The following is a 115,343-nucleotide window of genomic DNA, read 5'->3' on the forward strand; positions in this document are numbered from 1 at the left end:
CTGAAATACTTTTACCTAAAAATATCACGTATGCAAGTTTTAAAATTTGGGGGTACCTCCGTTGGTTCTATTGAAAATATGATCGCTGTAAGACATATTATTGATACGCCAACTCCTAAAATAGTAGTGCTTTCTGCAATGTCTGGTACTACAAATGCTTTAGTCCAAATCGCAAATGCCGCAAGAGCATCAAATATTATGGAGGCAAGTGAGCTACGCAGCAGCCTGCAATCAAGGTATGATGATGTAGTGGAGCAGTTAATTACAGATAAAAGGCTAAAGCCTCTTGTAATAGGATATGTAGACGAAATATTTGCAGAGATAGAGCGACTTTCATCAGAAGACTTTAGTGATCAAAAAGCTGAGGCAATTGTAGCGCAAGGAGAATTACTTTCTACTTTTATTTTTTGTCATTTTCTAGAGCAAGAAGGACTTAAAGCTGTCTTGTTGCCAGCGTTAGAATTCATGCGAATTGATAAAGAGCATGAGCCAGATCAATTTTATATCGCACAGAATTTACGCCGAGTGATTGATCAAGTTGATGATAGCGTTGTATATATTACTCAAGGTTTTATATGTCGCAATTATTACGGTCAGATTTCAAACTTGCAACGTGGAGGAAGTGATTATACAGCAACTATTATAGGAGCTGCAATACAGGCAAGTGAGGTTCAAATCTGGACAGATATAGATGGCTTTCATAATAACGACCCTAGGGAAGTTGAGAAAACAAAAGCTATAGGTGCACTCTCTTATGATGAGGCGGCAGAGTTGGCCTATTTTGGAGCCAAAATCTTGCACCCGCAGACAGTGCAGCCATTACGAGAAGATCGCATACCATTGAGACTTAAAAACACGATGGAGCCAGATGCCCCAGGTACAGTAATAACCCATAAATCTGAAGGTGAGGGAATAAAAGCAATCGCTGCCAAAGATGGAATTACAGCACTCAAAATAAAATCAAGCAAGATGTTACTTGCGCACGGATTTTTAAGTAAAGTGTTTGCAATCTTCCAGCGCTATGAGACATCTATAGATATGATTACCACTTCAGAAATTGCGGTGTCACTCACGATTGATGATACTACGCATCTTGATGCCATACAAGCAGAGTTGTTACAATTTGCACAAGTGGTGGTAGATAAAAATCAGACTATTATCTGTCTCGTAGGTAATGAGGTAAACCGCCATGCAGATACACATAAGTTATTTCAAGTACTCCAAGATGTGCAGGTGCGCATGATTTCTTACGGAGGAAGTGATCATAATATATCATTGCTAGTTGCAACAGAAGATAAGCGTAGTGCTCTAGAACTTTTACAGTGTTATGTATTTTCTCTTCCCGTAGCGTAGCAAACTAAGAAGTTCCTTTGATTGTAAAAGCCCGTTTTTCATATTGAAAACGGGCTTTTGTTATTTGGTAGCTTTCGCGAAAGCGTACTTATTTTACTTATTCATAAGATCTTCAATCTCCTCAACTGTGATAGGAATGTCACCCATAAGATTTACGGGAGCTCCATTTTCTTGGATGACTAGATCATCCTCTAGACGTATTCCAAAACCTTCCTTAGGAATGTATATTCCAGGCTCTACAGTAAACACATTGTTTGCTTGCATAGGTTCGTGTAGCAATCCATAATCATGAGTATCAAGACCAATATGGTGAGAAGTACCGTGCATAAAATACGTCTTATAAGCCGGCCAGTCTGGATTTTCATTCTGTACATCTGCTTTCTCTAGTAAGCCTAGACCCAATAACTCTGAAGTCATTAGTTTGCCCACCTCTACGTGATATTGTTCCCACATAGTACCAGGTACAAGCATTTTTGTAGCCTCATCTTTTACGCGTAGCACTGCATTATAAACATCTTTTTGTCTATCAGTAAACCTTCCGTTTACAGGGATTGTTCTTGTCATGTCACTCGAGTAGTTTGCATACTCTGCACCTACATCCATTAAGATAAGTTCTCCATCTTTACATTGATTGTTATTTTCAATGTAGTGAAGCACGTTTGCATTATTACCAGAAGCTATTATTGGTGTGTACGCAAACTTCTTAGAGCGATTGCGTAAGAATTCATGCATGTACTCTGCTTCAATCTCATACTCCCAAACTCCAGGTTTTACAAACCCAAGCACGCGACGAAAACCTTTGTTAGTAATATCACAAGCCTTCTGCATTAGATCTAGCTCGATAGGATCTTTTACAGAACGTAAGCGCTGTAAGATTGGGTTGCTTTTGGCAACACTATGTGCTGGGTATTTTGCTTTCCACCATTTTGTAAAACGATCTTCTCTTGTCTCAAGTGCTACAGACTGGCGATAGTGTTCATTAGTGTTTACATATACAGTATCTGCATACGTCATAAGCTCTGCAAAAACTTTTTCTAAGTCTTGAAGCCAGAAAACTGTCTTAACTCCAGAAGTTGCTAGTGCTTTTTCCTTTGTAAGTTTTTCTCCTTCCCAAACTGCGATGTGATCATTAGTCTCTGTTAAGAAAAGAATCTCGCGATATTGCTCTTTAGGACAGTCTGGAAATAAAACAAGAATAGACTCTTCTTGATCAACGCCGCTTAAATAAAAAATATCACGGTGCTGCTCAAAAGGAAGCGTTGAGTCTGCGCTTACTGGGTAAGTGTCATTACTATTAAAAACAGCTAGACTTTTAGGCTTCATTTGAGCCATAAAGTTCTTGCGGTTTTTTATAAAAAGGGTGTTGTCTATTAAGTCGTATTTCATAATTGTGACCTTTTATACGGGTATATCTATTATTCATTAATCTACTATTGTAAAAGTACAAATTAGAACATGCTTTTTAATGGCAATAGCATAACAATAATTGACTGTCAATAGCAGTGTAGAAGAGCATATGAGTTAATTATTGGTTAAAATAACAGCATGAGTTTTAAAAATGAAAGTAATACTATTAAATTTGAAACTAGTTATGTCATTATGAATAACTAAATAAAAATTAGAAAAATGAGAAAGCTATTTAAAGTATCGCTAAGTGTAATGTGTATGATTTTTTTGAACTCTTGCAAAGAGAGCTCCCATGAGATTGTACAAGACGAACAACGAACATCTGAGGTTATAGAAAACAAAGTCGTAGAAAGTATTATGACTGCCGAAGAACAAGCTGGAATGACTCCTGACGAAATTATAAGTCGACTAAAAAAAGGAAATCAGAACTTTGTAGATAATAATTTAACACAACGTGACCACTCGGCGCAAAGGAGAAAAGCCACGATAGGTCAATATCCTAAAGCCATTGTGCTTTCTTGTGTTGATAGTAGAGTGCCTGTAGAAGATGTATTTGACTTAGGTATAGGTGATATTTTTGTTGCAAGAGTTGCTGGTAATATTGAAAATAGAGACATCGTAGGTTCTATGGAATTTGCTACGGCTGTTGCGGGATCAAAAGTAGTAATTGTAATGGGTCATACTGAATGTGGCGCTGTAAAACACGCTATAGATAATACGGACGCTGCGTCTATGGGTATGAATTCTCTTTCAAATTTACTTGATGAGATTAAACCATCTGTACTTGCAACCGAGAAAGATGGCGAGCTATCTTCTAAGAATGTTGTCTTTACTAATAATGTAATTCACAAAAATGCTATCAAAACGGTTCAAGACATCCGAGAGCTATCGCCTAAAATGGCAGAAATGGAAAATGATGGTAAGATTAAAATTGTTTCGGCTGTTTATGACATGGAAACTGGTAAAGTAAATTTTATTGATTAAATAATGTAGTCTCACAATTGATGTTGTAATTGATTTTATAGCTCTCCTAACTTTACTAAGTTTCGGAGAGCTTTTCTTTTTTTTGTATTGAGGTTTCCAACCTCTTGTGTATGATGACGTGTTAAACAAAAACCAAAAGTTTTCTTAAAATAAGTCCTTTCCGTATTTTCATTGCCTTATAAAATCCAAACCAAATGAAATTACGTTATTTTCTTGCCTCAAGTGCGGTTCTTTTTGCACTTACTAAAGGGCAGTCACAACAACCAGCGACCTCGATACAATTACAAGAACAGGCAGTGCTTCAAAAAAAGCAGTCGCTTAGTAACAGTATTGTAAAAAATATCCCTTTTGAAAATATAGGGCCTTCGGTAATGAGTGGTCGTATTGTAGATATTGCAGTAAATCCAGATATGCCTTCAGAGTTTTATGCAGGCTATGCAAGTGGTGGTTTATGGTATACCAATAATAACGGAACCACTTTTACTCCAGTAATGGATAATGCTCCTACGCAAAATGTAGGAGAAGTTACTGTAGACTGGAAAAGCGGAACTATATGGGTAGGTACTGGAGAAAATAACGCGTCTAGATCTAGTTATGCCGGGATAGGATTATTGAAATCTACAGATAAAGGAGCAACTTGGCAAAATATGGGGCTTATAGACAGTCATCATATTGGACGTATTTTAATAAATCCATCTAATCCTGATGAGGTTGTCGTAGGAGCATTGGGACACTTATACTCAGATAATGAAGAGCGAGGAATTTATAAAACAACAGACGGTGGTAAGACCTGGAAAAAAACCTTGTTTATTGATAATAAAACGGGAATTATAGATATAGATAATGATCCGGCTAATTTTAATTTGATGTATGCCTCGGCATGGCAAAAGGACCGCAAGGCATGGAACTTCGAAGGAGCGGGTGCTGGATCTGGAATTTATAAGAGTACAGATGGTGGAGATACGTGGCAACAGCTCACTAATTTTCCATCTGGTGATGGTGTTGGTCGAATAGGGATTGCGGTATATGACCAGAATACGGTGTATGCAGTACATGATAGCCAGTTTCGTCGTGAGGGTGAGGGGAAAAAATCGTCATCAAGTAAATTAGAAAAAGATGATTTTAAGACGATGTCTAAGGAAGCATTCTTAGCACTAGATGATAAGAAGTTAGAGGACTACCTAAAGCGCAATGGTTTTCAAGAAAAATACCGTGCCGCAAATGTAAAATCTATGGTACGTCAAGGAGATGTACAACCAGTAGATCTCGCCACGTACTTAGAAACGGCAAATACACAAATGTTTGATACGCCAGTAGTAGGGGCAGAGGTCTACAGGTCTAATGACGGTGGAGCTACATGGAAGAAAACTCACAAGGGCTATATAGATGATTTATACTATAGCTACGGGTATTATTTTGGAGAGATTAACGTAAACCCATCAGATGCTCAAGATATTTACATTTACGGTGTGCCTATTGTAAAGTCTAAAGATGGAGGAAAGACCTTCACAAGTATTAATGCTCCTAACGTGCACTCAGATCACCACGCGCTGTGGATTAATCCTAAGAATGAAAAGCACCTTGTAAATGGTAATGATGGAGGTATTAATATATCATACGATGATGGTGCTAGCTGGATAAAAGCAAATGATCCATCTGTTGGTCAGTTTTATTTTATTCAAGTAGATAATGAGGAGCCTTATAATATATATGGAGGATTACAAGATAATGGTGTGTGGGTAGCTCCTAGCACTGCACAAGAAAGTAGAGGCTGGTTACAAAGCGGGCAGTACCCTTGGGAAAGTATCATGGGTGGTGACGGTATGCAAGTACAAGTAGATAGTCGTGATGCAAATATTGTGTACACAGGATTTCAGTTTGGAAACTACTTCAGGATTAATCGCGAGACGGGAGAAAACAAGCGATTTGATATAAAGCACACCTTAGGAGAGAAGCCATATCGTTTTAATTGGCAAACGCCTATTTTACTGAGTTCTCATAACCAAGATATTTTATATCTAGGAGGTAATAAACTCATGAGATCTATGGATCAAGGTGATAGTTGGACTGCAATAAGTCCAGACCTTACACATGGCGGTAAGCCTGGTAATGTGGCTTATGGAACTCTTACTTCAGTTTCAGAGTCTCCTTTTCAATTTGGGTTGATATACACAGGAAGTGATGATGGTAAGATTGCTGTAACAAAGAACGGTGGCAGCGACTGGCAAGTGATAAGTAACACATTGCCTAAAGATTTGTGGGTATCACGTGTCGTAGCTTCAGAGCATAAGAAGGAGCGAGTATATGCTACCTTAAATGGATATCGCTGGGATGATTTTGCAACATATATCTACGTTTCTGATAATTATGGACAAACATGGAAGAATATATCGGCAGGGATTCCTATGTCTCCTGTTAATGTGATTATCGAAGATCCTGTAAAAGAAAATATCATTTACGTAGGTACAGATAATGGTGCTTATGTGAGCATGAATGGCGGTGAGAGTTATAACGCTTTCGCGAAAGCGGTATCAGATAAAACCACTGCGCCACTACCGGCAGTAGCAGTTCATGATATGAAAATACAGAAAAAAGCAAATCACCTATTATTGGGAACGCACGGCCGAAGCATCTACAGAGCAGATCTAGCACCTATACAGCAAGTAAATACAGGGGCAAATACTCAAATATTTGACATTGCTAGTGTAAGATCAAGCGGGAGATGGGGCAATAGTTGGAGCAGCTGGTCTGAACCATATGAGCCAAGCGTAGCTATCAATTACTACACAAGCAATGCAAGTAAATTTGCTATGGTGGTAAAGAACGCAGAAGGTAAAGAAGTGCAGCGAGTGGCATTACTACCTTCGGCGGGACTTAATGTGTTTAATTACGATCTTTCAATTACAGAAAAAGGAAAGAAGTTACTTGAAAAAGGAAACTCTTCATTAGATATTCAGAAAGCCAAAAGTGGTAAGTATTATCTCCCAAAAGGGACTTATACAGTATCCCTTGATGGGGGAGGAGGTAATAGTAATGCAGCGCAAACTACTTTAGAGATTAAATAAATAAAAAAATAAGATTTTTTAAAACCCTGTGCCTAGTGTGCGGGGTTTTTAATTTTAAAAAGGTACTGATTATCGAAGAGATGATGGGATTCTTACTTACGTGAGGCCTGTTCATAAGTTTAAAATGTCATAGTAAATGTTACAGCACTAAGTTCTTATGGATGAAATCACGCTTTCGCGAAAGCGTGATAACTTATAAATCTATCTTAAAAGTTTTCAATAATATTGAAAATGTTGAACGTAAAATGCCGTTTTTGCAATGTCTACCTTTTAGTGTTGAACATAGTTGTGTTTTTTTCTTATAATCATTCTAAATAATAACAATGCTTTCCTTGTATAGTTGCCAAAACAACGTTTGCGCCGTATTTTTGTATAGATTATTCCAAACCAAAAATTAAATGAGCGGATTATTAAAATCTTCGATTGGCCGAAAGGTAGCCATGGCGCTATCAGGTCTTTTTCTAGTTGTCTTTTTAACACAGCACTTTGTAATTAACAGTACAGCGGTTATTGCGCCAGATACATTTAATGCGTGGTCGCATTTTATGGGTACAAACCCATTAGTACAATATGGATTGCAGCCTGTACTTATTTTCGGAGTGGTTTTTCACTTCGTGATGGGTTTTGTGTTAGAATTACAAAACCGAAAAGCACGTCCTGTAGGATATGCACAGTACAAAGGAAGTGCAAATGCACCTTGGACATCTCGTAACATGATCATTTCTGGACTTGTGGTACTTGCGTTCTTAGGACTTCACTTTTATGATTTCTGGATTCCAGAAATGGTACATAAATATGTAGAAACGCATCCAGAAGATCCTACAAGATATTATGCAGAGACTGTTCACAAATTTGAAAGCCCTGTACGTGTAGTACTATACGTGATTTCTTTTGTGTTACTAGCACTTCACTTATGGCACGGATTTGCATCGACATTCCAGTCTGTAGGATTTAATAATAAGTATTCTGCTGGACTTTCAAAGTTTGCTAAAGTTTGGGCAATTACAATACCTGTAGGATTTATAATTATTGCAGTATACCTGCACTTTAATCAAATTCCTCACTAAAAAATAAAGCTATGGCATTAGATTCTAAAATACCCCAAGGACCACTAGCTGATAAGTGGACTAACTATAAAAATGAAATTAACCTTGTAAACCCTGCAAACAAGCGTCTTATTGATGTGATTGTAGTAGGTACAGGTCTTGCCGGAGGATCTGCAGCAGCAACGCTTGCAGAACTAGGCTATAACGTAAAGGCTTTTTGCTTTCAAGATTCTCCACGTCGTGCGCACTCTATTGCAGCACAGGGAGGTATTAACGCAGCAAAGAACTATCAAGGAGATGGTGACTCTACCTACCGTTTATTTTATGATACGGTAAAAGGTGGTGATTACCGCTCACGTGAGGCAAACGTTTATCGTCTTGCTGAGGTTTCTACAAACATTATTGATCAGTGTGTAGCTCAAGGAGTTCCTTTTGCACGTGATTATGGTGGATTGTTAGATAACCGTTCTTTTGGTGGTGTACTTGTAAGTCGTACTTTTTATGCAAAAGGACAAACAGGACAACAATTACTACTAGGAGCATATTCTGCAATGAACCGTCAGATAGGTCGTGGTAAAATAAAAATGTATAACCGTCACGAGATGCTAGACGTCGTAAAGGTAGACGGTAAAGCTCGTGGTATTATCACTCGTAACCTTGTTACTGGAGAAATAGAGCGTCACTCTGCACACGCGGTTGTATTAGGAACAGGTGGTTATGGAAACGTATTCTACCTTTCTACAAACGCAATGGGTTCTAACGTAACGGCAGCATGGAAAGCACACAAACGTGGCGCTTACTTTGCAAACCCTTGTTATACTCAAATACACCCTACATGTATACCAGTTTCTGGTGATCACCAGTCTAAGTTAACGCTTATGTCTGAGTCACTACGTAATGATGGTCGTATATGGGTGCCTAAGAAAAAAGAAGATGCCATCGCAATACGCGAAGGGAAGAAGAAACCTACTGAGCTTGCTGAGGACGAGAGAGATTATTATCTAGAGCGTCGCTACCCAGCCTTTGGTAACCTAGTGCCACGTGATGTAGCATCTAGAGCTGCAAAAGAACGTTGTGATGCAGGTTTTGGAGTAAATAAAACTGGAGAAGCAGTATACTTAGACTTTGCAAGCGCAATCGAGCGTTACGGTAAAGAACAAGCATATGTACAGCATAAAGATGCAAATGACAAAGCTGTCGTAACAGCATTAGGAACAGAAGTAGTACGTAACAAATACGGAAACTTATTCCAGATGTATGAGAAGATTGTAGATCAAAATCCATACAAAACACCTATGATGATTTACCCAGCGGTACATTATACAATGGGAGGATTATGGGTTGATTATAACTTACAGACTTCTGTAGAAGGTCTATATGCGATAGGAGAAGCAAACTTCTCAGATCACGGTGCAAACCGTTTAGGAGCTTCGGCGCTTATGCAAGGTCTTGCAGATGGATACTTTGTATTACCATATACTATAGGTGACTACCTGTCTAACGATATCCGTACGGGTCCTATCTCTACAGACTCTCCTGAGTTTGAAGAGGCAGAGCAAAACGTGCGTAAGCAAGTAGATGCTTTAGTAAATAACAATGGAACAAAATCTGTAGACTACTTCCACAAGAAGTTAGGTAAGATTATGTGGAACAAATGTGGTATGTCACGTAACGCCACAGATCTACAAAGTGCTATTGACGAAATCGCATCACTACGTGATGACTTTTATAAAGAAGTACGCGTACCAGGAGGGCAGAATGAGTTTAATGAAGAACTTGCAAAAGCACTCCGTGTAGCAGATTTCTTAGAGCTAGGTGAGTTATTTGCAAAAGATGCATTAACGCGTAACGAGTCTGCTGGTGGGCACTTTAGAGAAGAGTCTGTGGAGCTTGATGGTCCGCAAAAAGGAGAAGCATTACGTGATGATGAAAATTTCACATTTGTATCTGCTTGGGAATATAAAGGAGCACCTAAGGATGCTGTTCTTCATAAAGAAGAATTGAAGTTTGAGAATATTGAGTTAAAACAAAGAAGCTATAAATAAGAAGACAATGAAACTAACGCTAAAGGTATGGCGCCAGAAAAACGCCACAGCTAAAGGAAGCATAGTAACGTACCCAATCGATGGTATCGACGGTGATATGTCTTTCTTAGAAATGATGGATGTGCTTAACAATAAGCTCATTAACGAAGGAGAGGAGCCTGTAACATTTGATCACGATTGTCGTGAGGGAATTTGTGGTTCATGTTCTATGTTTATTAATGGTGAGGCGCACGGTCCAGATAGACTTGTTACTACTTGCCAGTTACACATGCGTAAATTTAAAGACGGAGATACTATTACTATAGAGCCTTTTAGAGCAGCGGGATTCCCTGTAATAAAAGATCTTATGGTGGATCGTTCATCTTTTGACCGTATACAGCACGCAGGAGGATTTATATCTGTAAATACGTCTGGTAACACACAAGATGCAAACTCGATTCCTATCGAAAAGGAAAATGCAGACGACGCGTTTGCGGCGGCTACATGTATCGGTTGTGGAGCATGTGTTGCAAGTTGTAAGAACTCTAGTGCAATGCTATTTGTAGGAGCAAAGGTGAGTCAGTTTGCATTACTTCCACAAGGTGAAGTAGAGGCAACTACTCGTGTTCTTAACATGGTAAAGCAAATGGACGAAGAAGGTTTTGGTAACTGTACAAATACTGGTGCTTGTGAGGTTGAGTGTCCTAAAGGGATATCTCTAGAAAACATAGCACGTATGAACCGTGAGTACCTTTCTGCTTCACTAAAAGGATAATTTATATTCGCTTTCGCGAAAAAGTTATAGACATTAAAAAGCCCGAATTCCACATGGAATTCGGGCTTTTTATGTTTTGAATTTTGGTAAAAAGGATTGATTGTTATGCGATTAGGGGTAAATACCCTACGGTATTTAAATAAATGAAGTGCATATTTGCTACGTGTAAATCCTCAAAATCATAATTATGAAAATTACAATCATTATTATCGTGTGTATCCTTATTGCAATCGCATTTATACCTTAATATCTATTTAAGGATAGATTATAAACCTAATGCAAAGTAGGTAGCTACTACTGCGACTATTAAAATAACTAATGTTATAATTATAAAGGTTGCGCCAAAACGCGTCTTCTTATTATCTTGAAGTAAATACTCTTCAGTTGGATTTTTTTCGTCTTTTACTATATCTGCCATAATATTAATTTTTTGGTTAGATTATAATATTAAGAATTACTGTTGCTATTTCATTTTGTCTTAAGTAAGATTAACAGACGTTTTTAGTAAGCTTTAACGCTTTAGGGTGTTTTACGTGGTTGTTTGATTACTTTACCTTGCTTTGATACTAACCGAGCTTTATATCAATCGATACGCCTTTTGTGGGATGTGATTACGCTTTCGCGAAAGCGTATTTAAATCAGAAATAAAAATGCCAGAAGCAAATAATGTTTCTGGCATTTTAGTAAGTATAATTGATACTCTTTACTTTGATCTTTTATGCTCGGTATTATAGAGTTCAAGTAAGTTCATAATCTCTTCTATAAGATCTTTAGTCTCTAAAAGGAGGCCAAAGTATAGCGTGGTATTCTTAGGAGAAGACTCCTCAGAACGGGTGCGTTCTACTTGTTTTTGGATCTTGTCTGTAACCTGGCCATAAAGCTCATCCTTCTTGCCTAGAAGTGCCTCGATGCGCATATAGTTACGATCATTAAATGCAGTGGCTGTTTCTTGTAAGAACTCACTTAGCTTGTTGTCTATCTCTTGTAGGTCTTTAATTTGAGTAAAACGTAATGGCTTGTGATTGTTGTTTACGTGCTTATAACTAGCTTTGGCAATGTACTCTAAGGACTGTGTGATATCTTCTAGGTATCCTAGTATCTCAATGTAGAAATTAGAGCCACGTACAGAGGTTTCTTCAAGATTCTTTATAAAGTAAAAGATATTGTTACGTAGTTCATCTATCTCATCATTGAGCTTCTCTACGGTACCTCTACTTTTCTTAAGGCTGCCCACTTTATTTTTTGCAAGACCTTTAAGAGTACCTGTGTAGATCTTATTGGTACGTATGATAGTTATTGCAATATTGTCCGCACTTTCTTCTATAATTCCAGAGATTGTCTGGCTTTCTGCCTTACGTAAGTCTTCTTCTATTTGTGCTTTTTTATTGCTCTTTTTTGTAGCTATATAGTTGCGCACTAGCATAGCTATGGCGAGTATAAAAAGACCTATTACTGCTAGGTTGCCGCCTAGGTACATTAGGTATGCAAAGATACCTGCAGCTGTAAAGGCGCTAAATGCTGTTAAGAACCATCCTCCTATTACATTAAGTACTCCCGCAACACGATATACAGCGCTCTCTGCTCCCCACGCACGATCTGCAAGAGATGTTCCCATAGCAACCATAAACGTAACGTAGGTAGTAGATAATGGTAATTTAAGACCCGTAGCTATTGAGATAAGTACACTCGCAACAACTAGGTTTACTGCAGCACGCACCATATCAAAAGCTGGAGCGTCTATTGCTTTTGTGCTTGTCATTAAGACAGGGGTAAAGCTTTTGTTTATTCTATTTCTAATTGGAGCAGGTAATATTTTATTAACCCCAGTATTTGCTATGATAACTAGGCGTACTAGATTTTGAGAAACCCAGTTAGGTTTAAAACGTTCCTTTACCTCGTCTTGGCGTGATAAATCTACAGAAGTCTTTACTACGCGTCTAGCCTTTTTACTAAACCAGAGTGTTAACACCATTATAAGTCCTGCAACGAGAAGGAGTATAGGTTGTGTAGGCACTTTTTCGGCCAGTTGCTCCATACTAAACGCCTCTGGTAAAATACCCGAGCCAGACCACGCTCCAAAAGAGTTATATGCTGCCATAGGTACACCTATGAAGTTTACTAGGTCATTACCAGCAAATGCCATGGCAAGTGCAAAGGTTCCTAGTATGATAACAAGTTTATAGATATTTTGTTTTAAGACTGCGTGCGATACCCAAGATAGTATGGTCCACACAATAAAGTTAGCTCCTAAAAACTGTAAAAGATTTTCATTTGCCCAGTTACTAAAAGCAGGAGGAAGTATATCTGCACCTTTAAGCCCTTTTATGATGATAAAATAAGAAATTGCAGACACGGCAATACCACCAAAAACAGCTGCAACCCAAGATGCCTTTTTCTGAAAATCAAAAGTAAGGAGTACTCTAGTAATGAGCTGTATAATAGCTCCTACAGAAAATGCAATAAAGACGGAGAGTAAAATACCTAAAATAATCTCTGTAGCCTTATCGGTATTAATATACTCGCCCAGTTGTAAGAGTGAGTCACTATTGTTAGAAATCTTTATAATAGACATCACCACGGCCGCGCCTAAAAGCTCAAATACAATAGATACGGTAGTAGAGGTAGGCATACCTAGACTATTAAAAATATCTAGCAGTATGATATCTGTAATCATTACTGCCATAAATATGATCATTATTTCATTGAAGTAAAACTGACTAGGGTCAAAAATACCCTTACGAGCAACCTCCATCATACCACTTGATGATAAAGCCCCAAAGGCAATACCTACACTAGCAACAATCATCACTGTTCTAAAAGTAACTGCCTTAGATCCTATTGCAGAATTGAGAAAGTTTACTGCGTCATTACTCACTCCGACTACCAAATCTGCAATTGCAAGTATTGCTAATGCGGCAATCATAAAAATGTAAATATTTTCCATAAAATATAAGCTGAAAAAGCCAAGGTGGCAAAAATCTCAATTTAAAAAGATTTAAGCGTTATGTAAAGGTTATATCGAGCGAAAGATAAGAACTTTTTACGTTGAACTATAATGCAAATTTATAGTATTAATAGTACACTAGCCGCTTATGTGATATAAAGAGGTTTAAATTAAATCAACCTCCAATGTTCGCTTAAAGACATAGAAACCAACACATTAACACCTCAATGTAAATTTAATGTAAACAAAATGTTATGTAAAAGTTTGTTTTATGTAAATTTTGTGTTACATTTATATCATAGAAAAATTAAAATCCCAAATTATGAGAAAGATAATGATGATGGCAGTTGCATTTTTAATGGTTGTTTCAATGCAAGCTCAAGAAGTAAATAACAAACCTACATATGTAGAAGTAGGAGACTTAGTGAAGGCGACTTTGTATTTTGATAATGGAGAAGTTAGTCAGACAGGCTTTTACACTAAAGATGGTCAGGTAACTGGACAATGGATTAGTTACAATCGCAATGGAGAAAAAACTGCTAAGGCCCAATATGACAATGGGACTAAAGTAGGTACTTGGTTCTTTTGGTCTAATGATAAACTTACAGAGGTAGATTACCAAGATTCACGAGTAGCTTCTGTTAATACTTGGAAAAATCAAGATTCCAAAGTAGCGAGTAATAGATAGTAGCGCTTTCGCGAAAGCGTAAAAGTTTTAAATAAAAAAAGGTCTCCATCATGGAGACCTTTTTTTGTGGCTAATTTAAATAATGGGTGATTAGAACTTAAAGCTATAGCTTAAGCTAAAATCTTGTCCAGGGCTCCACTTAGAGTATAGCTGATCTTGTGCTCCAAAAGATTGGAAAACACTTTCACGGTCATCATTAAGTAGGTTTCCTGCTTTGAATGTGATTGTTTGGTTTTGATCCTCTCCAAATGACTTCGAAATATTAAATTTCAAATCATGGAAAGGAAGTGTGTATACGTCTGCAATCTCACCAGCACCTACTACTTCAAGAGTTTCTCCTTGTACATTGTAGAATATTCCTGATTTCCATCCAGTGTTTTCAGATTCAAAAGCTATACCTGCGTTTAGTAGGTACGGAGATTGACCTTGTAAAACACGACCAGAATCTAATGTCTGCCCGTCTCTTAATGATTTCTCTCTCAAAAGGCGTTCATCTTCACTATACTCTTCATCAGAATCGATAAGGGAGTAGTTTACATTAAAAGAAAAATCATTAAGCCCTAAGAATCCTAAATTCTTTCGTAGTTCAATCTCTGCTCCTACTACAGTAGCATCACCAAGGTTAAGAGGTGTAATCTGGCTCGTAGCACTTGCGAAGAAAGCAAGTTCAATAGGATCTTTGAAGCCCTTGTAAAAACCACTAACTGCTAGAAAATCACCTGCTCCAAATTTCTTCTCAGAGTTACCGTAAATTTCATAACGTAAATCTAAGTTGTTTATGTAAGTAGGCTGTAAGTCTATATTTCCTATAAATAGAATATTTTCAATAGGGTCAAAAATTTGCGCAAGTGACTTCTCTTTAAATGAAGGTCTAGCAGTAGTGCGTGAGTACGATGCTCTAAGCTTATTATCTCCAGCTTCGTTAAGATCAAAAATCAAGTTTGCCGAAGGGAAGAAGTCAGACTTATCTAGTACTTTTTCATTATCAAACACATTACCTAGTTGGTCTTGGCCAGTATATCTAAGTTCAAACTTTTCAAAACGTAAGCCGAGTATTGCTGTAAACCAAGAAGCAGGTCTAAACTCTTCAGAAGCATAAAGTGCACCTAAGTTTATATTAGATTCGTATTGATCATTTTCATTAGAATCTTGACGTACATAGAAACCACTTTCTGACTCAGCGTCAAAAGCATATTGCCCGAAAATTGCATTAGGATCTCCATTAAGCAGCGCCGAGTTAAAGTCAAGAAATGGTGTAGAGAATCGAGTAGTCCCAAAATCACGTTGCTTATATGTAAATGCTCCTCCAAATTTGAGTTTCGCATCTTTTTCAAAAAGCATATGCTTACGAGTTAAATCGAGTTTACTTGCAACATTTATTTCATCTAGTTCTCTAAAAAATCTTGTAGCATCACCAGATTCAGAAGGTTCAATAGTAAAAACTCCATCTTCCTCACCAACTTTAAAAGGTGTAGTTCTAAAGTCTTTGTCATCTACTCTTGAGAAAGTAGGAGATACTTTCCATTCTGTTGTCCAGCTTGCATCCTCATTAGTGTGTTTACCACCTAAGAAAAGGTTAGTAAGACCACGCTCTGTATAAATAAGAACGTCCTTTTTAATTGTATTACTATTACTTATGTCGTTAGTCTGGGTTATGAGTGATGCTCCAGATTCTCCATTTTGAATATGTAGTACATTAAAGCGATATTTAGAGCGGTCAGTCTTATAAGATAGTCCTCCTAAGGCACTTACAAGTACATTGTTTTCACCTCTTTCACCTTGCTGCCTTCTATCTGCAGTTAATTCAAAATTAGTACGATCTACAATATCCTTTCTAAACTGTTGACCATCGATGTAATCATCATAATAAGTAGTTTCATTTTTGTAAGAAACAGAAGCTAGAAAACCTAGTTTGTTATCCCCTACATCATAAGAATTACTCGTTGTAAATGAAAGATTCATATCTGCTCCACTATTTTCGCGTGCTGCAGCTAGTGTCGGATTTAATCTTCCCGCTAGAAACTCAGCGGTATTTGGTGTTGTAAGAGGGAAATTGAACTCTTGATTTTCATTATAAGGATTACTGCGTAATCCATCATCAAAACCTAAAAAGTCAGTACCGCTAGACTCATTTGTAATATAGTTGTTATTAAAGTGGAAATTTGGATTATAGCCTAATCCAATAGATGCGCTAGACTGTTTTCCATTAGGAATACCTTTGGTTACGATATCTACAACTCCACCTGTAAAATCTGCAGGTTGATCTGCGGTAGAAGATTTTACAACGATGATGTTCTCTAGTAAAGATGATGGAAAGATATCTAATTGTAAAGTGTTGCGATCTGGATCTAAACCAGGCACATCAACACCATTTAATATTGATTTAGTATATCTATCACCTAGACCTCTCACATAAACATATTTTCCACCTTGGACAGATACTCCTGGAATGTTTTTTACTGCAGCAGCTACATTGCTAGCACCACTCTTTTTAATACTTTCTAATGACAATCCGTCGAGCAATTGAACCGATTTTTTTTGAAGATTTAAAACTGATTGCTCTGTGTTTTGACGACTAGTTGATGTGATGATAACCTCGTCTAGCGATGCTCCAGAAAGAGTTACATCTAGTAGGGTTGTTTTTCCTTCTTTTACTACAACTTCAGAAATTTGTTGTGTTGTATATCCCACAAACGAGAATTCGATTACATACGTCCCTGGCTCGATATCCAAGGTGTATTTACCATCAAAGTCTGATGTGGTACCTTTAGTAGTTCCTTGAACGAGGACATTTGCAAAAGGTAAAATGTCATTAAGTTGACCGTCATTTACAGTACCAGCAATGGTACCTGTTTGAGCCTGTAAACTTATGGCAGTTACTAAAAGAATGAATGAATAAAGTAAAGTCTTCATAGGTGTTATAATTCATAAGTTTGCCCGCTATAGATAGCGGGCAAAACTCAATTGATAATTTTGGTGTATTGTGGTATTATATTATTTAGTCAATTACACCAGATGTACTTGCTGCTGCAAATGTCCATCCAAATACTGTAAGGTCTGCACCACCAGATGTTCCTGTTGTTGCCCACTCTGCAGCTTGGTCTGTAAATGAAGGAGTAATTATTGAAGATTCACCGTCTCCAGTTTTTTCTACAAAGATGCTGTTAGCGTCAGCTGGTCCGTTTATTGTCCAGTTTGAAAAAGTTACTAATCCATCTATATAGTTTTGAGCAACTCCGTTGTTGTCAAGCTCTACATCTTTACCATCTTGGAAACCTGTAGCATATACATTGTTTGTTGCTCCTTGAGCACCGTCACGATAATCTGCATATTCACCGTTTGATGTATTAGCGTTACCTATGATAGTAAGTCCATCTATTATAAAAGCACCATTTAAAGATCCTTCTGGTCCGTCTATTTCAAGAGCGTGGTCAGAAATGTCTCCAGCTACTACTACAGAGTTTGTGATAGTTCCAGAGTAAGCCTGGTCGATATCAAGACCATCATCTCCTTGAGCCCATACTAATAGGTTAGAAGCGTTTACTGTTCCTCCAAAGAATTCTACTCCGTCGTCTACGTTACCTACTACTTCTACGTGATCTATAGTTGTACCTGTACCTACACCACCTAAAGTAAGACCGTTAATTTCGTTTCCTTCTCCTATTAGAGTTCCTCCGTGACGGATAGAAACATAAGATATAGTTCCAGAATCATCTGCTGCATCTGTACCTCCGTAAAGACCGTTAGTGTCATTTGCAGGAATACCTTCAATTTGTGTAGCTTCTATATCACCGTCCTCAGAGATAGGTGCATTACCAAGTACAATAAGACCTCCCCATAAACCACGACTGTTTTCGTTAAGAGTTCCTACAGTTTGTCCTAGTTCGATACCATCTGCAGTAGATGTCATAATGATAGGCGCGTCTGCAGTACCGTTTGCCTCTATTTTTCCTCCTCTTGCAATTACAAGAACAGATGCATTTGCCTCTTGTCCAGCAAAAGCTTTGATAATTGTACCAGGCTCAATAGTAAGTGTGTTACCAGCAGTAACCGTTACACGACCATCTAGCTCCCAGATAGTGTCTGCTGTAAGCGTAAGATCTTCATTAATCTCACCAGAAAGTGTAGCATCTACAGTATCGCCTGGTGTATCCGTTGGAGTTTCAGTTGGCTGTTCTGTGATAACTATTGGTTGGTCATCATCTCCACAGCTTACTAATAATGCACTTGCGAATGCTACGCTTAAAAAGAATTTTTTCATTGTTAATCGAGTTAGTTTTAAATCTTGTTTTGTTCGCTGCAAATATCATCACATTATCTAGTTGATGAGTTATGTGTATGTTACGCTTGTTTTATCATCGAGTAATCTTTGTGTTAGTTAAATGTTAAGAAGGTTTGTTCTGCTTAACATTTGCGTGGAGATGAATATTACGCTTTCGCGAAAGCGTAATTCCCCCTATCTTGCTTCTCATAAACAATTATCGCTATGATGCAATGGGAACGACTGCTTTCACTTAAGAGGCAGGGAGATACAAATAAGAGATTAAGGGCAGAACAAGATGAAACCCGTTTAGGCTTTGAAGTAGATTATGATCGTATTATTTTCTCTTCGGCTTTTAGAAGTCTACAAGACAAGACACAAGTAATCCCTTTGTCTAAAACAGATTTTGTTCATACACGGCTCACGCATAGTCTAGAAGTTGCTGTTGTGGGAAGATCATTAGGTAGGCAAGTAGGAAAGCGTATTCTAGAAAAATACCCTCATCTTTCTGAAGTACACGGTTATAAGATGAATGATTTTGGAGCTATTGTAGCCGCAGCTTCGCTAGCGCATGATATCGGCAACCCACCTTTTGGACACTCTGGTGAAAAATCTATAGGTGATTATTTTAAAAATGGTGGAGGTAAACGATTTAAGGCAGAGCTTACAGATAAGGAGTACCAAGATTTATGCACTTTTGAAGGAAATGCAAACGGGTTTAAAATATTGACCGAGTCTCGCCCTGGTGCAGATGGGGGGCTAAGACTTTCATATGCAACCTTAGGTACATTTATGAAGTACCCAAAAGAATCGCTTCCACACAAGCCTACAAAGCATATCGCAGATAAGAAATATGGTTTCTTTCAAGATGATAAAGCCTCTTTTCAAGATGTAGCCGAAGAACTAGGTCTCATTCAGACTAGATCAGGAAAGGATGTGAGCTATGCCAGACACCCGCTTACATTCTTAGTAGAGGCAGCAGATGATATTTGCTATACTATCATAGACTTTGAAGACGGCATTAATTTAGGCCTCATTCCTGAAGAATATGCTTTAGAATACCTCATAAAATTAGTTCCACATATAAATCGATCTAAATATGCTACACTTACAGACAAGGCTGCGAGGGTAGGTTACCTTAGAGCTCTTGCTATAGGGACCCTTATAGACGAGGCAGTTTCTATCTTTATGAAAAATGAAGAAGCTATACTTAAGGGGGTATTTGATAAGGCTTTACTAGATAAGTCAAAATACGAAGCACAAATCAATGATGTGCTTAAAATTAGTATTTCAAATATTTATGAGAGCGACGAGGTTATATCCAAAGAAATTGCGGGTTACGAGATTCTTAATACCTTACTTTCTGCGCGTTGTAGTGCTATAACTAATACACCCACGCATTACGATAAGTTGGTTTTAAAATTATTTAATACGAGGTCAGATAGCGACTATACATTATATCTAGAACTAACCTGAGATTTGTAATCAAGTGTCTGTGATGACAGATAGTAAGTCTGTTAAGATATTTCAACAATTGCAGGGGATGAATATAAATGGGTAGTACTCATTATCGAGTATATCAAATCGGCAGACACTTACGTCTGCCGATTTTTTTATGCAAGATTTTTAAGAAGGCTAGTAATTGCTTCTACAGATATTCCTGCCTCTTCATACTGCTCTTCAACGGTTGCATGCTCTATAAATGCGTCTGGTACTCCTAGTACGGTGAGTTTGCCTTTGTACGCTTTCGCGAAAGCGTAATCACCCACAACACTCCCCAGTCCGCCTGTTTTTGAGCCATCTTCAATAGTAATGATATGCTTGTAGGTTTTAAAAACCACGTCTAATAGGTCAGTATCAATTGGTTTTAAAAAGCCAATATCATACACACCGCATTCATTTTTAGTTCGTTCTACCGCTGTTAAAACATTCTTTAAAATGCTTCCTATGCTTATAATAGCAACTTTTTTACCTTTTTGAACACAGTGGCCTTTGCCTATTTCTATCTTTTTAAAAGGTAGCTGCCAGTCTATATGAATACCGCGACCACGTGGATATCGTATGGCAATAGGATGTTCTAATCCAAGTTGTGCCGTATATAAAATATTGCGAAGCGCGATCTCATCACTTGGAGCATATATAATGAGATTAGGAATACAATTGAGATATGCTAGATCAAAGACGCCTTGATGAGTTCCGCCGTCTTGCCCCACGAGGCCAGCGCGATCTAAACAAAAAATCACAGGTAGATTTTGCAGCGCTACATCGTGAATTATTTGATCGTATGCCCTCTGTAAAAAGGTAGAGTAGATGTTGCAATACACCACCATTCCTTCCGTAGCCATTCCTGCCGAAAGCGTTACGGCATGCTGCTCTGCGATACCTACGTCAAACGCTCTATCTGGAAAGGCGGCAATCATATATTTGAGAGAGCTGCCTGTAGGCATGGCAGGTGTAATGCCTATAATTTTTTTATTAAGTGTTGCGAGCTCCACAATGGTGTGGCCAAAAACATCTTGGTACTTAGGAGGTTCTGGAATAGTGGCTTTTTTGGCTCTAATTCCTGTGATTGCATCAAACTTCCCAGGAGCGTGATAGGTGATTTGTTCCTTTTCGGCGAGGGCTAGTCCCTTTCCTTTTGTGGTAATTACATGTAAGAATTTTGGGCCTTCTACTTTTTTGAGGGTTTCTAAGGTTTCTAGTAGTTTAGGTAAATCATGACCGTCTACTGGGCCAAAATATTTAAAATTAAGCGCTTCAAAAATATTGTCTTCTCTAGCGGTACCTTTTTTTACGTTGGTTAGATACTTTTTAAGAGCTCCCACACTTGGGTCAATTCCTATGGCATTGTCGTTAAGAATGACGAGCAAATTTGCATTAGTGACTCCGGCATGATTGAGTCCTTCAAAAGCCATTCCGCTCGCTATAGAGGCATCTCCTATAACTGCGATGTGATGTCTATCTTTTTGACCTTTTAATGTTGCAGCCATCGCCATGCCTAAAGCTGCAGAGATAGAAGTGCTACTGTGACCTGTGCCAAAGGTGTCATACACACTCTCCATACGATTAGGAAAACCACTTATGCCACCCTTTTGCCTGTTAGTATGGAAAATATCTTTTCTTCCCGTTAGTATTTTATGACCATATGCTTGGTGACCCACATCCCAGATAAGATTGTCTTCTGGGGTATTGAATATATAGTGTAGGGCAATTGTAATTTCTACAACTCCTAGACTAGCGCCTAGATGTCCTTCCTTAGTCGCGATTATATCAATAATAAAACGACGAAGCTCTTTGGCAAGTTGGGGTAGTTGCTCTTGCGTCAATAGGCGCAAATCGCTTAGTGTTTTTATAGTATCAAGAATACGCTTTGGCATATTACAAAGGTACATCTTGAATATGTATTTTTATATCATTAAAAATAGGATACATGCTAGAACCTTATGATGATGCTTACTTTATGAAGAAGGCTTTGCAAGAAGCGCAAACTGCTTTTGATCAAGGTGAAATCCCTGTAGGTGCCGTAGTAGTAATTGATAACATGATTATTGCTAGAGCACATAACCTCACAGAGCGCTTAACAGATGTTACCGCGCATGCAGAGATGCAAGCAATCACGAGTGCCTCTAGTTTTATAGGTGGTAAATACCTTCAGCAATGTACATTGTATGTTACATTAGAGCCTTGCCAGATGTGCGCGGGTGCTCTCTACTGGAGTCAGATAGGTAGAATTGTTTATGGTGCAAAAGATTTGAGGCGTGGTTATGATGTGATGGGTACAACTTTGCATCCTAAGACAAAGGTAGAAAGTGGAGTGCTCGCACAAGAGTGTGAAAGTATTATGAAGCGCTTTTTTGTAGATAAGCGCAACCTTAACTAACGAGCTAGTTTATTATTTACTTGTTATAGTTACGCTTTCGCGAAAGCGTAACCTTCCACTTTTAAGGCTGCTTCTCACTTAAATACTTCCAGTATCTCTTAGGCACATGTTGTAAGTGTAATCTCATGTTTTTACGAGACGGAATATTGGTGCTTTTAAAATAGTTTTTCCATAAGTCTTGATAATGCATTTCATCATGGGTGAAGTAAAATGGCGCAGCAAGACTACTATTAATATCATTTGAAATTTCAAGTTGTACGTAGTTTACGGTCTTTAAATCATAGAAAATACCATAATTTCTACAGCGATCATAGATGAGCCATTTTTGATCTGCATATCTATTTTTAAAGTGCATGGCATTGAGTGGTAGTGTGTCAAAATCTGGTTCGACCTCTGCAAAATAAACGTTGTCTTTAGTGAGTCTAAACCTTATAAAAGCGTCCATTCTATGTTTCTCGCGACCTACAATTTTAACCAAGTTGGTAAGTCTCAAAACGTCGATATCGGCAAAATTATCAGTGACATTTTCACCTTTAAATCCTTTTTTAATGATACGTAAAAGTACCTGCTCTCTATCTGATTGCTCACTTAAAAATGCTTTGTAAATGAGATTTCCAGCCTTCTTTCCTATTTTATCTTCAATACCTTTCCATACGCGATCAGATTTTATTTGATCTGTGTAAATAGTGTGCTCTTCATCAAAGAAATTTACGGTGACTAGTCGCTCGCTTACAATTTTCACTCGTATAGGTTTGCGGTCATAAACTTCAAATACTGCAGTGAGAAAACCTTCGAAAGTTCCATCATAGATGTATTGATCTATCATTCCCATCTTACGACACAGTTACATTTGCATTAGATTCAAAAAGGTTAAGCTGGCTGCTATAAGCACCTCTCCATTTGCTAGCAGAGTTTCCCATGATTAAACTTTTAAGTTGTGCAGCGGTGCGGTCTTTTGTTTCAAATTGTGAAGAAGCGCAAACGAGAAAATACTGAGCGCGATTCATAGAGATACCTATGGCTTTGAGATGTTCCCAACCTAGTTTTCTATATCTACGAGCATTGATAATTTTATCTACAGAGCGCATTCCTACACCAGGAATGCGAGCGAGCAATCTGCGGTCTGCATGATTTACATCTACAGGGAAGTGCTGTAAGTTGCGTAGTGCCCAACTTAATTTTGGGTCGATATCTGTTTCAAGATTAGGATGCTCTTTGTTAAGCAACTCTTGTATGCTAAATCCATAAAAACGCAATAGCCAGTCAGTTTGATACAATCTATTTTCTCGTAACATAGGCACATCTGTACCTATAGAAGGTAATCGCTCGTCATGACTTATAGGGATGTATCCAGAGTAGTACACCCTTTTCATCTGGAATTCTTTATAAAAGTATGCGCTTGTGTACATGATCTGTGCATCTGTCTCGCCCGTAGCACCTATAATCATTTGGGTGCTTTGTCCAGCGGGTGCATATATAGGAGTACTTTTTATAATCTTCTTCTCGCTTTTGTATTGAATGATCTCATTTTTCACTTTACGCATAGGCTTGATAAAGTCTTCGCGCTTTTTATCTGGAGCAAGTAATTTGAGACCTTGCTCGGTGGGAATTTCAATATTCACAGAAAGTCTATCGGCATAAAGTCCTGCTTCTCTCATTAACTCGTCGCTTGCTCCAGGTATAGATTTGAGATGGATGTAACCATTAAAATTTTCCTCAAGACGTAGTTTCTTAGCAACAAGAACGAGACGCTCCATCGTATAGTCGGCATTTTTAAAAATACCACTACTTAAAAATAGGCCTTCAATATAATTTCTACGGTAAAAGTTGATGGTGAGATCCACTACCTCTTGCACTTTGAAAGCGGCACGTTTTACATCATTACTTTTACGAGTGACGCAATATGCACAGTCAAAAATACAATGATTAGTAAGTAAGATTTTCAATAACGATACACATCGTCCATCTTCTGTATAGGTATGGCAAATTCCCATCCCACTAGAATCTCCTAGGCCTTTATTTTTATTTGTACGCTTACTGCCGCTAGAAGAGCAAGACACATCATATTTTGCAGCATCTGCGAGGATGTTGAGCTTTTCTTTAATACGTTCAAAATTCATAGCAATAGGATTTAAAACAAAATTATGGAATAATTCCTAATATATGGATTGTATCTCAAATTTTGTGAATGGTATTGAAAGAAATAAGTACGCTTTCGCGAAAGCGTAACCTCATGAAGCCGACTACTATTTAGTACTTTTAACATCATCACTTTTTTAAACTTTATATATGTCACAGCCTAACCATTTAAAAGTTGCTCTTGCTCAAATTGCTCCCGTCTGGGGGAATAGAGAAGAGACCATCAATAAAAAAAAAATCGCCATACAAGAAGCTGCCGAAAATGAGGCGGAACTCATTGTCTTTGGAGAGGGCTTGTTGCCTGGATATCCATATTGGTTATCACTTACAGATGGTGCGGCATGGGATACAAAAGTGGTGAAGGAATTACATGCGCACTACGCAAGAAATGCAGTTGATATAGAACGAGGCGATCTAGATAAAATATGTGCATTATCGAAACATTTCAATATTGCAATATATCTTGGAATTATAGAAAAACCAATGGATAGAGGAGGGGCAAGTTTATATTGTTCCTTAGTGTATATCAATCAAAATGGAGAAATACAGTCTGTACATCGCAAATTGCAGCCTACCTATGACGAGCGATTAACTTGGGCGCCAGGAGATGGTCACGGTCTAAAAGTGCATCCTCTTAAACAATTTACAGTAGGTGGTCTCAATTGCTGGGAGAACTGGATGCCATTGCCACGTGCGGCTATGTATGCACAAGGCGAAAATTTACATATAGCCGTATGGCCAGGAAGTGATTACAACACGAAAGATATCACACGATTTATTGCCAGGGAATCTCGTAGTTATGTAATCTCTGTGTCTAGTAGAATGGCAATCGCTACAGACTTTCCTGAAGATACCCCTCACTTGAATGAAATTTTAAAACGCGCTCCAGAGCGTTCATCAAATGGTGGTTCTTGCATTGCAGGACCAGATGGCGAATTCATCTTACCTCCAGACATCGAAACAGAAGGTAATATATATCATACCTTAGATTTTAATAGAGTGTATGAGGAACGTCAAAATTTTGATCCTTCTGGGCATTATTCTCGTCCAGACGTAACAAAGCTCACAGTTAACAGAGAACGTCAAAGCACGGTAACCTTTAATGATTAATTGAAAACGGCAGAAATCACTTGAAGATTTCTGCCGCTTTTTTATTGTTTGAATAGGTATTTTAAATCCTTAACTCTTTTGAAGTCTCTGCTTCTGAGATAAGCATAGGGAACATGGTTCGAACTTGTTTTATTTGAGCCTTTCTTTTTGTTACATCTCCTTTGTAAGTACCATTCTTTATAGACTTATCAGTGGTAGTAAACTCAATGCCAAATAATCGTTGTGCTTCTCTATTTCTTAAAAACTCATAAGCACTTGATATTTCATTCTGTACCGAGATATATGTATCGTAGTTTGTAAGTCTATCTGGCGAAATAGAGATTACAGCTTTCTGAGGATTATCTGACGAGAGTAGATCTCTACTGCCTTTACAGTAATCACAATATCCATCTTGATCTGATGGAGTGCCGCCATTGTCAAGAAAGTCAATGGTTAATTGCCTCAAATCTTCAAGCGGTACACGTTCATTTTCTACCAGCAGCATATTATCTGCGTTCACAATAATTTCAAAGAGGTTCTTGTTTTTGATAAGAACTTCGGTGTTGTCTTTAATCGCTGGCGGGAGTTGCCGTGCGATGCCTTTGTCTTTTTCTATAGTTGTGGTAACCAAGAAAAAAATAAGCAAAAGGAAGGCAATGTCTGCCATAGATCCTGCATTTACTTCGGGAGTAGTGCGTCTTCTCATAATGTATAAAGTTTTAAAATGTTGAACAGTCTGTGAGAATCAAGTTCTATGCCAGTGGGCTGTTTTTTAAAATGAGATCTTATTTAGAGTCACAGTGAGAATAGGTTAGGAGGGAACTTTTGATTTTAATAGGGCAATACTTATGTAAGTAATAGAAGGGTTTCACCTTAATGAGGGAGGTAGGTTAGGCTTGTTTAGGTTGATAAAAGCTTCTTTGTAATGAGGTCAAATTTTCGCGAAAGCGAGCAACTTATTATTATGCTCACTAGGTAGTAAAAGAGTACGGGGTAAATCTTATCTTTGCAGCTTAAACAATAATGTAATGAGCAGAGGAGCAGATAATAGAGGAAAAGGAAAACCATCTGGGCGTAGTGGCGCTGGCGGAAAGCAAAAGAGTGGTTCGAGAGGGACACAACCCGTGCGTAAACAAGCATCTAGACCAGGAGGAAAACCTAAGGATAAAGCCTTTGATGCACCAAAAAGACAAGCGCCTAGAAAGAAGGATGATGGAACGATGCGCCTTAATAAGTATATAGCAAACTCAGGTGTTTGTTCTCGTCGTGAGGCAGATATGTACATTTCTATAGGTCAGGTTACCGTAAATGGTAAGGTGATTAATGAGATGGGGTACCAAGTAAGACTAGAGGATGATGTTCGTTTTGATGGACGTCGTATCAACCCTGAAGCAAAAGCTTATGTGTTGCTTAATAAGCCTAAAGGCTTTGCAACTACTACGAGTAATGATAAAGGAAATACTGTAATGGATCTCGTAGCTGGTTCTACTAAATCTCGTATACAACCTATAGGTAGATTAGGACGTAATGCGATGGGATTATTACTTTTTACTAATGATGATGAGCTTGTACAGAAATTTACAAATTCTAAAAAAGGAGTAGATAAGTTATACCACGTAGAGCTTTCTAACAACTTGAAAGGAGCCGATATTGAGCGTATCAATGAAGGTCTTAAAATTGATGGTAAAACCATAACTGTAGATGAGATAAGCTATGTAGATGGAGCGCCAAAAAAGGAAGTAGGTCTTCGTATTAGAAATACGGGTAACAGTGTAATACGCACTATTTTTGAACACCTTAACTATGAGGTGGTACGTGTAGATTGTGTTACTATTGCTGGACTCACAAAGAAAGATTTACCTAGAGGTCACTGGAGACACTTAACTAAACAAGAGGTTGTAAATCTTAAAAACGGATAAGTTTTTATGGAGTATCGTCTTACCATCGTAGTCCCAGTTTATAATGAAGAAGATAACCTCGCAAGGGTAGAGTCTGAATTTGTAGCTTATTTTCAAACAGCTACAGCAAAGAGTAAGGTGCTCTTTGTAAACGATGGTTCTAAGGATACCAGTCTTGATATCATCAAGGAGATTTGCGCTAGAAATACTGACTTTGAGTATATCGCATTTACAGAAAATTGCGGACTAAGTGCCGCAATTAAAGCCGGATTTGATCACGCAGATACAGAACTCGTAGGTTATATAGATAGTGACTTACAGACGTCTCCAGAAGATTTTAATGTGCTTATTAAAGAAATAGGACCCTATGATCTTGTGACTGGCGTGCGTGCAGATCGTAAGGATAAGTTTGTAAAAAACATGTCTTCTAAGATCGCAAATGGGATACGCCGTTCGTTTACACATGATGGGATGGATGACACTGGTTGTCCGCTTAAAATTATAAAAACAGAGTACGCCCAGCGCATACCTATGTTTAAAGGTCTACACCGTTTTCTTCCTGCAATGATTTTATTGCAACATGGGAAAGTAAAACAAGTACCTGTAAGACACTTCCCGCGTATTGCTGGGGAGGCAAAATTTGGCGTTTGGAATAGATTAGTGGGTCCTCTTATGGATTGCTTTGCTTACCTCTGGATGAAGAAGAAGTACATCAATTATAAAGTAGGTAGTACAAGCCGTGGATAGTCTGTCGCTACTTGCCGTACTTGCGCAGCTTCTCTTTGGAGGGCGTATGTTATCGCAGTGGTTACTTTCAGAAAAGAGAAAAAAAGTAGTTACGCCACTCACTTTCTGGTGGCTTAGTCTTTCTGGATCCTTCGTGCTTTTTATTTATGGTTATTTTCGCACAGACTTCCCACTTATGCTGGGTCAGGTGCTGGGATATATCATTTACATAAGAAATTTACAAATCCAAAAGCAGTGGAAATTGTTACCCAAATGGTCTCAGTTTTTAATCATTGCTATTCCTATCGGGATTATTGCATACGGTTGGAATAATGGAAAATTTGACCTCGCAGCATTGTTCTCAAAAGAGGAGATGAGCACCTGGTTACTTACTCTTGGAATCGTAGCACAAGTATTATTTACACTTCGTTTTGTGTACCAGTGGTTTCATGCAGAAAAGAATAAAGAAGCAACACTACCTCTTGGGTTCTGGTTGTTTTCTTTTACGGGAGGACTTCTCTCGTTGCTGTATTTCTTATACCGTGTAGATTATGTAATGGTGCTCTCTTATGGGTTAGGAACCTTTATCTACGCACGCAATATTTATCTTCATTATAAATCTCAAAAGGCTTGATCACACTCATAGAAAAGCGGCCCATTCTCACAATCATTATCGTGGTTGGAGTTTTATTATTGCCTTTTCTTGGTGTGCTAGAAGTGACCATTATGGAAGCTCGTAACTTTGTTACAGCTAGAGAAATGCTTGTAGATGGTAACTGGATGCTCACCACCATGAATGGTGAGCCACGTTATGAAAAACCTCCTTTACCTACCTGGTTAACGGCAATTTCGGCTTGGTTTTTTGGTGTAAATAGTGTCTGGTCAATGCGTTTTCCAGTCGTATTAATGGTGATGTTGCTAGGAAGTATGATATATACGCTTTCGCGAAAGCTTGCACTTACAAAAAGAAATAGTTTTATTAACGCACTCGTAAGTATAACGACATTATATGTTATTCTTATAGTTTTTGAAGCGCCATGGGATATATATGCACATGCATTTATGCTTACGGCAATTTATTGCATTTTTAAGGGATTGAGTGAAGATACATCACGCGGGAATATATCGACTTGGCTCATCGCTGCTATATGTATAGGAGCTTCTGTGTTGAGCAAAGGCCCCGTTTCTTTATACGTATTGTTCTTGCCATTTCTGATTGCTTATCTCTTAGTGTATAGAAGCGAAACAGAACGAAGAAAGTGGTTGCCAGTAGTGCTCGTTTTGCTAGGAGGATTACTCTTAGGGTTTAGTTGGTACGGCTATGTACGTGCTGTAGATCCAGAAACCTTTGCAGCGATAGCATCGAAAGAAACTGGAAACTGGACGAGTTATAATGTGAGGCCTTTTTATTACTACTGGAGCTTCTTTGTGCAAAGCGGATTATGGACAATTCCAGCCTTCATAAGTCTATTATACCCTTATCTGAAGACTAGGGTTTCTAATAGAAAAGTATATCGTTTTACATTTTTGTGGACTGTGATTGCTGTCATTTTACTATCAATTATTCCTGAGAAAAAGTCTCGATACCTCATGCCTGTGCTTATACCACTAGCCATGAATGTTGGGTTTTATGTGACTTATCTCGTGAAACGTTTCAGCGAATTAAAAGATAGAAAAGAGATTGTTCCCGTGTATTTCAATTTGGGCTTATTGTTTTTAATATTTATAGCTGCACCTCTAGTATTAATATATCTAGCAGTAATGAACACAATAGCAGTAGATGTTATTGCTGTAATCGCTTTCTTGTTAGTTTTTATAATTGCAATTTATATTATGCGTGCTTTGCTGCGTAAAGATATATACCACGTTTTTCTGCTTATTGTACTTGCTGTTATTTGCACGGCGATAGGAAGTCTAGATGTTCTAAAAAATAACGTCTTTAATGATGATTATAGTCCTTTTAATGATGAGGTGCTAGAAAGTAGCACATCACTGTACAGTTTTGAAATGGGCGCTCCTGAGGTGTTCTGGGAAGCTGGGAAGAAGATCATTATGATTGACTCTTTAGAACCCGTAATGGAGGACGAGAGCTTCTACTTGTTATTGTGTTCAGATTGTGAAACTATTCTTGCAGAAAAGTTTAATGAATATCAAGCAACGTATGTTCAAGACTTTGATTTTAATTATAACGCAAGAGGCAGTAGAGCTTATAAAGGTAGGAAGTCTGGAAAAGTATATGAAATGATACTCACCAAAAAGTAATCTAGCTCTAAACGGCAGTCGTTGCTTTTACAGTAGTCTTAGTAGGATTATAAACTTCCCAGAAAAAAAACAGGATTACAATAACATACTCAACAGCTACAAGCCATAAGTTTTCCTTGAAACCATCTGCGCCATAGGCGCTATAACTTAACATCACAGTTGCACTCCATACTAGCGGAAAGCGATAGCGCGTAAACACACATAAAAGTAAGGGTGTGGCAACATACCACGGATGGACTGTGGTAGACATCAAAAAGTAAAAGGAGATACTAATGAGTATTGCGGTAATAGTTGCTTGCATCGATCTGTTATTTCTAAGGAATGCTATAACTATCAAGAAGACTAACACAATCTTAGGAAGTAAAGGACCAACGTCACCTATGATGTTCCAGCCAATGGTTTGATAGCCTATGTATCTAATAATATAGTAGACACTAGCATTGAACTCAAATTTCTTAAACCATAGCGCAATAGATGCTCCAAAGTTTTCGGCAAACTCATTTGTTAGGAACGGTAAGAAGGTAACTATAACCACTCCAATCACAATTAAATAGAAATAAATGAGACGAGGTAGGTTTTTTGTTATTTCGCGAAAGCGGACTTTCCAAGGATATGAGCTTCTAAAATGTGTTGTTTTTCTATCACCACGAGTTAAGAAGTATTGCATGAAAAGAGGCAGAAAGAGTAGCGGTAATAACTTAGTAGATATAGATAATGCTATCATCACAGCGCTTAATATCCACTTGCCTTGAGCCAATAAATACAAGGACAAGACTACAAAAAACAACATTACAGTCTCAAAGTGCAGATTGCCTGTCATCTCGATAATGATAAACGGATTGAGCCCATACCAGAAGATATTATGAATGGGTAAGCCTAACTTTTGTAACAATTTCTTACCGTAAATGATAATCCCAATATCTGCTAGAATAATAGTTGTTCTAAAAACGATAGCTGCGCCAATGATGCTATTGCCAGAGAATAATCCTGCGATGGCAAATATAAGTTGGTTTACGGGCGGATAATTTGTAAAGTGACTTCCGTTAAGTGCTCCCATCCCTTCATAGAGCTGTCTTGCTTGCGCTACAATCTCAAGGTTGCCTGATTCTATATAGCTTTGAGGAGTGGTTAAGTATGGATTAAGACCCTGTGTAAGCATCCGCCCGTCCCAAATAAAGCGATAAAAATCTTGAGAGAGATTTGGGATTACTGGTATAAATATGAGTCTTAATGCTACTGCAAAAACGAGTAGCAAAGAGAAGTCATTTTTGCCTTTGCTTACTATGAAGTGAAAGCAAGCAAAAAGTATGCTGTACAGACTTAGTAGGAGTGCGGTGTTAGCTCTTTCTAGTTGAAAAGCAAAGAGATAGTAGGTGACTAAGGAAACAATCGCTAGTGCAATAGGAGTTTTTTGATATTTCCAAAGACGTTCTATCACGCTTTACTCGTAAGAGATTTAAAAAATACAAATCCAAATCCCATGAACAACATTAGGTGAAAAGGGAACAGCCCAAAGTCACCACCTTGATCTCCTACAACCGATGCGTAGTACATCCCAAAACCAAAATATAACATCAAAAGTCCTTCAAAAATTACATTGATTGATATATTCTTTTTGAGATATTTATTGCCTTTCCAAGAGTCTTTAAGTTCGCTTATGTTAAACTTAGGAGTACGTATAAAATCACTTCTTTTACCTAGGTGACCTTCTATTACTGCAATAGAATTATGAAGTGAGAATCCCATAGCAATACTAAAAAATACAAAGAACATCCCCGTGTATTTGAGGAACTGCTTGAAACCTCCGCCATAAATGCTTTTAAACATAAACCAATAGCAAATAAAGAAAATCACACTGCTTATCACAAAGAAGGACATCACATAAAAGTATGGCTTTAAATGTGCGTATTCGTTCTTGATGTGTAACATAGGTATGCTCAATATTGCTACAATAAGAACATTTAAAAACATGGTACTATTTAAAAGGTGTAGTAAGCCATGCATTTTTGTTTTTGGAGAAATGGTTTTGCTCGTCAAAACCTTTCTAGACATTTTCTGGAAATTCTCTGCTCCACCCTTATTCCATCTAAATTGTTGAGAGCGTGCAGCACTTATTACTACTGGCAGCTCTGCAGGAGTTTCTACATCCTCTAGGTATTTGAATTTCCAGTTTTTGAGTTGGGCACGGTAGCTTAGGTCAAGATCTTCTGTAAGTGTATCACCTTCCCAGTTTCCGGCATCTTCTATGCACTGCTTGCGCCACAATCCAGCAGTTCCGTTAAAGTTTATAAAATGTCCTTTACTGTTTCTGCCTACTTGTTCTAGTGTAAAGTGTGCGTCAAGTGCAAAAGCCTGCACTTTTGTAAGCAAAGAATAATCTCTATTTATATGTCCCCAGCGAGTTTGTACAACGCCTATGTTGCGATCCTTAAAATAAGGAACGGTGCGCTGTAGCCAGTTAGGTTCTGGAAGAAAATCTGCATCAAATATGGCAATAAATTCGCCTTTTGCAACTTTAAGTCCTTCCTTTAAAGCACCGGCTTTAAAACCTGAACGGTCTGTGCGAGTAACGTGTTTTATGTCTAGCCCTTTATCGCTAAGGCGTTTTATGTGATTTCTTGTGGTTTCAAAAGACTCATCTGTACTATCATCTAGCACTTGGATTTCCAGCTTATCTGCAGGGTAGTCTAAGAGGGCAATATTATCTAGTAAACGCTCCATGACATACAGTTCATTATATACTGGAAGCTGTATCGTTACAAACGGAATCTGTGCAGGATCTTTAAAATTAAATAAGACAGCGTCGTCTTTCTTGCGTTGTGCTCGCAAGTAATTAAAAAGTAAGTTGAGCTGGGATAAGCTATACGCAAATATGATAATAAGCGAAATCGTGTAAATAACAATAATTACGGTTTCTAATATCATTTCTTAAAACTGTATTTAAAAATCCATCCTAGTATTTTAATTCCTGCCATTACTGCACCTTTTACGGTGCCAGAGACTTTTGAAACACCTATGCGATTGCGATAAGTTACCGGGACTTCTATATAATTCATCTTTTTCTTTAAAACCTTGAGTTGCATCTCTACCGTCCACCCATAGGTTTTGTCTTCCATCTGTAAAGCTAGTAAGCTATCGTATTTCATAGCTCTAAAAGGACCTAAATCTGTAAAATTTGCCCCAAAGAATAGCGTCATTAAGGTAGTAGCAAGCCAGTTTCCAAAAATTTGAGGAGTGGTCATTGATCCGCTTTCGCGAAAGCGTTTGTCTCTAGCACCTATAACCATGTCGTAATCTCCATTGATAATAGGGGCAACTAACTTAGTAAGCTCTTCTGGATAATCGCTATAATCACCGTCTAAAAAGACAACGATGTCTGGGCGTTGTGCAACATCATCTATACCTAAGGTTGCAATATATTCCATACCCTTCAGGCAGGCATATCCGTAACCTTTGCGTTCTTCTCTTAATACAGTAGCGCCATTTTCTCTAGCGACTTGTTCTGTATTATCTGTAGAGGCATTACTCACAACAATAACTTCACTCACAGTAGTAGGAATGTCGCGTAGCACATGACCAATGGAGTCTTGCTCGTTGTAAGCTGGTATTATTACTTTAATAAGGGGAGTCATAACGCTAGTAGAGTGATACATCAGGATTATCGCGGCGGAAATCACGTATGCTTGTCCACGCGCCTTTTAATTGATTCTTCTCGTATTTTTCTACCTTAAAAAGTTTTTTGTTTTTATATACGAGACAGAAACCATGTAAATGATTGTCAACGTACTGGCTTTTTCTTGTTTCTTGGCGCGCAAGGTCGTAAAAAATCCACCAATTTTGGGCAATTCCGTCTTCATAATGCCCTTCTTTGGTTAGTTTTCCTTGATTATTATAATAATGCCAGTATTTTGATTTTTTATTAGTTTGATAATGTCCCTCGGCGGCAATGGTGCCATTCTCGTGATAAAATTTCCAGTATTCTACCTTTTGCTCTCCCATTATCCATCCTTCTGCTTTAATGGTGCCATCATCATGATATTGCTTGCTATACATTCTCGGCTCTGGGAATGTAAATGCTATAAAAGCTAGTAAAATCGTACTAATTGCCTGCGCTGTCATAAAAGTGTTAGACGAGAGAAATTTGAGGCACTAACACAGAACACGTATTTTTAATGAAAAATATCTAATGAATTTAAGTTTCTGGGAGCGAGAATCGTGGTTTAATAATGTTGATTACACCATTGTAGGCAGCGGTATTGTGGGTTTAATGTGTGCAATACGCTTGCGCGAAAAAGATGCCAACTCAAAAATAGTGGTCTTAGAAAAAGGATTACTTCCTAATGGGGCAAGTACAAAAAATGCTGGTTTTGCATGCTTTGGGAGTATTTCAGAATTATTAGAAGATCTCAAAACACACACAGAAGAAGAGGTCATGTCGCTTGTAAAGCAACGTGTGGAAGGTTTACAGCTTTTGAGAAGTATGCTTGGAGATGAGAAAATAGACTACCAAGAACATGGAGGCTATGAGCTTTTTACGTCAGAAGATAAAGCACTATATGAGGAATGTGTGAATAATCTAACTCGTATAAACAAGTTGCTATTTTCCATCTTTAATAAGGATTTGTACACGCTCGAGGATAATGCATTTGGTTTTCACGGTGTAGAAGAAAAGGTGATTTTCAATAATGGAGAAGGCCAGATTGATACTGGGAAGATGATGAGTGAACTTCTCAAACTTGCACATGCCAAAGGAATATTCATACTAAATGGTATGACAGTAAACGCTTATAAAGAAGGAACCGAAGGTGTTGAGGTCGTAACAGCGCAGAATACATTTTTTACAAAAAAGCTTTTCATTGCTACAAATGGTTTTGCAAGCACGCTAGGACTTAGCGAAGTAAAACCAGCGAGAGCACAGGTGTTAATCACACATCCTATTCCAGAACTCAAAGTGAAAGGCACTTTTCATCTCGATAAAGGGTACTATTATTTTAGAAATATAAATAACAGAATTCTTCTAGGTGGAGGGAGAAATCTAGATATACAAGGGGAGGAAACGATGGTGATGTCTCAAACAGCACTTATTCAAAATGAGTTAGAACGACTGCTTGCTGAGGTGATTTTGCCTCATACGCCTTATACTATTGATCATAGATGGAGTGGTATCATGGGTGTGGGTATTCAAAAAAAGCCCATTGTTAAGAAAATATCTAAGCATACTTATTGCGGAGTACGTCTAGGAGGAATGGGAGTTGCTATAGGAAGTACCATAGGTAAGAATCTCGCAGATTTAATTTAGAATTTTATAGCTAGCAACTGTAACCTTTTACGTGTTTACACGTATAATATGTTTATTGTCACATTATCATTGGGAAGTAATTTATGAATCATCAAGAAATAAAATTAGAACTCTTTACAAAGTGCAAGCAGTGGATTGCAAACCGTCGCAATAAGGTAGAAACCGTGATTGCAGATATTATGGAATCTCTAGAAGACGAGACTAAGAGCTCGGCGGGAGATAAGCATGAGACTGGGAGAGCAATGCTGCAGATAGATCGTGAGCAAGCTGGTGAGCAATTGAAAGAAATAGGAAAGATAGAAGATGCTTTATCTAAAATTGATTTAAAGATAAAGAGTCAATACGTGCGTTTAGGTAGTGTAGTGCATACCTCTACAAATCGTTTCTTTATCTCTGTTTCTGCAGGAGAAATTAAGATAGAAGGAAGGCCTTATTATGCGATAGCCCTAGCGTCACCTATGGGCCAGTTATTATTAAGTAAGAAAAAAGGTGATGTAATACGCTTTCGCGAAAGCGATATTACCATTACTTCGGTGTACTAATTTTCAAGCCTAGTGCGACATTAGTATGCTTAGCATACGGGTCTGATGCGTTAAAAAGAACTGTTGTGTCTCCTACTAGAGCGGTTACCAAATAGTGCGAACCCATAAAGTAGCAATCTGTAACGATTGCTATTTTTCCATCTGGTACTGTAGTAATCTCATGAGGATGTAATAATAAAGTGTCATCACCTTTATAATTTTTTAAAAACCAAGTTTTAGGCAGTTCATTAATATCTCCGAAAAGCGAACCAACATAATAGTTGGGCGGATTTTTATATAGTTTAAATGTTTCCTCATGGGCGATTACTTTGCCACCTTTCATCACTACCGTCTTATCCATAAATGCTAGCACATCTGTACTGTCATGAGTGGCAACAAGGCAGGTGATTTGTTGTTTTTTCAGATAACTAAATAACCTACGGCGTAATTTATTTTTTCTAAAGTTGTCTATATGTGAGAATGGCTCGTCTAGTAGGAGTAATTCTGGTTCCTTTGCTAGGGTTTGTGCAAGTGCAACTCGTTGCTTTTGTCCGCCAGAGAGTGTTTTTACGTGTGCATTTGCATACGCCGTCATTTCTACCACTTCCATGAGCTCATCTGTGCGTGCTTTACTCGCTTCTGGCTCTAGTCGGCTTAAATATTTATTAATATTTTCTGCTACCGAGGTGAACGGCATGAGGTCAAAATCTTGAGAAAGATATTTTATAAAGGGCATTCCTGGTATGAGATGATCTTCTGGACCGGTGATTTTTTCTTCATTCCATGTGATAGACCCTTCATCTAGGTCATAAAGCCCGTAAACCATTTTGAGTAAAGTGGTCTTGCCACAACCACTTTCTCCTATGAGTGCGATATGCTCACCCTGATTGATAGACAGGTTGATAGCCCCTATTGTAAAGCGGTTAGAAATATGAAATAGTACATCTGTTAATTTAAGCATAGCAATTACAAAAATACAGATAGCGAATCAAGAAATAGAAGTGATAGAAAAAATTAAGGTAAGCTGTATATTTGCGACCTACTTAGACTATGAAACTATATCCCCTTTTTTTTACTCCACACTTTAAATACCGCCTTTGGGGTGGTGATAAATTGCGCACAGAGCTCAATAAAGAATTTGATGGGGATCAGATAGGTGAATCTTGGGAGGTTTCTGATGTAGAGGGAAGCGAGACCCAAGTTTTTAATGGACCTCTTGCAGGTAGTACCTTGCATGAGCTTATTACCAGCTTTGGAGAGCAATTTTTAGGAGCATCGGTACTTGAGAGATTTGGTACAAATTTTCCTTTGCTTATTAAGTTTCTAGATGCAAAAACCCCGCTTTCTGTACAAGTTCACCCAGATGATAAAGTAGCAAAGGAGCGCCATAATTCATTAGGTAAAAACGAGATGTGGTACATCATGCAAGCAGATCATGATGCTAGTATTATTGTTGGTTTTGAAGAGGACACCTCAAAAGAACAATATGAAGAGGCTGTAAAAAGCGGAGATATAGTCAACCTATTGCATACAGAATATATAAAAGAGGGCGATATCTTCCACATACCCACAGGTAGAGTACATGCTATAGGTGCAGGAGTATTACTGGCTGAGATACAGCAAACCTCAGATGTTACTTATCGCATTTATGATTATAATAGAATAGATGCAAAAACCGGTGCTTTACGAGATTTGCATAGTGAAGAGGCTATAGATGTGGTAGATTTAAAGGGATATGACACTTATAATACTCCTTACAAAACCCAAATTAACAATGCAGTGCCTATTATGGATACACCGTATTTTCAAACAACATTATTAGCGGTAGAAGGTAAAACAGACAGGGATTATAGTGACAAAGATTCTTTTACAATTCTTATCTGTGTAGATGGTAACACAACATTCTCATGTGATGATAAGGAGTATGCTTTACAAAAGGGGCAGACTGTGGTATTACCTGCGGTAGTAAATAAACTTTCATTTACTAGTAGTCATGCAAAAATTCTAGAAGTTACTGTTTAATAAGTTCGCTTTCGCGAAAGCGTAGGTAAATAGTGTCTATATAGTTAAAGAAACGTGAAACGGAACGCAACTTATAGTACACCCTCTATTTTTGTTTAAATTCATTTTACTGTGCTCAGATTTATTTTTATTATCCTTTTTGTGATTGCCTTAGATATATATGCTTATCAAGCATTTAGATTTCTCGTAAAAGGCCGCTGGGGAACCATTTTATATTTCTTAATTACCGTTTTTATTATCGGAGGGATGATTTATCAATTCTCTACTGGAGGACGCCGTAATATGAGTGTGTTAACACAATTCTTTGTGGTTTCATTTATCATTTTAATGGTTTGTAAGTTAGTAATTATTGCAACCATGTTTGGTGAAGATATCTTTAGACTTATAAGAGGGGGAGTACATAAAATCTCTTCAAGCTCAGAAGGTAAAGCAATACCTTCACGTCGTAAATTTGTAAGCCAGATTGCACTAGGATTAGCAGCTATACCATTTGCTTCTATTTTATACGGCGTTATAAAAGGGCGTTATAATTTTAAAGTCCTCAAGTATACGCTCACCTTTGATGATCTTCCAGCTGCTTTTGATGGGTATAAGATTACTCAGATAAGTGACATACATAGCGGCAGCTTTGATAACAAGGAGAAGGTGAATTATGCTATAGATCTTATCAATGAGCAGGCTAGTGATGCTATCTTATTTACTGGTGATATGGTGAATAATGAGGCAAGTGAAATGGATCAATGGCAAGACTCTTTTGCACGTTTACAAGCAAAGGATGGTAAATTCTCTGTATTAGGTAATCATGATTATGGTGATTATGTGCAGTGGCCTACGCCTCAAGCAAAGATCGATAACCTCAATAGACTCAAGGAGATCCAAAAAGAAATGGATTTTAAGCTATTACTTAATGAACATCACTTTATTAAAAGAGATGGAGAGCGCCTTGCAATTGTAGGGGTAGAAAACTGGGGTGAAGGCGGATTTAAAAAAGCAGGAGATCTCAATAAAGCAATAAGCGGGTTAGATAAAAAAGACTTCAAGATATTAATGAGTCATGACCCCTCACACTGGGAGTTTGAGGTAAAAGATCATCCAGACCATTTTCACTTAACGCTTAGTGGTCACACGCATGGCATGCAATTTGGTATTGAGATACCTGGTTGGTTTAAATGGAGCCCTGTAAAGTGGCGTTATAAATACTGGGCAGGTATCTATAAAGATGCAAAGCAGTATATAAATGTAAACCGCGGTTTTGGGTATCTTGCTTTTCCAGGAAGGGTAGGAATATGGCCTGAGATAACTGTTATAGAGCTGAAAAAAGGGAGTGCAAACGCATAATACCAAGAAAGTGCTATCTTTACTAAGCACGCAATCCCTAATTGATTAATAAAATCCATAGGTATGTCAAAATTTGGAGAACTTATAGACTTAAATATTCCGGTACTGCTAGACTTTTATACAGACTGGAACGAAAACTCAATGGCAATGCACCCAGTACTTAGAGAAGTAGCAGCTGCTATAGGAGATAAGGGTAAGGTAATTAAGATAGATGTAGATAAAAATAACAAGCTAGCAGAGGCACTGCGCATTAAAGCTTTACCTACACTTATTATTTATAAAAACGGGGAGATGATATGGCGTCAAAGCGGGGAGCTAGATGCAAATACCATTATTGGTATTATGGAAGAGTATTCTTACTAACATCATCATAATTTTCCAAAGCCAAAACCAGCATTTTCAAAATACTCAATAGTCTTAGGAAGTGCATACTGCAAGTTCTTATATGCTTTTACACTGTCGTGAAAAACGATAATATCTCCATCCTTTGCAGTATCAATTACATTATGTAAACATGCTTCTGGAGTAAGGCTTGATTCCCAGTCATAAGCCACCACACGATACATTACGATTTTATATCCCATCTTGCGCAAGGCAGATGCTTGAGTGCGCTTTATTTTTCCATATGGTGGTCTAAATAGCGTACTTGATAATGTATCAGGATTACGTTCTATATGCTTACTCATCTCAAGTTCGGCGAGCTGTGTGTTTTTTAAATACGTCTCGTTATCTGTTTTCCATCCTTGTAAGTGATTGTAGGTGTGATTTCCTATAGAATTACCTTCAGCAAGGATTCTTTTAAATACCTCTGGATGCTTACGCACATTGTCTCCTATGCAAAAAAAAGTAGCGGGAATGGGGTTGTCTCGCTTTCGCGAAAGCGTATCTAAAACAAAATCGGTAACCTCAGGAATAGGTCCGTCATCAAAGGTGAGATAGATGGTTTTCTTGCCTTTTGGTTTGCTCCATAAATACCAACTTGGATACAACCAAGTAAATATGGTAGGCACTCGAGAAGGTTTTAAAAAGCTCATCTACAGTCGTGTCTGATCTTTGCTAAGAGAGTACATAACTCCTGCGCCTAGACAAACAAAAATAACAACGAGCGATAACCATTCTGGGAACGGATAGTAATGACCTACAATAAGTTTGGCTGCGACAAATAGTAGTATTACGAAAACACTATACTTAAGATACTTAAATCGCTCTAGCATGTTCGCTAAAAAGAAATAGAGTGACCTTAAACCCATAATGGCAAATATATTTGAACTGTATATTATAAATGGATCTTTTGTGATAGCTAGTATCGCTGGGATGCTGTCTAGAGCAAATAATAAGTCTGTGAGTTCTATAGTGACCAAAGCGCCAAATAATGCTGTAAAAACGCGCTTTCCATCTACTGTAGTGACCCAATTATCTCCGTCTATTATTTTTGAGAATTTAAACCATTTGGCAAGACCTTTAGGCTCTTCATTCTTTACGGGTTCTTGGTCGTCTTTAAGCATCTTAAACGCTGTAAAGAGTAGGATGCCTCCAAAAATGAAATGCATTCCAGGTATCTTATTAATAAGTGTAATGCCCACTCCGATAAGTAGCGCTCTAAATATAATGGCACCTAAAATTCCTAAAAACAATAGCCTATGTTGGAACTTACTTGGTATTTTAAAAGAAGTAAATATTACAGCAATCACAAAGAGATTATCTACACTGAGCGATAGCTCAACCAGATAACCTGTTAAATAGGTGACTACTGCTTTTGTGCCAGAATAATCATAAGGATTTGCTACTAGTCCTGAGCTATAAAACCAATAAATAAGCCCTCCAAAGAGAAGGGCGTTAGTTATAAAAAAGATGGTCTCGTACGATGCTTTTTTAACGCTTATAGTTGTCCCTTTTTTGTGTAGCACAAAAAAGTCTACCAGCAGTAGGATAACTATATAACCTATTAATAAGGCCCATGGTAAAATATGCTCCTGCATCGTTGAGGTTAGTTTAAGTCTGTTAGTACTTCATCTTTTACACTGTCTTGAGCTGGGATTTCAATGGACGGTTCAGGTAGTGTTTCAAGTAATTCTTGAGGAACTTCCTCTCCTTCATCATCGCCCATCAAATATGGGAACGTGCGCATGTAGTTATCAAAGACTTTTGCTTCTTTTTCAAACAGTTCTCTATCATCATTTATAATAAGAAGGTCTACAAGACTTCTGTACTTTTCAATATTAGTCAAGATCTCTTCATAATATTTGTATTGAAGCTCTTCATCTACATTGCTAAAGTAAGTGAGCTGCTCTTGATACTTAGCAGCAACTTCTTTCCATATGTCTCTAGCGCGTTGTGTTTCTCCTATTTCATAATATCCAGTGATATATGGTTCTACAAGCGTGTAAAACTCAAAGATATCCACCGGCATTTTTTCCATCGCGAGGTCCATGATTTCCTTTGCTTTTTCTGGCTTGTTTTCTGCGAGAAGTTGCTCTACTAGACGTGCCATGTTACCTCTGTAGGTGATAGCATTAGTGCGCGTCTCACGATCGTGATAGATGTCTGGGCTTCCGCTGTTACCCCAGTACCATTTCTTTACAATGTCATACATCTTATCTGCATCTACGCGTCCCATATCATAAGGATTACGAGGATCGATAGGAGTCCTTATAGGAATGAGTTTATAAGCTACACCATCCAGTTGTAGATAGTCCTTCATCCATAAGTAGTCATCATCACCAAAGCTTCCTCCAGTAAAATAAATAGGTCGCTCCCAGTTGTTGCTAGCGATAATATCTAGCATAAGTAGTCTATTCTTGTAAAGAACATTTCCTTTAAGTTCAATGTCTATGTATGGTACAATTTGATCTGCATCATCCATAGGTACAATCTTGTTCTTGAGTACAGCTTCTTTATTTACAGGAATACGTATCTTTTTACTAGGGAAGGTGTTGAAAAACTGGCCTTTTGCGTACTCTACCTTTGTTCTAGGATCATCACTAGCAACAAAACTCATCCATTGCGAGATAGGAATAATAGAGTCCTTGGTTTCTTGATAAAACAGGGCTTCTCTATTGTCTGCCGCATACTTGTCGTGTGTAAGCGAGCTAGGCACCGGCGGACTCTTATATGCCGCTCTCTTCATCTGGTCGTAGTACCAGTCTGTATTAATCAAACTTGTATTCACAATACGTACGTCGGTACGATATCCTTCAATTTCTTGAGCATACCAGAGTGCAAATGTGTCATTATCACCTATCGTAAATATTATGGCATTCTCATCTACAGAGTCTAGATACTTTTTTGCCATGGCTAGTGCCGTTTTCCTTCCTGAGCGATCATGGTCGTCCCAGTTTTGAGAGGCTAGCAATACAGGAGCAGCAAGCAAACATATGGTAGCCACGATAGGCATTGCTATTTTAGGTTTTATAAAATCTTTTACAATGTCAAATAGCGCATACACCCCAAAGCCTATCCACATCGCAAAGACGTAAAAGGATCCCACTAGAGCATAATCACGCTCACGAGGTTCAAAAGCACGTTCATTTAAGTACACTTTTAATGCAAGACCAGTGAATAAGAAGAAGACTAGTAATACTGCAAAGCGTTTCCAGTCTTTACTTGCGTGAAAGAGTAGGCCTAATAATCCAAGTAATAATGGTAGGAAGTAATAGGTGTTACGGGCTTTATTATCGGCAACGTCAGACGGTAGGTTGTCTTGTGGCCCTAGGAACATACTGTCTATAAAGTCTATTCCAGAAATCCAGTTTCCGTTGAAGTCATCGCCCTTACCTTGTATATCATTCTGTCTTCCTACAAAGTTCCACATGAAGTATCGCCAGTACATATACCCAAACTGGAAACTAAACATATAATTCATGTTTGCTGCAAAAGATGGTTTTTCAACATCGAGATATTGACCTATCTGGCTTTTTAAAAAGGCATCATAACCTTCATAATTTACTTTTCCTTCTCTATAGTCTATCTTAAATTGCGTTACAACATCTTGAAGATACTGACGGTCTTCCTCTGGCATATCAGGATCATACTTGATACTGAATTTTAAAGGACCCGTATACTGCATGTAATTTGCATTGTTTTCCGGACTCCACATTCTTGGTAAGATGGCATTATGGGCATCATCAAGATTTTGCTTTGCATTACGCCATTCATTTACCACTACATATTTTCCAAGAGCTTCGTCTTTCTCGTACAACTTTGGTTTGTCAAGGTATGGCGTGTCTGGATCTAGCCCAGAATAATCTGAGGTAAATTGTGGTCCATAAAAGAGTTTTGTTTCGGCATATTGCTCACGGTTATAATATGCCAGTAATGATCGAGCATTTGACGGGTTGTTCTCATTAATGGTAGTACCTGCATTTGCACGTATAGGAAGCATCATCCAACTAGAAAACCCTATAAAGATGTAAAGCATGCAAAGTAGCATGGTGTTAAGGAGTGGTTTGTTAAGTTTTCGCGAAAGCTTAAACCCATACACAAATAACCCTACAAGAAGTAAACCTGCTATAATGGTACCGCTGTTAAAAGGTAGTCCCATAGAGTTTACAAAGAAAACTTCTAGGTACCCAAACAATGATAACGTATATGGTAATAGTAATTTGAAAATGAACATCAAGATGGCAACCACAATAACCAGTGCTATGATAAGATTTTTGGGAGTTACTTTTTCTGTGTTTTTGAAGAAATAGAGTAAGCCAATTGCTGGGATGGTAAGTAGTCCCATGAAGTGAATACCAAATGAAAGTCCTACAATAAAGGATATCAATATAAGCCAGCGATTACCTCTAGGTTCGTGCATATCACGCTCCCACAATAATCCTAAGTAAAATAAAAGAGAGAGTACCACAGCTGCTGGAGCATATACCTCTGCCTCTACGGCGTTAAACCAAAAACTATCTGTAAACGCAAATGCAAGCGCACCTATAGCAGCACTAGCAAGTATTGCCTGTTGCTTTGTTTTTGTAATGAGTTCCTTATTGATGGTAAGCGCTCTCGTAATTAATAAGGTGAGCGACCAAAACATAAAAAGTATAGTAAATGCACTTGTAAGACACGATAGATAATTTACTGCAAGTGCTATGTAGGTAGCATCTGGTGCAAAAATAGAAACAAAGGCTCCTAGTATTTGGTAAAGTGGTGCTCCAGGTGGGTGGCCTATTTCAAGTTTTGAGGAGGTAGAGATGTACTCTCCGGCATCCCAGAAACTCGCTGTGGGCTCCACGGTAAGAGAGTAAACAATAAGGGCAATGGCAAATACTGTCCAGCCTAATATCTTATTATACTTCGCAAAATTGAAGTCGGTCATATTGTATGTTTTGTAAAAGGACGAAGTTAAGCAATACGTGTGATTTGTGGTAACGTCATAGAATCATTAATTATTGAGTTTGAAAAAAGTTTTTTTAACCTAGAATGCCATATTTAATTCAAATTCAAATGCTTGTGTGTGCTCATGTGATTTTGGGGTAATTTTTATTTTAAAAAAATGAGATTTTTTTAAAATAATGTTTGGATTATTAAAACTTTGGTTTAAATTTGCACTCGCTATCACAAAATAGTGGCCTATGGTGTAACTGGCAACACGTCTGTTTTTGGTGCAGAAGAGTCTAGGTTCGAAACCTAGTGGGCCAACAAGAAACCCGACCTTTTATTAGGTCGGGTTTTTTTATGCGCTCAAGTTTTGATAATATTCTTCCATCTAATTATACGGGCTCAATGCTATCTGCGTATTACTATTTTACGCTATTGCGTGTCCTAATTAATCTATTTCATCTTTTTACTCATAAAGTCTCTTAAAAAAGTTATACTATTCTAAAAACCAATTGTTCTAGTGAACCAAAAGAGTAGTTTTAAGTGTAAAAAGAAATAATTATGGATAAAGGAAGTAGGTCATCGATTGTGAATGAGGAGCAATACGAGGCATTAAGGGATGAGGGTATGAGTAAAGAGAAGGCTGCGCGTATTGCAAATACACCAGATGCTAGTAAAAAAGGAGGTGCCTCAAAGCCTTATGAAGAGCGCTCTAAGGAGGAGTTATACGATCAAGCTAAGGATTTGGAGATAGATGGTCGTAGCACAATGGATAAGGAAGAGTTGATAAAAGCTTTGAGAGAGGATCGTTAATTTGTTCTAGGCTTTCGCGAAAGCGTAAAAAATCTAGAGCACATCAAGCGTGAATATTCCCTCAAATAGTCAGTAATGAATTGTGCTCTAAACTATATTTTAAATTCTGAAAGTAATTACGGGTCGTTTTGCGTGATTTACGAGTCCTTCACTTAATGAGCCGTTTAAGAAGTGGGCGAGCCCTTTGCGCCCGTGGGTGGCGATACCTACAAGACCAGAGTCAATCATCTCTGCAAAATGGAGAATCCCACTTTCTATGGTATTGTCATTATAGATGTTTAAGGTGCAGTTTTCTACATGTCCTTCTATATCCATGAATTTTTTCATTTGTTCTTCCACCTCGTGGGTTGATCTAAAATCTCCTGGTGTATTAACATAAAGGGAGTGTAGTTGTGCATTGTTTGCTCTGGCAAATGCTATAGCTTGTTTAAAAGCATTGTGGTTCTCTGCTTGAAAATCAAGTGCATAAATAAAATTTTTAATTTCAAACTGCTCATGTCTATTTTTAATAATGAGTACTGGGATTTTAGAATTACGCACTACTTTTTCTGCATTTGAACCAACGAAGAACTCGTGCAAACCGCTATCTCCGTGGGAGCCCATGACAATGAGATCTGATTTGTATTTGTTTACATAATCCATGATTCCTTCAAACGCACCATCAAACTCTGCGCTTTCTTCAACAACTACTCCATCTAGAAAAGGTGCGCTCATCATAGATTCAAATCTTTGATGGGCTAGTTTCATGAAAAAAATGGCTTCTGGAAGTTCGCTTTGGTTTCCAGTCACGGCGTCTACTAATGTCATGGGTAGATCTACCATGTGAAGTAAATTAATAGATGCATTGTGTTTTTTAGCAAGGTCTGCGGCAACTCTTAATGCGTTTTCAGCCTGTTCAGAAAAATCGGTAGGTACAAGTATCTTTTTTATCATGCTAATAATTATTTAGTGAATCTGGCTATCAAGATAGACGCTTTGTCGTCTTGTAGTACAGATGTAAATACTCATTAAGAAAGGCATCTTAAATTTACAAAATAATACGCAGGGTTTTAGGCTTTTAAAAACGGATAATTTGTAGTATATTTGCACCGTTGAAAGACGAAGTGAATACAGAGGGGACAGCGGTCCCCTCTTTTTATAGGCTTATATGTTGAAGGAAAAAGTAACCAATTTACTACAGGAAGCGCTGGATGAAAATCCAAGTTTATTTTTGATTAGTCTTGATATTCAAGGGAATAACGAGGTTAAAATTATTATAGACGGTGATAGCGGTGTGACAGTTGAGGATTGCATGGCGGTGAGTCGTAAGGTGGAGCATAACTTAGATCGTGAGGAAGAAGACTTCTCGCTAGAAGTGATGTCTGCTGGAGCTACGAGCCCATTGGAAATACCAAGACAGTACAAAAAGAATGTAGGAAGACACCTAGAAATGAAGACGCAGGAAGGTTTGAAAATCGAAGGGTTGATGACCGAGGCGACAGATGAAGGTGTTACCCTTACTTGGAAAACAAGAGAGCCTAAGCCTGTAGGTAAAGGAAAAGTAACTGTCGAAAAGATAGAGACAATACCTTACAGTGAGATAGTTCAAGCAAAAGTGATGATTAAATTTTAACAAATGTTGATATGGAGAATTTAGCGTTAATCGATTCTTTTTCAGAATTTAAGGACGATAAATTAATAGATCGTGTAACCTTAATGGCCATCTTAGAAGAGGTGTTCAGAAGTACGTTAAAGCGACGTTTTGGTAGTGATGATAACTTTGATATTATTATAAACCCTGATAAAGGAGATCTTGAAATCTGGCGTAACCGTGTGGTTGTTGCAGATGGTGAGGTAGAAGATGATAATGAAGAAATTTCATTAACTGATGCTCGTAAGATTGAGGAGGATTTTGAAGTAGGAGAGGATGTGTCTGAAGAGGTAAAGCTTTTTGACTTGGGTAGACGTTCTATCTTGGCATTACGTCAAAATTTAATTAGTAAGATTCATGAGCATGATAATACGAACATATACAAGCAGTTTAAAGAGCTTGAAGGTGATTTGTATACTGCAGAAGTGCATCACATTAGACACAGAGCAATAATTTTACTTGATGATGACGGTAATGAAATTATCTTACCAAAAGATCGTCAGATTCCTTCAGATTTTTTCCGCAAAGGAGAAAATGTTCGTGGAGTAATTGAAAGCGTAGAGTTAAAAGGTAATAAGCCTTCTATTGTTATGTCTCGTACATCTCCGTTGTTTTTGGAGAAATTGTTCGAGTCGGAGATACCTGAGGTTTTTGACGGTTTGATTACGGTTAAAAAGGTTGTGCGTATCCCAGGTGAAAAAGCTAAGGTAGCGGTAGATTCTTATGATGATCGTATCGATCCAGTAGGAGCTTGTGTAGGTATGAAAGGTTCTCGTATTCACGGTATTGTACGTGAGTTAGGAAATGAGAATATTGATGTGATAAATTACACAACAAACCTTAACTTGTACATAACTAGAGCTTTGAGCCCTGCGCGTATTACAAGTATTAAGATTAATGAGGGAAATAAAACCGCACAAGCAGTGCTTAAGCCTGAAGAGGTGAGTAAAGCTATAGGTCGCGGTGGTCATAACATTCGTTTGGCTGGACAGCTTACTGGATATGAGATTGACGTTTACAGAGAGGGAGTTGAAGAAGACGTTGAGCTTACAGAATTTTCAGATGAGATAGAAGCGTGGGTTATTGAAGCTTTCGCGAAAATTGGTCTTGATACAGCAAGAAGCGTATTAGAGCAAGATGCAGAAGATCTTGTACGTCGTACAGATTTAGAAGAAGAAACAGTTCTTGATGTGATGAGAATCCTCAAGGCAGAATTTGAAGAATAGAGTACCCTGCATACGGAAGTAAGTAGGTTAAGAATAAAATTTAGAGCAGTTTATGGCAGCAGCAACAATGCGATTAAACAAGGTATTACGAGAAATGAACATTTCTCTAGATCGTGCCGTTGAGTTCTTAGGAACTAAAGGTATCGAGATAGAGGCGCGTCCGACTACGAAAATCACTACGGAGGTTTACGAGGTGCTTTCGGGGGAATTTCAAACGGATGCCAATAAGAAAGTAGCTTCTAAGGAAGTTGCCGAAGCAAAAGAGAAAGAGAAGGAGGCACTGCGCGCCGCTCGAGAAGTTGAGATCGAAGCAAAAGCTGAGGCAAAAGCCGAAGCGCCTAAAAAACAAGAGGTAGTTAAAGCTAAAGCACAGCTTAACGGACCTAAGCAAGTAGGTAAAATTGATCTTAGTAAACCAGCAGGAAATTTAGCAGATCGTAAGGAGGCTAAAAAAGAAGCTAAGAAAGAGGTGAAGCCAGCAGAAGAAGTTAAACCTGTAGAAGAGGTGAAGGCTAAAGAGGCGGCAACTCCTAAGAAAAAGGAAGCTCCTAGTCCAGCAAGTGAAGCTAAGAAAGAGGGTGGTAAACCTGAAGTTAAAGATAAAGCTCCTGAGAAAAAGGAAAATCCTGCGGTTAAAAAAGAAGATGCAAAAGCTGCAGATTCTAAAGCTAAGAAAGAAGAAAAGGAAGTGCGTCTAGGAGATGAAGTTCTTAAGACGGATTACAAAAAGCTTAACGGTCCTAACTTTACAGGGCAAAAGATTGATCTTTCTAAGTTTAAAAAACCTGAGAAAAAATCATCTTCTTCAGATGATAAGAAGAAACGTCGTCGTCGTATAACAAAACCAGGAAGTACTGGTGGTTCAAAGCCAGGAGGAAACAATTCTCGTGGTGGTAATAATTCACGAGGAGGTAATAACTCTGGAAAAGGTAGAGGACGTGTTGTTAAGGCTGAGCCTACTGAAGAAGAAGTACAAAAGCAAATACGTGAGACTCTTGAGAAACTTCAAGGAAAGTCGAGCAAAGGTAAAGGAGCAAAATATCGTCGTGATAAGCGTGATCAACACCGTCAGAAGACAGAGGATGATCAAGCACAGCAAGATATAGAAAGTAAAATCCTTAAAGTAACAGAGTTTGTTACTGTAAGTGAGGTAGCTACTATGATGGATGTGGGTGTAACGCAAATTATATCGGCATGTATGTCACTTGGAATGATGGTAACAATGAATCAGCGTTTAGATGCTGAAACGCTTACTATTGTTGCAGATGAATTTGGCTATACTGTTGAGTTTGTTACTGCAGATCTTGAAGACGCTATTGAGGATGTTGTGGATTTACCAGAAGATCTAAAAGAAAGAGCTCCTATTGTAACCGTAATGGGTCACGTAGATCACGGTAAGACATCTTTACTGGATTATATCCGCGAGGAAAATGTAATCGCAGGAGAGAGTGGTGGAATCACACAGCACATTGGTGCATATGGTGTTGAGCTTTCAAATGGTAAGAAAGTTGCTTTCTTGGATACTCCAGGTCACGAAGCTTTTACAGCCATGCGTGCACGTGGAGCCCAGGTAACAGATATTGCTGTTATTGTAGTGGCTGCAGATGATAGTATAATGCCGCAAACTAAAGAGGCTATCTCTCACGCACAAGCTGCTGGAGTGCCTATTGTTTTTGCGATAAATAAAATTGACCTTCCAGCTGCAAATCCTGAGAAGATTAAAGAGGGGCTTGCTCAAATGAATCTTCTAGTAGAAGATTGGGGTGGAAAAATTCAATCACAAGAAATTTCTGCAAAGAAAGGAACCGGTGTAAAGGAACTGCTTGAAAAAGTATTACTTGAAGCCGAGCTTCTAGAGCTGAAAGCAAACCCTAACAGAAATGCAAATGGAACTGTCGTTGAGGCATTCTTAGATAAAGGGCGTGGATATGTATCTACTATCCTAGTGCAATCAGGAACACTTAAAGTGGGTGATTATGTCTTAGCTGGTACTACTTCAGGTAAAGTAAAAGCAATGCATGATGAGCGCGGTAAAAAGGTTAAAAAGGCAGGTCCTTCAACACCGGTATCTGTGCTAGGACTTGATGGAGCACCACAAGCAGGTGATAAGTTTGTTGTAATGTCAGATGAGCGTGAAGCAAAAGATATTGCTACTAAGCGTACTCAATTACAACGTGAGCAGAGTGTGCGTACACAGCGTCATATTACACTTGATGAAATAGGACGTCGTATTGCATTAGGAGACTTTAAAGAGCTTAATATTATCCTTAAAGGTGATGTTGATGGTTCTGTTGAAGCGCTTACAGATAGTTTCCAGAAGTTGTCTACAGAAGAAATCGCAGTAAATATTATACACAAAGGTGTTGGTGCGATTACAGAAAGTGATGTGCTTCTAGCTTCTGCATCAGACGCGATAATTATTGGATTTAATGTTCGACCAGCTGGTAATGCTAGGCAGGTTGCAGATAAAGAAGAAATCGATATCCGTACTTACTCAATTATCTATGATGCGATAAATGATCTTAAAGATGCAATGGAAGGTATGCTTTCTCCAGAGATGAGAGAAGAGATATCTGGTACTGCAGAAATACGTGAGACATTCAAGATATCTAAAGTTGGTACCATCGCAGGTTGTATGGTGATGAGCGGTAAGATCTTTAGAAATTCTAACATACGTCTTATCCGTGATAGTGTAGTAGTTTATACTGGTACTCTTGCGGCCTTAAAACGCTTTAAGGATGATGTTAAAGAAGTTGCAAAAGGTTATGACTGTGGTATGCAAATCAAGAATTACAATGACATCAAAATTGGTGATGTAATCGAGGCATTCCAAGAAGTAGCTGTTAAGAAGAAGCTTAAATAGTAGAACAACATATTGAGTTATATAAATCGCTTAGGAGTAATCTTAAGCGATTTTTTTATGCGCTTTCGCGAAAATCTGGCATGCTAGTTATAATGTCTCTTGTGTTGTCCTGGTTGTCTCAATTGAGTTTAGTTGTTCGATTACAGTAGTGGGTTCTAATATGCCTCAGGATGTATTGTTGGTGATGTAGCGGTGGATGTTCTTTTGGCTTTATTGGCGTCTTTTAATGTACTTTATTGAAAAGAAGTAGTTTTCTGAATTAAGCATAAAAAAACCCTTAAAAACAGCTAGGTTGATAAGGGTGTGTAAATGAGGTAAAGTTGCTCTAATCGCGACCATCTGGCTTAAATATGAAAGCACTTGGGAAGTCTTTTTTAATTTCCATTAGTGCTCTGTCTGCCTCGCGTCTATTTCTAAAGCTTCCTATCCATACTTTGTAGTTAGGTGTTTCGTGTTTTATAGACGAAGACCATGTGCCTACACGATTTCTGTATTTTTTTAATGTTGAGCTTGCGGTATTTAAGCTTCCAGAATAGAGTTGTATTTTGTATCTATCTGTTAACTTCCCTTCTTTTTCAAGGTTACTTTTCAAATCAAGAAGCTCAGTGATTCTTTCATCTTGATTTATAGTGGATTGGGCGGTTTGTGCTTTCGCGAAAGCGAAGGAAAACACAGCGGCGGCTAGTGCTAATTGTATGTTTTTAAACGTAATGCCGTTCATAATTGTTTTATTTTTTGTAAAGGTAAAAGATTAAAACTTAAACAAATTAAAATTATTATTTAGAACTGTTATAAATTAATAAGAACCCTCTCAAGGTGTCTTTGAAAATGCAGTTTGTGTAGTATTTTTGCTAACCATTTTGCATGCGAGATTAACAAGCTATTAACAATGCTATTTGTCTAAAATCGTGCCATCTTTTTGAAGCTAATTCAATATTAATATGATACAGGTTAAACGCCAAAATTCATTCTCAAGAGTCCTTACCCTAGCCGTGGTGGTGATTCTTACACTTTCAAGTTCTCTTTTTGCGCAAGACGCGCCTGTTGCTGATGCTAAGGCTGGTGAAGCTTTATTTAAGGCAAATTGTGCTGCTTGTCATAAACTGTATAAGCCTATGACGGGTCCGTTACTTCATCAGGTTTCTGAGAAGTATGACCGTGAGTGGCTGTATAAGTGGATTAAAAATAGCCAAGGGCTTATTAAGTCTGGAGACCCTCTTGCTGTAAAAGTATATGAGGAGAATGGTAATAAAGTGATGAACTCTTTTCCTGCGTTATCAAATGCAGATATAGATAATATCCTTGCTTATACGGATACTCCTAAGCCAGAAGCTCCGGCTCCTACTACGGCTGTTGGTGGTGCAGACGGTAATCAAGGTGGTGGGGTTTCAAATAATCTTATCCTTGCAATTCTTGGGTTTGTGTTGTTGCTTCTTGTGGCTGTGTTGTTTCTAGTGAATAACACGCTAAATAAGTTTGCATCTGCTCAAGGGATTGAAATGCAGGAAGAGGAGAAGCGCAAACCTATATGGAAAGCATTTGTTGAAAATCAATTTTTGGTTTTAGTTTCAGTAATATTCTTGTTGTTAGGTAGTGCTTACTTTGCTTACGGGTGGATGTCACAAGTAGGAGTTGATCAAGGTTATATGCCTGTGCAGCCAATACATTATTCACACAGAATTCACGCTGGTGAAAATGCTATTGAGTGTAAGTATTGTCACTCTTCTGCAAGAGTGTCTAAGCATTCTGGTATTCCTTCTCTTAATGTGTGTATGAACTGTCACAAGTCTATTGCAGAGGTTGCAGGTCCAGAGTCTGAGTTTACATCTGTTACTGAGGATTACTCAAAAGAATTTTATGATAAAGAAATTCAGAAGCTTTATAAAGCTGTGGGTTGGGATGAAGCAACACAATCGTATACTGGGGAAACTCAGGCGGTAGAGTGGGTGCGCATTCATAACCTTCCTGATTTTGCTTATTTTAACCACTCTCAGCACGTGAGTGTTGCAGGTATCGAGTGTCAAAAATGTCACGGTCCTGTAGAGGAGATGGAGGTTATGTATCAACATGCTCCTCTTACAATGGGATGGTGTATTAACTGTCACCGTGAGACTAACGTGAAAATCGAGGGTAATGAGTATTACACGGAGATTCATGAGCAACTTGCTAAGAAGTACGGAGTTGAGAAGGTAACAGCTGCTCAAATGGGTGGTCTGGAATGTGGTAAGTGTCACTACTAAGAAGTGTGGATCATATCCTTAAGGGTGTGTGTTAATCAAAACGAATTATCGATCTAAAGAAGATCACAATTAATAAATTAAGTATATGTCATCAAACAAGAAATACTGGAAAAGTGTCGATGAGCTCCAAGGAGACTCGTCTATCGAGGCGCTAAGACAGAATGAGTTTGTACAAGAAATTCCGACAGATGAATTTTTAGGTGATAAGGAAACGCTTGAGTCTTCAGAAACAACACGTCGTGATTTCTTGAAGTATGTAGGTTTCTCTACTGCCGCAGCTTCCCTCGCAGCTTGTGAAGGTCCTGTTATTAAATCTGTTCCTTACGTAGTGCAGCCAGAGCAAATTGTTCCTGGTGTAGCAGACTATTATGCAACAACAATTGCAGATGGTTTTGACTTTGCAAGTGTTCTTGTAAAGACACGCGAAGGTCGCCCTATCAAGATTGAAAATAACGATCTTGCTAAAGGTGGTTTCGGAGCAAATGCTCGTGTTCACGCTTCTGTTTTAGGAATGTATGATACTAATCGTGCGCAATTCCCTACTGCAGCTGGTGAAGAAGTTTCTTGGTCAGATATAGATAAGGGTGTTGTTGGTGCTCTTGAAGGAGGTAGAAAGGCGGTTTTGCTTACGCAAACATTTGCTAGTCCTTCTACCGATAAACTTATAGAAGAGTTTAAAGCTAAATTTCCAAATGTATCGCACGTAGCGTACGATGCTGCTGGAGAGCAATTTGCTTTGGATGCTTTTGAAATGAAATACGGTTTCCGTGCATTGCCTGATTATGACTTTGCGAAAGCAGATGTTATAGTTGCTGTAGGTGCAGATTTTGTAGGAGATTGGAATGGTGGTGGATATGATTCTGCTTATGGTAAGAAGCGTGTTCCTAAAAATGGAAAGATGTCTAAGCATTTCCAGTTTGAGGCAAACATGTCTCTTTCTGGTGCAAATGCAGATGTTCGTGTGCCATCTACACCGTCGCAACAAAAATTAATAGTACAAGCTCTTGCTGGAGGTTCTGTATCTGGTTTGCCAGAGGGAATAAAGGCAAAAGTTGCTCAAGCTCGTAAGGCTTTACTTGCGGCTGGAGATAACGGACTTCTTATAACGGGAGTACAAGATGTAGCAACTCAAAAAATAGCGCTTGATTTTAACGCTGGTAAGTCTGTAATGGACACTGCTAAGCCTAAGATGACTCGCTCTGGAGATGCACGTAAGATCATGCAGCTTGTAAAAGATATGAATGCTGGGCAAGTAGGAACTCTTATTATGGCGGGTGTAAACCCAGCTTATAGTTTGCCTAATGCTACAGAATTTGTTGAGGGTCTTAAGAAGGTAGAGGTTTCAGTTGCTTGTTCTATAAGAGCAGACGAAACAGCTGCATTAGCTACACATATAGCTCCTGTGCCACATTACCTAGAATCTTGGGGGGATGTGCAAATCAAAATGGGAGAGGTGAGCCTTCAGCAGCCTACGATAAAAGAAATTTTTAACACGCGTCAATTTCAGCAGAGTTTGTTGACTTGGATGGGTGAGGATAAAACATATTACGAGTATCTTAAGGAGACAATGACTGCGGCTGGACTTCCTTTCAATAAGTCTGTTCAAGCTGGTGTTGTTGAAACTAGCGCTTTCGCGAAAGCGGTTACACCTTCAAATACATCAATTACTTCAGATGCTGGATTATCGAGCACATTACAAGAAGGAACTGGTGATTTTGAATTGACGTTGTATACTATGACATCAATGGGTGACGGTACGCAGGCAAACAATCCTTGGTTGCAAGAGATGCCAGATCCGTTAACACGTTGTACTTGGGATAACTACTTGACAATGTCTGAGGCTGATGCCAAAGAGAAAGGATTGTGGTTTGATAGAAGTACATTCTTTACAGAAGCACGTCACAATGCAAATGGTGGTCTTAATGGTCACTATGCAAATATTACTGTAAACGGTGTTACCTTAGAGAATGTTCCTGTAATGATACAGCCAGGTCAAGCTAAAGGATCTGTTGGTCTTGCGGTTGGGTATGGTCGTAAAAACGGAATTCAAGAGGAGATGCAAACGGGTGTAAACGCATTCCCGTTAATGCAGAACTTCCAGACAACTCAAAAAGTATCTATTGAAAAGGTAGGTGGTGTACATGAATTTGCATCTGTGCAACTTCATAATACGTTGATGGGTCGTGGAGATATCGTAAAGGAAACTACGCTTGAGATTTTTAACACAAAAGATAAGCACTCTTGGAACGCTGTTCCGGAGGTAAGTAAAGGTCATATAGAATATGAAGTAACTTCACCAGAAGTTGATCTTTGGGATGAATTTGATCGTTCTGTTGGACATCACTTTAACCTTGCTATAGACTTAAATGCATGTACCGGTTGTGGTGCCTGTGTGATTGCTTGTCACGCTGAGAACAATGTTCCTGTAGTAGGTAAGTCTGAAATACGTCGTAGTCGTGATATGCACTGGTTGCGTATTGATAGATACTACTCTTCTGAGGAGACTTTTGAGCTTGATGATACTAAGAAAAATGACTTCAGTGGGTTAGGTGGTGATCAAGGTTCTCTTGGAGGATTTGGTGAGCTAGAAGATCCAGCGGCAAACCCGCAGGTTGCTTTCCAGCCTATCATGTGTCAGCACTGTAATCATGCACCATGTGAAACAGTTTGTCCGGTTGCAGCATCTGCACACGGTAAGCAAGGTCAAAACCACATGACGTACAACCGTTGTGTAGGTACAAGATATTGTGCAAATAACTGTCCATATAAGGTACGTCGTTTCAACTGGTTCTTGTATAATGGAAATGATGAGTTTGATTACCACATGAATAACGACCTTGGTCGTATGGTAATTAACCCAGATGTAACTGTACGTTCACGAGGAGTTATGGAGAAGTGTTCTATGTGTATTCAAATGACACAGAAGACTATTCTTGATGCTAAGCGTGAGGGGCGTAAAGTGAAAGACGGAGAGTTTGCTACGGCCTGCTCTAACGCTTGTACTAGTGGAGCTCTAGCCTTTGGAGATATAAACGATAAGGAGAGTGAAATTGAAACGCTTAGAAAAGATGATCGTATGTATCACTTGCTTGAGCATGTAGGGACAAAACCTAATGTATTCTACCAGACAATGGTACGTAATACAGAAGAAGCATAATAACAACTAATCTAAAGACTAATTATATAGGATTATGGCGCATTACGAAGCACCTATACGAAGACCACTAGTTACCGGAGATAAAACTTATCACGATGTAACTTTAGATATAGTCGCTCCTGTTGAAGGGCGAGCTAACAAATCATGGTGGATCGTATTCTCTATCGCACTTGTTGCTTTCTTATGGGGAATAGGCTGTATTATCTATACTGTAACAAACGGTATTGGTAGTTGGGGTCTAAACAAAACTGTAGGATGGGCTTGGGACATTACTAACTTTGTATGGTGGGTAGGAATCGGGCACGCAGGAACATTGATATCTGCGGTACTATTATTATTCCGTCAGAAGTGGCGTATGGCAATTAACCGCTCTGCAGAGGCGATGACTATCTTTTCTGTAGTTCAAGCTGGTTTGTTTCCTATTATTCACATGGGACGTCCATGGCTAGCGTATTGGGTACTTCCTATACCTAACCAGTTTGGTTCTCTATGGGTAAACTTTAACTCACCACTACTTTGGGATGTATTTGCAATTTCTACATACCTTTCGGTATCACTAGTATTCTGGTGGACAGGATTGCTACCTGATTTTGCTATGATACGTGATAGAGCTGTAAAGCCTTTCCAAAAGAAGATTTATAGTTTACTTGCCTTTGGTTGGTCGGGTAGAGCAAAAGACTGGCAGCGTTTTGAAGAAGTATCTTTGGTACTTGCAGGTCTTGCAACACCATTAGTACTTTCTGTACACACGATTGTATCCTTTGACTTTGCGACATCGGTAATACCTGGATGGCACACCACGATATTCCCTCCTTACTTTGTTGCAGGAGCGGTATTCTCAGGGTTTGCGATGGTAAATACACTTCTTATTATAATGCGTAAAGTTGTGAGTCTTGAAGCTTACATCACCGTGCAGCATATTGAGCTTATGAACATCGTAATTATGATTACGGGTTCTATAGTAGGTGTTGCTTACATTACAGAATTATTTATGGCGTGGTATTCTGGTGTAGAGTATGAGCAGTACGCATTCTTAAACAGAGCAACTGGACCTTATGCATGGTCGTATTGGGCTATGATGACGTGTAATGTGTTCTCTCCACAATTTATGTGGTTCCCGAAGCTAAGAAGATCTATAATGTTCTCTTTTATCATATCAATTGTTGTAAACATAGGAATGTGGTTTGAGCGTTTTGTGATTATTGTAACTTCACTTCACCGTGATTACTTACCATCATCATGGACAATGTTCTCGCCTACATTTGTTGATATAGGTATCTTTATTGGTACTATAGGTTTCTTCTTTGTGTTATTCTTATTATACGCTCGTACTTTCCCAGTGATTGCGCAGGCTGAAGTAAAAACAATAATGAAGTCTTCTGGTGAGCGTTACAAGAAGTTGCGTGAGTCTGGACAATCATTAGTAGGTACAGGAGCAGATCCTCGTACATCTGGTGGACCGGTTAAAATAAATCTTGACGGGGCTTACATTGCAAAGCCGCAAGAGGTGTCTAAAGGTGAAACTGTTATCGCTGAAGATAGTCATGGTGCAGAATCATTAACTGATCGTCTAGGTTCATTTGATGCTGCTACGCAGAAGGCAGATGATCTCAAAGTGATCAATGGTATTGGACCAAAAATGGAGGAAAAACTTAACGTTCTTGGTATTTATACATACGAGCAGGTGAGTAGAATGACTTCTAAGGAATATACTTTACTTGATAATCTAACTGGATCATTTCCTGGTCGTGCAGAGCGCGATGACTGGGCTGGTCAAGCTAACAATCTTAAATAATTAAGTATGGCATCTACAGTTATACACGCAATATATACGGATGACGATGTTCTCATGAACGCTGTCAAAGAGGTAAAGAAGAAGCATCTTCATATCAATGATATCTTTACTCCATTTCCTGTACACGGACTTGATAAGGCTATGGGTCTTGCACCTACTCGTCTTGCTATCACAGCATTCCTTTATGGGTGTGTTGGAATTACAGTAGCTACGTTAATGATGAACTTTATAATGATTGAAGATTGGCCACAGAACATTGGTGGTAAGCCTTCTTTTAGTTACATTGAGAACATGCCGGCTTTTGTGCCTATTATGTTTGAACTTACAGTGTTTTTTGCTGCGCACTTAATGGTAATTACTTTCTATTTAAGAAGTAGATTGTGGCCATTTAAAAAGGCAGAGAACCCAGATGTACGTACAACAGATGATCACTTTCTCATGGAAATTGATGCAACTGGTAAAGATGGAGAAGAGCTCGCAAACTTTCTAGTTACAACAGGAGCGGTAGAGATTAATTTAATTGCAAACGAAGCATAAGCCAACGCAATGAAGAATATATTTAAAATAGCTGTTTTATTAATTGCCTTTGCAAGTGTAATCTCTTGTCAAGACGATAGTAAGCCTAACTATCAGTATATGCCTAACATGTATGAATCTGTAGGTTATGAGACATACGGTAAATACGAGGTTTTTCCTGACGGTTATGAGCGACTTGAACCAGCAGAAGGTTCTGTTATGAGAGGTTGGATGCCTTATGATTTTGAAAACACTCCAGAAGGTAAAGCTTCCGCGAAAGCGAACTTAAAAAATCCACTTCCTCTTACTGAAGATAACTATGTTAAGGGTAACGAACTTTATAATATTTATTGTTCTATCTGTCATGGTGTTAAAGGGGACGGAAAAGGTAATCTAGCAAAACGCGAAAAGATTCTCGGTGTACCTGCATACAACGATGCTGGTAGAGCTATCACAGAAGGGAGTATATACCACGTAATGTACTATGGTATAAACTCTATGGGATCTTATGCATCACAAATGACAGAAGATGAACTTTGGATGGTTGATCATTATGTAATGGGTCTTAAGGATGCATTAGATGGTAAGCCACAGAAGGAATTTACAGCTTCTGAAATTATCTCTGAGATGACTGAGGGTAAAATCGATACTGATTTAAACGAGGGTGCAGTAGACGCTGTCCCTGGTCCAGAATCGGAGCCAATGAATGCTCAAGGTCACGAATAAAACTAATTAACGGAACAACCGATATTTAAGATATGTACACATTATCTAAGAACTTAAAATTATCAGCTATCATATTTATGGTAGTAGGGGCGTTGTTATTCGCAGTTGATGCGGTACTCATGCCATCCACAATAGCAGATATCGAAGCTATGCATGCTGGTGATGATCACGGAACAAGTCATGATGCAGCTACATCTGGTGGAGATCATGATACACACGAGGGCGTTGCATCAGCAAAAGGTCACGGAGATGATCATGCAGTTGCTAGTCATCAAGCAGAAGAAGGTCATGCAATGAGCGAAGCAGAACACAATCAACACCTTCTAGATGGATATAAGAATAAGCCATGGTCTGCTGTATACGTAGCGGCATTCTTTTTCTTCATGATTTCATTAGGATGTTTAGCGTTTTACGCTGTTCAATATGCAGCGCAGGCTGGATGGTCTCCTTTATTGCTTAGAGTAATGGAAGGTATTACTGGCTATTTATTGCCAGGTAGTATTATTATGCTAGTATTATTAGCGCTTTCCGGATTCCATTTTAACCATATCTTCCACTGGATGGCAGACGGTATTACAGACCCAGCTAGTGAAAACTATGATAAGTTAATTGCTGGAAAGTCTGGTTGGTTAAATGTGCCTGGACTCCTAATTAGAGCGGTTATCTTCATTGGTGGTTGGAATGCTTATAGATTCTTTGCTGTAAAGTTTTCTAAAGAGCAAGATGAAGCAACAGATAACAGATCACACAAGAAGTCATTTAAACTTGCTGCTGCATTCTTAGTATTCTTTTTATACACTGAGTCAATGATGTCATGGGATTGGATTATGTCCATTGATCCACACTGGTTTAGTACGCTATTTGGATGGTATGTACTTGCAGGAATGATGGTTTGTGGTATCACAACAATCGCTCTAATAACTATGATACTTAAAGGTGCAGGTTATTTACAAAGTGTAAACGATAGTCACATACATGACCTTGCTAAATTTATGTTTGGATTCAGTATTTTCTGGACTTACTTATGGTTCTCGCAGTTCATGCTTATTTGGTATTCAAATATTCCAGAAGAAGTAACGTATTACATACAGCGTATAGAAGATTATAACCTACCATTCTTTGGAATGCTTGTAATGAACTTCCTATTCCCATTATTAATACTTATGAATAGTGATTTTAAACGTGTAAACTGGTTTGTAGTTATGGCTGGTATCGTTATACTGTTAGGTCATTATGTTGATATATTCAATATGGTTATGCCTGGTACAGTTGGACAGGCTTGGTCGTTTGGATTTGTAGAGATAGGATCTCTTATGTTTTTCTTTGGATTATTTGTACTTATCGTATTTACGTCTCTTACAAAACGTCCATTAGAAGCTAAGCGCAATCCGCTTATTGAAGAAAGTAAGCACTTTCATTATTAGAATATAGATATAAAGAAGTTAGAAAGCAATGACAGGTTTATTAGCACTCATCGTAGTAATTCTATTTGTAGTCACGCTTTGGCAGATGTCAAAGATCTTTAAACTATCACAGTTTAATAAAAAGACTAATAGCGAGACGGCTCAAGTAGCTGACGACAAAGACAACCGCATCAATGGAAAATTGATGTTATGGTTTGCCATAGTATTTTATTTTATAATGGCATACTGTTTTATTAATTACAGTAAATTTTACCTGCCAGAGGCCTCTTCAGAGCATGGAGCGGATTATGACAATTTGTTATTTATCTCATTAGCACTTATCATGTTTGTGCAAGTTATAACACAAGCATTACTGCATTACTTTGCTTATAAGTATAGCGGAAAGAAAGGGCAGAAGGCACTTTTTTATGCAGACAACGACAAATTAGAATTTATCTGGACTATTATTCCAGTTATCGTTCTTGCTGGTCTTATTATCTATGGTCTTTTTACATGGTCTGATATTATGAACTTTGAAGAGGACGAAGACGCCATTGTAGTAGAGCTTTATGCTAAACGTTTTGGATGGCAAGCTAGGTATGCTGGAGAAGACAATATTTTAGGTAATGCTAACGTAAGGTTTATAGAGGGAGCAAACACTGTTGGAGTTGATGAAAGTGATGCAGATGCAATGGATGATAAGATCACTACAGAACTACACCTTCCTGTGGGGCGTCAAGTAATCTTTAAACTGCGTTCACAAGATGTTCTTCACTCGGCATATATGCCACACTTTAGAGCACAAATGAATGTCGTGCCTGGAATGATTACTCAGTTTTCATTTACGCCTTCAAAAACTACAGCCGAAATCCGTGATACGGATTACATGAAAGATAAAATGGCTACCATCAAGGAAATTAGAAAAGAAAAGAATAAGGTTTCTATTGCTGCTGGAGACGGCCCAATAGATTCATACGACGAATTTGACTATTACTTGCTATGTAATAAGATTTGTGGAGCTTCACACTATAACATGCAAATGAAGATTGTTGTTGAGACCCAAGAAGAGTATGATGCTTGGATTGCAGAACAAGAAACATTTGGTAGTTCTATTGCAGCGGCTCAAGAGTAAAAAAAAGAAAAAGAAAAATTAACTAAAGAATCAAGGTATGGCAGCACACGCACCAACAGCAGATCATGGTCATGACGATCACGAGCACCACCACGAGCAAACTTTTGTAACAAAATATATCTTTAGTACAGATCATAAGATGATCTCAAAGCAGTACTTAATCACTGGTTTGATAATGGGTATTATAGGTATCGGAATGTCATTGATATTCCGTCTTCAACTTGCTTGGCCAGATCACCAATTCACTATCTACGAAGTACTCTTAGGAGACTGGGGTAAAGATGGTGTAATGGATCCAAATATTTATTTAGCACTTATTACTATACACGGAACCATCATGGTCTTCTTTGTACTTACCGCTGGTTTGAGTGGTACATTTAGTAACTTATTGATTCCACTTCAAATTGGAGCTCGAGATATGGCTTCAGGATTTTTGAACATGGTATCCTACTGGTTATTTTTCCTTTCGTCAGTAATCATGGTTCTTTCTCTTTTTGTAGAGTCTGGTCCAGCTGCTGCAGGATGGACAATTTACCCTCCATTATCAGCATTACCTAACAGCATTCCGGCTTCTGGTATGGGAATGACATTATGGTTAGTTTCTATGGCTATCTTCATTGCTTCCTCTTTATTAGGATCTTTGAACTATGTTGTAACTGTTATTAATCTACGTACTAAGGGTATGTCTATGACAAGACTTCCTCTTACTATCTGGGCTTTCTTTGTAACGGCAATTATTGGTGTGGTTTCATTCCCAGTACTATTATCTGCGGCATTAATGCTTATTATGGATAGAAGTTTTGGTACGTCATTCTTCTTATCTGATATTTATATTGGAGGTGAAGTATTACATAACTCTGGTGGATCACCTGTATTATTTGAGCACCTTTTCTGGTTCTTAGGTCACCCAGAGGTTTATATTGTATTATTACCAGCATTAGGGATTTCATCAGAAATTATTTCAACTAATTCACGTAAACCTATTTTTGGTTACCGTGCGATGATTGCTTCTATTCTTGCGATTGCATTCTTGTCAACTATAGTATGGGGTCACCACATGTTTATTTCAGGGATGAATCCTTTCTTAGGATCTGTATTTACATTTACAACTCTGCTTATTGCGATACCATCTGCAGTAAAGGCTTTTAACTATATTACAACCTTATGGAAAGGTAACTTACAGTTTAATCCTGGTATGTTATTTTCTATAGGTCTTGTATCTACATTTATATCAGGTGGTCTTACAGGTATTATCCTAGGAGATTCTACACTCGATATTAACGTACATGATACCTATTTCGTAGTTGCTCACTTCCACTTAGTAATGGGTATATCTGCTCTTTATGGATTATTTGCAGGAGTGTATCACTGGTTCCCTAAGATGTTTGAAGGTAAGATGATGAACAAAAACTTAGGCTATGTTCACTTCTGGATCACAGTAATTGGAGCATACGGTATTTTCTTCCCTATGCACTTTATTGGTATGGCTGGACTACCTAGACGTTATTACACAAACTCGGCTTTCCCATACTTTGATGATTTATTAGACGTTAATAAGGCGATAAGTATCTTTGCATTTATAACTGCAGGAGCACAACTAGTCTTCTTATATAACTTTATCCACTCAATGTTCTATGGAAAAGTAGGAGAGCAAAATCCTTGGAAGTCTAACACATTAGAATGGACAACGGGTCACAAGCATATTCACGGTAACTGGGCAGGTCCTATACCAGAGGTACAACGTTGGCCATATGATTATTCTAAACTGAATAAGGATGGTTCAGACTACGTTATTCCTGGTCAGGATTTTATTCCACAGACGGTTGCTCTTCAACCTAATGAAGAAGAAATGAATCACTAGATATTTATTATTTAGATTTATAAACCCACTCTATTGAGTGGGTTTTTTCTTTTTATGCTTTCGCGAAAGCGTACTAATTATGATGAAATTTTATGAGTGCTCATGAGTTTACTTTATCTATGAGCCAACACTATTTCTTATCTTTGATTGAAAGCACAGCTATTTATGAATGAGCATTTAGACCCCACAAACGAAGGTTTTTCTAGAGAAGATGTAGATGTCGAAAAGGCGTTAAGACCGCTATCCTTTGATGATTTTGCGGGTCAAGATCAGGTGCTTGAAAACTTGAAGATTTTTGTTCAAGCAGCAAATCTTAGAGGAGAGGCGCTGGATCACACTTTATTTCATGGGCCTCCGGGTCTGGGAAAAACAACTCTCGCAAACATTCTTGCAAACGAGCTTGATGTAAACATCAAGATAACATCAGGTCCGGTACTTGATAAACCAGGTGATCTAGCTGGATTACTTACTAATCTTGATGAGAGAGATGTACTTTTTATTGATGAGATACATAGATTGAGTCCCATAGTAGAAGAATATTTGTACTCAGCTATGGAGGATTATCGTATAGACATCATGATTGAAACCGGGCCTAATGCTCGAAGTGTACAGATTGATCTCGCACCATTTACACTAGTAGGCGCTACAACACGCTCTGGATTGCTCACAGCACCTATGCGAGCACGTTTTGGTATTTCAAGTAGATTACAATATTACACCACAGAATTGCTTACCACCATTGTAGAACGAAGCTCTAACATATTAGGGGTCCCCATTTCTATGGAAGCAGCCATTGAGATAGCTGGTAGAAGTAGAGGCACTCCTCGTATTGCAAATTCATTGCTTAGACGTGTGCGTGACTTTGCACAGATTAAAGGCAATGGTAGTATAGACATTGCTATTGCAAAATATAGTCTAGAGGCACTTAATGTGGACGCTCATGGACTAGATGAGATGGATAATAAAATACTTGCGACTATAATAGATAAGTTCAAAGGTGGTCCAGTAGGGATCACAACACTTGCTACTGCCGTTTCTGAAAGTGCAGAAACTATTGAGGAAGTATACGAGCCATTCTTGATACAACAAGGTTTTATCATGCGTACACCTCGAGGAAGAGAAGTTACAGAAGAAGCTTATAGGCATCTAGGTCGATTAAAAGGACCTGTGCAGGGCGGGCTTTTTTAATTAGTCGATGGAGCATGCATGTTTAATTTGGAATGATTCATATTTTTTGAAAGCCTAGATTATGTTAGTTTCAATCAAGCCGTATCTTTATAATTGACCCTTGAAAATAGTATATGGCAGATCAAATCCCAGCAGTATCCGTGTTTAAATTTCTTGCAAATGCAGGAAGTATCCTTAAGAATCCTCTACCTTTTCATAAAGAAAACTTTGAGTCAAAAGGTGATACTTTTAAACTAAAGCTTGGTTTTGGCAATGATGTTGTCTTTTCAAGAGATCCAGAATTTGCCAAATATGCACTTCAGAAAAATCAGCGCAACTATGGTAAGTCTCCTATCCAAACTAAGGACTTAGCAAAATACGTTGGAAGAGGTCTTCTTACTGCAGAAGGTGATCACTGGAAGAAGCAGAGAAAGCTAATACAGCCAGCATTTCATAAAAAGCAGTTAGCACAATTACTTGATGCAATGCATGAGGTAATTAAAGAAGAGCTTTTGCGTATTGAAACATATAAGGCTTTTGACGTGTTTGAAGTTTTTAATGATCTTGCATTTATGACTGTCGTTAAGGCATTGTTTAAAACTGATGTAGATCGAGACAAAATAAATAGATTACAATACATCACAGAGCAAGCTCAAAAGATGCTTGTAAAAGAACTTCGCCAGCCATTTAAAGCATGGTATTTTAAGTATGGTGGACCTATAGATAAGCATCTCGCTCTTACACAAGAGGCGAGAATTATCCTCAAGGAGCTAGTGCAAGAGCGTAAGAACAGCGGTGACAAGCCTGGTGATTTACTTGATATGCTTCTGGATTCTCAATACGAGGATGGAGGATTTATGGAGGAAGAACAGCTTATAGATGAAATTCTCATTCTATTTTCGGCAGGGCATGAGACTACGTCAAACGCACTTACTTTTACAGCCGAGCTCCTTGCTAGAAATCCCAGTTGGCAAGATAAGATTTATGAAGAATACGCTTTCGCGAAAGCGAACTCTACCAATCTCAATGAGTTTTTAAGAAATTGTAATCTTACTAAACAAGTACTTGAGGAATCAATGCGCTTGTATCCACCGGCATATTTTATAGATCGTGTGAATATTGAAGATGACGAGCATAATGGCATGAAGATACCTGCGGGTTCTAATTTGCTATTTTCTGTGGTAGAAATTCATAAACATAAGGACTTCTGGGATCGAGCAGATCAATTTGATCCTACTAGATTTGATGAGAATGCAGGGATGAAGCATGCGGCATATTTTCCTTTTGGGGCGGGTCCTAGAATGTGTATAGGTAATAATTTTGCTATGTATGAGATGATACTAGCCGTTACTGAGCTAGTGGCTACGTTCAAAATTACTCCAAAAAGCACGCCTATTGAAATATTACCACTTATCACCTTAAAGCCTAAAAATGCATTACTGGAGTTTATATCGAGGTAGTAATGATTGAAAATCGAGCAAAACATACTGCATTCATTAAAGCCGAAGCTACTCGCTTAGGTTTTATGTCTTGTGGAATAAGTAAGGCTGGTTTTCTAGAGGAAGAAGCACCGCGACTTGAGTCATGGCTTAAGCAAAATATGAATGGTGAAATGCAGTATATGGAGAACTACTTCGATATGCGTCTTGATCCTACGAAGCTCGTGGAGGGCTCAAAAAGTGTTATTTCTCTTTTACTTAATTATTTTCCTCACGAAATTCAAAATGAAGATTCGTACAAGATATCTAAGTATGCTTATGGCCGCGATTATCATTTTGTGATAAAGGATAAGCTCAAAGAATTTTTACATAACATTCAAGAGAACATAGGAGATGTGCACGGTCGAGCTTTTGTAGATAGTGCTCCAGTGCTTGATAAGGCATGGGCAAAAAAAAGCGGATTAGGCTGGATAGGAAAGCACAGTAATCTACTCTCAAAAAAGACAGGGTCTTTTTACTTTATTGCAGAGCTGGTGATTGATCTAGATCTAGAATACGACACACCTGTTACAGATCACTGTGGGAGTTGTACTGCTTGTATAGATGCATGTCCCACAGATGCTATTGTTGAGCCTTATAAAGTAGATGGTAGTAAGTGCATAAGTTACTTTACGATAGAGTTAAAGAATCAAATACCTGATTATGCAAAGCCACACCTAGACGATTGGATGTTTGGTTGTGATGTATGTCAAGACGTATGCCCTTGGAATCGTTTTTCAAAGGCTCATAGTGAACCTCTATTTGATCCTCATCCTGCATTACTAGCTAATTCAAAAAAAGACTGGGAAGAAATTACCCAAGAAGTGTTTTCAGAAATCTTTAGAAAATCTGCAGTAAAGCGCACCAAGTATTCGGGTTTACAGCGAAATATTGATGCGTTAAAAAAATAACTAAAGAGCGTGTTGTTATTGCGAAATTCCTAAAAATGAAGTCGCTTAATGTTATCTTAATATTTTTGCTGATATTACTGTCTTGAATCATAATAAAAACCCTGCATATTTATGAATAAAGTACTCAGTAGTATCAAAAAGCCTAACCTATCCTTCTGGCAAATATTCAATATGAACGTTGGTTTTCTTGGAATTCAATTTTCATTTGGACTTCAACAAACGGCCATAAATCCAATATTCTTATACCTGGGAGCTGCCGAAGATTTGTTGCCTATTCTTAATATTGCTGGTCCTATTACAGGATTGATAGTGCAGCCTATTATAGGCGCGATAAGTGATAAAACCTGGTCGCCTAAGTTTGGAAGAAGGAAGCCATTTTTTCTCATAGGTGCCCTCATAGGTAGTATCTGTTTATTTGCATTTCCATTTAGTCCGGTGTTATGGGTAGCAGTTGCATTGCTGTGGATACTTGATATAGGGAACAACATGGCCATGGAGCCTTATAGAGCGTTAGTAGGGGATAAGTTACCACAAAAACAGCTGAGCCTTGGTTATCAAATGCAAAGTCTTTTTGTAGGTGCAGGAACAGTGATTGCCATGCTCTCTATTATATACTTTCAGGAAATTTTTGGTGTTGCCGAAGAAATCGTAGGGAGCATACCGCAGTGGTTATACTACTCATTTTTTATAGGTGCCATATTATCTATCACCACCATATTATGGTCTGTAAGCAAGACCAAAGAAATACCACCCTCTGAAAATGAAATGGTAGAAATAGAAGGATTTAGAAAATTATCCTTTGTACAGAAATTTATACATCCATTTGTTGAGATTGCTCAAACTGTAAAGACGATGCCTGCATTTATGTGGAAGGTTGCAGGGGTGTACCTTTTTCAGTGGTATGCATTATTTGTATACTGGCAGTTTAATGTTCCTATGTTTAGGGATACCCTAAATTTCACTATTGGGGAAGCGGCATCGCAATCTGCAAAAATGAGTTTGACTTATAATTCTGTGACCATGGTTGTTGCGCTTGTGCTCGTCCCGCTCACGTTAAAGTTTGGTGGTAAGAAAATTTATGCAGCAAGTTTGTTAGGTACAGCTCTTGCTATGTTTTTGATTCCATATATAAACGATGCAAATTTAGTATTGGCGCCTATGATTCTGTTTGGAATAGGCTGGGCTGCAATGATGGGAATTCCATACACAATGGTTTCCAAGATTGTACCACAAACTAAACGTGGTATTTATATGGGTATATTGAATATGATGATTGTGATACCTATGGCAATCGAGACTGTTACTTTTGGTCCTATCTATAAATATTTACTTGATGGTAATGCTACAAATGCAATATTATTTGCAGGAGTGTTTTTCTTAATATCGGCTATTCTAGCACTTAGGTTAACACCTAAGCAAGCACAAGAGGTTTATAATCAAGCAGAGTAGTTAGTAGTTGACATCATTTATAAGTATCAAAATTCTAAAAAGGCGTGAGTAGAGATATCGACATCATATGTGTAGGTGAAGTTCTAATAGACTTTATAGGGCACCAAAAGGAAGTGAGAATAGATCAAACTAGGGATTATCACAGATATTTAGGCGGTAGCCCTACAAATGTGGCAATGAACTTAGCACGTCTAGGGATGAATGTGAAGCTTGCTGCGACTAGAGGAGATGATGGTTTAGGTCTATACATAGAAGAAAAACTAGCTGAAAATGGAGTGCAAACGGATCTTGTAAGAACAGATGCACAAAACCCTACAAGTGTAATATTTGTGTCGAAAACGACGGGAACGCCAGACTTTATTCCATACCGTTATGCAGACACAAAAATCACCGAAGATCAAATTCCAGATGAGCTTATTGAAAAGACCTCTATCTTTCATACCACAGCGTTTGCATTAAGCAAAAACCCTGCTCGTAAAACTATTTTAGACAAAGCTAAGAAGGCCTTTGAGGCTGGCTGCACTTTAAGTATAGACCTTAATTACTCGCCACGTATTTTTCCAAAGCGAGAAAAAGCAATGGAAACTTTTAGAAAATACTGTTCATATAATCCGCTAGTGAAGATTAGTGAAGACGATATGGAACGCTTGTTTGGAGAACGTAAGTCTCATGATGAGATATTTGATTTCTTTCACAACGATTTCGGCGTGGAGCTGGTTTGTCTCACGTTGGGTTCTGATGGTGTTAAGCTTTCGCGAAAGCGTAAAAACAAATCTCAAGAAGTAATAGAACTACCAGCAGCGAGAGTTGAAAATATTCTTGACGCTACAGGTGCTGGAGATGCTTTTTGGAGCGGTTTTCTATTTGCATATATAAAAGAATATGAAATCAAAAGATGTTTGAAAGTCGCACTGTCGCTAGCTGCAATAAAATTACAGCACGTAGGTAGGCTCCCTCAAAACGTAGATATCTTAACCCAACTGTTAGATTTTAAATAGTATGCTGTCATAGAACGATAATCGACTATAGCTTATGTGACCTATTAGGAAATCAGTATTTTTGTAAGTCAAATACAAATCAACTTTATGAGTCAAAACAGCAACAAGCGTAGAGAAGCTCTCGTGTATCACGCAAAGCCTAAACCAGGTAAAATTGCGGTAGTTCCTACAAAGAAGTATTCTAGCCAGCGTGATCTCGCGTTAGCATATTCTCCTGGTGTAGCAGAGCCTTGTCTAGAGATTGCAAAAGATGTAAATAACGTTTATAAATATACCGCAAAAGGTAATCTAGTTGCTGTAATCACAAATGGTACTGCAGTTTTGGGGCTAGGTGACATAGGTCCAGAAGCATCAAAACCTGTCATGGAAGGGAAAGGGCTTTTATTTAAAATCTTTGCAGGTATTGATGTGTTTGACATAGAGGTAGATAGTAAGGATGTTGATGCTTTTGTCGAGACTGTAAAAAATATCGCACCTACCTTTGGAGGTATTAACTTAGAAGATATTAAAGCTCCCGAAGCTTTTGAAATAGAACGCAGACTTAAGGCAGAGTTAGATATCCCAGTGATGCACGATGATCAGCATGGTACAGCGATTATCTCTGCTGCGGCAATGCTTAATGCATTAGAAATTGCAGATAAACAAATAGAAGATGTAAAGATTGTAGTAAGTGGTGCGGGAAGCGCTGCTATCTCTTGCATGAACTTATATCACTTGCTAGGTGCTAAGCTAGAAAATATATCCATGTTTGATATAAACGGTTTGCTGCGAGCAGATCGTACAGACCTTTCTCCAGAGCAGGTAAAGTTTAAAAGTAATAAGGATTATAATAGCCTTGCAGATGCTATGGTAGATGCAGATGTATTTTTGGGGCTATCAGTAGGTAACATTGTATCACCAGATATGATTAGATCTATGGCAAATGATCCTATTGTTTTTGCAATGGCAAACCCAACGCCAGAGATTGACTACAATGTAGCGATTACTTCTCGACCAGATCTTATTATGGCTACGGGACGCTCAGACCATCCTAACCAAGTTAATAATGTGCTTGGTTTTCCTTTTATTTTCCGTGGAGCGCTTGATGTAAGAGCAACGGCAATAAATGAAGAAATGAAAATGGCTGCTGTAAAAGCAATTGCCCAACTAGCAAAAGAGCCAGTTCCAGAACAGGTTAATATTGCGTATGGAGCAACACGATTTACCTTTGGACGAGATTATATCATACCAAAGCCTTTTGATCCGAGGTTGATAACCACAATTCCTCCAGCAGTTGCAAAGGCGGCTATGGATAGTGGTGTTGCGCTTGAGCCCATAACAGATTGGGAGTCTTATAACGATGAGTTATTAGAACGCCTAGGAGAAGATAATAAAATTGTAAGATTACTGCTAGATAGGGCTAGGCTTGACCCTAAGCGCATCATCTTTGCAGAGTCAGACCAGCTGGATGTGTTAAAGGCTGCTCAGATTGTTCATGAGGAAGGGATTGCGATTCCTGTTTTATTAGGTAATAGAGAGGTGATACTTGAGCTTAAGGAAGAAATAGGTTTTGAGGCAGATGTAGAGATTATTGATCCATTATCTGAGGAGGAAAAAGATCAAGTAGATCGCTATGCAAATATATACTGGAACACACGTAAGCGTAAAGGTATCACCTATCTTGATGCAAGACGTCAAGTTAAGCGTCGCGATTATTTTGCCTCAATGATGGTAAATGAAGGCGATGCAGATGGGATGCTTTCTGGTTATAGCCGTAGTTATCCCACTGTTATAAAGCCTGTGCTTGAGGTAATAGGTACTGCGCCGGGAGTGCAAAAAGTTGCAGCTTGTAACTTGATGGTGACTTCAAGAGGGCCGTTGTTTCTTGCAGATACTTCGATAAATATTAATCCAAATGCAAAAGAGCTTGCCAAAATTGCTCAAATGACTTCTGCCACGGTAAAAATGTTTGGACTTGAGCCTGTTGTAGCGATGGTGAGTTATTCAAACTTTGGATCTTCTGGGCATGAGAAGGCTACAGAGGTAAGTAAGGCAGTTTCTTACTTACATCGTAACTATCCAGATCTTGTGGTAGATGGCGAGGTGCAAGCAGATTTTGCTCTTAACAGAGAAATGTTACAGGCAAAATTCCCATTCTCAAAACTAGCAGGAAGAAAAGTAAATACACTGGTATTTTCAAATATAGATAGTGCAAATATTTCTTATAAAGTGATTAAGGAGCTTGAAAAAGCAGATAACATTGGTCCTATTTTATTAGGAATGCGTAAGCCTGTGCACGTTCTTCAGCTCGGAGCGAGTGTGGATGAAATGGTAAGCATGGCAGCTATTACTGTTATTGATGCTCAGAAAAAGCAAAAACAAGAAGTACGTCGAGCGCAAGATAAAGGGTAATATATAGATTTCGCTTTCGCGAAAATTTGATAAAAAGAGGTGTCATGTTTAATATGTACACCTCTTTTTTTTATGGATATTTTATTGGTGGAATTTGACGAATTATAAATTAAGCTTTTGTTGAAAAGACATGGTTTTAAGAGGTTTTGTTTTCGCGAAAGCGTAACCATTAAAATTGGCAATCTCCTAGACATAAATTTCTTACATTTACGCTCCTTAATTATATGTTAAATGATCACTCACTTAAGCGGAAGACTGATAGAAAAAAATCCCACCCATGTAGTGCTAGACTGCAACGGAGTAGGATATTTTATTAATATCTCATTGCACACTTTTGGGCAGCTAGGAGATAGCGAGGCTTTGAAGCTACATACCCATCTTCAGGTTAAAGAAGATAGTCATACGCTATTTGGGTTTATGGAAGTGCTGGAACGAGAGATTTTTAGATTGTTGCTGTCTGTTTCTGGTATAGGAGCAAGTACGGCAAGGACTATGCTGTCGTCTCTAAATCCTAATCAGATCAAACAAGCAATTGCTTCTAATGATGTGGCAACCATACAAAGCATTAAAGGGATAGGTGCAAAAACAGCCCAGCGAGTAATACTTGACCTCAAGGATAAGATATTGAAAGTGTACGATTTGAGTAGTGAAAGTGCGGTGCAAAGCAATACAAGCAAAGAAGAGGCGTTATCTGCTTTAGAGACATTAGGTTTTGCGCGTAAGCAAGCAGAAAAAGTCTGTACGGCAATTGTAAAAGTAACGCCAGACGCTAGCGTGGAAACGATTATCAAAGAAGCATTAAAAAAACTGTAGGCATATTTTGAAGCAAGACTATTATTTAAATGTACGTATAGCGATATTGTTTGTAGTTGGGTTTTTCTTTTTAGGAAATCCGGCAGCAATGGCGCAGGAAGAAGGAAATACAGTAGCTCAGGACTCGACGGCTACTACCTTTTCATTAGGTAGTCTTCTGTTGCCTAATCCTAATAGTATAGTGTCAAAGTACACATATGATGCTGTGCTTGATAGATATATTTTTACTGAGGAATTAGGGAGTTTTAATATCACATATCCCCTCATTTTAACACCAGCCGAATATCAAAAAAGAGTGCGTGACGAGCAAATGCGTCAGTATTTTAGAGAAAAGGTAAATGCAGTAGATGGCAGGTCTGACGAGGATGATACACGCAATAGCTTAGTAAAATCACTTTATGTTGAGAATGATTTGTTTAAAAGCATTTTTGGTGGAGATAAAATAGAATTTACACCACAAGGATCTGTAGAGATGGACCTTGGTCTCTTATTTACAAAACAAGATAATCCAGCATTTTCACCACGTAACCGTAGTAATTTTACCTTTGATTTTGACCAGCGTATTAGTTTAAGTTTGCTAGGTCAAGTGGGGGAACGTTTACAGATAACTGCAAATTACGATACGGAGTCTACTTTTAATTTTCAAAATCAAATTAAGCTAGAATATACTCCTACAGAAGATGATATTATCCAAAAAATTGAAGTAGGTAACATCTCAATGCCACTCAACAGTGCACTTATTCAAGGCTCTCAGAGTTTGTTTGGTGTAAAAACCGAGTTACAGTTTGGAAAGACTCGTGTAACGGCTGTGTTTTCTGAGAATCAGTCTCAGCCTAGAACAGTAACTGCAGAAGGTGGTGCGACTGTACAAGAGTTTGAGGTGCCAGCGCTAGATTATGATGAAAATCGTCACTTCTTCTTAGCGCATTACTTTAGGGATACTTATAACGATGCTCTTAAAAACTACCCGTTTATAGATAACAGAGGGGTTCAAATAACTAGAGTCGAAGTTTGGATTACAAACAGGCAGAACCAAACCACAAATGCGCGTAATATAATTGCAATACAAGATATAGGAGAGTCTGACCCTAGTAACGTAGGGATTGATGTAGGTGCAAATCCAGGTTTTATAAATAACGCTGCAAATGCATTTCCAGATAACCGCAATAACGACTTTAACCCACGTGGTATAAACGATCAGTCTGTACAGTCTGTTCTTACCCCTGCTATAAGAGATGTAGCGACGGCAAGTCAAGGTTTTGGTAACGTTACGGTGCAAGATGGAACTGATTATGTGTTACTCGAAAATGCGAGACAATTACAGAGTTCTCAGTTTACACTATATCCGTCACTAGGTTATATATCTCTTAGCCAGCGTTTAAATAATGATGAAGTACTCGGGGTAGCCTTTCAATATACAGTGGGAGGTCAAGTGTATCAAGTTGGTGAATTTGCAAATGATGGTATTAATGCTACAGAGGGTAGCCGTCCAGATGCAGATGGTGATGGGAGACCAGATATTATAGATGCAGATTTTGGACAAGGTCGTCCAGATCAAGATGGCGATAACATCGCAGATAGTGCAGATGCCGATGTGAATGGTGATGGAATTTTAAACGGACAAGATGTAAATGGTGACGGCATTTTAGATACTGTAATTCCTGCTGGACAAGCCGGAAGCCCTGTGAATCTTGTGGTTAAAATGCTTAAAAGTAACCTTACAAATGTGCAGGAGCCTATATGGGACTTAATGATGAAAAACATCTACCCGTTAGGTGCTTTTCAATTAGAGCAAGAAGGATTTAGATTGAACATTGTATATTCAGATCCTTCTCCTATTAATTTCATAACTCCTGTAGATGGAGCTCCTTTACCTACTTTGTTTGATGGGACTAATAACGACAATACTATGGATGAAGGTCAAGATCGTGGAGATCTTGAGAGTAATACGTTATTGCGATTATTTAATCTTGACCGATTAACCACCTTTGGAGATCCCCAAGTAGGAGGAGATGGTTTCTTTGATTTTGTGCCTGGGACAACGGTACATGTCCAAAACGGTAGTATCGTATTTACTACGGTAGAACCATTTGGAGAGACATTATTTGATTTGTTAAGTGTGAACGATGGTGTAGAAACTTACGAGAATGAAGAGACCTATAACGCACATCAAGACAAGTATGTCTATTCGTCTTTATATCAATCTACAAAGACTATTGCTCGAGATAATGCTGAGAAGAATAAATTCTTATTAAAAGGACGTTATAAATCTGCACAAGAGCAGGGTATTCCATTAGGAGCATTTAATGTACCACAAGGTTCTGTGACAGTTACTGCAGGAGGAAGAAGACTTGTAGAAGGGCTTGATTATACAGTTAACTACCAGTTAGGGCGTGTTATTATTTTAGATAAATCCTTAGAAGCTTCTGGTATCCCTATCTCTGCTTCTGTAGAGAATAATGCGATTTTTGGACAGCAGAATAAACGTTTTACAGGTATTAATGTAGAACATCAGTTTAGTGAGAATTTTATAGTAGGTGGTACTTTTTTAAATCTTAATGAGCGACCACTTACTCAAAAAGCTACGTATAGCTTTGAGCCTATAAATAATACTATAGTAGGATTAAATGCAAGCTACTCTACAGAGCTTCCGTTTTTGACGAGATGGGTTAATAAACTTCCTAATATCGATACTGATGTAGCCTCAAATCTCTCTGTAAGAGGTGAAGTAGCCTATCTACTCCCAGGACAACCTAAAGGAACAGACTTTAATGGTGAGGCAACTTCATATGTAGATGATTTTGAAGGTTCACAAACCTCAATAGATATTGGAGGTGCTTTACAGTGGAGTTTGTCATCTGCGCCAGTTGGATTTGGTGGAGAGCTTGCAAACGGTGATCTCGCTACGGGATATAGAAGAGCAAAATTTGCCTGGTATTCTATAGATCCTATTTTTTACAATAACCAACGTCCTGGTGGTATCTCAGACGACGATTTGTCTCTGGCAGAAACGAGACGTGTTTTTAGGGATGAGATATTTCCTCAACAAGATATTATTGCAGGTCAAACACAGGCGCTTTTTACGCTAGATTTAGCTTATTTTCCAGGAGAGCGTGGACCTTATAACTTTAGTCCGGATGCCGCAGATGGAATGCTTTCTAATCCTCAAGAGAATTTTGGAGGAATTACAAGGCAGTTAACTTCTACAGATTTTGAACAAGCAAACGTGGAGTTTGTTGAATTCTGGTTGCTAGATCCATTCTTTGGGGATGGTGACACTACAAATGCTGGAGGAAACCTAACGATTAACTTGGGTAGTATATCTGAGGATATCCTCAAGGATGGTAGAAAACAATATGAAAATGGACTTCCTAATGAAGGAGGAAATGAGGCGACATCAGAAACCGTATGGGGAAAGGTGCCTACTAATCAATCCCTAGTATATGCTTTTGATACAGAAGGGCAGCAACGTACTAATCAAGATATAGGTTATGATGGACTGAGCGATGTAGAGGAGGCAGTGGAATTTCCAAATTTTGCTGGACTCCCAGATCCTGCAGGAGATAACTATAATTACTTCTTGAATACAGAGGGTGGTGTGGTAGAGCGCTATAAAGATTACAACAATAATCAAGGAAACTCTCCCGTAGAGGTTACACAAACTAATCGTGGCTCAACTACTTTTCCAGATGTAGAAGATGTAAACCGTGATAATACAATGAACACGGTAGATGCATATTTTGAATATGAGTTGCCTATTAATCCAACATCTTTAAGTATAGAAAATAATCCATTTGTGACAGATGTAAGAGAGCTCACTGTTACTACTCAAAATGGAAATCAGTTACCTACAAGATGGGTGCAATTTAGAGTGCCAATCAACCAGGCGACTAATGTAGTAGGAGGGATTAATGATTTTAGGTCTATACGTTTTATGCGTATGTACATGAGTGGGTGGCAAGAGGATGTTGTACTGCGTTTTGGGACATTGGATTTAGTGCGTGGAGATTTTAGAAGATACTTACTAACGTTAGATCCTAATGAGAACACACAAATCAATGATGCAGATAATACACAGTTTGAGGTAGCTGCCGTAAATATAGAGGCAAACGAAACAAGACAGCCAGTTCCTTATGCATTACCTCCAGGGGTAGAGCGTGAGAGGCTCAATAATAACAATAACAATATCAGGCAAAACGAGCAGTCTCTTTCTTTGAGAGTTCAAAATCTTGAAGAGCAAGACGCAAGGGGAGTTTATAAATATTATAATCTCGACATGCGACAGTATAAAAATCTTAAGATGTTTATGCACGCAGAGCCTATTATTGAAAATGGTCTCGATAATCAGAATTTAGTTGGTTTCATAAGAATGGGTACCGATCTTAATTCAAATTTTTATCAGATAGAATTACCACTGCAGCCTACTGCATTTAATGTATCTAATCAAGATAGAGATGCTATCTGGCCAGCAGCAAATGAGCTAGATCTTCCATTAGAATTACTTCAAATAATCAAATCAAAAGTAATCGCAGGAGATGTGGAGCCAGACCCAGATGATATTACGTACTTTGATCAAAACGGTGACCGTATTCTCAATCCAGAGTCTATGTGTTATGAGGAGGGACAGTTGCGTATTGGTATACAAGGTCTTCCTAGTTTTGGTGATGTAAGAACATTAATGCTTGGTGTAAAAAATGGTAACCCAATGAGTAACCAAGCCATGGGTTGCTCTCCAGGAGAAATAGGAGCAGAGGTATGGTTTAACGAGCTGCGCTTGTCAGATCTTACTAACGATGGTGGATATGCAGGAGTATTAAGCGTAGATGGAAATATTGCCGATTTTGCAAATGTATCTGCCACGGGACGCTTAAGTACTGTAGGTTTTGGAAGTATAGAGCAAAACGCAGGTGAGCGTAGCCTAGAAGATGTGACTCAATATGATATTGTTACAAATCTTAATGCGGGGCAATTGCTTCCTAAAAAATGGGGATTGCAATTGCCGCTTAACTATGCAATAGGTGAGCAAAGTATAACTCCTAAATTCAATCCGCTTTATGAGGATGTAGAGTTAGAAACTTCACTAGATAATGCAGCGAGTCAAGAAGAGAGAGATAATATAGAAGATTATTCTGTAGATTATACAAAGCGTCAGAGCTTTAATGCTATAGGTGTAAGAAAAGAACGTACGAATACCGAGCGTAAACCTATGCCTTACGATATTGAAAATCTTACATTTTCATATTCTTATAGTCAGACAGATCACAAGGATTTTGAGATAGAAGAATCTCGTGATCAAAACGTGAGATTAGGAGGTACTTATAATTATAGTTTTAATGCTAAGCCTGTAGAACCATTTGCTAAGAATGACTCTTTATTTACGGGTAAGTATTATAAGTTTTTAAAGGATTTAAATTTCAATTATTTACCGTCTAATATTGCTGTACAGTCTAATATTGTACGCCAGTATAACCAGCAGAAGTTTAGAGATGTATTTGCAAACGAAGGTGATATTGCGGTACCACGTTTATTTCAACGTAACTACTTGTTTGATTGGGGATATTCTATTGATTATCCTATTACTAAGAGTCTTCGTTTTAATTATAATGTAAACCATAATCGTATCGTAAGGAACTATCTTGATAATGATGGTGCGCCTGCTTTTCTTGATGCTGCAGGGCAAGAGATTAATGGTTATGGTATTTACAATGGGTTTTTTGATGTAGGGACGCCAGATACGCATTATGGAGTATTACAACTTAATTATGATTTGCCATTTGATAAAATTCCATTTACAGAGTGGATTACGGCTACCTATGCGTACACTGCAAATTACAGATGGCAGAGAGGTTCTCAACAGTTTCAAGTATTAGATAATATTCCAGAATTAGGAAATAGCGTTGAGAATACAAACACACACGCTATTAATGGTACCTTAGATATGGAGAAGCTCTACAAATATGCAGGCTTAACCAAGAAGAAAAAGCAACGTGCTACTAGCACGAGGCCTAGAGGCTTACCATCACCAGAAGATGATCGTAACAGTAAGATAAATCAATTAAAAGAAGAGGCTTCTAGTGAAGGAACTACGAGTGGGCTAAGTACGTCAGATAAGGCGCTTAATACAGGAGTAGGATTACTTACAGCGGTTAAACGTGTTCAATTTACTTATGAGGAGGATAACGGTATTTACTTGCCAGGTTATTTGCCATCTGTTGGATTTGCTGGTAGTTTACGACCTACACCAGGATTTATTTTTGGTAGCCAGGCAGAGGTAAGAGAACTTGCGGCAAGTAATGGGTGGTTAACACTTTTTCAAGATTTTAACCAGCAATATCGTGAGATAGAAAGTAGAAATCTTGCGATTCAAGCTCAGATAGGGTTATTAAAAGACTTAGATATTGATCTTAATTTTAATAGAGTTTTTCAAGAAAACTATCAAGAAAATTACCGAGTAAACGAGCAGAGTTTAGCTTATCAATCGTTAACAGGAAATAGTTTTGGTCGCTTCAATATTTCGACAGTACTACTAGGGACTGCCTTTGCAGAGAGCACATCAGAGTTTTCAAGTACGTTTAATACGTTTAGAGAAAACAGGCTAGCCGTTGCAAATAGACTGGCTACAGAGTTTTATGGTACAAACACATTTGAGGTAGATGCAGATGGATTTCCAGAAGGTTTTGGTCGTACTAATCAAAAGGTGTTATTACCAGCTTTCCTCTCAGCGTATACCGGTAAAGACGTAAATAAAACAGATACTGGTTTCCTTAGAAGCATTCCGTTACCTAACTGGAATATTAAGTACACAGGATTAATGAATCTTAAGTGGTTTAGAGATAAGTTTAAGAGATTTTCTGTGCAACATGGTTACACTGCTGGATACTCTGTAAATAACTATTTAACAAACCTCGCTTATAATAGAAATACAGATAGAGATCCACTTACCGCACAGCGTGATCAAGCCGGTAACTTCTTAAATGAAACTTTACTTAGTAATGTCACGCTTACAGAGCAGTTTACACCTTTAGTACGTCTTGATTTTGAGATGAAGAATTCTGTAAAAATCCTTGCTGAAATAAAAAGGGATAGAGCGCTAGGGTTAAGTTTTGATAACAACCTCCTTACCGAGATTAAGGGTAATGAGTATATCTTAGGATTAGGATATCGTATTAAGGACCTAAGGTTTGTTACAAACTTTGGAGGTTCTCGTAGGGTTCTTAAGAGTGATCTCAACTTTAAAGCAGATTTCTCCCTTAGACAAAACGAAACTATCATTAGGTATCTAGATATAGACAATAGCCAGACTACGGCGGGACAAGATATTTACGGTCTTAGGTTTACCACAGATTATGCGTTGAGTAAAAATCTTACTGCACTCTTCTTTTATGACCATACTTTTTCGACATTTGCAATATCAACAGCATTTCCACAAACGACTATAAGGTCTGGATTTACTTTGAGGTATAATTTTGGAAATTAATAATATGAGTTCGCTTTCGCGAAAATTTGAAAATAATAAGTATTAATCTATTAAAAAGAATATTTTCGCGAAAGCGGAATTAAATCAAACTAATACAGACTAAGATGAATATACCAGCAGAGTTAAAATACACAAAAGATCACGAGTGGGTACGCATAGAAGGTGATGTAGCCGTAGTGGGAATTACAGATTTTGCACAAGGAGAACTAGGAGATATCGTTTACGTAGAAGTAGAGACTCTTGATGAAACACTTGATAGAGATGAGGTTTTTGGAACTGTGGAGGCTGTAAAGACTGTTTCTGATCTTTTCTTACCACTTTCTGGTGAGATTGTAGCTTTTAACGAAGGTCTAGAAGATGAGCCAGAAACTGTAAATAGCGATGCTTACGGAGCAGGATGGATGATTAAAATCAAATTCTCTGATGCTTCACAAGTAGATGAGCTTTTAAGCGCAGATGCTTATAAAGAACTTATAGGTGGATAAACTCATTGGTTTTGCGGCGATAGCATATACTTGTGCATTAAGCATAGGATCGCTTGTTAAGCCTGTAGAACTAGATACTAATATATCTAACATAGATAAGCTCCTGCATTTAGGAGCTTATTTTGGTTTAGCTATATTGTGGTTGAGTTATTTTCATATCGTAAAAACATCTTCAACGCAGAAATGGGCAAAGCCCATGTTTTATATAGCAATTGCTTTAGCATTAGTGGTATATGGCATAGTGATTGAGTTATTACAAGGTGGTGCAACTACATACAGAACGCCTGATGTGTGGGATGTACTTGCAAATAGTATAGGTGTAATGCTCGGAAGTTTGACATTTCTACTATTTTTTAAGAAATTTAAAGGGTTAAAATCGTAATTTTAGTTTCACAACTGAGATTTATTTTGCTATTTTAGCTCTCTACTAATACTTTAATTATGGAACCCAAGAAAAATCCCAAAGCAGACCTTCGCAAGAGAAGCATGCTGTTTTTTCAGCTAGGACTCATTGCAGTGCTCGCACTAACGTACATCACCATTGAGTGGAAGACTTATGATGATGTAGCTATTGATATTGGTCAGCTCGATCTAGATGATCTAGACGACGAAGAAATTCCAATCACGGAATTGAATACACCACCGCCACCGCCACCACCACCGCCGCCACCAGCGCCGGAAGTTATTGAGGTAGTAGAGGATGAAGAAGAAATAGAAGAGACAGTTATAGAGTCTACAGAAACAGATGCCGAAGAGGAAATCGTTGAAGTAGAGGATGTAGAGATTGTAGAAGAGGAAGAGGAGATTGCAGATGTACCATTTGCAGTTATTGAAAATGTGCCTATTTTTCCAGGTTGTGAGTCTATGACTAACAACAACGATCGTAAGAACTGTATGTCTGAAAAGGTGAGCAAGCTTGTAAACAAGAAGTTCAACACTGAGTTAGGTTCAGATTTAGGTCTATCTGGTATAAACAGAATCTTTGTTAGTTTTAAAATTGATAAAACTGGAAGAATCGTAAACATCAGATCTCGTGCACCACACCCACGTCTTGCATCAGAAGCAGAGCGTGTAATTAAGTTATTACCTAAAATGACACCAGGTAAGCAACGTGGTAAGCCAGTAGGAGTATTATACTCATTGCCTATTACATTTAAAGTAGAAGACTAAGTCATAAAGACTTTTAAATAAAAAAACCATCTCATTAATGAGATGGTTTTTTTTATGTTTTATACTATAAAAAAAGAGGCCTCCAGAAGGTGACCTCAATTTTGGCTTGCTTATTGATTCGTTTTAAGAATTGTTCAACATTTTTAAAACTATATCTTATGGAAAATTCCAAAGAAGGTACTGCTGTTCGCCAAAACAGCGTGTACAAATCAAGCCGCAAGCATGAGGCAAATTTACGAAGAAATCCCACGCTTCATTTTCAAATTGGGTTAATCTTAGCACTTCTAGCGTCCATCTTTTTTATCGAAATGCGCACTTTAGAAAAGGATTTTGCAGTAGTTGAGCCCACCGAAAGTTATGACGAAGTCTATACGATGGGTGAAGTCCGGGTAGAGAAGAAGGAGGTGAAAGTCAAGAAAAAGGTGCAGCCTAAAAAGCAGCAAGAACCTAAAGTGCTTGACAATATTGTGAAGCAAGAAGAAGATGTAAAAGATTTATTAGAAGATCTTACATCAGATTCTGAGCTTGATGATACTAAAATGGTAGACCCTAATAGTGTCACAGAAGTAGAGGAGCCTATAGTGCCGGAGACGGTTCCTTTTATTGCTATTGAGACCGTTCCGCTTTTTCCAGGTTGTGAAGGTTTAAGCTCAAATGACGAGCGCCGTGACTGTATGAGTACAAAGATTTCCAAATTTGTGTCTAAAAAATTTAGAGCAGAAAGAGGAGAAGGTCTAGGACTCTCTGGAGTAAATAGAATCTTTGTGACATTTAAAATCGATGCGACTGGAAAAGTAGTAGATGTAAAAGCCAAGGCTCCGCATGTAAAACTTGAAGAAGAAGCGTTGCGAGTTACAAAGTTATTGCCAGATATGACTGCTGGAAAACAAGCTGGTAAGAATGTAACGGTCCTTTTTTCATTACCCATCTCATTTCAAATAGAAGATTAAATTATAAGAACATTTCTACTATAATCCCGTTACCTCTCGTAACGGGATTTTTTGTGTATAAAACCCTATCTTTCGTGCGCAATTATTACGCCTACATCCATGCATAAATATGTGTTTCTTTTGTTCGTTTTCGCTACTTGTAGTCTTACCGCTCAGGTAACCACTAGTGATTATGAAAAATACCCAGTTTTTCCAGAGTGTGCCGACTTGCCAGTGAGCGAAGTTGCGGCTTGTTTTAATGAAACTTTTATTTCCTTTATAATAGATAATCTTGAAGTCCCGGCAGAGGTTAAGGGGGAGAATTACGAGGGTAAGATGGTGATTTTGTTTGAAGTTACTCGCGAGGGTGCTTTTAAGCTGCTGTATACAGATGCGGTCTTTGCGTCGCTTAAGACTTCGGCGCAAGAGGTTTTTAGTAAACTACCTGCAGTTGAGCCTGCAACTTATAACGGCGAGCCTACCTATATGCAATTTACAATGCCTGTGCTGTTGCCACTGTCACGTAATAAAATAGGTGAGATGAATAGTGGTGATATTGAGGGTGACGCTTTCGCGAAAGCAAAAAAAGAAACACCGCTTAAAAATCCAATGCAGGATGAATATGATCGTATTCAAAATCAAAAATTCAATCCAGCAAATGAGTATACGAGTCAGCTGAATATTCCTTTCTCGCATCAGGTTTATAGTAGGTTTGATCAAGAGTTGAATCATGTAGGAACTAATGCGCATACGGCAAGTAAACCTTATCTGTATCAAACTGTAAATCCATATTATGATTTTCAGGAGAAGACAGATGCGCTCAAGAAAGAAAAGAAAACATGGTTTGGGAGAAAATGGTCTAACGAGCATATGGTGCAAATACAGGGAGAGGATTACTGGATTACCCTAGACCCCGCAGCCGATTTGCAATTGGGATATGAAACCGACAAGTTAAAGTCTGATAGTTTTACCTATAACAACACTCGTGCAGTTTATATTCAAGGTGGGTTAGGGAAGAAGCTTAATTTTTTTGCTGCTGTATATGAGAGTCAAGGTCGTTTTCCTAGATACTTTGATGCTTTTGCTAGATCACTAAGGCCAGATGGTGGTAATCCTGCGGTGGTGCCCGGTCGTGGTATTGCAAAGGAAGGCACAAATGGAGACTTAGACTACCCAGTAGCCGAAGGTTATATTTCATACACACCTAGCAAGTATTTTAATATTCAGCTAGGTCATGGAAAGCAGTTTATAGGAGATGGTTACAGATCGCTATTGCTTAGTGATAATGCGAGTTATTTTCCATATTTAAAACTCAATACGACCTTTTGGAAATTTAAGTACACAAATACGTGGACATCACTGCGTGATGTGCGTCCAGAAACCACAGCAGACGGTGCCTTTAGGACCAAGTTCATGAGTAACCATTATCTAAGTTGGAACTTAAGTAAGGAACTTAATGTGGGACTTTTTGAATCTGTAATATGGGAAGATGAAAATGGAAGAGGCTTTGATTTTAATTTCTTAAATCCAGTGATTTTTTACCGAGCAATAGAGTTTTCTACAGGTTCACGTGGTGGTAATGCACTTATAGGTCTTACGGGTAAGTACAAAGTAAATGATCGTGTAAATGTGTATGGCCAAGTTGTGATAGATGAGTTTTCGGCTAGTGATGTGATAGGCGGAAACCAAAGCTATAAAAACAAACAAGGCTTCCAGATAGGAGCAAAGTATTATGATGCCTTTGGGGTTAGGAATTTGACATTGCAAGGTGAGTACAATCAAGTGCGTCCATATGTATATTCTAATAATGAGATCCAACTTAATTATGGACATGCAAACCAGTCGCTGGCACATCAATGGGGAGCAAATTTTAAAGAGCTTATTGGGATTGCTCGTTATGAAAGAGAACGATGGTATGGGACAGCAAAACTTATTGTGGGAGCTCGAGGTGTTGAGATAGGAGATATCAATGAAGTGTATTATGGAGGAAGTATTTATGGCAATGATGAAAACAGGCCGTCAGATGATGGGATTACATTTTTTCAAGGAAATAAGGTTAATAGCCTCTATGCAGATCTTGAGTTAGGGTATTTGATAAACCCTGCAACCAACTTAAAAGTGTATGCAAATCCTATCTATCGTAATGTAACCGCAGATATTCAAGATGCGCCAAATACATTTGATACTAGCACGCTATGGCTAAACATAGGCTTTAGAACAGATTTGTTTAATTGGTATTATGATTATTAGATGAAAAGATGATAGATTTTAAAAAGGTTTTTCAAGCTTTGAGCTATTTACAATATCCTCTAATGGCAGTAGCTCTTTATTACATGGTTATTCCTTTTGTTTTAGGCTTAAATTCTTATGACCTAAACATCAATTTGCTTTTTGATAGTTTTGGTAATATATTGGTCTTTTTAGGATTGGCAATAAGTTTTTCAACATTGCAAGACACTTCAAAATCACAGCATAAATTTGCTAGAAAAATTTGGCAAGACCCTAAGAAAGGAAGAATTTTTCTACTTATTATGATGTTTAATGTTGTTGTCTATTTATCCTTTGGTATAGGTGCATATCTGTTTTTGGACAATCCTCTTTTAAAAGAATTGGGCTTTGGGTCTATAATTTTAGGAATTAGCCTCATAGGTATGTTGAAAATGGGTGTGGAAATGCTAGAGAAGCAACGATTAGATAAGACTTCTAGGTCAGAGATTGTAGATTAAGACGGCCTATTTGTAAACGACCCAATGTGCCACAAGACTCTTGATGGATCGTGTAAGAAAAACTCTTTTCCCCAGTCATTCTCAACAATTTTTGAAATCTTAACGCCTTTAAATAATGTAGCCAAATCAAGCGACTCGAGTTGTGTGAGGTATTCATCTAGATGTTGCACTTCTAGAAATACCATCGTGTTGTCTATCCAGTCTTTTACATAAGCATCTTGCAAGTAAAACCCAAAGTCATCCATTGTGAGTAGTGACATATTATAGGAGATGACAGTTTCTTTAAAACCAATGGAAGTGTAAAACCTTCTTGAGGAATCAAAGTCTGCAGCACCTATAAAAGGTCTAATGGATTTAGCAATAGGGTTCATAAGGTATATTATTTCTTAATCTCAATATTCTCTAAGATGCTTTTATAAACAGTGCTTCTGAATTTTGGGCCAGTAATAAAGCTCTTTGCAGACGCTTCGTCTGTAAGATATTCAGATGTGATTGACTCCATTGCGGTTACTTCTTCAAGGGTTTTATTGCTTTCCATAGCTTTGAGAACTGAAGTGTAAACGTCTACTAGCATATCGTGATATTTTTGATAATCTGCTTTTGTTGCTAGATTTCCATGTCCAGGAATTATTTTAGTATCCTCATTGATAAGCATAAGTCCTTTCTTTGCTGCATCAATATCTCCTTGAATACTCCCGCCGCGATTTATATCAATAAAAGGGAAGTTGCCGTTAAAAAAGGTGTCTCCAGTATGTAGCACATTGCTCTGAGCAAAATAAACAAGCGCATCTCCGTCAGTGTGGGCATTGTGTACGTGGGTTAAAAATACATCATCGTCATTTTGATAGAAAGTAGCATCTTCACTAAAAGTGATTACTGGGAGTCCCGCGCTAGCTGTTTTCTCGTTGGCTGCTAATCTCTTGCGTACATTATCGTGAGCTACAATCATTGCTCCAGCGGCCTCAAAATTTGCATTTCCTCCAGTGTGGTCACCATGAAAGTGAGTGTTTACCAAGAAACTCACTGGCTGGTCAGATATAGTTTTAATAGCAGCAGTTATTTTCTCGCTCAGAGGTGCAAACTGATCATCTATCATAAAAACGCCATCTTTTCCAGTAGAAATCCCTATGTTTCCGCCAGCTCCTTGAAGCATATAGATGTGGTCTGTAACTTTTTCAACAGTAATTTGTACATCGTCAAAACGTCCTTGTGCAGTAGCTGCAGCAGTTATTAGTGCGATGATAATGAGTGTAAAGTGTTTCATTTTTGAGTTTTTTTATAAAGGTAGTCGTATTGATGTAGTTGCGCTTTCGCGAAAGCGTAAATTTAACAACCTATTATGGCTGTCGTTTTGTTGTACAGATTCCTTTTGGGCAGTATCTTTGCACCACTTAAAAAATTGCTAAACCTACTGTCTTTGAGCGACGTCGCCATACATACGAATACCTACTCTGCCTGGTACGATTTTAAAGAAATCACAAAGATGCGTTTATCTATAAGCGTAGTGTTTTCTAGTGTTGCAGGATATTTTCTTGGAGCCACAGAGATAGACTGGTTTATTGTATTGTTGCTAGCTGTAGGGGGGTACTTTATGGTAGGCGCGTCAAATGCGTATAATCAGGTGCTAGAGAAAGATCTAGACGCCTTGATGGATCGCACAAAAAATAGACCTGTAGCTTCCGGAAGGATGTCTAAGCAAAAGGCGCTCTTAATAGCAATTACATTTACGATTCTAGGTTTAGGTACTTTGTATTACATAAATCCTCAGACAGCTATGTTTGGAGGGATTTCTATATTTATGTATGTACTGTTATATACTCCCTTAAAAACGAAGACACCTTTATCTGTTTTTGTAGGCGCATTTCCAGGAGCGATACCTTACATGTTAGGTTGGGTTGCTGCTACTAACGATTTTGGGATAGAGCCTGGGACGTTATTTATGATACAATTTTTCTGGCAGTTCCCTCACTTTTGGGCAATAGGATGGTTTCTTTTTGATGACTATAAAAAAGGAGGCTTTGCTATGTTACCTACAGGAGAACGTGATAAAGGGACTGCAGTTCAAATCGTTTTATACACGGTATGGACAGTACTTATCTCAATAATACCTGCATTTGGGGTGACTGGAGATTTATTTTTAACGCCTGTGTCTGCTATTATAGTTGGGGCACTAGGATTATTTATGCTGTATTGGGCAATAAAATTGTACCAAAACAGAGATGCAAAAACAGCCAAACGACTAATGCTTTCAAGTGTGACTTACATCACACTACTTCAAATTGTTTTTGTAATAGATAAATTTTTAAGATAGATGGATTATACTCAAGGAGGTGAAAAGTTAAAGCAGGATCGCGCAAAAAAGCAGATGTTGTGGTTTGGGATTATAAGTTTATGTATGACCTTTGCAGGGCTTACGAGTGCATATATTGTTAGTATGGAGCGCCGTGATTGGTTAGAAAACTATGACTTTCCTCAGGCGCTTATAGTTTCTACTGTGTTAATCATAATAAGTAGTATCACGATACATCTTGCCAAAAATGCTATTATAAGCGGTAAAAAATCAATGGGAACCTTATTTTTAATGCTAACGCTAGCGCTAGGAATAGGATTTGTGGTTTCTCAGTTTGCTGGCTTTAGTGCTTTTCAAGAGCAAGGTTATTACTTTACAGGCGCATCTAGTAATATTACAACTACCTTTTTCTTTCTTATAATTGCGGTTCATATTGCACACTTAATCGCTGGTTTTATATCTTTAATTACGGTAATTATCAACCATTTAAGAGGTAAGTACTCAGCGACTGAACATTTGGGATTGTCACTAGGGGTCACGTTTTGGCACTTTTTAGATATTCTTTGGGTGTTTTTATTTGTGCTTTTATTTGTTACAAAGTAGACTAGCGGTATATTGTTATATCGTAACGTATCTAAAACGATTATAAATCGAGGGTTCAGTGTTGATATCTGAACATAAAATACTTATTTTTGCAACCATTAAATTAACCAATTCTTACGAATGGACACGACAGTGACAAACAACGACGCCGAGGGAACAACTTGGGGTGGTGGTAATCAACCACTAAGAGCGAGCTACGGAAAACTAATGATGTGGTTTTTCATCTTATCAGATGCATTAACCTTTTCTGGCTTTCTAGCCGCATATGGTTTTTCAAGATTTAAATTTATTGATGCTTGGCCAATAGCCGACGAGGTATTCACACACGTACCTTTCATACACGGGAATTTCCCTATGATATACGTAGCGTTTATGACGTTTGTGTTGATTATGTCTTCTGTAACTATGGTACTTGCTGTAGATGCTGGACATCACTTAAAGCATAAAAGCGTAGCATTTTATATGTTCCTTACCATCATAGGTGGTATCATCTTCGTGGGATCACAAGGATGGGAATGGGCTACTTTTATTAAAGGTGACTTTGGAGCAGTAGAAACAAAGGGAGGTAAGATACTTCAGTTTGTTGATACAGACGGTAACCGTATGGCGCTTCGTGACTTTGCAATTACACAAGTAGGAGAACGTGAGCAACACCTTAATAAAAATGGAGTTTGGTTTTCAGATGAGCCAGCACCTACTACATACTCAATTGAAGAGGTAAAAGCTGGTTTTGAAGCTACGCCTAATGCATTGATACGTATACAGACACTTACAGAAAACGGTGAAAAGACCGTATTGTCAAGAGAAGAGTCTCTTGCCAAACTAGCTAAGGATGGAAAACTTGTAGTAGAAGGAGCAAACCTTATTCACAATGAATATGGGGCACCACTTTTTGCAGACTTCTTTTTCTTTATTACAGGGTTTCACGGTTTTCACGTATTTTCTGGTGTAATGATTAATATCATTATTTTCTTTAACGTAGTTCTTGGAACATACGAGCGAAGAGGACACTATGAGATGGTTGAAAAGGTTGGTTTATACTGGCACTTTGTAGACCTTGTATGGGTATTTGTATTTACATTCTTCTACCTAGTTTAATTTACCTTTCAGACTATTATATATTATGGCACACGAACATAAACTTGCAATATTTAGAGGAACATTAAAGTTCAAGAATAACATTCAGAAGATTTGGGGAGTATTAATATTTCTCTCTATTATCACAGCTGTAGAAGTTGTTCTAGGTATTATAAAGCCTGAGTTTTTACTTGAAACTACATTTATAAGAATGAAGCTCCTTAACTGGATCTTTATAATTCTTACTATTGTAAAGGCATATTATATTACTTGGGATTTCATGCACATGCGTGACGAAGTAAAAGGATTACGTAGAGCAGTAGTTTGGACAGGTATCTTTCTTATTTGCTACCTAGTATTCATATTACTTACAGAAGGTGATTATATCTTTGAAGTTTACAACACAGGATTCCAGAGCTGGAATTTCTAATAAATAATTAAAAGCGACTTTCGAGTCGCTTTTTTTATGTCTTGTAGTTACGCTTTCGCGAAAGCGTTATTTCATAAAAATTGAAACCAATTGTAAGCTCGATTACTTCTTGAGAATTATCTTTGTAAACATGAAAAAGAAAATCGTTCTCATATCACTTTTTGTACTACCAGTGCTTATCTATCTCTTCTTTGCGTCTGGAGTTTACAACTTTGCAAACTTACCCTTACTTACTCCAGAGGTAGCAGATATAAGTATGTATGCAGACCAAGAAATTAGAACAGAAGCAACACCTGAAGCTCCGCTTACATTTGATGATCATATAACTTTAGTTGGTTACCTAGGTGATGGGCTTAAAAGCAATGAAGGGTATACGGCAAATTTGAATTTAATGATATTCAAATACTTTGAGCGTTATACAGATTTTCAATTGGTTTTATTTGTAAACCAAGGAAGTGAAGAAGTTATAGATAATTTAAGAGCAGAATTATCACGTATTTTTGACACGTCAAAAATGCGCTTCATCGTGGCATCAAAGCAACAAACTCAAGAACATTTTAATAGCCTAGGTACTTCACTATCTATGATGAATGATGGTGGGCATCCTAATGTTTTTGTAATAGATAAGGCAAGAGCTTTACGTTCTGGTCACGAGGAAAAGAAAGCAAATGTGTATGGTTATGATTTTACACAAGCCGTAGAAATGGGTTACCTTAAGGATGACGTAAAAATACTACTAGCCGAATACAGACTTGCGCTTAAAAAGAATAATAATGCCAGTCCTAAGATTGAGCAACGCAGAGAAAACAAGTAACAGCTATTAAAGCATGAGAAAAAATACATATATAGGAATAGCTGCCATCGTGCTCATTTTTGGGATCATTGTAATTCCAAAGATTTACAAGCGCATAGCAAATGACGATGTCTCTCGCGGTGGTAGAATGCATCAAGAAGGTGGTGAGAAGATTAATGATGCACCAGACGGTTTAATCTATATTAATCAAGGTGGAGTAGATAGAAAAGTCCCACCGTTTTCATTTGTAAATCAAGATAACGATACCATTACAAATGCAGATTACAAAGGCAAAGTATACCTAGTAGAGTTTTTCTTTACGAGATGTACAGATATTTGTATCCCTATGAGTCATAATTTGATTGAAATATCAAAGAGATTTGAAGGGCGCGATGATTTTGGGATTGCTTCTTTCTCTATAGATCCAGAACATGACCAGCCAGCAGTACTTAAGAAGTATCAGGAGGAATATGGAGTAACTAACCCTAACTGGAACTTCATGACGGGCGATCGCTCTGTTATTAGAAAGCTTTCTAATGAAGGTTTTTATCTTGCTACTAATGAAGAAGGAGATGAGAGTGACTTATACCACTCAGGACTGTTTGCACTTATTGATCAAAATGGTTTCATACGCTCTAGATTAGACCCATATGGCAATGCTAAACCTTATTACAGAGGATTTGTCCCTATGAATGAGAACGTGCCAGAAGGAGGAGAAACGCCAGAGATAGATATACTTATTGAAGACATACAGAAATTACTTAAATAGATTATGAGTACACTTAACCCTACAGAAAAGAAATACAGAGTTTGGATCATTATTTTATCCATAGTGATTCCTATAGCCGTTGCTATATTATTTGGTATTAAGCTTAAGGATTACGGTATAGATGTAGAACCCCTTACGTTTTTACCTCCTGTATATGCCACGATAAACGGACTTACAGCTATTGTCTTGATACTAGCAGTGCGCGCCATAAAAAATGGAAATCGCACACTTCATGAGCGTTTGATGAAGACTGCCATTGGGTTATCTGTCTTGTTTTTATTGATGTACGTTGCTTATCACATGACATCAGACTCTACAAGTTTTGGCGGTAAGGGTATCATACGTTATGTGTATTTCTTTATTTTGATAACGCACATTGCACTATCTATAATTATCATACCATTAGTATTGTTTACATATGTAAGAGCACTTGCAGAGCGTTTTGATAAACACAGAAAGCTAGCACGCATCACTTTTCCTATTTGGTTATATGTTGCAATTACTGGTGTTGTTGTGTATTTAATGATTTCTCCTTATTACGTCCACTAGATGAAAAATCTTAAACAAGTACTAGTTGTTGTGTTTTTCTGTTGCGCTTTCGCGAAAGCGGACTTAAATGCAACAGTGGCAGCATCTACTACTCAGTGCGCCATGTGTCGTGCAGTCCTAGAATCTGAGGAAGATAATAGTACTGCCAAAGGAATAAACAATGGAATAAAATACCTTATGGTAATTCCATATATCCTTGTGGGTGGTGTTTTCTATTTCGTTTATAAATCTAGAAAAAACGCTTCTAGTGAATCACAAGAAGAGCATATTGAGTCATAAAAGTTGCTGTTTTCACCTCACTTGCTCTCAGTTGATTTTTCCTCTAGTTACTCCAAGGTTTAATACTTGTTATTCTTTAACAAAACCTTAGGACTACCCGACTAAACCCATCCGTAATTTGCGTGTCTAATTTTAGAACCAAACTATCAAACGGATGAAAAATATTATTACCCTTTTATTGCTATCATTTTCTTTAGTCGCCGTAGCACAGCGACCTGCAGGAAATCGGCCAGATGTTATTATTACTGGTACAGTAATGGAGGCAGAGACAAACATACCTCTAGAGTATGCAACAGTATCATTTGCTACTGCAGATGGTAAAGTAGTAACAGGAGGAATCACAGACCCTTCTGGAAAATACAGTATAGAAATACCAGCAGGTGTCTACGATGTAAAGTTTGAGTTCATCTCATTTGAAACAAAAATACTCTCAGCGCAGCGTCTTACTAAGAATACTACTTTGCCTACACAGACACTAGCTATAGATTCTCAATCTCTAGACGAAGTGATTGTGCGTGCAGAAACTACAGAAGTTCAAGTACGACTGGATAAAAAGATTTATAATATAGGAAAGGATCTTACCACAAGTGGTGCGACGGTAAGTGATGCACTTAGTAATGTACCATCTGTTACGGTAGATGTAGATGGAGCTATTGCCTTAAGAGGTAATGGAAACGTGCGTATTTTAATTAATGGTAGGCCATCTGCAATTGCAGGCTTTGGATCTGTAGATGCGTTGAGCCAATTACCAGCAGATGCCATTGAACGTGTAGAAGTGATTACATCTCCATCTGCTCGTTATGATGCAGAAGGAACGGCAGGTATACTTAACATTATACTTAAGAAAGAGAAAACTTTAGGTCTTAATGGTTCTATACAGACTAATGTAGGCTACCCAGAGCGTTACGGAATCACAGGAAATATAAACCTAAGAACAGATAAGTTTAATATTTTTAATACAACAGGGTATAGTAAACGTACTTCTCCAGGAAACGCTTCTGCCGAAAATCAATATTTTGCATCAGAAATAGGAGCAGATGGTGAGCAGACTTTTACAAGCGAGATAGATCGTATTCTTAGAGAGGATCGAGATTTTGATAGAAATCGTGGAGGGTTTAATACTAACTTAGGTATTGAGTATTTTCTAACGGAAAAAACATCTGTAACTGCAAGTGGTTTCTTAAGATTAGGAAATAACGATTCTGGTACAGATAACTTTACAAACGAGTTTACACCAGATAATGAATTGACAGTCTCTAGAACGAGACTTGAGCGCGAGAATGAAGAGGACATGACCTATCAATTCTCCCTTAATTCGATTACAAAGTTTGATGAGTCTGGACATGAGCTCACCGCAGCTTTACAATATGCGAGAGATGAGGAAACAGAAACTTCTGTTATTACAGAGTTTAACTCTTTCCCAACTTTAGAAAACCTGCCTACAGAAGACATAACTCAGATTGAAGATCAAACTGAATACCTAGCGCAAATAGATTATGTGCGACCTATAGGTGAGACTGCTCAGTTTGAGATAGGATATAGAGGAAACTTTGAAGAAACAGAAACAGATTACACACTTCTAGAAGAAGATGTTGCAGGAGGTACATTTATAAGAGATGACGGCTTGTCTAACATTTTTACTTATAAAGAAGATGTACACGCAATCTATACACAGTATGGAGATAAGTTTGGTGATTTTTCTTTCTTAGCAGGGCTTCGTTATGAAAATACAAGACAGCAAGGAACGGTAGATGCAGTAATTTCTGATGATAATCCATTAGGGACTAATCTTGATTTTGACAACCAAACAGATGGTTTATTCCCTACATTAAATCTTACTTATGAGTTTAATGAGCGTGAGAATATTACTTTAGGTTTCAACAGACGTATTAACAGACCAAGAGGTCGTTTTATTAACCCTTTTCCATCGCGTTCAAGTGAAGCAAACATCTTCCAAGGAAACCCGGATCTTGTACCATCATTTGCAAGTGCATATGATCTAGGATATTTAAAAAGATGGGATAAGTTGACACTTACATCATCTGTGTATTACCAGTATGAGACAGATTCTTTTGAGCGTATCCAAGAAGATACAGGACTAGTAACTGCAAATGGAGTGCCTATCATTAGAACACTTCCTATTAACCTAAGTACAAACGAGCGTTATGGAGCAGAACTAGGTGTTCTGTACAATCCTAATAAGTGGTTGCGATTAAACTTGAGTGCAAATGCATTCTTATTTGAAACAAACGGTTCTTTTAATGGTGTGGATTATGGGGCAAGTAACTTTAGCTTCTTTACAAGAGGAAGTGCAAAAGTAACCTTACCATATAAAATTGACTGGCAAACTAATATCTTTTACAGAGGTCCTAGCAACAATGCACAGACAGATACAGAAGGTTTCTTATTTACAAACCTAGCATTTAGTAAAGACATACTTAATGATAACGCGACACTTGCTTTAAACGTGAGCGACGTATTTAATTCAAGTAAGAGACAATCACTTACTACCACAGATTCTTTTACAAGTGATAGTGAGTTCCAATTTAGAGTTCGCTCTGTTAATCTAGCTTTTACTTATAGATTTAATCAAAAGAAGAAACGTGAGCGTGGTAGCCGAGGTGGTGGTGAAGGAGAAGATGATTTTGAAGGATAGACTTTTTTAGCTTTCGCGAAAGCGTAATTTTCCCAATAAAAAAAGGTGGACGGCATAACCGTCCACCTTTACTTTTTTATGTCATAAAACAAATCATTTGTCTAGAAAGAAACCGAGATTTTCCCTCTTAAAAAGAAAGGAACACCAGGTGTAAAGTGAATCTCCTCTACAGACTGTGTTTCATTAAACAATCTACTTTCTGTGGCAAATTGAGTTTCATTCCATTCAGTGTCAAATAGATTTTCGATCACAATTCCGTACGTCCAGTTTTTTACTTTATAGTTGAGATTCATATCTGTAACAAAATAACCGTCTGCTACGATGGAGTTGTCTTCATTTGCTGCTCTATCGTCAATATAGCGATAAGAAAGCGATCCAGAAAATGCACCTAAGTTATCTACATTAATTCCTCCTACTGCCGTAAAGTCTGGTGCGAGTGGTATTAAATCTGCTCCATTAGGTTCATCTGTACTTCTAGCATACGTGTAGTTTACATCTGAGTATGCGTATAACCAATCGTTAAACTGGTATCTAGCACCTAGCTCAATACCCACTCTGCGAGAGCGTCCACTAGGTTCTACAATTCCTGCATCACCTACATATACAAACTCTTGGTCTAGAAATAAGCTCCATAATGCAGCATTGACCACAAGACGGTCGGCTGGTTTGATAATAGTACCTATGTCAACACCATAAGCCGCTGGTAAAATATCTTCACCTTCATTTGCTACAACTACGCGTGTGTCATTAGAGTGAAAGCCTATACCAGTTTTAAGGAAATATTGAAATGTAGTAGACGGTGTGTAAATCACATTAAGCTTAGGGCTAAAGGCTACCTTGTTTTCGCTGCGATTATCATAAACAGGACTTAGCTCATTCACATAGTCAAACTTAAAATAGTCTAAGCGTACAGACGGATTAATGTTCCAATCTCCTTTTTTAAATTCGGCATTAAAGTAACCAAATGCGTTGAGTTCGTCCACATCACCTAAGGATAGATTTTCTAGTGTCTCACGACGATTCCTTGTGCGTGATAATTCTACATCATTTACATCATCATATCTAAAACCTACACCCGTTTGATAATCTAGATTAAAACCAGCAACATCAATATCCTTACGTTGAAAAGAACTTTGAACACCCATTAATACACGGTCTTCGTGCTGTCTTATCTGGTCACCATTTACAGGGTCCTCTAGAAAGAAGGTGAAGTTTGAGTATAACTCAAAGTCATATTTCGATAAGAAGGCATTGGTCTTAAAAGTGTCACTATCATTTAAGTTTTTTGTGTAGTTAAGAGAGATATTACTTCTACTCGTAGTACCACCTTCGGTATCATCTATTGCTCCAAAGCGGCCTATTATTCCAGCATCTACAGCTCTTTGTGGTATCTGGCCAGAGGCATCCCATTTACTCTGAAAGTGTGATAATGTAATGTCTAGCTCTTCCTCTCCAGGTTTGGCATAAATATATTTACTCATCAAGTTAAGACGATTAAAGTTCTGTGGTGAGTCTACAGGTCCATCTGTAAGGTATATCTCTGATGCTAAGTATAACGAGCTATACTCTTTATTAAGCACGGGGAATAAACCCGAAAGGCGCTGGGTGTTAAATTGGCCAACTTCAAGAGTAATTAAATTGTCTTCTACAACATCTTTAAGTTTAAGGTCAATATATCCGGCTGTTGCAAAGTTACCTTGCTGAGCATTAAAAGGACCTTTGCCAAATTCTATATTCTGTATAGTTTCTGGTATTACAAAGTGCAAGTCTGAGTATCCTTGTCCATGGGCGTGAGAGACCATATTAACAGGTAGTCCGTCTACACTAAGCGCGAGGTCTGTACCATGATCAATGTCAAAACCACGTAAGAAAATTTGCTCTGCTTTTCCTCCCCCTGCATGCTGGCCTATAATTAGTCCAGGTACCTTGCGCAAAATTTCTTGTGATGATTTTACAGGATTGTTTTGAACGTCTATATCTACAATTTTACTTAGTTGGTTTACTTCAGATACGATGAGAACTTGATCAAGTGATAATGACTTAGGCTCAAGCTTAATTTGTAACTGTTTTTCACCTTCTGATAATACATAAAGAAGGGTTTCATAGCCTAGGCTAGAAAAATATAGAGAGTCGCCTACTTTTGTTTTAGGGATACTAAAGAAGCCTGTAGCATTCGTATGTGCGTGCTGTCCGGATTCTTTATTAAAGATATTTGCATTTTCTATTGGGCTAGCATTTTCATCTAGTACCACACCTTTAATTGACTGGCCGTATAATGGGATAATAAGGAGCATCGTGATAACTCCAAGAAAGAATTTCATATAATTATATTTGAGATTTGAATGTATTTGTGCGTGTTTATATGACTAGCCTAGCGATAGACGAGTATAAAAACAGTATTCCATAGTGAGAATACTACAGCCGTGGAGGCTGTATAACCAAATCTCTTTGTGAAGTGTACTTTTTCTCTAGATACCACCAGTTATGTACTATCTCAATAGGAGTAGTACTTGCTAGAGTAGGGTAATAGGTTTGTGACAATTGTTTGTCTGTATTATATTTTTCGTCGCTTTTAAAATGCTCAGGCTGTTGGTCATTATCGTTAAAAACCAATTTAAGAAAAGTAAGAGCACGGTGACTGTGGTGTGTAGCAACATCATTCCCATGGTGATTGCTAGCTGGAGTCTCGTGGTGATGTGGTGGGTTGTCATGATTGTCCTGCGCGATGGCATGTTCAATATTGTGTGCAAGCTGGAAAACCACCTTTTGTACAGGAGATAGCAAGCAAAAGACCGCCATGCAAAAGGCGATAGTTTTGGTAATGGATGATATGTAATGGTTAGTTTTCAGTTTGTATGTGTGAATCTACTATAGAACTTACGGTAATATGACCTCGAGGGTTTCGTTTTAAGAATAGTTTAAGAAAATAAGGGTTACGCTTTCGCGTAAGCATAAAATTATCTTTAACAAAACGCTAACATATGTTTGTGTAACAGAAATTCTCAAAAACAGTCTATTTAATACATTTTACAGTGTAAAGGCTGGCTTGCATCTCAGGTAGTCTTAACAAGAAATTCACAGTATTTAAGTTGGTAAACGTTAATATTGTTTTAAACCATTGACTATGATTGAAATAAATGGCCTTCACAAATCGTATCAGATGGGGAGCAACTCGCTTCACGTTCTTAAGGGTATAGACTTTTCTGTAAAAGAGGGAGAGTTAGTTTCAATCATGGGATCTTCTGGGTCTGGAAAATCGACGCTTTTAAATATACTAGGAATGCTGGATGAGGCAGATGAGGGAAATTATACGCTAGATAATGTCCCTATCAAAAACCTCAATGAAAAAATAGCAGCCCAATACCGCAATAAATTCTTAGGATTTATTTTCCAGTCTTTTAATCTTATCAACTATAAAAATGCTTTAGATAACGTCTCTATGCCGTTATACTATCAAGGCATGAAGCGCGCAGAACGCACAGATAGAGCCATGCATTATCTAGAAAAAGTAGGTCTTGCACAATGGGCAACACACTTACCTAGCGAAATGTCTGGAGGGCAGAAACAACGTGTAGCGATAGCGCGAGCACTTGCGAGTGATCCAAAAGTATTACTAGCAGATGAGCCTACGGGAGCACTGGATACAAAGACATCTTATGAGGTGATGGATCTTATACAGGGAATTAATGATGAAGGTAAAACAATCTTAATTGTTACCCATGAGCCAGATATTGCAGAGATGACTAAACGCATCGTAAACTTAAAAGATGGTCGTATTATAGATGATACACTCGTAAATCAAGTAAAGGCAATCAATCATGTTTGATGTAGAACGCTGGCAAGAGATTTTTGAGACCATAGGAAAAAACAAACTTCGTACATTTCTTACAGGTCTATCTGTGGCTTCAGGGATTTTTATCCTAGTAATCTTACTTGGTTTTAGTACAGGAATTCAAAAAGGTGTAAAAACTCAATTTGCTCAAGATGCCGAAAGCCGTGTAAATGTGTGGACGGGCGTCACTACAAAGGAATATGCAGGTCTTAATCCTGGTAGGCGTATCCAAATGCATAATAGTGATTATGAAAATGTCAACACAAAATTTGGTGAGGCTTTAGAGCATAAAACTGGATTATATAATATCTGGGGAGGCCAAGTGAACTATGGCAACGAGTCTGGTAACTATCGTATAGAAGGAGCAAATTATGGGCAGCAGTTTATAGAAAATGCAACACTATCTGCAGGTAGATTTCTCACTCAAAAAGATCAAGACGAAGGTGTCAAAGTGGCTATTATAGGTCAAAAAGTAAAAAATGATCTTTTTAAAGCAGAAGATGCTATCGGTAAAACCATTAAAATAAGTGGTATTAATTTTCTTGTTGCAGGAGTCTTTACAGATCCTGGTGGTGAACGCGAGGAATCTCGCATTTTCATTCCGCTTAGTACAGCGCAAAGAGTATTTAATGCTGGAGACAAATTGCGCTCCATGGCATTTACCGTTAAAATGTCCGACAATTTTGACGAGGCCGTAGCACTATCTGCAGCAGTGAGTCAGGGTATTGAAGATGAGATTAAGTCACGCTATCAGATATCACCAGATGATAGAAGCGCGGTACGCGTGCGTTATAATCTAGAAGAAGCACAAAAAATATATACCTTATTGACACCATACGTATGGTCTTTTGGTTTGTAGGGATAGGAACTATTATCGCTGGCGTAGTAGGAGTGAGTAACATCATGCTCATCATTGTAAAAGAGCGAACTAAAGAAATAGGAGTGAGAAAGGCGCTGGGTGCCTTACCTAATTCTATTATAGGGATGATACTACAGGAGTCTATATTTATTACGGCAATTGCAGGATTTTTAGGTTTGTTTCTAGGTGTAGGTTTATTAGAACTCATAGGGCCACAAATAGATAGTGACTTTATTAAGTTTCCTCAAGTAGATTTTACAACAGCAATTTCGACAGTGATAATATTAATAGTTGCAGGAGCATTAGCGGGATACATTCCGGCGAGAAGAGCGGCAAATATTAGACCTATAGAAGCATTAAGAGACGAATAAAATTAACTATTACGCTTTCGCGAAAGCGTACACATAAAATACTCCCACTATAAAAGGAGGAACTAACGTTTAATTAAAAACACCTTTACAAGGTATAACAAGATGTTTAGCAAAGACCGCTGGAATGAAATATTAGAAGCCCTCAATGCAAATAAGTTTCGTACGTTACTTACTGCATTTGGTGTATTCTGGGGAATCTTAATATTGGTGTTGCTACTAGCATTAACCAACGGACTTAAGAATGGTGTCTCGGCAGATTTTGGTGACTTTGCTACAAACTCTATGTTTATGTGGTCGCAAGGAACGTCCATATCGTACAAGGGATTACCTAAAGGAAGGAGATTTAGTTTTAAACTTGAAGATGTAGAGGTCCTTAGAGAGAAGTATCCAGACCTCAAATATATCTCACCACGCAATCAGCTGGGAGGTTTTAATGGGGCAAATAATGTGACTCGCAATGAAAAAACTGGAGCTTTTAGTATCTATGGAGATTATCCAGAATTTATAAAACAACAGCCTCAAGACATTACTTCTGGGCGTTACATATCATATTCTGATATTAATGAAAAACGTAAAATTTGTGTCATAGGAGAAGATGTAGTGAAGGGTTTGTATGATAATGGAGAAGATGTTCTCAATACCTACATTAAAATAAATGGTGTCAATTTTTTAGTGGTGGGCACTTTTAAAAACCCAAAAAGTAGCGGAGACGCAGAGGAAGATGCAAATACTATTTTCGTTCCTTTTACCACATTTTCACAAGCTTTTAATAGAGGTGATAACGTAGGTTGGATGGCAATAACTGCCAGTGAAGATGTTAACATTACAGACATTAAGGAGCAAGTATTTGCTACCATGAGAGAGCAGCGCTCTATACACCCAGATGACAAACGAGCAATAGGTCATTTTGATCTATCTGAAGCGTATGGTCGTGTGATGGGGCTATTCTCTATCCTCACCTTTGTAGGCTATTTTGTGGGGTCGCTTGTATTGCTGTCTGGAGTTATTGGTATTAGTAATATCATGCTCATTGTAGTAAAAGAGCGCACCAAGGAAATAGGTGTGCGTAGAGCGTTAGGAGCGACTCCATGGGAGATTAAATCTCAGATTTTGCAAGAATCTTTAGTGCTTACTATCATCTCTGGAATGGCAGGCATAGCAGTTGCCGCTGGATTTATATGGGTGATGAATACCATCTTAGACCAAGTGGGAAAAGTAGATAATTTTGCAAACCCATCGGTAAATATAAATGTCATTTTTGTTGCACTTGCTATCCTGATAGTTTCAGGATTACTAGCAGGGTTTATTCCGGCTACAAGAGCAATACAAATGAAGCCTATAGACGCATTAAGAATAGAATAAAACACAATCAACCACTCATACCATGAAACGCACAGGAACTATTATTACACTTATTGTAATCGTCATATTATTTGCAGCAGGCATTTGGTATATCTACACAAAGGATAAGCAAGACCCTATTGTTTATACTACAGAGCAAGCCACTAGTCGAACTATTGTTAAGAAAACGGTAGCTACAGGAAGCATTGTTCCTAAGGAAGAAGTACTTATCAAGCCTAATGTGTCTGGAATCATTAAAGAGATTTATGTAGAGGCTGGAGATAATATCAAAGCTGGAGATCTTATCGCTCAAATTGAGGTGGTGCCTAATGCGTCATCACTTACAAATGCAAAAAATAATATTGCAGGTGCTCGCACGGGAGTTGAGACTGCAAAGCTTGCGCTAGCAAATCAAAAAAGTATATATGACCGTCAGAAGGCGCTCTTTGATAAAGGCGTAATCTCTGCAAATGATTTTGATGGGATTCAAAATGCATATAACCAGGCGCAACAGCGTGTAAAGCAGGAGCAAGTAAATCTTACGAGTGCTTCTCAAAATTATGATATTATTAAAACAGGAACTACTAGTGGTCTTGGTAATGCTGCCACTACTCAAATAAGATCCACCATTACTGGGATGATTCTAGATGTGCCTGTAAAAACAGGAAACCAAGTGATTGAAGCCAATAATTTTAATGATGGAACTACCGTTGCAACGCTTGCAGATGTAGATAAAATGATTTTTGAAGGAAAGGTGGACGAGAGTGAAGTAGGCAAAATAAAAGAAGATTTACCATTAGAAATTACCGTAGGGGCGATAGAAAATATGACTTTTAACGCAACTCTCGATTATATAGCACCTAAGGGCGTAGCCGAAAATGGAGCTATCCAGTTTGAAATAAAAGGAACACTAGATCGTACAAACTCAGATACTTTTATTAGAGCAGGGCTGAGTGCAAATGCAAGTATTATCCTCGAGAAAGCAACAGATGTTCTTTCCATAAAAGAGGCACTTGTGCAATATGATCCTAAGACTAAAAAGCCATTTGTTGAGGTCGCTACGGGTGATCAAGAATTTGAACGTCGTGATATTGAGGTAGGCGTGAGCGATGGTATTTTTGTAGAAGTAAAGAGCGGTATCACCGCAGAAGATAATATCAAGGTGTGGAACCAACTTAAAATTCCTACTGGATTTGGAGGAGGTAGAGGGTAGGTAGTCCTTTGTTTATAGGAGTGTAGAGGTGTTTTTAAATGCGCTTTCGCGAAAGCGTAACAGCTACTCAAAAAAAATAATTAACAGTTTTTGTAACATATAACCGTTTCAATAGTCATATTGGACATCAATCAAGATTATGAAAAAAGCCATCTTATTTTGTATGACAGCGTTACTCGCTCTTACGACTTACAGTCAAGAGAAGAAGTGGACCCTGCAAGAATGCGTGCAATATGCGATAGATAATAACATTAACATCCAGCAAACGGAGTTAGACCTAGAGACTGCAGCAATAGACCGCTCTGATGCAATAGGAGCATTTTTGCCTAGCTTAAATGGTACTGCATCAAACTCTTGGCAAACGGGTCTCACGCAAAACGTTCTTACTGGAGTTTTAGAAACACAACAAACACGTAACTCATCTTTTGGTGTTAGTTCTGGAGTGCGATTAATCAATGGTTTTAGAAATCATAAAGTACTTGATAGAGCAGAACTCTCTAAAATAGCTGCAGATTATAACATTGCTAAACTTAAAGATGATGTAGCGCTTAATGTGGCGGTTTCTTACTTACAAGTTTTACTCGCAAAGGAAAGTGCAAAAGTGATTGTAGCTCAAAACGCAGTGACTAAGGAACAAATAGAACGCACACAAGAACTTGTAGATGGAGGTGTGTTGCCTCGAGGAGATCTATTAGAAATAAGAGCAACAGACGCTAGCGAAAGACAACGAATAGTCGCTGCAGAGAATGCGGTTTCTATTGGACTTGTAAATCTCGCTCAGCTTTTAAATATTAAAGATTTTGCAAACTTTGATATAGCCGAAGGGGAATATGAAGTGCAAGGAGAAGGAATCTTAGATACACAAGCAGAGGTGCTCATAGAGACTGCAAAAGAGACACGTTATGATTTAAAGATTGCCGCTCAAAATGAAGCCATAGCCAAAAAAGATTTAGAAATAAGCAAGACAGGATTTTACCCTACACTAGATGCATTTTTTAATTATAACACGAGAGAGTCTAATAGATCAAGTGGTTTTAATACTTCTATAGATCCTGACAATCCTTTTATTGATTCTGGAAATCCTATTGGAGTTGTGGGTAACACTGGTGATATTGTAACTAGTTTGTCTCCTAATATTACTGGAGTTGACGAGATAGGGCCATTGCCATTTGTAGAGCAACTATACCTCAATGATGGAATCTCTTATGGATTATCTTTGCGAGTTCCGGTTTTTAACGGGTTTAGTGTAAAGAATCAAGTAAAACGTAGCGAAGTAAATGTGATGCGATCTGAGTTTCAAAAAGAACTAGCAGAGCAAAACCTTAGAACTGCCGTATATCAAGCATACACAGATGCAAAAGCTGCAAGAGAAAGCTATGAGGCTGCCAAAATAGCTGTTGAGTCTCAAGAGCTAGCTTATGCATACGCAAAAGATCGCTACGATGTAGGGCTTACCAATGCTTTTGACTTTAGCCAGAGTAAATTGCGTTACGATAATGCACAGATTGAGATTGCGCGTGCTAAATATGATTATATTTTCCGTATTAAGGTGTTAGAGCTCTATTTTGGAGTTCCTGCTACCGAACTAAAATTCTAACCAACATGAGTAAAAAAACACTTTTCATTGTACTAGGCGTTGTTGCTGTTGTAGTAATAGCACTTATTGCAGGTAAAAAATCTGGAGCTTTCGGTAAGTCTGGTAACTTCAAGACTGTAGAGGTGCAGAAGCTTGAGAGAGCAACAATCATTGAGACGGTTGCAGCTACAGGTAAAATACAGCCAGAGATAGAGGTAAAGCTATCATCAGAAGTTTCTGGAGAAATTATAGATCTTCCTATTAAAGAAGGTCAAGATGTAAAAAAAGGAGATTTACTTGTAAAGATTAATCCAGACTTGGTACAGGCAGCAGTAAGCCAGAGCCGAGCAGCGCTACAAAATAGCCGTGCAGGATTATCACAAGCAGAAGCTAGTCTTAACCAAGCAAAACTTACGTTTGATCGTAATAAGCCTCTTTTTGATAAAGGGGTGATTTCAAAAGCAGATTTTGAGAGAGCACAGTCTGATCTAGAAATTGCACAGGCAAATCGTCAGAGTGCTTTTTATAACGTACAAAGCGTAGCTGCTCAAGTAAAGCAAGCTACAGATAATCTAGGGCGAACTTCTATTTTTGCACCACGTGATGGTACAATTTCTATGCTTAATGTAGAGCTAGGAGAACGTGTAGTAGGTACTGCGCAAATGGCAGGAACAGAAATCGTACGTGTAGCAAACCTCAATAACATGGAGGTTGAGGTAGATGTAAATGAAAATGATATTGTAAAAATCGCAATAGGAGATTCTACCATAGTAGAGGTAGACGCATATTTGAAAACAAAATTTGCTGGCGTAGTGACAGAAATTGCAAACTCTGCTCAAGCAACGCTCACTGCAGATCAGGTTACAAATTTTAAAGTAAAGGTGCGTATTCTAGAGGATTCATATAAGCACTTGCTAGAGGGAAAAAAGGACACATACTCGCCATTTAGACCAGGTATGACGGCTACTGTAGATATTATTACAAAGAAGCGTAATGATATTCTTGCAGCTCCTATAAGTGCTATTGTTGTTAAAACAGATACGAGTGCCACAAGAAGCACCACGCCTAAGTCTACAACAAGTGTAGCAGGAGCAGAGGAAAAATTTGAATGTGTATTCGTCAAGAATGGTGGTGAGGCAAAATTGAAGGTGGTAACTACAGGAATACAAGATGACTCTAAAATCGAAATCTTAACAGGTCTTGAAGAAGGTGATGAGATTATTACAGGCCCTTATAGTCTAGTAACAAAAACACTTAAAACTGGAGACAAAGTTGAGGTGAAAGGAGAAAAAAACGAATCTGAAGAATAAAAAATGACACATATTTTATGTCTAGAGACAGCCACCACAAATTGTTCGGTGGCTTTGTCTATTAATGGAAACGTGGTAGCCATGCAGGAGGATAATGCTCAGAAGTATTCTCATGCAGAACGATTACATGTATTTATTAAAGAGGTGCTTGATACGGCAGGCGTTACTAAGGATATGCTCAGTGCTATTGCTGTAAGTAAAGGACCAGGGAGTTATACAGGGCTTCGTATAGGAGTTTCGGCAGCAAAGGGACTTTGTGCTGCACTTGATGTGCCGCTTATCTCTATAGATACTTTAGGTGCGCTTTCGCGAAAGCTATCTGTAACAGATGGCGAGCTCATCATACCAATGCTTGATGCACGTCGTATGGAAGTATACAGTGCCGTTTTTGATAATAATGGAAACCGTCACAGAGAAACCCAAGCGCAAATACTAGATGAAACCTCTTTTGTAGAATATCTAGATAAAGGAATCGTTCACTTTGTGGGTAATGGTGTAGAAAAATTTCAAGAAATCTGTGAGCACCCTAATGCTAGGTTTGTGATAGGAGAGCTGCCTTCATCAACACAAATGGCAACTATGGCACAGTCAAAATTTGAAGCTAATGATATTGAAGATGTAGCTTATTTTGAACCGTATTATCTCAAGGATTTTATTGCAGGTAAGCCTAAAGCAAAATAATAATAACACTAAAGCAAAAAAAATCCCGTGATACAATACTGTATCACGGGATTTTTACTTTTAAGAAAGAGCTTCTTAAGCTTCTTTGTGTATTTCGACAGCATGTGGATAAGGAATTTCAATCCCAGCTTTGTCAAGTTCAATTTTACAATTTTCGATGGTTTGGAAGTATACATCCCAGTAATTTTCTGGTGTAGCCCAAGGACGTACTTCGTAGTTTACAGAGCTATCTGCTAGCTCACCCATATTTACAGATGGAGCAGGTACTTGCAGTACGTTTTGTTGAGAATGCATAGCACGCATAAGAGCGTCCTTAGTCGCTTTAATATCTGCATCGTAAGATACACCTATTGTAAGGTCTACACGCAGTTCTCCTAGTTCTGTGTAGTTTTTAATATTACCATTAGATAAAACACCATTTGGTATAATAACTAGCTTGTTTCCTGGTGTAGCTATTTTAGTAGTAAATATTTGAATTTCTGATACAACTCCCACTTCACCTTGAGCTTCTATGAGATCTCCTACTTTAAATGGTTTGAAAAGTATAAGTAGTACACCTCCTGCAAAATTAGATAAAGAGCCTTGAAGAGCAAGACCAACAGCAAGACCAGCAGCGGCAAGGATAGCGGCAAAAGATGCTGTATCTATACCTAATTGTCCTAAAATTGCTATTATAAGTAGAACTAATAAAACGGTTCTCACGAGATTAGATAAAAACTTTTCAAGTGTTTTATCCATATTCTTATTCTTCTCGAGCATTTTCTTGAAAACCTTCATTAGTTTTCCAATAACCCATTTACCTACAATCCATATGACTAATGCCATAAGGATCTTAAGTCCATATTCTGATCCTTTTTCGATAGCGAGGTCAATCCATTTTTGATAATCTTCCATTGGTTTTATTTATTAGGTTGTTAATGTTTGTAGCCTAAAAATATAAAAACTCGCATTTATGTTTATATGCGAGTTTTTATGAAATGATTATCATTTCTATGTTATCGTTAATCGATACAAATGGGAATCTTATCTAGTTTTTACGATTCATTTTTGTGAATGTGTACGTCACGTTGCGGGAAGGGTATAGTAATCCCAGCAGCTTCTAGACGTTCCTTACCTTCTTCAAGAACTAACCAGCGTAAATTCCAGAAGTCTTCATTTTTTGCCCAATATCTAAGCGATAAGTTTACACTACTATCTCCTAGTTCTGCAAGCACTATCATAGGTGCTTTACCTTCTTCTTGGATTACTTGCTCTTGTTCATTGACTAGTGTGAGTAAAATGTTTTTGGCCAGTTTTACATCATCACCATAGTCAATTCCAAAGGTGATGGCTTCTTTGCGTATTCCTTCTTCTGTAAAGTTTACAATGGTCTCATTAGACAACTTTCCATTTGGGATAATAGCTAGTTGATTTCCAAAGGTGTTAAGCTTGGTCTGGAATATTGAAATCTCTTTTACAGTTCCTTCTTGTCCTTGTGCTTTTATAAAATCACCTACTTTAAAAGGTCTTAGTAATAAGATAAGAACTCCTCCTGCAAAGTTTGCGAGAGATCCCTGTAATGCTAGTCCTATTGCAAGACCTGCAGCCCCAATAATTGCAACGAGCGAGGTTGTTTTTACCCCTACTTGTGTTATCACTAAGACAAATAAAACAATCTTAAGTGTCCAGTTAATAAGGTCGGCAATAAACTTTTCAAGAGTAGGATCGTAGTCTTTTCTTTTGAAAAATTTAGCTACTAGTTTCTTTATTATTCGGATTACCCATAGACCAATGAATAGTAAAACTATAGCACTTAGGAAGCCTGGAAGAAATTCCCAAACCCACTTTATGGCTTGATCTATATGTTCTTGGTATTCGCTTACTTGGTCTAGAGGGTTGCTCATATTTAATTTTTTTACAAAATTGAATATAAGGAAGCGTGTTACATAATCTTCTAGGATAAACTTCTGTTAAACTTCCATGAGTTTTAACGCTGCTTTCACAGTCTCTACGGGCAGTTGGCAAGTATTATTCACACATACATATATAAACGTTTTGTCATCATGGTAACGTCCTTTAAAAATATCTTGATCACTGTCACTCGTGCTCGTTGCAATTAATTTATTAGGAATGTAATAACTATCAAACTCTTCTCTTAAGACTTCGGCATCTTTTCCCACGATGACAAGCTCATAAAAAGGCATAGTATAGTTAAGCATTCCATCCATCCAGTTTGAAAAACTAGTAGGACTCTGATCAATAGATGGCTGAATGTTATGTAGCATTGCTATGGCCGTATCTCCATATGTATTATCGCTATAGTAATGAGATAGCATAAAGATATTTTTGGCCATTATGGAGTTTGAGGACGGAATCACATTATCATAAAACTCTGTGTTTCGACTTGCTAAACTAGGATCTTGGTTTGATGTATAGAAAAACAAATCATTTACTGGATTTTGAAAATGTTCAAAGGTGTAATCTGTAAGCTGTTTAGCTTTATGAAGCCATTTACTATCTGCTGTAACTTCATAGAGTGCTATAAAGGCATCTACTATGGCTGCATAATCCTCTAGATATCCATTTATAGTGCTCTTATCATTTTTGTAGGTACGATTAAGACCGCCATCTGTTCTCATCAGGTTAGTGTGTATAAAGTTGGCATTTTTTAATGCTGCAGTAAGAAATGCCTCATCCTTAAAAGCGCGATAGGCGTCTACATATCCTTTAATCATTAACCCATTCCAAGAGGTTAGAATTTTGTCATCTAGGCGAGGTTTTTCTTTATTGCTTTCGCGAAAGCGTAATAAGTCCTCATGCCATTTAGTTTTTTTGGAAATGATTTCTTGTACTGAAATACCAAATTCCCTTGAGAAGTCTTGGTCTGTATCTTGTCTAATCAGAACATAGTTGTCTTTCTCCCATTTTCCATAAGAGTTGATGTTGTAGTATTCCTTAAAAAGATCAAAATCATCACCTATCAAAGTTTGCAGCTCATTTTTGGTCCACACATAATAAGCTCCTTCTTCTAGAATTCCATCTGCAGTTAAGCTATCTGCATCTATAGCACTATAAAAGGCTCCATCATGTGTGGTCATCTCACGGGCTATAAATGCTAAAGTTTGATAGACGGTTTGCTTGTATAAAGGGTTTTTAGTTTTAGTGTATGCTAGTGCGTATAAGCTTACTAATTGTGCATTGTCATAAAGCATTTTTTCAAAGTGTGGCACATGCCACTTTGTATCTACACTATAACGCGCAAAGCCACCACCTACGTGATCATTAACTCCACCAAAGGCAATTTGTTCTAAGGTAGTATTTACATATTCTAAAATTTCTTCATCATTATTTTGATGTGCATACCTAAGTAAAAACTGATAGTTATTAGGCATCATAAACTTGGGCGCACGATTGAGGCCTCCTTGTCTAGTATCCCACTGTCTTGACCACTGGCTTATCGCATTTTGCAAGGTTTCTAGCTTGAAATCTGGAGTACTATTATTCGGGATAATTGCATCCATTTCTTGCATGCCTTGATCAAGCTTTTCTGCATATTCAATGAGTTTTTCTGGGGCTGTTTGATAGAGTTTTGCAATTTGCTCCAGTGCGCTCGTCCATTCCTCTTTAGGGAAATAGGTGCCTCCCCATACGGGTCTTCCATCTGGTAATGCAATGGCATTAAGAGGCCAGCCACCTCTGCCTGTCATAAGTTGCACAGCATTCATGTATACATTATCCACATCTGGACGCTCCTCACGATCTACTTTTATATTTATAAAATGCGCGTTCATAAGTTGTGCGACCTCTGTATTTTCAAAGCTCTCGTGCTCCATAACATGACACCAGTGGCATGAAGAGTAACCTATGCTTATCAATAAGAGTTTGTTTTCCTTTTTAGCCTGAGCGAGCGTTTGCTCATTCCATGGTTTCCAGTCTACAGGATTATGGGCGTGTTGTAAGAGATAAGGACTAGTCTCCTGTATAAGATCATTAGTATAAGGATGTTCCATAGTGGGATTATTTAGTGCTTGCCGTTTGATAAAGGAGTAATATTCTAGACGTACTGGTAAAATAGGTAGTCTTGTAAAAATACAAACAAAAAAAGTCCCATCTAGAGATGGGACTTTTATCAATATTTTAAAAAGAGATTTACTTTACTTCAAAAGTAATCTTACAGTTCATGCGGTATTCTTTTATTTTTCCATCGTCACCTACTACGCAGTTTTGTTCATTTACGTAAAGTGATTTGATGTTTTTTAAAGATTTACTAGCGTGTTTAAGTGCATTTTCTGCTGCATTTTCCCAACTTTTCTCAGAACTTGCTAATACTTCTATAACTTTTAATACTGCCATAATTTTCAATTTAATGTGTTAATAATTAGTTGTTTCTTGAAAGTTACGGATTTCATGAGATATGAATGTAAAAGTTTTTATAAAACTTAATCTTACTATTTATGGGAATAATAACGGTAGTTATGTGTAGATGGGCGTAAATGCAAAGGCATTATTAGAGATTTTATTTTGAAGAGCTTTGTGCCATTACCATCCTCCAGAAGCACCGCCGCCTCCAAAGCCACCGCCACCGAAACCTCCTCCAAAGCCACCGCCTCCACCGAAGCTTCCACCTCCGCCAAAAGATCCACCACCACCAAAGCCACCACGTCCCATGTTGCTGAGGATGATAACATCCAGTAGTGAGCCACCCACACTGCGCTTACCGCCATTGCGGCCACCACCACGATGGTTATTACGACTTATGATAATGAGGATGACAATAAAAAAGATAAACATGAGAATTCCCTCTATTGGAAATCCATCATTACCTTGTCTTGTTCCTTTGAAGTTTCCTTGTAATCCATCAAAGATGGCATCTGCGCTTTGATCAAGACCAGCATAGAAATTTCCTTGTTTAAACTGAGGGATCATTATTCTATTTATGATTTGCTCTGCATCACGATCAGAAATGATGCTTTCTATCCCATAACCCGTATTGATATCTACCTTACGATCATCTTTTGCAAGAATGATAAGGATACCGTTATCTTGATCTGCCTGGCCTATTCCCCATTGCTGTCCCCACTTTGCGCCTACCATATCAAGTCCTTCTCCATTAGAAGTAGAGATAATAGCAATCACAATTTGTGTTGAGGTGCTGTCACTGTATTTAATAAGCTTGTTTTCTAAAGCACTCTTTTGTCCTGCAGAAAGTAAGCCTATGTAATCATAAACTGCGTCAGGATTTGCCTTTGTTGGTTTTTCAGGAATATTAAATTGACCAAATACAGGAATACTCAGTACCAATAAAAGTAGAGAGAAGAGTACGCTTTCGCGAAAGCGTGAACCTAAAAAATTATTTTTTTCTTGCATTAAGAGGTGCTTATTTCGTCAGGAAGTTCATTCTTGTCACCATGTTTCCATGGGAAAAATGCAGCTAGTTTCTCTCCAGCAGACTGTACTCCCTGGATGAGGCCATCCCGGAAATTTCCTTTTGTAAACTGAGCAATCATAGCATCCTTAGTAGACTCCCAGAAATCTGGAGGGACTACTTTGTTAATGCCAGCATCACCGCAAATCGCGAGCTTATGATCATCTACAGCTACATAAATAAGGACTCCATTTTCTTCCTTGGTGTTATCCATTTTAAGTAAATGAAATAATTCTTGAGCACGTACAAGCGCATCCTCTGTGTTAGAGTGATGTTCTAGGTGCACACGGATTTCTCCTGAGGTAAGCGTTTCTGCCTGTCTTATGGCTGCAACTATGGCCTGCTCATCACTCTTACTTAAGAAGTCTTCTACCGTAGATGCCATTTATTTTGTGCCAAAATCGAATTCTACTTCTGGAGCATTTTCTGATCCTGCATCTGCCTCAAAGTATTCCATCTCAGAGAATTTACCAATGAAATTGTTTATAAAGTTATTCGGGAATTTTTTGATGTGTACATTGAAAGGTTTCACTGATTCATTAAAACGATTTCGTTCTACATTGATGCGGTTCTCTGTGCGTTCTAACTCATTGATAAGTTCCTTAAAGTTTTCATTTGCCTTAAGATCCGGGTAACGTTCAAAAACAGCTAGAAGTCGAGATAGCGCAGAGGTAAGACCTTCTTGAGCTTGTTGGAATTGCTTTAATTGTGCTGGAGTAATATTAGATGGATCTATTGTAATAGAAGTTGCTTTAGAGCGTGCTTCGATAACACCTATAAGTGTGCTTTGCTCAAATTCTGCGTACCCTTTTGCTGTGTTTACTATGTTAGGTATAAGGTCTGCACGACGTTGATAAGAGCTTTGAACATTAGCCCATTGAGATGTAGCATTTTCTTGGAGATCTATTGCTGTATTGTAAAATTTAGGTCCTACTGCAAATGCAATAACTACTGCAATAACAGCACCTATTAGTATAATTCCAAGACACCCTAGGCCTGCGATTTTAGTTTTATTCATAATATAAATTGGTTTGATAGTTAGTTGTTGTTTGTTGTGATTTGTTACAAGTAACGTGCAATAGTAGCAAGTTAAGAAAAAGAATTACTATAAGAAGACAATAAGGTTTTGTTAAACTCGCCGTCTAAGAGTAATATAAGCTTGATTTTTGTAAAAAAAAAATACACTCATTTGTCGTGTGCTATTGTTATGGATTTAAAATTTTTGTATGTACTTGCATCTATGGGAGTTATAGGTGTAGTTGCTGGTGTGTATCACCTCGTTTCAGGTGAGTATCTAGTGATGAGTTTGTTGTCAATAACCACTAGCTTACTTTTTATAGGAATGGCTTATCGTGATTATTATAAGGGAAAGCGTTTTTAGAGATTAGACTTGATCTCTAGTAGTTGAGCCTTTACAGCTTCTAACTTTCGTATAATATCAAAGTTTGATAATATTTCTTTTTTGCCTTCTTTGAGATGTGTTTTTGCACCTTCGAGTGTAAAACCGCGCTCCTTAACGAGGTGATAAATAAGCTCTAGATTTTTAATATCTTCTGGGGTAAACCTCCTTGTGCCCTTAGCATTTTTTTTAGGAGCAATAACATCAAACTCCTTCTCCCAGAAACGTATCAAAGAAGCATTTACATCAAATGCCTTTGAGACTTCACCTATCGTATAGTATAGTTTTTCTGGAAGATCTATATGCATTAATCGAGGGATTGATTTTCTATAGAGGATGCAGTGAGCATAAGATCATACTCTTCTGGAGTAAGGTCATTATGATAGAAGTTAACAGGGTTAACTACAGTGCCATTTTTCCACACTTCGTAATGTAGGTGTGGACCAGATGACAGACCAGTGTTACCTACATATCCTATTATCTCTCCACGTTTTACGTTTTGACCTACCTTAGCCTTGTATTTACTCATGTGAGCATAATATGTTTTATAACCAAAGCCATGCTCGATGATAACCATTTTACCATAACCGCTTCCTAGACCTACTTTAGTCACTTTACCATCACCAGTGGCATAGATTGGTGTGCCAGGAGGAGCTGTAAAGTCCATCCCATTGTGCATTTTTCTATACTTTAATATAGGGTGTACTCTCATTCCGTATCCAGAAGCTACTCTAGAGAGGTCTTTGTTTTGTACTGGTTGTATAGCAGGTATTGTTTTAAGTAGGGCTTCTTTTTCTTCGGCTAGCTTTGCAATTTCGTCTAGAGACTTTGACTGGATCACAAGTCGTTTTGTGATTTGATCAATACGCTTTGCACTTCCCATAATCATAGAAGAGTTATCAAAGCCTTCTAAATCTTTATAGCGATTTACCCCTCCAAAACCTGCCTGTCTTACCTCATCAGGAATAGGGCTAGCTTCAAATAATACACGGTATACATTGTTATCTCGCTCCTCTACATTTGCAAGTACGCGCTCTATCTGGTCTAGTTTCTTTTCTTGGAGCTCAAACTGCAAAGACATATTTGCTAGCTCGCGTTCTAGTTTTCTTTCCTTAGGAGTGTCCACACCAGAGTTAAATACAGCAATAGTAATAAGTAGCCCCATAAGAGCTGCTGCTGCAATGAAAATCAATGCTGCGCCAAAAGTGCGTCCCTTTTTACGTTCTACTTTTCGGTAGGATAGGGTCTCACTATCATAGTAATATTTTACCTTAGACATAAGTTAAAATGCTTATTTTTGGGGTTTGTTTAAGGGGTTAAATACGCTTTCGCGAAAGCGTAATCTAAAACCTCAACAACGTTCAAATATAAAATAAATTATCCACACCATCCATCGTATGAAATCTCAAGAGGTACGTAAACAGTTTCTAGACTTTTTTGAATCCAAAAAACATACCATAGTGCCCTCTGCACCAATGGTTTTAAAGGATGACCCCACGTTAATGTTTACAAACGCGGGAATGG

The 115,343-nt window shown here is 38.1% G+C and carries 93 protein-coding genes, 1 tRNA gene and 2 pseudogenes (1 of these 96 running past the window's edge); 64 read left to right on the forward strand and 32 right to left on the reverse strand.

The genetic code is table 11. The annotated features are described in order from the left end of the window. Positions 1–30 precede the first annotated feature (30 nt). Entirely contained in the window at positions 31–1,353 is a 1,323-nt protein-coding gene (locus D017_RS06985) for an aspartate kinase (RefSeq protein ID WP_035335568.1), read from the forward strand. A 93-nt stretch (positions 1,354–1,446) separates the two neighbouring features. On the opposite strand, the gene D017_RS06990 is transcribed toward D017_RS06985, so the two are convergent. Further along, positions 1,447–2,739, reverse strand: a complete 1,293-nt coding sequence (locus tag D017_RS06990) for an aminopeptidase P family protein (protein WP_035335570.1) — start codon at positions 2,737–2,739, stop codon at positions 1,447–1,449. 240 nt (positions 2,740–2,979) lie between these two features. Between D017_RS06990 and D017_RS06995 the strand changes: the two genes are divergently transcribed. The 5 genes from D017_RS06995 (at position 2,980) to D017_RS07015 (ending at position 10,654) form a co-directional block, all read left to right on the forward strand. Continuing rightward, positions 2,980–3,744 (forward strand): carbonic anhydrase family protein, encoded by a 765-nt coding sequence (locus D017_RS06995; protein ID WP_035335572.1) that lies wholly within the window; start codon positions 2,980–2,982, stop codon positions 3,742–3,744. Positions 3,745–3,938: 194 nt separating this feature from the next. Further along, positions 3,939–6,809 (forward strand): glycosyl hydrolase, encoded by a 2,871-nt coding sequence (locus tag D017_RS07000; protein WP_035335574.1) that lies wholly within the window; start codon positions 3,939–3,941, stop codon positions 6,807–6,809. 398 nt (positions 6,810–7,207) lie between these two features. Further along, positions 7,208–7,876 (forward strand): succinate dehydrogenase cytochrome b subunit, encoded by a 669-nt coding sequence (locus D017_RS07005; protein WP_035335576.1) that lies wholly within the window; start codon positions 7,208–7,210, stop codon positions 7,874–7,876. A gap of 11 nt (positions 7,877–7,887) precedes the next feature. Further along, the gene (locus D017_RS07010) at positions 7,888–9,900 is read left to right on the forward strand and encodes a fumarate reductase/succinate dehydrogenase flavoprotein subunit (RefSeq protein WP_035335578.1); all 2,013 of its coding nucleotides are present in this window, start codon (positions 7,888–7,890) and stop codon (positions 9,898–9,900) included. A gap of 7 nt (positions 9,901–9,907) precedes the next feature. After that, positions 9,908–10,654: a succinate dehydrogenase/fumarate reductase iron-sulfur subunit gene (locus D017_RS07015; RefSeq protein WP_035335580.1), complete on the forward strand. Its 747-nt coding sequence runs from the start codon at positions 9,908–9,910 to the stop codon at positions 10,652–10,654. Positions 10,655–10,919: 265 nt separating this feature from the next. Here D017_RS07015 and D017_RS15425 read toward each other — a convergent pair whose 3' ends face one another. Both D017_RS15425 and D017_RS07020 read right to left on the reverse strand, forming a co-directional pair. After that, positions 10,920–11,072: a hypothetical protein gene (locus D017_RS15425; protein WP_192816527.1), complete on the reverse strand. Its 153-nt coding sequence runs from the start codon at positions 11,070–11,072 to the stop codon at positions 10,920–10,922. A 285-nt stretch (positions 11,073–11,357) separates the two neighbouring features. Then, positions 11,358–13,598, reverse strand: a complete 2,241-nt coding sequence (locus D017_RS07020) for an inorganic phosphate transporter (protein ID WP_035335582.1) — start codon at positions 13,596–13,598, stop codon at positions 11,358–11,360. Positions 13,599–13,920: 322 nt separating this feature from the next. Here D017_RS07020 and D017_RS07025 point away from each other — a divergent pair, with 322 nt between their 5' ends. Beyond that, positions 13,921–14,286, forward strand: a complete 366-nt coding sequence (locus D017_RS07025) for a hypothetical protein (protein ID WP_035335584.1) — start codon at positions 13,921–13,923, stop codon at positions 14,284–14,286. Between the two features lie 90 nt (positions 14,287–14,376). Here the strand turns inward: D017_RS07025 and D017_RS07030 are convergent, their stop codons facing one another. Then, positions 14,377–17,199, reverse strand: a complete 2,823-nt coding sequence (locus D017_RS07030; protein ID WP_035335585.1) for a TonB-dependent receptor — start codon at positions 17,197–17,199, stop codon at positions 14,377–14,379. Between the two features lie 85 nt (positions 17,200–17,284). Next, positions 17,285–18,547 (reverse strand): hypothetical protein, encoded by a 1,263-nt coding sequence (locus D017_RS07035; protein WP_035335586.1) that lies wholly within the window; start codon positions 18,545–18,547, stop codon positions 17,285–17,287. Positions 18,548–18,775: 228 nt separating this feature from the next. Here D017_RS07035 and dgt point away from each other — a divergent pair. Then, positions 18,776–20,108: pseudogene (dgt, locus tag D017_RS07040) on the forward strand (dGTP triphosphohydrolase). Positions 20,109–20,160: 52 nt separating this feature from the next. Here the strand turns inward: dgt and D017_RS07045 are convergent. Continuing rightward, positions 20,161–21,924 carry a 1-deoxy-D-xylulose-5-phosphate synthase gene (locus D017_RS07045; protein ID WP_035335587.1) on the reverse strand — a complete coding sequence of 588 codons (1,764 nt, stop codon included), beginning with the start codon at positions 21,922–21,924 and terminating at the stop codon, positions 20,161–20,163. Between the two features lie 53 nt (positions 21,925–21,977). On the opposite strand from D017_RS07045, the gene D017_RS07050 reads away from it, so the two are divergent. Then, on the forward strand, positions 21,978–22,427 hold the full coding sequence (locus D017_RS07050; RefSeq protein WP_035335588.1) for a nucleoside deaminase: 450 nt from the start codon (positions 21,978–21,980) through the stop codon (positions 22,425–22,427). A 61-nt stretch (positions 22,428–22,488) separates the two neighbouring features. On the opposite strand, the gene D017_RS07055 is transcribed toward D017_RS07050, so the two are convergent. Beyond that, the gene (locus D017_RS07055) at positions 22,489–23,259 is read right to left on the reverse strand and encodes a TIGR03915 family putative DNA repair protein (protein WP_081804654.1); all 771 of its coding nucleotides are present in this window, start codon (positions 23,257–23,259) and stop codon (positions 22,489–22,491) included. Position 23,260: 1 nt separating this feature from the next. After that, positions 23,261–24,547 (reverse strand): putative DNA modification/repair radical SAM protein, encoded by a 1,287-nt coding sequence (locus tag D017_RS07060; RefSeq protein ID WP_035335589.1) that lies wholly within the window; start codon positions 24,545–24,547, stop codon positions 23,261–23,263. 169 nt (positions 24,548–24,716) lie between these two features. On the opposite strand from D017_RS07060, the gene D017_RS07065 reads away from it, so the two are divergent. Continuing rightward, positions 24,717–25,676 carry a carbon-nitrogen hydrolase family protein gene (locus tag D017_RS07065; RefSeq protein ID WP_035335590.1) on the forward strand — a complete coding sequence of 320 codons (960 nt, stop codon included), beginning with the start codon at positions 24,717–24,719 and terminating at the stop codon, positions 25,674–25,676. Between the two features lie 61 nt (positions 25,677–25,737). On the opposite strand, the gene D017_RS07070 is transcribed toward D017_RS07065, so the two are convergent. Beyond that, entirely contained in the window at positions 25,738–26,361 is a 624-nt protein-coding gene (locus D017_RS07070; RefSeq protein ID WP_035335591.1) for a biopolymer transporter ExbD, read from the reverse strand. Positions 26,362–26,683: 322 nt separating this feature from the next. Between D017_RS07070 and D017_RS07075 the strand changes: the two genes are divergently transcribed. From D017_RS07075 to D017_RS07090, 4 genes are read left to right on the forward strand one after another with little or no spacing between them, the layout of a single operon-like run. Continuing rightward, positions 26,684–27,574 (forward strand): pseudouridine synthase, encoded by an 891-nt coding sequence (locus tag D017_RS07075; RefSeq protein ID WP_035335592.1) that lies wholly within the window; start codon positions 26,684–26,686, stop codon positions 27,572–27,574. Positions 27,575–27,580: 6 nt separating this feature from the next. Further along, complete coding sequence (locus D017_RS07080; protein WP_035335593.1) at positions 27,581–28,300, forward strand: glycosyltransferase family 2 protein; 720 nt, start codon at positions 27,581–27,583, stop codon at positions 28,298–28,300. Beyond that, complete coding sequence (locus D017_RS07085) at positions 28,293–28,913, forward strand: lipid-A-disaccharide synthase N-terminal domain-containing protein (RefSeq protein ID WP_035335594.1); 621 nt, start codon at positions 28,293–28,295, stop codon at positions 28,911–28,913. The genes D017_RS07080 and D017_RS07085 overlap by 8 nt, the downstream gene beginning before the upstream one ends. After that, positions 28,910–30,541 carry a glycosyltransferase family 39 protein gene (locus tag D017_RS07090; protein ID WP_152023874.1) on the forward strand — a complete coding sequence of 544 codons (1,632 nt, stop codon included), beginning with the start codon at positions 28,910–28,912 and terminating at the stop codon, positions 30,539–30,541. The genes D017_RS07085 and D017_RS07090 overlap by 4 nt, the downstream gene beginning before the upstream one ends. Before the next feature lie 7 nt (positions 30,542–30,548). On the opposite strand, the gene D017_RS07095 is transcribed toward D017_RS07090, so the two are convergent. The 4 genes from D017_RS07095 to D017_RS07110 are packed head-to-tail and all read right to left on the reverse strand — an operon-like array spanning position 30,549 to position 34,660. Then, positions 30,549–31,979 (reverse strand): DUF2029 domain-containing protein, encoded by a 1,431-nt coding sequence (locus D017_RS07095; protein ID WP_035335596.1) that lies wholly within the window; start codon positions 31,977–31,979, stop codon positions 30,549–30,551. Next, complete coding sequence (locus D017_RS07100; RefSeq protein WP_035335597.1) at positions 31,976–33,466, reverse strand: cellulose synthase family protein; 1,491 nt, start codon at positions 33,464–33,466, stop codon at positions 31,976–31,978. Before D017_RS07100 ends, D017_RS07095 begins: the two co-directional genes overlap by 4 nt. Then, positions 33,463–34,173 carry a glycosyltransferase family 2 protein gene (locus D017_RS07105; protein ID WP_035338084.1) on the reverse strand — a complete coding sequence of 237 codons (711 nt, stop codon included), beginning with the start codon at positions 34,171–34,173 and terminating at the stop codon, positions 33,463–33,465. Before D017_RS07105 ends, D017_RS07100 begins: the two co-directional genes overlap by 4 nt. 4 nt (positions 34,174–34,177) lie before the next feature. Continuing rightward, entirely contained in the window at positions 34,178–34,660 is a 483-nt protein-coding gene (locus tag D017_RS07110) for a hypothetical protein (protein WP_035335598.1), read from the reverse strand. 67 nt (positions 34,661–34,727) lie between these two features. Between D017_RS07110 and D017_RS07115 the strand changes: the two genes are divergently transcribed. Together D017_RS07115 and D017_RS07120 are read left to right on the forward strand one after the other, a co-directional pair. Continuing rightward, on the forward strand, positions 34,728–35,840 hold the full coding sequence (locus D017_RS07115) for an FAD-dependent oxidoreductase (RefSeq protein WP_035335599.1): 1,113 nt from the start codon (positions 34,728–34,730) through the stop codon (positions 35,838–35,840). Between the two features lie 83 nt (positions 35,841–35,923). Further along, complete coding sequence (locus D017_RS07120) at positions 35,924–36,382, forward strand: 3-oxoacyl-ACP synthase (RefSeq protein WP_035335600.1); 459 nt, start codon at positions 35,924–35,926, stop codon at positions 36,380–36,382. Here the strand turns inward: D017_RS07120 and D017_RS07125 are convergent. Next, the gene (locus D017_RS07125; protein WP_035335601.1) at positions 36,366–37,322 is read right to left on the reverse strand and encodes an ABC transporter ATP-binding protein; all 957 of its coding nucleotides are present in this window, start codon (positions 37,320–37,322) and stop codon (positions 36,366–36,368) included. The two genes, D017_RS07120 and D017_RS07125, sit on opposite strands and share 17 nt — an antisense overlap. Positions 37,323–37,411: 89 nt before the next feature. On the opposite strand from D017_RS07125, the gene D017_RS07130 reads away from it, so the two are divergent. The 3 genes from D017_RS07130 to D017_RS07140 all read left to right on the forward strand — a co-directional run bounded on the left by D017_RS07130 (position 37,412) and on the right by D017_RS07140 (position 40,084). Next, the gene (locus D017_RS07130) at positions 37,412–38,383 is read left to right on the forward strand and encodes a type I phosphomannose isomerase catalytic subunit (protein WP_035335602.1); all 972 of its coding nucleotides are present in this window, start codon (positions 37,412–37,414) and stop codon (positions 38,381–38,383) included. 111 nt (positions 38,384–38,494) lie between these two features. Further along, positions 38,495–39,721 (forward strand): metallophosphoesterase, encoded by a 1,227-nt coding sequence (locus tag D017_RS07135; RefSeq protein ID WP_035335603.1) that lies wholly within the window; start codon positions 38,495–38,497, stop codon positions 39,719–39,721. Positions 39,722–39,784: 63 nt separating this feature from the next. Then, the gene (locus tag D017_RS07140) at positions 39,785–40,084 is read left to right on the forward strand and encodes a thioredoxin family protein (RefSeq protein ID WP_035335604.1); all 300 of its coding nucleotides are present in this window, start codon (positions 39,785–39,787) and stop codon (positions 40,082–40,084) included. Positions 40,085–40,089: 5 nt separating this feature from the next. Here D017_RS07140 and D017_RS07145 read toward each other — a convergent pair whose 3' ends face one another. The 3 genes from D017_RS07145 to D017_RS07155 are packed head-to-tail and all read right to left on the reverse strand — an operon-like array spanning position 40,090 to position 45,029. After that, a complete protein-coding gene (locus D017_RS07145) occupies positions 40,090–40,755 on the reverse strand; it encodes a polysaccharide deacetylase family protein (RefSeq protein ID WP_035335605.1) in 666 nt (221 codons plus the stop codon). Next, entirely contained in the window at positions 40,756–41,700 is a 945-nt protein-coding gene (locus D017_RS07150; protein WP_035335606.1) for a TerC/Alx family metal homeostasis membrane protein, read from the reverse strand. It abuts the gene before it with no gap. Between the two features lie 8 nt (positions 41,701–41,708). Further along, positions 41,709–45,029 carry a DUF2723 domain-containing protein gene (locus tag D017_RS07155; protein WP_035335607.1) on the reverse strand — a complete coding sequence of 1,107 codons (3,321 nt, stop codon included), beginning with the start codon at positions 45,027–45,029 and terminating at the stop codon, positions 41,709–41,711. Positions 45,030–45,279: 250 nt separating this feature from the next. Here D017_RS07155 and D017_RS07160 point away from each other — a divergent pair. Beyond that, positions 45,280–45,352, forward strand: a tRNA-Gln gene (locus tag D017_RS07160). 240 nt (positions 45,353–45,592) lie between these two features. Then, a complete protein-coding gene (locus D017_RS07165) occupies positions 45,593–45,844 on the forward strand; it encodes a Rho termination factor (protein ID WP_035335608.1) in 252 nt (83 codons plus the stop codon). Positions 45,845–45,943: 99 nt separating this feature from the next. Here the strand turns inward: D017_RS07165 and D017_RS07170 are convergent, their stop codons facing one another. Continuing rightward, positions 45,944–46,777: a universal stress protein gene (locus D017_RS07170; RefSeq protein ID WP_081804655.1), complete on the reverse strand. Its 834-nt coding sequence runs from the start codon at positions 46,775–46,777 to the stop codon at positions 45,944–45,946. A gap of 214 nt (positions 46,778–46,991) precedes the next feature. Here D017_RS07170 and rimP point away from each other — a divergent pair, with 214 nt between their 5' ends. The 3 genes from rimP to infB are packed head-to-tail and all read left to right on the forward strand — an operon-like array spanning position 46,992 to position 51,563. Beyond that, entirely contained in the window at positions 46,992–47,456 is a 465-nt protein-coding gene (rimP, locus tag D017_RS07175; protein WP_035335609.1) for a ribosome assembly cofactor RimP, read from the forward strand. Positions 47,457–47,467: 11 nt separating this feature from the next. Next, a complete protein-coding gene (nusA, locus tag D017_RS07180; RefSeq protein ID WP_035335611.1) occupies positions 47,468–48,700 on the forward strand; it encodes a transcription termination factor NusA in 1,233 nt (410 codons plus the stop codon). Between the two features lie 52 nt (positions 48,701–48,752). Beyond that, on the forward strand, positions 48,753–51,563 hold the full coding sequence (infB, locus tag D017_RS07185) for a translation initiation factor IF-2 (RefSeq protein WP_035335613.1): 2,811 nt from the start codon (positions 48,753–48,755) through the stop codon (positions 51,561–51,563). A 325-nt stretch (positions 51,564–51,888) separates the two neighbouring features. Here the strand turns inward: infB and D017_RS07190 are convergent, their stop codons facing one another. After that, positions 51,889–52,284, reverse strand: coding sequence for an SPOR domain-containing protein (locus D017_RS07190; protein WP_035335615.1), 396 nt, complete (start codon positions 52,282–52,284; stop codon positions 51,889–51,891). A 220-nt stretch (positions 52,285–52,504) separates the two neighbouring features. Between D017_RS07190 and D017_RS07195 the strand changes: the two genes are divergently transcribed. The 22 genes from D017_RS07195 (at position 52,505) to D017_RS07300 (ending at position 86,387) form a co-directional block, all read left to right on the forward strand. Next, a complete protein-coding gene (locus D017_RS07195) occupies positions 52,505–53,803 on the forward strand; it encodes a c-type cytochrome (RefSeq protein WP_035335616.1) in 1,299 nt (432 codons plus the stop codon). A gap of 85 nt (positions 53,804–53,888) precedes the next feature. Further along, a complete protein-coding gene (locus D017_RS07200) occupies positions 53,889–56,960 on the forward strand; it encodes a TAT-variant-translocated molybdopterin oxidoreductase (RefSeq protein WP_035335617.1) in 3,072 nt (1,023 codons plus the stop codon). 31 nt (positions 56,961–56,991) lie between these two features. Then, positions 56,992–58,755, forward strand: a complete 1,764-nt coding sequence (gene nrfD / locus D017_RS07205) for an NrfD/PsrC family molybdoenzyme membrane anchor subunit (RefSeq protein WP_081804656.1) — start codon at positions 56,992–56,994, stop codon at positions 58,753–58,755. Between the two features lie 6 nt (positions 58,756–58,761). After that, positions 58,762–59,292 carry a DUF3341 domain-containing protein gene (locus D017_RS07210; RefSeq protein ID WP_035335618.1) on the forward strand — a complete coding sequence of 177 codons (531 nt, stop codon included), beginning with the start codon at positions 58,762–58,764 and terminating at the stop codon, positions 59,290–59,292. 9 nt (positions 59,293–59,301) lie between these two features. After that, positions 59,302–59,997, forward strand: coding sequence for a cytochrome c (locus tag D017_RS07215; protein WP_035335619.1), 696 nt, complete (start codon positions 59,302–59,304; stop codon positions 59,995–59,997). A 32-nt stretch (positions 59,998–60,029) separates the two neighbouring features. Further along, the gene (locus tag D017_RS07220; protein ID WP_035335621.1) at positions 60,030–61,421 is read left to right on the forward strand and encodes a hypothetical protein; all 1,392 of its coding nucleotides are present in this window, start codon (positions 60,030–60,032) and stop codon (positions 61,419–61,421) included. 28 nt (positions 61,422–61,449) lie between these two features. Then, positions 61,450–62,532, forward strand: a complete 1,083-nt coding sequence (locus D017_RS07225) for a cytochrome c oxidase subunit II transmembrane domain-containing protein (RefSeq protein WP_035335622.1) — start codon at positions 61,450–61,452, stop codon at positions 62,530–62,532. Between the two features lie 37 nt (positions 62,533–62,569). Continuing rightward, positions 62,570–64,393: a cbb3-type cytochrome c oxidase subunit I gene (locus D017_RS07230; protein WP_035335623.1), complete on the forward strand. Its 1,824-nt coding sequence runs from the start codon at positions 62,570–62,572 to the stop codon at positions 64,391–64,393. A gap of 165 nt (positions 64,394–64,558) precedes the next feature. Beyond that, complete coding sequence (gene ruvB, locus D017_RS07235; RefSeq protein ID WP_035335624.1) at positions 64,559–65,581, forward strand: Holliday junction branch migration DNA helicase RuvB; 1,023 nt, start codon at positions 64,559–64,561, stop codon at positions 65,579–65,581. Positions 65,582–65,694: 113 nt separating this feature from the next. Then, positions 65,695–67,020: a cytochrome P450 gene (locus D017_RS07240; RefSeq protein ID WP_035335625.1), complete on the forward strand. Its 1,326-nt coding sequence runs from the start codon at positions 65,695–65,697 to the stop codon at positions 67,018–67,020. Positions 67,021–67,022: 2 nt separating this feature from the next. Then, positions 67,023–67,949, forward strand: coding sequence for a tRNA epoxyqueuosine(34) reductase QueG (gene queG, locus D017_RS07245; protein ID WP_035335626.1), 927 nt, complete (start codon positions 67,023–67,025; stop codon positions 67,947–67,949). Between the two features lie 111 nt (positions 67,950–68,060). Next, positions 68,061–69,398, forward strand: a complete 1,338-nt coding sequence (locus tag D017_RS07250) for an MFS transporter (RefSeq protein ID WP_035335627.1) — start codon at positions 68,061–68,063, stop codon at positions 69,396–69,398. A 44-nt stretch (positions 69,399–69,442) separates the two neighbouring features. Beyond that, entirely contained in the window at positions 69,443–70,396 is a 954-nt protein-coding gene (locus D017_RS07255; RefSeq protein ID WP_035335628.1) for a sugar kinase, read from the forward strand. A gap of 87 nt (positions 70,397–70,483) precedes the next feature. Further along, entirely contained in the window at positions 70,484–72,787 is a 2,304-nt protein-coding gene (locus D017_RS07260; RefSeq protein ID WP_035335629.1) for an NADP-dependent malic enzyme, read from the forward strand. A 231-nt stretch (positions 72,788–73,018) separates the two neighbouring features. Beyond that, positions 73,019–73,600, forward strand: coding sequence for a Holliday junction branch migration protein RuvA (ruvA, locus tag D017_RS07265; protein ID WP_035335630.1), 582 nt, complete (start codon positions 73,019–73,021; stop codon positions 73,598–73,600). Between the two features lie 7 nt (positions 73,601–73,607). Continuing rightward, a complete protein-coding gene (gene sprA / locus D017_RS07270) occupies positions 73,608–81,077 on the forward strand; it encodes a cell surface protein SprA (protein WP_035335631.1) in 7,470 nt (2,489 codons plus the stop codon). Positions 81,078–81,181: 104 nt separating this feature from the next. Beyond that, positions 81,182–81,562: a glycine cleavage system protein GcvH gene (gene gcvH / locus D017_RS07275; protein ID WP_013751064.1), complete on the forward strand. Its 381-nt coding sequence runs from the start codon at positions 81,182–81,184 to the stop codon at positions 81,560–81,562. Continuing rightward, the gene (locus D017_RS07280) at positions 81,555–81,944 is read left to right on the forward strand and encodes a VanZ family protein (RefSeq protein ID WP_051583830.1); all 390 of its coding nucleotides are present in this window, start codon (positions 81,555–81,557) and stop codon (positions 81,942–81,944) included. The genes gcvH and D017_RS07280 overlap by 8 nt, the downstream gene beginning before the upstream one ends. Before the next feature lie 59 nt (positions 81,945–82,003). Then, positions 82,004–82,732, forward strand: coding sequence for an energy transducer TonB (locus D017_RS07285; RefSeq protein WP_035335633.1), 729 nt, complete (start codon positions 82,004–82,006; stop codon positions 82,730–82,732). A gap of 158 nt (positions 82,733–82,890) precedes the next feature. Beyond that, positions 82,891–83,682: an energy transducer TonB gene (locus D017_RS07290; RefSeq protein WP_051583831.1), complete on the forward strand. Its 792-nt coding sequence runs from the start codon at positions 82,891–82,893 to the stop codon at positions 83,680–83,682. A 111-nt stretch (positions 83,683–83,793) separates the two neighbouring features. Next, a complete protein-coding gene (locus tag D017_RS07295) occupies positions 83,794–85,911 on the forward strand; it encodes a gliding motility protein RemB (RefSeq protein ID WP_343215435.1) in 2,118 nt (705 codons plus the stop codon). A gap of 8 nt (positions 85,912–85,919) precedes the next feature. Next, positions 85,920–86,387, forward strand: a complete 468-nt coding sequence (locus tag D017_RS07300; protein ID WP_051583832.1) for a hypothetical protein — start codon at positions 85,920–85,922, stop codon at positions 86,385–86,387. Here the strand turns inward: D017_RS07300 and D017_RS07305 are convergent. Both D017_RS07305 and D017_RS07310 read right to left on the reverse strand, forming a co-directional pair. Then, positions 86,384–86,758, reverse strand: coding sequence for a glyoxalase (locus tag D017_RS07305; protein WP_035335636.1), 375 nt, complete (start codon positions 86,756–86,758; stop codon positions 86,384–86,386). The genes D017_RS07300 and D017_RS07305 overlap by 4 nt on opposite strands. An 8-nt stretch (positions 86,759–86,766) precedes the next feature. Further along, complete coding sequence (locus D017_RS07310) at positions 86,767–87,651, reverse strand: MBL fold metallo-hydrolase (RefSeq protein WP_035335637.1); 885 nt, start codon at positions 87,649–87,651, stop codon at positions 86,767–86,769. A 153-nt stretch (positions 87,652–87,804) separates the two neighbouring features. Between D017_RS07310 and cyoE the strand changes: the two genes are divergently transcribed. The 9 genes from cyoE to D017_RS07355 all read left to right on the forward strand — a co-directional run bounded on the left by cyoE (position 87,805) and on the right by D017_RS07355 (position 95,833). After that, a complete protein-coding gene (cyoE, locus tag D017_RS07315) occupies positions 87,805–88,698 on the forward strand; it encodes a heme o synthase (protein WP_035335638.1) in 894 nt (297 codons plus the stop codon). Then, on the forward strand, positions 88,699–89,280 hold the full coding sequence (locus D017_RS07320) for a cytochrome c oxidase subunit 3 (protein WP_035335640.1): 582 nt from the start codon (positions 88,699–88,701) through the stop codon (positions 89,278–89,280). Positions 89,281–89,400: 120 nt separating this feature from the next. Next, positions 89,401–90,378: a cytochrome c oxidase subunit 3 gene (locus D017_RS07325; RefSeq protein ID WP_035335641.1), complete on the forward strand. Its 978-nt coding sequence runs from the start codon at positions 89,401–89,403 to the stop codon at positions 90,376–90,378. A 25-nt stretch (positions 90,379–90,403) separates the two neighbouring features. Then, positions 90,404–90,787: a cytochrome C oxidase subunit IV family protein gene (locus D017_RS07330; RefSeq protein ID WP_035335642.1), complete on the forward strand. Its 384-nt coding sequence runs from the start codon at positions 90,404–90,406 to the stop codon at positions 90,785–90,787. Positions 90,788–90,917: 130 nt separating this feature from the next. Further along, a complete protein-coding gene (locus D017_RS07335; RefSeq protein ID WP_035335644.1) occupies positions 90,918–91,601 on the forward strand; it encodes a hypothetical protein in 684 nt (227 codons plus the stop codon). Positions 91,602–91,614: 13 nt separating this feature from the next. Continuing rightward, positions 91,615–92,349, forward strand: coding sequence for an SCO family protein (locus D017_RS07340; RefSeq protein WP_035335645.1), 735 nt, complete (start codon positions 91,615–91,617; stop codon positions 92,347–92,349). 3 nt (positions 92,350–92,352) lie between these two features. After that, positions 92,353–92,898 carry a DUF420 domain-containing protein gene (locus D017_RS07345; RefSeq protein ID WP_035335647.1) on the forward strand — a complete coding sequence of 182 codons (546 nt, stop codon included), beginning with the start codon at positions 92,353–92,355 and terminating at the stop codon, positions 92,896–92,898. Then, on the forward strand, positions 92,899–93,177 hold the full coding sequence (locus D017_RS07350; RefSeq protein WP_035335649.1) for a hypothetical protein: 279 nt from the start codon (positions 92,899–92,901) through the stop codon (positions 93,175–93,177). 154 nt (positions 93,178–93,331) lie between these two features. Further along, on the forward strand, positions 93,332–95,833 hold the full coding sequence (locus D017_RS07355; RefSeq protein ID WP_035335650.1) for a TonB-dependent receptor: 2,502 nt from the start codon (positions 93,332–93,334) through the stop codon (positions 95,831–95,833). A gap of 101 nt (positions 95,834–95,934) precedes the next feature. Here D017_RS07355 and D017_RS07360 read toward each other — a convergent pair whose 3' ends face one another. Together D017_RS07360 and D017_RS07365 are read right to left on the reverse strand one after the other, a co-directional pair. Further along, entirely contained in the window at positions 95,935–98,154 is a 2,220-nt protein-coding gene (locus D017_RS07360) for a TonB-dependent receptor (RefSeq protein ID WP_035335651.1), read from the reverse strand. A 94-nt stretch (positions 98,155–98,248) separates the two neighbouring features. Next, complete coding sequence (locus tag D017_RS07365; RefSeq protein ID WP_035335653.1) at positions 98,249–98,632, reverse strand: hypothetical protein; 384 nt, start codon at positions 98,630–98,632, stop codon at positions 98,249–98,251. Between the two features lie 325 nt (positions 98,633–98,957). On the opposite strand from D017_RS07365, the gene D017_RS07370 reads away from it, so the two are divergent. The 7 genes and pseudogenes from D017_RS07370 (at position 98,958) to tsaB (ending at position 107,016) form a co-directional block, all read left to right on the forward strand. Continuing rightward, entirely contained in the window at positions 98,958–99,659 is a 702-nt protein-coding gene (locus tag D017_RS07370) for an ABC transporter ATP-binding protein (RefSeq protein ID WP_035335655.1), read from the forward strand. Beyond that, positions 99,652–100,895 (forward strand): annotated as a pseudogene (locus D017_RS07375) (ABC transporter permease). Before D017_RS07370 ends, D017_RS07375 begins: the two are co-directional and overlap by 8 nt. A gap of 102 nt (positions 100,896–100,997) precedes the next feature. Next, a complete protein-coding gene (locus D017_RS07380) occupies positions 100,998–102,257 on the forward strand; it encodes an ABC transporter permease (RefSeq protein WP_035335656.1) in 1,260 nt (419 codons plus the stop codon). 22 nt (positions 102,258–102,279) lie between these two features. Further along, positions 102,280–103,449, forward strand: coding sequence for an efflux RND transporter periplasmic adaptor subunit (locus D017_RS07385; protein WP_035335657.1), 1,170 nt, complete (start codon positions 102,280–102,282; stop codon positions 103,447–103,449). Between the two features lie 139 nt (positions 103,450–103,588). After that, complete coding sequence (locus tag D017_RS07390) at positions 103,589–105,046, forward strand: TolC family protein (RefSeq protein ID WP_035335658.1); 1,458 nt, start codon at positions 103,589–103,591, stop codon at positions 105,044–105,046. A gap of 5 nt (positions 105,047–105,051) precedes the next feature. Then, on the forward strand, positions 105,052–106,335 hold the full coding sequence (locus D017_RS07395) for an efflux RND transporter periplasmic adaptor subunit (protein ID WP_035335659.1): 1,284 nt from the start codon (positions 105,052–105,054) through the stop codon (positions 106,333–106,335). Positions 106,336–106,338: 3 nt separating this feature from the next. Beyond that, positions 106,339–107,016 carry a tRNA (adenosine(37)-N6)-threonylcarbamoyltransferase complex dimerization subunit type 1 TsaB gene (gene tsaB / locus D017_RS07400; RefSeq protein ID WP_035335660.1) on the forward strand — a complete coding sequence of 226 codons (678 nt, stop codon included), beginning with the start codon at positions 106,339–106,341 and terminating at the stop codon, positions 107,014–107,016. Between the two features lie 75 nt (positions 107,017–107,091). Here the strand turns inward: tsaB and D017_RS07405 are convergent, their stop codons facing one another. From D017_RS07405 to D017_RS07435, 7 genes are all read right to left on the reverse strand, one after another. Next, positions 107,092–107,910 (reverse strand): mechanosensitive ion channel domain-containing protein, encoded by an 819-nt coding sequence (locus D017_RS07405; RefSeq protein WP_035335661.1) that lies wholly within the window; start codon positions 107,908–107,910, stop codon positions 107,092–107,094. Positions 107,911–108,050: 140 nt separating this feature from the next. Beyond that, on the reverse strand, positions 108,051–108,899 hold the full coding sequence (locus tag D017_RS07410) for a mechanosensitive ion channel domain-containing protein (RefSeq protein ID WP_035335663.1): 849 nt from the start codon (positions 108,897–108,899) through the stop codon (positions 108,051–108,053). A 66-nt stretch (positions 108,900–108,965) separates the two neighbouring features. Next, positions 108,966–111,005, reverse strand: a complete 2,040-nt coding sequence (locus D017_RS07415) for a thioredoxin domain-containing protein (protein WP_035335664.1) — start codon at positions 111,003–111,005, stop codon at positions 108,966–108,968. Between the two features lie 139 nt (positions 111,006–111,144). Further along, the gene (locus tag D017_RS07420) at positions 111,145–111,348 is read right to left on the reverse strand and encodes a dodecin family protein (RefSeq protein ID WP_035335666.1); all 204 of its coding nucleotides are present in this window, start codon (positions 111,346–111,348) and stop codon (positions 111,145–111,147) included. Between the two features lie 186 nt (positions 111,349–111,534). Beyond that, positions 111,535–112,362 carry a TPM domain-containing protein gene (locus D017_RS07425; RefSeq protein ID WP_035335667.1) on the reverse strand — a complete coding sequence of 276 codons (828 nt, stop codon included), beginning with the start codon at positions 112,360–112,362 and terminating at the stop codon, positions 111,535–111,537. Continuing rightward, positions 112,362–112,805 carry a TPM domain-containing protein gene (locus D017_RS07430; protein ID WP_035335668.1) on the reverse strand — a complete coding sequence of 148 codons (444 nt, stop codon included), beginning with the start codon at positions 112,803–112,805 and terminating at the stop codon, positions 112,362–112,364. The genes D017_RS07425 and D017_RS07430 overlap by 1 nt, the downstream gene beginning before the upstream one ends. Continuing rightward, positions 112,806–113,438 (reverse strand): LemA family protein, encoded by a 633-nt coding sequence (locus D017_RS07435; RefSeq protein WP_035335669.1) that lies wholly within the window; start codon positions 113,436–113,438, stop codon positions 112,806–112,808. A gap of 189 nt (positions 113,439–113,627) precedes the next feature. Between D017_RS07435 and D017_RS15370 the strand changes: the two genes are divergently transcribed. Then, positions 113,628–113,801: a hypothetical protein gene (locus tag D017_RS15370; RefSeq protein ID WP_160164965.1), complete on the forward strand. Its 174-nt coding sequence runs from the start codon at positions 113,628–113,630 to the stop codon at positions 113,799–113,801. Here D017_RS15370 and D017_RS07440 read toward each other — a convergent pair. Together D017_RS07440 and D017_RS07445 are read right to left on the reverse strand one after the other, a co-directional pair. Then, positions 113,798–114,127 carry a MerR family transcriptional regulator gene (locus tag D017_RS07440; protein ID WP_035335670.1) on the reverse strand — a complete coding sequence of 110 codons (330 nt, stop codon included), beginning with the start codon at positions 114,125–114,127 and terminating at the stop codon, positions 113,798–113,800. The two genes, D017_RS15370 and D017_RS07440, sit on opposite strands and share 4 nt — an antisense overlap. After that, positions 114,127–115,098 (reverse strand): M23 family metallopeptidase, encoded by a 972-nt coding sequence (locus tag D017_RS07445; protein WP_035335671.1) that lies wholly within the window; start codon positions 115,096–115,098, stop codon positions 114,127–114,129. The genes D017_RS07440 and D017_RS07445 overlap by 1 nt, the downstream gene beginning before the upstream one ends. Positions 115,099–115,216: 118 nt before the next feature. On the opposite strand from D017_RS07445, the gene alaS reads away from it, so the two are divergent. Then, positions 115,217–115,343, forward strand: the beginning of a protein-coding gene (gene alaS, locus D017_RS07450; protein ID WP_035335672.1) for an alanine--tRNA ligase. 2,486 nt of this gene lie beyond the right edge of the window; only the first 127 of its 2,613 coding nucleotides appear in the window; it begins with the start codon at positions 115,217–115,219; its stop codon lies off the right edge, out of view.

The organism is Dokdonia sp. PRO95 (genome assembly GCF_000355805.1).
Taxonomy (GTDB): Bacteria; Bacteroidota; Bacteroidia; order Flavobacteriales; family Flavobacteriaceae; genus Dokdonia.

Excerpts from the sequence above, each read along its gene's own strand:
- D017_RS06985 (WP_035335568.1), top strand. The coding sequence starts at position 31 with ATGCAAGTTTTAAAATTTGGGGGTACCTCCGTTGGTTCTATTGAAAAT.
- D017_RS06990 (WP_035335570.1), bottom strand. The coding sequence starts at position 2,739 with ATGAAATACGACTTAATAGACAACACCCTTTTTATAAAAAACCGCAAG.
- D017_RS06995 (WP_035335572.1), top strand. The coding sequence starts at position 2,980 with ATGAGAAAGCTATTTAAAGTATCGCTAAGTGTAATGTGTATGATTTTT.
- D017_RS07000 (WP_035335574.1), top strand. The coding sequence starts at position 3,939 with ATGAAATTACGTTATTTTCTTGCCTCAAGTGCGGTTCTTTTTGCACTT.
- D017_RS07005 (WP_035335576.1), top strand. The coding sequence starts at position 7,208 with ATGAGCGGATTATTAAAATCTTCGATTGGCCGAAAGGTAGCCATGGCG.
- D017_RS07010 (WP_035335578.1), top strand. The coding sequence starts at position 7,888 with ATGGCATTAGATTCTAAAATACCCCAAGGACCACTAGCTGATAAGTGG.
- D017_RS07015 (WP_035335580.1), top strand. The coding sequence starts at position 9,908 with ATGAAACTAACGCTAAAGGTATGGCGCCAGAAAAACGCCACAGCTAAA.
- D017_RS15425 (WP_192816527.1), bottom strand. The coding sequence starts at position 11,072 with ATGGCAGATATAGTAAAAGACGAAAAAAATCCAACTGAAGAGTATTTA.
- D017_RS07020 (WP_035335582.1), bottom strand. The coding sequence starts at position 13,598 with ATGGAAAATATTTACATTTTTATGATTGCCGCATTAGCAATACTTGCA.
- D017_RS07025 (WP_035335584.1), top strand. The coding sequence starts at position 13,921 with ATGAGAAAGATAATGATGATGGCAGTTGCATTTTTAATGGTTGTTTCA.
- D017_RS07030 (WP_035335585.1), bottom strand. The coding sequence starts at position 17,199 with ATGAAGACTTTACTTTATTCATTCATTCTTTTAGTAACTGCCATAAGT.
- D017_RS07035 (WP_035335586.1), bottom strand. The coding sequence starts at position 18,547 with ATGAAAAAATTCTTTTTAAGCGTAGCATTCGCAAGTGCATTATTAGTA.
- D017_RS07045 (WP_035335587.1), bottom strand. The coding sequence starts at position 21,924 with ATGCCAAAGCGTATTCTTGATACTATAAAAACACTAAGCGATTTGCGC.
- D017_RS07050 (WP_035335588.1), top strand. The coding sequence starts at position 21,978 with ATGCTAGAACCTTATGATGATGCTTACTTTATGAAGAAGGCTTTGCAA.
- D017_RS07055 (WP_081804654.1), bottom strand. The coding sequence starts at position 23,259 with ATGGGAATGATAGATCAATACATCTATGATGGAACTTTCGAAGGTTTT.
- D017_RS07060 (WP_035335589.1), bottom strand. The coding sequence starts at position 24,547 with ATGAATTTTGAACGTATTAAAGAAAAGCTCAACATCCTCGCAGATGCT.
- D017_RS07065 (WP_035335590.1), top strand. The coding sequence starts at position 24,717 with ATGTCACAGCCTAACCATTTAAAAGTTGCTCTTGCTCAAATTGCTCCC.
- D017_RS07070 (WP_035335591.1), bottom strand. The coding sequence starts at position 26,361 with ATGAGAAGACGCACTACTCCCGAAGTAAATGCAGGATCTATGGCAGAC.
- D017_RS07075 (WP_035335592.1), top strand. The coding sequence starts at position 26,684 with ATGAGCAGAGGAGCAGATAATAGAGGAAAAGGAAAACCATCTGGGCGT.
- D017_RS07080 (WP_035335593.1), top strand. The coding sequence starts at position 27,581 with ATGGAGTATCGTCTTACCATCGTAGTCCCAGTTTATAATGAAGAAGAT.
- D017_RS07100 (WP_035335597.1), bottom strand. The coding sequence starts at position 33,466 with ATGATATTAGAAACCGTAATTATTGTTATTTACACGATTTCGCTTATT.
- D017_RS07105 (WP_035338084.1), bottom strand. The coding sequence starts at position 34,173 with ATGACTCCCCTTATTAAAGTAATAATACCAGCTTACAACGAGCAAGAC.
- D017_RS07110 (WP_035335598.1), bottom strand. The coding sequence starts at position 34,660 with ATGACAGCGCAGGCAATTAGTACGATTTTACTAGCTTTTATAGCATTT.
- D017_RS07115 (WP_035335599.1), top strand. The coding sequence starts at position 34,728 with ATGAATTTAAGTTTCTGGGAGCGAGAATCGTGGTTTAATAATGTTGAT.
- D017_RS07120 (WP_035335600.1), top strand. The coding sequence starts at position 35,924 with ATGAATCATCAAGAAATAAAATTAGAACTCTTTACAAAGTGCAAGCAG.
- D017_RS07125 (WP_035335601.1), bottom strand. The coding sequence starts at position 37,322 with ATGCTTAAATTAACAGATGTACTATTTCATATTTCTAACCGCTTTACA.
- D017_RS07130 (WP_035335602.1), top strand. The coding sequence starts at position 37,412 with ATGAAACTATATCCCCTTTTTTTTACTCCACACTTTAAATACCGCCTT.
- D017_RS07140 (WP_035335604.1), top strand. The coding sequence starts at position 39,785 with ATGTCAAAATTTGGAGAACTTATAGACTTAAATATTCCGGTACTGCTA.
- D017_RS07145 (WP_035335605.1), bottom strand. The coding sequence starts at position 40,755 with ATGAGCTTTTTAAAACCTTCTCGAGTGCCTACCATATTTACTTGGTTG.
- D017_RS07150 (WP_035335606.1), bottom strand. The coding sequence starts at position 41,700 with ATGCAGGAGCATATTTTACCATGGGCCTTATTAATAGGTTATATAGTT.
- D017_RS07155 (WP_035335607.1), bottom strand. The coding sequence starts at position 45,029 with ATGACCGACTTCAATTTTGCGAAGTATAATAAGATATTAGGCTGGACA.
- D017_RS07165 (WP_035335608.1), top strand. The coding sequence starts at position 45,593 with ATGGATAAAGGAAGTAGGTCATCGATTGTGAATGAGGAGCAATACGAG.
- D017_RS07170 (WP_081804655.1), bottom strand. The coding sequence starts at position 46,777 with ATGATAAAAAAGATACTTGTACCTACCGATTTTTCTGAACAGGCTGAA.
- rimP (WP_035335609.1), top strand. The coding sequence starts at position 46,992 with ATGTTGAAGGAAAAAGTAACCAATTTACTACAGGAAGCGCTGGATGAA.
- nusA (WP_035335611.1), top strand. The coding sequence starts at position 47,468 with ATGGAGAATTTAGCGTTAATCGATTCTTTTTCAGAATTTAAGGACGAT.
- infB (WP_035335613.1), top strand. The coding sequence starts at position 48,753 with ATGGCAGCAGCAACAATGCGATTAAACAAGGTATTACGAGAAATGAAC.
- D017_RS07190 (WP_035335615.1), bottom strand. The coding sequence starts at position 52,284 with ATGAACGGCATTACGTTTAAAAACATACAATTAGCACTAGCCGCCGCT.
- D017_RS07195 (WP_035335616.1), top strand. The coding sequence starts at position 52,505 with ATGATACAGGTTAAACGCCAAAATTCATTCTCAAGAGTCCTTACCCTA.
- D017_RS07200 (WP_035335617.1), top strand. The coding sequence starts at position 53,889 with ATGTCATCAAACAAGAAATACTGGAAAAGTGTCGATGAGCTCCAAGGA.
- D017_RS07210 (WP_035335618.1), top strand. The coding sequence starts at position 58,762 with ATGGCATCTACAGTTATACACGCAATATATACGGATGACGATGTTCTC.
- D017_RS07215 (WP_035335619.1), top strand. The coding sequence starts at position 59,302 with ATGAAGAATATATTTAAAATAGCTGTTTTATTAATTGCCTTTGCAAGT.
- D017_RS07220 (WP_035335621.1), top strand. The coding sequence starts at position 60,030 with ATGTACACATTATCTAAGAACTTAAAATTATCAGCTATCATATTTATG.
- D017_RS07225 (WP_035335622.1), top strand. The coding sequence starts at position 61,450 with ATGACAGGTTTATTAGCACTCATCGTAGTAATTCTATTTGTAGTCACG.
- D017_RS07230 (WP_035335623.1), top strand. The coding sequence starts at position 62,570 with ATGGCAGCACACGCACCAACAGCAGATCATGGTCATGACGATCACGAG.
- ruvB (WP_035335624.1), top strand. The coding sequence starts at position 64,559 with ATGAATGAGCATTTAGACCCCACAAACGAAGGTTTTTCTAGAGAAGAT.
- D017_RS07240 (WP_035335625.1), top strand. The coding sequence starts at position 65,695 with ATGGCAGATCAAATCCCAGCAGTATCCGTGTTTAAATTTCTTGCAAAT.
- queG (WP_035335626.1), top strand. The coding sequence starts at position 67,023 with ATGATTGAAAATCGAGCAAAACATACTGCATTCATTAAAGCCGAAGCT.
- D017_RS07250 (WP_035335627.1), top strand. The coding sequence starts at position 68,061 with ATGAATAAAGTACTCAGTAGTATCAAAAAGCCTAACCTATCCTTCTGG.
- D017_RS07260 (WP_035335629.1), top strand. The coding sequence starts at position 70,484 with ATGAGTCAAAACAGCAACAAGCGTAGAGAAGCTCTCGTGTATCACGCA.
- ruvA (WP_035335630.1), top strand. The coding sequence starts at position 73,019 with ATGATCACTCACTTAAGCGGAAGACTGATAGAAAAAAATCCCACCCAT.
- gcvH (WP_013751064.1), top strand. The coding sequence starts at position 81,182 with ATGAATATACCAGCAGAGTTAAAATACACAAAAGATCACGAGTGGGTA.
- D017_RS07285 (WP_035335633.1), top strand. The coding sequence starts at position 82,004 with ATGGAACCCAAGAAAAATCCCAAAGCAGACCTTCGCAAGAGAAGCATG.
- D017_RS07290 (WP_051583831.1), top strand. The coding sequence starts at position 82,891 with ATGGAAAATTCCAAAGAAGGTACTGCTGTTCGCCAAAACAGCGTGTAC.
- D017_RS07300 (WP_051583832.1), top strand. The coding sequence starts at position 85,920 with ATGATAGATTTTAAAAAGGTTTTTCAAGCTTTGAGCTATTTACAATAT.
- D017_RS07305 (WP_035335636.1), bottom strand. The coding sequence starts at position 86,758 with ATGAACCCTATTGCTAAATCCATTAGACCTTTTATAGGTGCTGCAGAC.
- D017_RS07310 (WP_035335637.1), bottom strand. The coding sequence starts at position 87,651 with ATGAAACACTTTACACTCATTATCATCGCACTAATAACTGCTGCAGCT.
- D017_RS07320 (WP_035335640.1), top strand. The coding sequence starts at position 88,699 with ATGGATTATACTCAAGGAGGTGAAAAGTTAAAGCAGGATCGCGCAAAA.
- D017_RS07325 (WP_035335641.1), top strand. The coding sequence starts at position 89,401 with ATGGACACGACAGTGACAAACAACGACGCCGAGGGAACAACTTGGGGT.
- D017_RS07330 (WP_035335642.1), top strand. The coding sequence starts at position 90,404 with ATGGCACACGAACATAAACTTGCAATATTTAGAGGAACATTAAAGTTC.
- D017_RS07335 (WP_035335644.1), top strand. The coding sequence starts at position 90,918 with ATGAAAAAGAAAATCGTTCTCATATCACTTTTTGTACTACCAGTGCTT.
- D017_RS07340 (WP_035335645.1), top strand. The coding sequence starts at position 91,615 with ATGAGAAAAAATACATATATAGGAATAGCTGCCATCGTGCTCATTTTT.
- D017_RS07345 (WP_035335647.1), top strand. The coding sequence starts at position 92,353 with ATGAGTACACTTAACCCTACAGAAAAGAAATACAGAGTTTGGATCATT.
- D017_RS07350 (WP_035335649.1), top strand. The coding sequence starts at position 92,899 with ATGAAAAATCTTAAACAAGTACTAGTTGTTGTGTTTTTCTGTTGCGCT.
- D017_RS07355 (WP_035335650.1), top strand. The coding sequence starts at position 93,332 with ATGAAAAATATTATTACCCTTTTATTGCTATCATTTTCTTTAGTCGCC.
- D017_RS07360 (WP_035335651.1), bottom strand. The coding sequence starts at position 98,154 with ATGAAATTCTTTCTTGGAGTTATCACGATGCTCCTTATTATCCCATTA.
- D017_RS07365 (WP_035335653.1), bottom strand. The coding sequence starts at position 98,632 with ATGGCGGTCTTTTGCTTGCTATCTCCTGTACAAAAGGTGGTTTTCCAG.
- D017_RS07370 (WP_035335655.1), top strand. The coding sequence starts at position 98,958 with ATGATTGAAATAAATGGCCTTCACAAATCGTATCAGATGGGGAGCAAC.
- D017_RS07380 (WP_035335656.1), top strand. The coding sequence starts at position 100,998 with ATGTTTAGCAAAGACCGCTGGAATGAAATATTAGAAGCCCTCAATGCA.
- D017_RS07385 (WP_035335657.1), top strand. The coding sequence starts at position 102,280 with ATGAAACGCACAGGAACTATTATTACACTTATTGTAATCGTCATATTA.
- D017_RS07390 (WP_035335658.1), top strand. The coding sequence starts at position 103,589 with ATGAAAAAAGCCATCTTATTTTGTATGACAGCGTTACTCGCTCTTACG.
- D017_RS07395 (WP_035335659.1), top strand. The coding sequence starts at position 105,052 with ATGAGTAAAAAAACACTTTTCATTGTACTAGGCGTTGTTGCTGTTGTA.
- tsaB (WP_035335660.1), top strand. The coding sequence starts at position 106,339 with ATGACACATATTTTATGTCTAGAGACAGCCACCACAAATTGTTCGGTG.
- D017_RS07405 (WP_035335661.1), bottom strand. The coding sequence starts at position 107,910 with ATGGAAGATTATCAAAAATGGATTGACCTCGCTATCGAAAAAGGATCA.
- D017_RS07410 (WP_035335663.1), bottom strand. The coding sequence starts at position 108,899 with ATGAGCAACCCTCTAGACCAAGTAAGCGAATACCAAGAACATATAGAT.
- D017_RS07415 (WP_035335664.1), bottom strand. The coding sequence starts at position 111,005 with ATGGAACATCCTTATACTAATGATCTTATACAGGAGACTAGTCCTTAT.
- D017_RS07420 (WP_035335666.1), bottom strand. The coding sequence starts at position 111,348 with ATGGCAGTATTAAAAGTTATAGAAGTATTAGCAAGTTCTGAGAAAAGT.
- D017_RS07425 (WP_035335667.1), bottom strand. The coding sequence starts at position 112,362 with ATGCAAGAAAAAAATAATTTTTTAGGTTCACGCTTTCGCGAAAGCGTA.
- D017_RS07430 (WP_035335668.1), bottom strand. The coding sequence starts at position 112,805 with ATGGCATCTACGGTAGAAGACTTCTTAAGTAAGAGTGATGAGCAGGCC.
- D017_RS07435 (WP_035335669.1), bottom strand. The coding sequence starts at position 113,438 with ATGAATAAAACTAAAATCGCAGGCCTAGGGTGTCTTGGAATTATACTA.
- D017_RS15370 (WP_160164965.1), top strand. The coding sequence starts at position 113,628 with ATGGATTTAAAATTTTTGTATGTACTTGCATCTATGGGAGTTATAGGT.
- D017_RS07440 (WP_035335670.1), bottom strand. The coding sequence starts at position 114,127 with ATGCATATAGATCTTCCAGAAAAACTATACTATACGATAGGTGAAGTC.
- D017_RS07445 (WP_035335671.1), bottom strand. The coding sequence starts at position 115,098 with ATGTCTAAGGTAAAATATTACTATGATAGTGAGACCCTATCCTACCGA.